We start from the raw sequence: 109,131 nt of genomic DNA, 5'->3' as shown, positions 1-109,131 counted from the left end.
ACCATCGGCACCATGATCGAGCGCGCGCCGCGGTCGAGCGCCCGTTTCAGCGTCGCCTCCGAAGAGTCAGGCACGCGGATCACCGCCTCGCCGCCAGCCCCTTCCACCGCGCGCAGCAGGTTCAGCCCCGCCTCAAGCCCGGCGCTGCCGTGTTCGCAGTCGATCACCAGCACGTCCCAGCCGCTGTAGACCAGCAGTTCGGCCACCTCTGGCGAGCCCAGCTCGAACCATGCGGCGGTCACCGTCTCGCCGGCCTTGAGCCGCGCCTTGAGCCTGTTTCTTCCTGTCATCATGTCCTCCTCGTCTTGGCGCGAGCCTGCGTGCCCGGGCCACCCGGACGAGTTGAATACCCTGCGCGACGCAAGGTCAATATAAATGGTATACCAAATGCAGGTGGGCGCGCGGCGAAGGGCGCGATGAGACTCGAGCGGAGGGCGCGGCGTGTCGCTGCGTATTTGGGGAACAATGAAAGCCGGGAGAGGGGACGTCTGGCGGGCTTTGTGCAGCCATCGGGCAAAGGGATGGGGAATTCATGCGCGCGTCATATTGGATATTGTCATTGGGGCTGCGATGCCCCTATGCTACCTGTTAGGCAATTGCGTTTCGCACATGGTTATCCACAGCCGATAGCCGCGCTGCAGTTTCGTGAAAAGCCAAAGAGTTTCGCTGCTCCGGAGCCGTCCGTACAGGGACCCCGGGCAGACCGATCAGGCCGCAAGGCCGAGTACACCGTCCGGACATCCAACGCTCCGGGCCGCAACAAGGCACCAAGGCGCGATCCGCGGCGAGGGTGTCGGAGAAGAAACGCGATGACGCGCGCGACGCAAGTGAGGCACCCGGGCGAAGACAGATTGTCTTCCCGTGCCTGCGCGCCGCTCAGCGCCCAGACAAGCCACGCCACATCACCACGCAGCCCGGCTCCGCCCGGGCCCTTGGCGCATGTGCCGTGCATACGGAAAACATGGCAAAGAAAATGCTCATCGATGCCACCCACGCGGAAGAGACCCGCGTTGTGGTGGTCGACGGAAACAAGGTCGAGGAATTCGACTTTGAATCGGAAAACAAGCGCCAACTAGCAGGCAATATCTATCTCGCGAAAGTCACGCGGGTCGAGCCGTCGCTTCAGGCCGCTTTCGTGGACTACGGCGGCAACCGCCACGGGTTCCTCGCGTTTTCCGAGATCCACCCCGATTATTACCAGATCCCCGTCGCCGACCGTCAGGCGCTGATGGAGGAAGAGGCTGCACTCGCCGCCGAGGATGATGACGACGACAAGGAAAAGTCGCGCTCGAAATCCTCGCGCTCGCGCACCCGTCGTTCGCGCTCGCGCAGCAAGGCCGAGAAGGCCAGCACCGACGACAAGACGGTGACCGGCGAAGTGTCCGAAGTGTCGACCGGCATTTCGGGCATGGAGACCATTGACCTCGGCGACGACACCGTCGAGCCGGGCGAGGGCGAAGGCCTGTCGCCGATGGAGACCGTGGCCGAGACCCCGGTCGAAGAGCCGAACGACAGCAATGAAGCGGACAGCGCCGCGGCAGAGGCCGAGGTGGTGGGCACCCCGGAGACGGACGCAGGCGCGCCCGAGACCGAAGCCAAGGCGCCGGTCGAAGACGACGACGAGGATCATGACGACGATCACGTTGGCTCTTCGAAAGCCGACGACAGCATCGAGTTGGTCGCCGACGACGACACCGAGGAAGACATCCGCCCGGCGCGCAAGCCGCGTCCGCGCAAGTACAAGATCCAGGAAGTCATCAAGGTCCGCCAGATCCTTCTGGTGCAGGTCGTCAAGGAAGAGCGCGGCAACAAGGGCGCGGCGCTCACCACCTATCTGTCGCTTGCAGGCCGCTATTGCGTGCTGATGCCCAACACCGCCCGTGGCGGCGGCATCTCGCGCAAGATCACCAATGCCGCCGACCGCTCGAAGCTCAAGGAGATCGCGCAGACCATCGACGTGCCCAAGGGCGCCGGTCTGATCATCCGCACCGCGGGCGCCAAGCGCACCAAGACCGAGATCAAGCGCGACTATGAATACCTGCAGCGCCTCTGGGAGCAGATCCGCGAGCTGACGCTGAAGTCGGTCGCGCCGGCGAAGATTTACGAAGAGGGCGACCTCATCAAGCGCTCGATCCGCGACCTCTACAACCGCGAGATCGACGAAGTTCACGTGGAAGGCGAGCGCGGCTACCGCATCGCCAAGGACTTCATGAAGATGATCATGCCGTCCCACGCGAAGAACGTGAAACACTACCTCGACCCGATGCCGCTGTTCGCGCGCTATCAGGTCGAAAGCTACCTCGCGGGCATGTTCAACCCGACGGTCCAGCTGAAATCCGGCGGCTACATCGTGATCGGTGTGACCGAGGCGCTGGTGGCGATCGACGTGAACTCGGGCCGGGCCACCAAGGAAGGCTCGATCGAGGAGACGGCGCTCAAGACCAACCTCGAGGCCGCCGAGGAAGTGGCGCGTCAGCTGCGTCTGCGCGACCTCGCGGGCCTCATCGTCATCGACTTCATCGACATGGAAGAGCGCAAGAACAACGCCGCCGTCGAGAAGAAGCTGAAAGACAAGCTCAAGACCGACCGTGCCCGCATTCAGGTTGGCCGCATCTCGGGCTTCGGCCTGCTGGAGATGTCGCGTCAGCGTCTGCGCCCGGGCATGATCGAGGCCACCACGCAGCCCTGCGCGGCCTGCCACGGCACCGGCCTCATCCGCTCGGATGACAATATGGCGCTGAACATCCTGCGTCAGGTCGAGGAAGAGGGCGTGCGCCGCCGCTCGCGTGAGGTGCTGGTGAAATGCCCGGTGGGCATCGCCAACTACCTGATGAACCAGAAGCGCGAGCATGTGGCTCAGATCGAGGCGCGCTACGGCATGGCCGTGCGCATCGAGGGTGATCTGCACCTCGTCAGCCCCGACTTCACCATGGAGAAGTTCAAGACCGCCACGCGCAACGTGCCCGAAGTGGTCGCGCCGGTGGTCTCGGCCACCGCCTCGCTGATGGATCAGGTCGACGAAGACGTGGCCGCCGAGGAAGACGAGGACGAGGATCAGCTCGAAACGCAGAGCGAAGATCAGGCCGAAGACAACTCCTCCAGCGACGGCAACGGCGAGAACGGCAACGGATCCGAAGACGGTGACGGCAAGCCGAAGAAGCGCCGCCGCCGCCGCCGCCGCTCGCGTTCGAAGAACAAGGACGCGCAGAACGGTGAGACCGGTGAGAATGGTGAGGACAACGGCGAGGGCAATGACGCCACTCCGGCCGAAGTCTCCGAAGCTGCCGCTGCTGAAACGGTGACCGAAACGGCGGAAGCTGCGACGGGAGCTGCGACGGAGGAGGCGCCGGCAGAGGCAGGCTCCACCGAGGCCCCCACTGAGGCGCCTGCTGCCGAAGAGGCGCCCGCCGAGAAGCCCAAGCGCACCCGCCGCTCGCGCAGCCGCAAGAAGGCCGAGCCCGAAGCGACAGAAGCACCTGCAGAGGCCGCTGTTGAAGCTCCGGCCGAAGCTGCTGCTGCGCCTGCGCCCGAGGCTACGGCGGAAGAGGTGGCACCTGCGGTGAGCGAAGAGCCGGTGGCGACCGAGGTCGAAGCCGCGCCCGAGCCGGTAAGCGAGGCGCCCGCCGCCGAAGCTCCGGTCGAGCCGCAGGCCGAGGCTGCGCCCGAAGCACCCGCCGAAGAGGCGCCGGTTGCGGAAACGCCCGCTGAGCCTGAGCCCCAACCGGAGCCCGCGCCGGAACCGCAACCGGAACCCGAGCCCGTCTCGGCAGAGCCGGTTCAGGAAGAGGCGCCGAAGCCCAAGCGTCGCGGCTGGTGGAGCCGCTGAGGCGACGCCGGAGCGCAGGATAGTTCCGCAAGACAGATAAGAACGCCCCGGTGCTCGCGCCGGGGCGTTTTTCGTTCATCCGTACCGCGCGTGAAGCCGTGGCTCTGTAACATCAGAGCGCCTGCGGCAACGCAGACGTGACAAGCTGTCTGATGACGCGGCAGGCGCGATCGCCTATTCGGGTGGCATGTTCGGAATTGAGATCATTGACGCAAGCCTGCTCCCCGCCATGCTCGTGGCGCTTTTCGGGGGCGTGATTTCTTTTCTCAGCCCCTGCGTGCTGCCTATCGTGCCGCCCTATCTGGCCTTCATGTCGGGCGTGAGCCTGCAGGAGATGCAGGCCGGTGGCAGCGCCCGCTGGCGCGCCTTCATCGCGGCGCTGTTTTTCGTGCTCGGGCTGTCGACGGTGTTCATCCTGCTGGGGTTCACCGCGTCTTGGCTGGGCACGTTCTTTTTGCAGAACCAGCTGCTTCTGGCGCGTATCTCGGGCGTCGTGGTGATCGTCTTCGGGCTGCATTTCCTGCATGTCTTCCGCATTCCCTTCCTCGACCGCGAGGCGCGGCTCGACACCGGCGAGGCCGGGGGCTCGGCCTTCGGCGCCTATCTGCTGGGGCTCGCCTTCGCCTTTGGCTGGACGCCCTGCATCGGCCCGCAGCTTGGCGCGATCCTGTCGCTGGCGGCGACCGAAAGCTCGGTGGCGCGCGGCACGCTGCTCTTGGGGGTCTATGCGCTTGGCCTTGGGCTGCCGTTCCTGCTGGCGGCGATGTTCCTGAGCCGCGCGATGGGGCTGATGAACCGCATGAAGCGCCATATGAAAACCATCGAGCGGATCATGGGCGTCCTGCTCATCGCCGTCGGTCTGGCGCTGCTGACCGGGGCCTTCTCGGCGTTCTCGTTCTGGCTGCTGGAAACCTTCCCGGCGCTTGGGCAGCTCGGCTGACAGTTTCATCTTTCGGAAAATACTCCCGCCGGAGGCGCTTTCGGCGCGCGCCGTATGAGTATTTGGGGAAAGATGAAAGCCTGCCTTGCCGCTGCCTCACTCTTGCCCTCGCGGGCTGCTAAAGGCATCGTCCAATAAGCAGTGAGGGCAGGGGTATGAGTGACGGGCAGCCAGAGGTGCGGCGCAGGCGGGTGTTCTACATCCCCGGCTATGATCCGATCCATCCGCGCCGCTACCGTGAGCTTTACCGCAAGGAGGGCGCGGCGCAGGCGGCGATCTCCGGCTATGCGCTGACGCTGAAGCCCAAGCCCAAGAGCGCTGGTCAGAGCGCGGCGCCCGGCAGCCCCTACGGCTGGCAGGTCGCGGCCGAGATGGACGGCGCAGAGGTGTCGGCAGAGATCGAGGTATTGGTCTGGTCCGACATTGTGCGCAGCAGCATGTCCAACTCCATTCCCGCCACCTACCTGCAACTGCTGCGGACGGCTTGGGTGTATATCTCCACCCGCGCGCTCTTTCGCCTGATGCGGCTGCGCAAAGGGCCGGTCATTGCGGCGCTTTACCCGGTGGCGATGCTGCTGCTGCAACTGCTGCTCGCGGCGCTGCTGGCGTGGGGTGTCTATGCCGTCGCGGCGCTGGCGGAACCGCTGCTGGGGCTCGTCGCGCGGCTCATCGGCGCTGCGGCGGGGCTGGCGCTCGGCTGGGCGCTGCTGCGCTGGTTTCAGGCCAAGGACGGCAAGTTCTTCGCCTATTACCTCATCCATGATTACGCCTATTCGGCCCGTCACCGCGGCGCCAACCCGCCCGAGCTGGAAGCGCGGCTGTCGCAATTCGGCGAGATCATCGCCGCGGCGCTGCGCGACGAGGTGGATGAGGTACTGGTGGTCGGCCACAGTTCCGGCGCGCATCTGGCGGTGTCGATCCTCGCCGATCTCATCCGGTCGGGCAACGTGCCGGAGCAGGGGCCGCGGCTGGGGTTTCTGAGCCTTGGTCAGGTGGTGCCCATGGTGTCTTTCCTGCCCGAGGCATGGCGGCTGCGCGGCGATCTTGCCTATCTGTCGCAGCGGGGCGAGCTGACTTGGGTCGATGTGACCGCGCCCGGCGATGGCTGCGCGTTTGCGCTTTGCGATCCGGTGGCGGTCTCGGGCGTCGCGCCCGAGGGCAAGCGCTGGCCCTTGGTGTTCTCGGCGCAATTCACCCGCTCGCTCAGCCCCGCGCGCTGGAAAGAGCTGCGCTGGCGCTTCTTCCGGCTGCATTTCCAGTATCTCTGCGCCTTCGACAGGCCGCTCGATTATGACTATTTCCGCATCACCGCCGGGCCGTTGACGCTGGCCACGCGCTATGCGCAGCGCCCGCCCTCGGCAAGCCGGCTGGAGGCGCCGGTGAACCGCTTCACCTCGACCGCGCCCACACGTTCATCAGCCCGCGCCGCATGATCCCGCCGAAGCCGAAATCGCGGCCCGACAGGGTTTCGCTGCTGCGCTACCTGCGGCTCTTTCGGGCCGACCTGCTGTCGGCCCAGCCCGCGCGGCTCTACCGCGCGTGGATGGCCGAGTTTCGCACGCCGTTCTTCCGCTCTTATCTCGTGAACCAGCCGGATCTGGTGAAAACGGTTCTGAAGGACCGGCCGATGGAGTTTCCCAAGTCGGGACGGATCGCCGAGGGGCTGCGACCGCTGCTGGGAAATTCTGTCTTTCTGACCAATGGCGAGACATGGCAGCGTCAGCGGCGGATCATCGACCCGGCGTTCGAGGGCGGGCGGCTGCGGGAGACCTATCCCGCCATGTGGGACGCGGCGCAGGCGGCGCTTGCACGGCTCAGGGCAGAGGCTGATGCAGGCGCGGAGGTCGAAATCGAGGCGCACACAAGCCACGCGGCCGCCGATGTGATCTTTCGCACGCTGTTTTCGCTGCCGATTGAGCATGAGGTGGCGCAGGCGGTGTTTAACGAGTTCCGCGCCTACCAGCGCACCCAGCCCATTCTCAACCTCGCCGCCTTTCTGCCGCTGCCGCGCTGGATGCCGCGGTTTCACCGCGCCTCGACGAAGGCGGCGGCACGGCGCATCCGCGGGCTGATCACCGAGCTGACCGCCGCGCGGCAGGCGGATATCGCGGCGGGCAGGGCGCCCGATGATCTGGCCACCAAGATCATGACCACGCGCGATCCGCAGACCGGTGAGACCTTCTCGACCTCGGAAATGGTGGATCAGGTGGCGATCTTCTTTCTGGCCGGGCATGAAACCTCGGCCTCGGCGCTGGCCTGGGCGCTGTGGCTGGTGGCGGCGCATCCCCAGTGGCAAGAGCGGCTGGCGGCAGAGGCGCAGGTTCTCGGCGATACGCCGGAGTTTTCCGACATTGCCAAGCTGCGGCTGTCGCGCGACGTGTTCCGCGAGGCCTTGCGGCTTTATCCGCCGGTGCCGATGATGGTGCGCGAGACGCGTTGTCCCGAGCGGTTCCGCGACCGCGAGCTGCCCAAGGGCGCGCAGGTGGTGCTGAGCCCGTGGCACCAGCACCGGCATGAGCGGCTGTGGGACAACCCCGACGGTTTCGACCCGGCGCGCTGGGGCACCGAGAACGGCAAGACCTGCGCGCGCGAGGCCTATATGCCGTTTTCCGCCGGGCCGCGGGTCTGCACGGGCGCGGGGTTTGCCATGGTCGAAGGGGTGCTTTTGCTGTCGCTGATCCTGCGCGATTTGAAGCTCGAGATCGTCCCCGAGAAGACGCCCGAGCCGGTGGCCTTTCTGACCGTGCGGGCGCGCAGCGGCATCTGGCTGCGCATCTCCGCCCGCTAGCGCTAAAGGTAGCGTTAAACGGCGGCTTCGATCTATCCAATACCCGGCGATTGGGCTAAGCCTTTGGCAAAGCAATTTTAACGATCTTAAAGAGGATCTTCCATGGCACAGGACAAGGCCGTTTTTGCAAAGCAAAAAGACCAGATGGCAACGGGCAAGGGCTTCATCGCCGCGCTCGACCAGTCCGGCGGCTCGACCCCGAAAGCGCTGCTGCAATACGGCGTCGAGGAAAGCGAATATAACGGCGAAGCGGAGATGTTCGGCGAGATCCACAAGATGCGCACCCGCATCATCACCGCGCCGGAGTTCACCTCTGACAAAGTGCTGGGCGCGATCCTGTTCGAGCGCACCATGCGTGGCGAGATCGACGGTCTGCCGACTGCGCAATACCTGTGGGAAAAGCGCGGCGTGGTGCCCTTCCTGAAGATCGACAAGGGTCTGGCGGATCAGGAGAACGGCGTGCAGGTGATGAAGCCGATGCCCGGCCTCGAGGACCTGCTGAACGACGCGGCGCAGAACTTCGGCATCTTCGGCACCAAGGAACGCTCGGTGATCCACGAGGCGAATGCCGAAGGGATCGAGGCCGTGGTGGCGCAGCAGTTCGAAGTGGGCCGCATGGTGATCGCAGCGGGCATGGTGCCGATCCTCGAGCCGGAAGTGAACATCCACTCCGAGAGCAAGGAAGAGGCCGAGGCGCTGCTCGAGGCCTCGCTGGCCAAGCACCTCGACACTCTGGCCGAGGGCGAGGACGTGATGATCAAGCTGACCATCCCCAGCAAGCCCGGCCTTTACGACGGTCTGGCCGATCACCCGCGCGTGGTGCGCGTGGTGGCCCTGTCGGGCGGCTACACCACCGATGACGCCTGCGAGCGCCTGTCGAAGAACTCCAAGATGATCGCCTCTTTCAGCCGTGCGCTGGCCGAGGGCCTGTCGAAGAAGCAGTCGGACGACGAGTTCAACGCGCTTTTGGGCAGCAACATCGACAAGATCTACCAGGCGTCGCTCTGATCCACGCCTGATTGCACGCGGCCCGGATGGGCCTGAAGCGCCCGGCCTCTTCACGAGGGGCCGGGCGTTTTGCTGTGTCCCGCGCTTCTGTGACCGGACGTGAGATCGGCGCGCGATGGCCGGTGGAACGCGGGCCCACATCCTTGCGTTGTGGGAGCAGAAGAAAAGGAGGACCCTATGTCTGAACGCAAGAGATCGCAGGACGGGCGCAGCGAGACCGCTGAAATCCTCGACGGTCAGCCGGTCACGCCGGGCGCCAACGCACAGGAAGGCCGCAAGGGCGGCGAAATGGCTCGCAAGGTCGGGACGCGCGACGAGGAGAAGCGTGTCGATGAAACCTCAGCGGGCGCGACGCGGCCGCTGGCTCAGGATCAGGACAGCAGCGGCGACAAGGAAAAGGTGTAAGGAGGCACGACCATGGCGATTCTCACCAATGGCACTTGGGTTTTGATCGCGGACGGCGAAAAAGCGCTGTTCCTGCGCAACGATGTGGACGAGCAGGATCCCGATCTGAACGTCGTGCGCATCGAAGAGCAGGAGAACCCCTCGGACCGCGAGCAATCTGCGAACCGTCCGGGGCGGATGCACGATGGCGGGCCGGGCCAGAAATCCGCGGTGGACGACACCGATTGGCACGAACTGGCGAAGGAACGCTTCGCCGATGATCTGGCCGATATCCTCTACAAGCAGGCGCATAAGGGCAAGTTCGACCGCATCGTTCTGGTCGCGCCGCCCGCCACGCTGGGCGAGCTGCGCAGCAAGCTGCACAAGGAGGTTTCGGACAAGGTCGTGGCCGAACTGGACAAGACCCTGACCAACCATCCGCTCGACAAGATCGAGAAGCTGCTGCGCGACGAATTCGCTCCGGCCTGATCGGTTCGGCGAATTCCGCAAGAAAAAACGCCGCCATTAATGGCGGCGTTTCCTATTTAAAACATTACTTTAAGCGTCAAAGTTCGCGTGATGTGTTACGTGAACTCTTGGCGCAGGATCTCCATCACCCCCTCGGGGCTGTCGGCGCTCTGCACGAAGTCCAGCAGCGAGGCCTCGGCAAATCCTTTGTCGACCACATGCTGCATCAGTGCCTTCAGCGGCTCCCAGAACCCTTCGGTGTCGAGCAGCACGATCGGCTTGGCGTGCAGCCCAAGCTGGCGCCATGTCAGCGCCTCGAAGAACTCGTCGAGGCTGCCCGCGCCGCCGGGCATAAGAACCACCGCATCGGCATTCATCAGCATGACTTTTTTGCGCTCGTGCATGGTCTCGGTGATCACGAAGCGGGTGAGGTCGGTCTTGCCGACTTCATGCGCCAGAAGGTGGGTGGGGATCACCCCGAAGGTCTCGCCGCCAGCGGTTTGCGCGGCCCGCGCGACCTCTCCCATCAGGCCAACGTCACCTGCACCGTAGACAAGTCGCCAACCTTGCTGTGCAATGGAAGTGCCAAGCATTGAGGCAGCTGCCGTGTAACTGGGCGCGGTACCGTGGCGCGAGCCGCAATAAATGCAGACAGATTTGACGGGCATGTGGATAATCCAAAAAAATGCTGTTTTGACCGGTGATAACGGGATTGTTATAGGTTCTCAACCGCGCTCGTGAGGGACAGGAAAACGGGCGCCGTGATTGGGATTATGTAAAGATGAACGAGAAACATTGGGTCTGGATCGGACTGGGTGCTGCCGCGGTTATCGGCGCGCTCTACGTCAGTGATGTGATCGGCCCGCAACAGCCGCCGCAGGGCCTGACCGAAGCGACACCCGTGGCCGAAAGCGCCGCGCCGGAGCCCGAGGTCAGCGCGGCAGATACAGACAACACAGCCGCGCAACCAGCGGAAATCACGGCAGCATCGGGGGACGCTGCCGCTGAGACTGCCGCTGAGGCCACGGCTGAGACGCAAGACGAAACGGCAAGTTCCGACGCAGCCGCTGCAAAGACGACCGCTGAGGGCGCACCCGCAGACCCCGAAGAAACCGAAGTGGCTCTGCTCGCGCCCGATGAGGCTGCAAAGGGGACCGCGCAGGGCGACGACCCCGCGTCCGATACCGCAGATACCGCAGAGGCGGCGCCGGTCACCGCAGCGCCCAGCTTTGATCTCGTGCGCGCCGAGCCGGGCGGGCTGATCACCGTGGCGGGCCGTGCCGAGCCCGGCACCGAGGTGACCCTGCTGCTCGACGGCGAAGAGGAACTCACCAGCCGCGCCGGGAGCGACGGGCGCTTCGCCGCGTTCTTCGATCTGCCTGCCTCGGGTGAGGCGCAGGTGCTGCGTCTGCGCATGATGCTGAACGGCGAAGCGGTGGAATCCGAGCAGGAAGTCATCCTGACGCCGCCAACCGCCGGAGCAAATCAGGTGGCCGAGGGCGAGACCACAGAGGGCGCGGCAGAGACCGAACTGGCCAGCGCCGAGCCCGCAGTGACGGCGGCGCCCACAGTGCTGCTGTCAGATGCGGATGGCGTCGAGGTGATGCAAAGCGCGGCACCCATGGAGCCGGGCAATGTCGCCATCGATGCGATCACCTATGACGAGACCGGCGGCGTGGCGCTGTCGGGCCGGGGCCGGGGCGATGCCATGTTGCAGGTCTATCTCGACAACAGCCCGATCACCACGCTCAAGGTCGCGGACGACGGCCGCTGGCAAGTGGCGCTGCCAGGCGTCGAGGCGGGCACCTATACGCTGCGCGTCGATCAGGTGGATGACAGCGGCGAGGTCACCGCGCGCGCCGAAAGCCCGTTCCGCCGCGAGCCGGTCGAAAAGCTCGCCGCCGCCAGCGAAGAGCTGACCGAGGCCGAGGAAGTGACCGCGATCACCGTGCAGCCGGGCAATACGCTCTGGGCCATCGCGCGCGAGCGCTACGGTGATGGTCTGGCCTATGTGCGTCTCTTCGAGGCCAACAAGACGCAGATCCGCGATCCCAACCTGATCTACCCCGGGCAGATTTTCGACTTCCCTGACTGATCCGGCCTGACTGATCCGGCCCAATTGATCCACCCCGACTGATCCGAAGTGCTGATGGGCCAGGAACCGGGCGGCAGCGCACAGGCCACTGTGCACGCCCCCGCACTGGCCTTTGTGCGCCCGACGCGATAATGGCAGGACCCGCCAAGCCAAGAGAGCCCAGCCATGCCTCCCGAGACCGATCAAACTGCCATCGCCGACGCCGAGCGCCGCTCGGGGCTGCGCACCATCCGCCGCGTCGCCCCCTATCTCTGGCCTGAGGGTCAGACATGGGTGAAACGCCGCGTGGTGCTGGCGATGCTGATGCTGATCGCGGCCAAGCTGATCGCCGTGGGCACGCCGATGCTCTACAAGCAGGCGGTGGACAAGCTGGGCGGCGAGGCCTCGACGCTGCTCTTGGGCGCGGTCGGGCTGACGCTGGCCTATGGTATGGCGCGCATCTTCAATGCCGCGTTCCAGCAGGCGCGCGATGCGGTCTTTGCCAAGGTCGGCCAGCGCGCGCTGCGCAAGCTGGCGCTCGAGACCTTCACCCACATCCACAAGCTCTCGCTGCGCTATCACATCACCCGCAAGACCGGCGGGCTGAGCCGGATCATCGAGCGCGGGGTGAAGGGCGTCGAGTTTCTGCTGCGCTTCATGCTGTTCTCGGTCGGGCCGCTGATCCTCGAGCTTCTGCTCGTCGGCATCGTGCTCTTCTGGCTGTTCGACGTGTGGTATCTGGCGGTGGTGGCGGTGACCATCGCGCTCTACGTCTGGTTCACCTTTGCGGTGACCGAATGGCGCGTGCGCCTGCGTCGCAAGATGAACGCGCAGGACACCGATGCCAACCAGAAGGCCATCGACAGCCTGCTCAACTTCGAGACGGTGAAATACTTCGGCGCCGAGGCGCGCGAGGCTGCGCGCTACGATCAGGCGATGCAAGGCTATGAGGAAGCTGCGGTCAAGACTGCGACCTCGCTGGCCATGCTCAACTTCGGTCAGGCGCTGATCATCAACTCCGGGCTGGTGGCGGTGATGGTGATGGCGGCGCTCGGCGTGCAGAACGGCGATCTGACTGTCGGCGATTTCGTCATGGTCAACGCCTATATGATCCAGATCACCATGCCGCTGAACTTCCTCGGCACGGTCTACCGCGAGATCCGCCAGAGCCTCGTCGACATGGGGCAGATGTTCGACCTGCTGGATCAACCCTCGGAGGTCTCCGACAAGCCCGGCGCGCCGGATCTGCAGGTCTCGGGCGGGCAGGTGAGCTTCGATCACCTGCGCTTCGGCTATGACCCAGAGCGCGAGATCCTCAAGGGCATTTCGCTGACCGTGGGCGCGGGCGAAAGCGTCGCGCTGGTGGGGCCGTCGGGATCGGGCAAATCCACCATCGGGCGGCTGCTGTTCCGCTTCTACGACGTCTCGGGCGGGGCGATCCGCATCGACGGGCAGGACCTGCGCGACGTGACCCAAGACAGCCTGCATGGCGCCATCGGCGTGGTGCCGCAGGACACGGTGCTGTTCAACGACACCATCCGCTACAACATCGCCTACGGTCGCGGCGGTGCCAGCGAGGCGGAGGTGATCGCGGCGGCGAAATCGGCGCAGATCCACGAGTTCATCACCTCGCTCCCCGAAGGCTATGACACGATGGTCGGCGAGCGCGGACTGAAGCTGTCGGGCGGCGAGAAGCAGCGCGTCGGCATCGCCCGGACCCTGCTGAAGAACCCGCCGATCCTGCTGCTCGACGAGGCGACATCGGCGCTCGACACCGAAACCGAGGCCTCGATCCAGACCGCGCTGCGCCGCGCCGGTGAGGGGCGCACGGTGCTGACCATCGCCCACCGGCTGTCGACCATCGCCGATGCCGATCGCATCGTCGTGCTGGAAAAGGGCGAGGTGGTCGAGGAAGGCACCCATGAGGCGCTGCTGGCGCGCGCCGGGCGCTACGCACAGCTTTGGGCGCTGCAGCAGGCCGAGGAGCGTGCTGCCTGATCTGGCGGGACTGAGTATTTGTGAAAAGATGAAATGAGGGCGTGCGCTCCGGCGGGCGCCCTTCATTGTTCTGAAAATACGCAATCTTCCGCTGGCGGCGGTGTCGCGAAGGGGCTGGGGCGGCGGGCAGGTGGCAGGGCTGCGTATTTGTGGAACAATGAAAGCCATCTAGCGGTGGGCGCGGGGCGGGGCTTCGGCGCGGGAGTATTGGCAAAGCCTATGGGGGAAGGCCCATTTTGGTTAGCTTATATGACCACGCGTGTTGCCTATCGGAAACTTGTTTCCTAAACGTGTCGCAACCACGATTCCGAAGGAGGCTCCCCATGAGCGCGCGTATTCAACGCCACGGTCTGCAGATCGACCCCGTTCTGTGCAATTTCGTCGAAGAGCAGGCCCTGCCGGGCAGCGGCGTCGAGGCCGATGCGTTCTGGGCGGCGCTCTCGAAGCTGGCGCATGAATTCGGCCCGCGCAATGCGGCGCTGCTGGCCAAGCGCGACGCGCTGCAGGAAAAGATCGACGCATGGCACAAGGCCAACCCCGGCCAGCCCGAGATGGTGCCCTATACCGCCTTCCTCGAAGAGATCGGCTATCTGCTGCCCGAGGGCCCGGATTTCGAGATCGAGACCGAGAACACCGACCCCGAGTTCGCCTCGGTGCCCGGCCCGCAGCTGGTGGTGCCGATCACCAACGCGCGTTACGCGTTGAACGCGGCCAACGCGCGCTGGGGCTCGCTCTATGATGCCTTCTACGGCACCGACGCCATGGGCTCGAGCCCGGCGAAGGGCGGCTTTGACGCGGCGCGCGGCAAAGAGGTGGTCGCCAAGGCCAAGGCCTTCCTCGACGAGAACTTCCCGGTGGCGGGCGGCAGCCATGCCGAGGCGGCGGGCTACACCGTCGAAGGCGGCGCGCTGCTGGTGGGCGGCAAGCCTCTGGCCAAGCCGGAGCAATTCGCGGGCTTCCGCGGCGGTGCATCCGCGCCGGAGGCGGTGCTGCTGGTCAACAACGCGCTGCACGTCGAGCTGGTCATCGACCGTAGCCATTTCATCGGCAAGGACGATGCCTCGGGGCTGGCCGATGTGCTGATGGAATCGGCGATCTCGGCGATCATGGACTGCGAGGACTCGGTGGCCTGCGTCGACGGCGAAGAGAAGACGCTGGCCTACACCAACTGGCTCGGCCTGATGAAGGGCGATCTGTCGGACACCTTCGAGAAGGGCGGCAAGCAGGTCACCCGCACGCTGAGCGGCGATCGCAGCTATACCGCGCCGGACGGCTCTGAGTTGGTGCTGAAGGGCCGCGCGCTGATGCTGGTGCGCAATGTCGGCCACTTGATGACCAACCCGGCGATCCTGCTGAAAGACGGCTCGGAGATCTTCGAGGGTCTGATGGACGCGATGATCACCACGCTCATCGCCAAGCACGATCTGGCGAAGGACAGCGGCCCGCGCAACTCCACCCAAGGCTCGGTCTATGTGGTGAAGCCGAAGATGCACGGGCCGGAAGAAGTGGCTTTCGCCAATGAGATCTTCAGCTTTGTCGAAGAAGCGCTCGGCCTGCCGCAATACACCGTGAAGCTTGGCATCATGGATGAGGAGCGCCGCACCTCGGTGAACCTCAAGGAGTGCATCCGCGCCGCCAAGAACCGCGTTGCCTTCATCAACACCGGCTTCCTCGACCGCACCGGCGACGAGATGCACACCGCGATGGAAGCGGGCCCGATGCTGCGCAAGGGCGAGATCAAGGGCACCGCGTGGATCGCCTCTTACGAGGACCGCAACGTCGACATCGGTCTGGCCTGCGGGCTGCGCGGCAAGGCGCAGATCGGCAAGGGAATGTGGGCCATGCCCGACCTGATGGAAGCCATGCTGGAGGCGAAGATCGGTCATCCCAAGGCGGGGGCAAACTGCGCCTGGGTGCCGTCGCCCACCGCCGCCACGTTGCACGCGCTGCACTACCACATGGTGGATGTGCTGGCGCGGCAGGCCGAGATCGCCGAGGGCGGGCCGCGCGGCACGCTCGAAGATCTGCTGACCATCCCGGTCGCCGCCGGCGCCAATTGGTCGGAAGAGGAAATCCGCGAGGAGATCGAGAACAACGCGCAGGGCATTCTGGGCTATGTGGTGCGCTGGGTCGATCAGGGTGTTGGCTGCTCGAAGGTGCCGGACATCCACGACGTCGGCCTGATGGAAGACCGCGCCACCTGCCGCATCTCCTCGCAGCATCTCGCGAACTGGCTGCACCATGGTGTGGTCTCGGCTGAAGAGGTGCGCGCCGTGATGGAGAAGATGGCCGCCGTGGTGGACCGTCAGAACGCCGGGGATGCCGCCTATATTCCCATGGCTCCGGGCTTTGACACCGTGGCCTATAAGGCCGCCTGCGATCTGGTCTTCGAAGGCCGGGTGCAGCCCTCGGGCTACACCGAGCCGGTGCTGCACAAGCGCCGTCTGGAACTGAAGGCGGGCTGATCCGTGCGGCGCGCCTCTATGGCGCGCCAGACCGTGGGCTGGAACGAGGGGGCTGTCTGCCCCCTCGGCTCCCCCGAGGATATTTTCGCCAAGAGGAAGAGGCGGGCGCTTTCGGGCGCACGTCGTACCAACAAGAAGGACTTACAACATGGCAGGGATTTCGCTGAGCCGCGCGCGGACCATCATCCGCAAGGCGCTGGAAGCAGGCAAGGACGCGGGCATGGCGCCGCTTTCGGTGGTGGTGCTGGACGAGGGCGGCCATGTGCAGGCCTTTGAGCGCCAGGATGGCGCGGCGCCGGGACGGTTCGAGATCGCCTTTGGCAAGGCCTATGGCGCGGTGATGCTGGGCATGCCCGGCTCTGCACAAATGGCGCGCGCCGAGTCGCAGGCCTATTTCATCGCCGCCGCCAACGGCGCGTTTGGCGGCAAGCTGATCCCCGTGCCGGGCGGCGTTTTGGTCAAGGATTCCAAGGGCCGGACGCTGGGCGCGGTGGGGGTCACCGGCGACAGTTCGGACAATGATGCGGCTGCCGCAAAAGCGGGCATCGAGGCGGTCGGCCTCACCGCGGTGATCTGAGCGGCCTTTTACAGCGCCTCTCCGTGCCTTATGTTTTGAACGAACAGGCAAGGAGAGGCATGCAAATGACCCGTCCCACCGTCGGCATCATCGGCAACCAGCATATGCTCAACGAGACCTACCCGGCGCATGCCGGGGGGGTGATGAACACCGAGGCGGTTGCCTGCGTCTCGGGCTGCCTGCCTCTGCTCATCGCCGCCGATCCGCGCTTTGTCTCGGTCGAGGAGTTGATGGAGACCTGCGACGGCTTCCTGCTCACCGGCGGGCGGCCCAACGTGCACCCCGAAGAATACGGCGAAGAGGCGACCGAGGCGCATGGCGCCTTTGACCGCGCCCGCGACGCCATCGTGCTGCCGCTGGTGCGCGCCTGCGTCGAGCGCGGCCAGCCGTTCCTTGGCATCTGCCGTGGCTTTCAGGAAGTGAACGTCGCCATGGGCGGCACGCTCTATCCCGAGATCCGCGATCTGCCGGGGCGGATGAACCACCGGATGCCTCCCGACGGCACGCTGGAGGAGCGTTTCGCGCTGCGCCACAAGGTGACGCTGACGCCTGGCGGGCGCTTTCACAAGCTGTTCGGAGCGCCCGAGGTGATGACCAACACGCTGCACGGGCAGGGGGTGAAGACCGCTGGCGCGCGCATCGAGATCGAGGGCCACGCGCCCGATGGCACGCCCGAGGCGCTGTACGTCAAAGGCGCGCCGGGCTTCACCATGGCGGTGCAATGGCACCCCGAGTGGGATGCGGCGAACGATCCGGTGTCGCGGCCGCTGTTCGAGGCGTTTGGCGATGCGGTGCGGGCCTGGGCTGGCGGGGCCGAGGGGCAGCACGCCCCCCGGGTCGTCTCGGCCTGATCAGGTGACGCGCTTGCGGCGCTGGTATTTGGGCTGATCCCAGATCGCGCCGCGCAGAATGCGCGCAAGAATTTCCACCGCCTCACGGATCTCATCCTCGCCGATGTAAAGCGGCGTGATGCCAAAGCGCATGATGTCGGGCGCGCGGAAATCACCGATCACCCCCTGATCGATCAGCGCCTGCATCGCCGCATAGCCATGCTCGAAGCGGAAGCTGACCTGACTGCCGCGCTTGTCGTTCTCGCGCGGGGTGGCAAGCTTCAGGCCCGGGCAATGGGTCTCGACCTCTTCGATCATCAGGCCGGTCAGTTCCAGCGAGCGCCGGCGCAGCGCCTTCATGTCGATCCGGTCCCAGACGTCCAGTGCCGCGTCGAGCGCCGCCATTTGCAGCACCGGCGGCGTGCCGACGCGCATCCGCTCGATCCCCGAGGCGGGGCGATAGCTGCGCTCGAAGGCGAAGGGCGTGTCATGGCCGAGCCAGCCCGACAGCGCGGGTTCGGCATGATCCGCATGGCGCGGCGCGACATAGATGAAGGCCGGCGCGCCGGGACCGGCGTTGAGGTATTTATAGGTGCAGCCGACGGCGAAATCGGCCCCGCCGCCCGCCACATCCACCGGCAGCGCGCCCGCCGAATGCGCCAGATCCCAGATCGCCAGCGCGCCCATCTCATGCGCCCGCTCGGTGAGCGCGGCCACATCGTGGCGCCGCCCGGTGCGATAATCGACCTCGGTCACCAAGAGCACGGCAACCTCTTCAGTGATCTCTTCGGCCAGCCGGTGCGGCTCGGCGAGGCGAAGCTCATATTCGTCGCCCAGAAGCTCGATCAGCCCCTCGGCCATATAGAGATCAGAGGGGAAATTGCCGGTGTCCGACAGGATCACCTTGCGGCCCGGGTTCATCGAGACCGCCGCCGCCAGCGCCTGAAACACCTTGATCGACAGCGTGTCGCCGATCACCGTATGGCCGCGCTCGGCACCGATGAGGCGGCCGACGCGGTCACCAAGCTCGCTGGGCATGCCCATCCAGCCGCAGGCGTTCCAGCCGGTGATCAGATGCTCGCCCCATTCGTCGGTCATCATCCTCTGCACCCGCTCGGGCGTGGCCTTGGGCAGCGGACCCAGCGAATTGCCGTCGAGATAGATGAGCCCGAGCGGCAGGTGGAACTGCTCTTTCGTCCAGGAAAAGAGCGCGTCGGGGGATGTGGTCAAAACTGGCCTCCTGATATTTCGATGGCCTGACCGTTCACGCTGCCCGAGCCGGGACCGCAGAGCCAGAGCACGGCGCTTGCGATCTCGTCCGGGGCGATCAGGCGATTATGGGGATTTGCGGAGTGAACGAGCGCGGTGGCCTCGCCCTGCGTCAGCCCTTCGCGGGCCATGACGCGTTCGATATTGCGCGGGGCGATCTCGGTCTCGACATAACCGGGGCAGAGCGCGTTGAAGGTGACCGGCAGGCCGGCGTGATCGGCGGCCAGCGCGCGGATCAGCCCGACCAGCCCGTGTTTCGAGGCCACATAGGGCACGGCGCGGCGCATGCCGCGCAGGCCCGCGACCGAAGAGATCGCGATGACGCGCCCCCAGCCCGCGTCCAGCATGGCAGGAAGCACCTCGCGGATGGTCAGAAAGGCACCGTCGAGATTGGTGGCCATGGTGCGCCGCCAGGTCTCGAGGCTGGTGCTGGCAAGCTCCGACGGCTCGGCGAGCCCCGCGTTGGCGATACAGATGCCGAAGGGCCCGCGCGCGGCGGTGGCCTCGGCGAGGCCCTGCTGCACCGAAGCCTCCTCCGAGACATCCATGACCAGCGGATGCAGGCCAAATCCGGCGGCGGCCTGCAGAACCTCGGCGCGGCGCCCGGCGATGGTCACCTCGGCGCCGGCAGCGGCCAGAGCCCGCGCGATGGCAAGCCCGATGCCCGTGCCGCCGCCTGTCACCAGGGCGTGGGTTCCGCTGAGCATGGCATCCTCCGGTTGTTCGCAGAGAAACTGGCCGGGAAATCCGCCAGAGGCAAGACGGGGCTGCGGCATATCGCGCAGGGTCAAGGCGGAAACCCTTGCGCTAGGAGTGGTTGAAAGGGGCGCTGCCCCTCGGCGCTGCGCGCCTCACCCCGGAGTATTTTGGGAAAGATGAAGGAGTTTTGCCATGCCGCGCACCCTCGATCTGCCGCCGGTCTGGCTGCTGGCGTTTCTGGCTTTGGCATGGACGCAGGCGCGGCATTTCCCCATGGGGCTGAGCTTTGGGCCGGTCTGGGCCGATCTCTTGGGCGGGCTGCTGGTGGGCGGTGGAGTGCTGATCGCCGTGCTGGCGCTGACCGAGATGCGGCGCCAGCGCACCACCTTCATGCCGCATGCCGAGGCGGACCGGCTGGTGACCTCGGGGATTTTTCGCTTTTCCCGCAACCCGATCTATCTGGGGGATGTGATGATTCTGACCGGGCTCATTCTTTATTGGGATGCGGTGCCATGTCTGGTGTTGCTGCCGGTCTTCGTCTGGGTGCTGGAAAAACGCTTCATCGTGCCGGAAGAGGCGCGGCTGCGTCGCAAGTTTGTTGCCGAGTTTCGGAAATATGAGCAACAAACCCGCCGGTGGCTTTGAATTCGCCGCACTATGTGGTTAACACGTTCGACCCGGTTGTGAGCATGGCGCCGCAAAGGTAGACCATACGTCAACCGGAGGACGACAAATCTAGAACCAAGGGCCTTCGGAACGGCCTAAAAGGGGGACCAACTACGTGAAGATCGGAACGCCGACAGAGATTTTCGAGGGTGAGGCGCGTGTCGCCATGACCCCGGACTCGGCGCTGCAACTGCAGAAGCTGGGTTACGATTGCCTGATACAGTCAGGCGCCGGCGCGAAGGCAGGCTTTGCCGACGCGGCCTATGAGGCCGCTGGCGTGACCGTGGTGGCAGATGCCGACGCGCTGTGGAGCGGCGCCGACATCATCGCCAAGGTGCGCCCGCCGAGTGAAGAGGAAGCGGCCCGGCTGACGCCGGAGAAGCTGCTGATCTCCTTCTTCTACCCGGCCTCGAACGAGGCACTGATGAAGCAGGCCGCCGATCTCGGTGCCAGCGTGATCGCGATGGACATGGTGCCGCGCATCAGCCGCGCGCAGAAGATGGACGCGCTGTCGTCCATGGCCAATATCGCCGGCTACCGCGCGGTGATCGAGGCGGGCAACAACTTCGGCCGCTTCTTCACCGGTCAGGTGACCGCCGCCGGCAAGGTGCCGCCCGCCAAAGTGCTGATCGTCGGCGCCGGTGTGGCCGGTCTTGCGGCCATCGGCACCTCGACCTCGCTGGGCGCCATCACCTATGCCTTCGACGTGCGCCCGGAAGTGGCCGAGCAGGTCGAGAGCATGGGCGCAGAGTTCGTCTACCTCGACTTCGAGGAAGAGCAGGCCGACGGCGCCTCCTCGGGCGGCTACGCCTCGGTCTCCAGCCCCGAGTTCCGCGAAGCCCAGCTTGCCAAGTTCCGTGAACTTGCGCCCGAGATGGACATCGTCATCACCACCGCCCTCATCCCCAACCGGGAAGCCCCCGAGCTGTGGACCGAGGACATGGTGCAGGCGATGAAGCCCGGCTCGGTGATCGTCGATCTGGCGGCAGAGCGCGGCGGCAACTGCAAGCTGACGGTGATGGACGAAAAGATCGTCACCGACAACGGCGTGACCATCATCGGCTACACCGACTTCCCGAGCCGCATGGCGACGCAGAGCTCGACGCTCTACGCCACCAACATCCGGCACATGATGGCCGACCTGACGCCCGAGAAGGACGGCACGGTCAACCACAACATGGACGACGACGTGATCCGCGGCGCGACCATCGCGCACGCCAAAGAGGTCACCTTCCCGCCGCCGCCGCCGAAAACCAAGGCGATCGCGGCCCAAAAGCCGAAGGAAAAGGCGCCGGAACTGACGCCGGAAGAGAAGCGCGCGCAGGAAGTGGCCGCCTTCAAGGCGCAGACGAAACAGCAGGTGACCCTGCTCACCGTCGGTGCCGTGCTGCTGCTCGGCGTGGGCCTCGTGGCGCCCGCCAGCTTCATGCAGCACTTTATCGTCTTCGTGCTGTCGGTCTTTGTCGGCTTCCAGGTGATCTGGAACGTCTCGCATTCCCTGCACACCCCGCTGATGGCCGTCACCAACGCCATCTCCTCGATCATCATCCTTGGCGCGCTGATGCAAATCGGCTCGGGCAACTGGCTGGTGATCATCCTTGCCGCGCTCTCGGTCTTTATGGCCGGGATCAACATCTTCGGCGGCTTCCTCGTGACACGGCGCATGCTCGCCATGTTCCAGAAATCGTAAGGAGAGGTGGGGACTATGGAATTCGGATTCACGACGGCGGCCTATGTGGTCGCGGCCGTTCTGTTCATCCTGTCGCTGGGTGGCCTCTCGGGGCAGGAAAGCGCCAAGCGCGCCGTGTGGTACGGCATCGTCGGCATGGGCCTTGCGGTCTTTGCCACGCTGATCGGCCCGGGCTCGGGCCTGTGGCTGCTGTCGGTCATCCTGATCGCGGCGGGCGGCATCATCGGCATGTATGTGGCCAAGAAGGTCGAGATGACCGAGATGCCGCAACTGGTCGCCGCGATGCACTCGCTGGTGGGCCTCGCGGCGGTCTTCGTCGGCTTCAACGCGCATCTTACCATGCGCACGGTCGAGAAGGCCCATGCCGCCGGTGAGGCGGTGCATGGCACATTCGCCGAACTTGTGGCCCATAAGACGCCGGTCGAGCTGAGCATCCTTCAGGTCGAGCTTTTCCTGGGCATCTTCATCGGTGCGGTGACCTTCACCGGCTCGGTGATCGCTTACGGCAAGCTGGCGGGCAAGGTGACCTCCAAGGCCGAGAAACTGCCGGGCGGGCATATCCTGAACGCCTCTGCGGCGGCGCTCTCGGTGATCTGCCTGATCTGGTACATGAACACCGGCGGGCTCTTCCCGGTGCTGATCATGACGCTCTGCGCGCTCTTCATCGGCTACCACCTGATCATGGGCATCGGCGGCGCCGACATGCCGGTGGTGGTCTCGATGCTGAACAGCTACTCGGGCTGGGCCGCGGCGGCCATCGGCTTCTCGCTCAGCAACGATCTGCTGATCGTCGTCGGCGCGCTGGTGGGTTCCTCGGGTGCGATCCTGAGCTACATCATGTGTAAGGCGATGAACCGCTCGTTCATCTCGGTGATCCTCGGCGGCTTCGGCGGCACCTCCGGTCCGGCGATGGAAGTCGAAGGCGAGCAGGTGGCGATCGACGTCGATGGCGTGGCCTCGGCGCTCGAAGAAGCCGACAGCGTCATCATCGTGCCGGGCTACGGCATGGCTGTGGCGCAGGCGCAGCAGAACGTCGCGGAGCTTACCCGCAAGCTGCGCGCCAAGGGCAAGGAGGTGCGTTTCGCCATCCACCCTGTGGCGGGTCGTCTGCCGGGCCACATGAACGTGCTGCTGGCCGAGGCGAAAGTGCCCTACGATATCGTTCTGGAAATGGACGAGATCAACGAGGACTTCCCCGAGACCGACGTGGTCATCGTCATCGGCTCGAATGACATCGTGAACCCCGCCGCGCAGGAAGACCCCAACTCGCCCATCGCCGGCATGCCGGTGCTGGAAGTGTGGAAGGCCAAGCAGGTCTTTGTCTCCAAGCGCGGTCAGGGCACCGGCTACTCGGGCATCGAGAACCCGCTGTTCTACAAGGACAACACGCGGATGTACTACGGTGACGCGAAACAGTCGATTGGCGAGCTGCTGAACAAGATCAGCTGAGCCTGAACGACGAAATGACAGGGGGCCCCGCCAGCGATGGCGGGGCCCTTTTTCGTGGCCGGTGCGCCCCAGGCTCAGCGCCCCTGTCCCCGCGTGCCTCGGGCGGCGAGGTCGGAATGCGTATTTAAGAAGAGAAGAAGCGACCGGGGCGGCAAAGCGGGTCTTCTTCGCTTTTTCAAATACGCATGGCGAAACGGCGCCGCAGCGCGGCACCGGGGCAGGGCAGCGCGCCGCGCGTGCCTCGCAGCCGCGGCAAATCGGCGGATTGTGCCCGCAAAGCCGCCGGAGCCCGCCATAGAGGCGCGTTTCCGCCTTGCAAGGGCCTTCGGGGACGCATAGAAGACCGCAAATTCGAATTTCGCGGTGGGCCGGATTCCGTGCCCTCGCATCACGACCACAAGGGAATTGGCATGCAGGTCAACGAGACGCTGAACGAAGGTCTGAAGCGCGCGTACGAGCTCATCCTCACCGCCGAAGAGCTGGACGCGAAGGTGAACGAGAAGCTCGCCGAGGCGCAGCCTGAGATTGAGATGAAGGGCTTCCGCAAGGGCAAGGTTCCGATGCCGCTGCTCAAGAAGCAGTTCGGCCAGCGTCTGCTGGGCGAGAGCATGCAGGAAGCCATCGACGGTGCGATGAACGAGCACTTCGAAAAGTCGGGCGACCGTCCGGCGCTTCAGCCGCAGGTCAAGATGACCAATGAGGACTGGAAAGAAGGCGACGACGTCGCGGTCGAGATGAGCTACGAGAAGCTGCCGGAAGTTCCGGACGTGGACGCATCGAAAATCACCCTCGAGAAGCTCGTGGTGAAGGCCGATGACGCCGCCGTCGACGAGGCGCTGGCACAGCTGGCCGAGAACGCGCAGGACTTCAAGGACCGCCGCAAGGGCTCCAAGGCGAAAGACGGCGATCAGGTCGTCATCGACTTCGTCGGCAAGGTCGACGGTGAAGCCTTCGAAGGCGGCTCGGCGGAAGACTACCCGCTGGTGCTCGGCTCCAACTCCTTCATCCCCGGCTTCGAAGATCAGCTGGTTGGCGTGAAGGTCGAGGAAGAGAAGGCCGTCGAGGTCACCTTCCCCGAGGAGTACGGCGCAGAGAACCTCGCAGGCAAAGCCGCTGTATTCGACGTGACCGTCAAGGCCGTGAAAGAGCCCGTTGCTGCCGAGATCGACGACGAGCTGGCGAAGAAATTCGGTGCCGAGGACCTCGAGGCGCTGAAAGGCCAAATCCGTGAGCGTCTGGAAGCGGAATACACTGGCGCATCGCGTCAGGTGATGAAGCGCGCCATGCTCGACGCGCTGGACGAGCAGGTCTCCTTCGAGCTGCCGCCGAGCCTCGTTGAAGCCGAAGCCAAGCAGATCGCGCACCAGCTCTACCACGAAGAGCACCCGGACGATCACGGCCACGACCACGGCGAGATCGAGCCCACCGACGAGCACAACAAGCTTGCAGAGCGCCGCGTGCGTCTTGGCCTGCTGCTCGCCGAGATCGGCCAGAAAGCCGAGATCGAGGTGACCGATCAGGAGATGACCCAGGCGATCATGATGCAGGCGCGTCAGTACCCGGGTCAGGAGCGCGCGTTCTTCGACTTCGTGCGTCAGAACGCTCAGATGCAGCAGCAGCTGCGCGCGCCGATCTTCGAAGATAAGGTCATCGATCACATCGCCGAAGGCGCGAATGTGAGCGAAAAGGAAGTCTCGAAAGAAGACCTCCAGAAGGCCGTTGAAGAGCTCGACGAAGAGTAATTCCCGGCGCCATTGGCGCAGGACTAAGGGCCGCCCGCAGGGGCGGCCCTTTTGCGTTTGCGGCACTGCGGCGGCGAATTTCCTTGCCGCAGCCGGGGTCTGCATGTGATCTTGGGTGCCCGGAGGCGACCCCGGAGGAGATCATGGACGGACCCGAGCCCCGTGCCGCGCAGAAGCCGCGCAAGATGCTCGACAGCTCGGAGATCACCGCGCTGTCGCATCTCTATCGCGGCGAGGTCTACCGCTCGACCATCTGGCGCACCCGGCTCGACACCACCACCAATTGGGCGGTGGTGACGCTGGGGATCGCGCTGTCGATCTCTTACAGCTCGCCCGCCGCCTCGCCGCTGCCGCTGATCCTTGTCGGCATCCTGATCCTGTTCTTCCTGATGCAGGAGGCGCGGCGCTATCGCTACTTCAACGTCTGGCGCGCGCGCTGCCGCTGGATGGAGACGCATTTCTTTGCCCCCATGTTGCACGACGGCGATCTGCATATGGAGGAGGGCTGGCAGGAGACGCTGGCCGAGGATTACTGGAAGCCGCGCTATCACGTCTCGCTCTGGGTGGCGATCGGGCGGCGCATCCGGCGCAATTACGTGTGGATCCTGCTGATCCAGAGCGTCGCCTATATCGGCAAGCTGCTGGTCCACCCCGAACCGCTGACCGCGCCGGCGCAACTGATCGAGCGGGCGGGGGTGGGCCCCATTCACGGCGGCTTGGTTCTGGCGGCCGGGGCCGGGTATTGCGCCGCGTGGAGCGTTGCCGCGCTGATCAGCTGGCGCGACGACCAGCGGCGCGCGCAGATGCGCCGAGACCGGACCAGCATGGGCTGAGCAATCAGGTCAGCGCACAAAGAAAAACCGCGCCGGAAAGCTCCGGCGCGGTCTCGACATGTCGCGATGATCCGAAAGGATCAGGCGTTGTCTTCGGTCTCTTCGGCTTCGGCAGCTGCCGGAGCGTCGTCGTCGTCCGATGCGGCGCTGCCGATGTCGTCGAACAGTTCCGAGATTTCGAACTCGGCCTGTGCTTCTTCTTCAGCGGCGAGTTCCTGGATCGACTTGCCCGACGCCTGCAGTTCGGCCTCTTCGGGCGAACGTGCGACGTTGAGGTTGATGGTGACCATCACCTCGGGGTGCAGGTGAACTTCCACCTCGTGCAGGCCGAGCTCTTTGATCGGCTGACGGATGATGACCTGCTTGCGGTCGATCGAGAAACCTTCCTCGGTGGCGACGTCTGCGGCGTCACGGGTGGTGACCGAGCCGTAGAGGTTGCCGCCATCGGACGCCTGACGAATCACGACGAACTGCTGGCCGCCGAGCTTCTCGCCGAGCGCTTCGGCTTCTTTTTTGCTCTCGAGGTTACGCGCTTCGAGCTGAGCTTTCTGCTCTTCGAACTGCGCGATGTTCTCTTTCGACGCGGTCAGTGCCTTGCCCTGCAGCAGCAGGTAGTTGCGCGCGAAGCCGGGCTTCACGTCAACGACATCGCCCATTTGGCCGAGCTTGGCCACGCGTTCCAGAAGAATGACTTGCATGGGTCTCTCTCCTTATTTCACGGCGTAGGGCAGCAGGGCGAGGAAGCGGGCGCGCTTGATGGCACGGGCCAGTTCACGCTGCTTCTTTGCCGACACTGCGGTGATGCGGGACGGGACGATCTTGCCGCGCTCAGAGATGTAGCGCTGCAGGAGACGGGTGTCCTTGTAGTCGATTTTGGGTGCGTTGTCGCCCGAGAAGGGGCAGACTTTGCGACGGCGGAAAAACGGTTTTGCAGCCATTGTTTAGCTCCTCTCGTTCAGATCAGTTACGACCACGGCGTTCGCCGCGACCTTCGCGCTCGTCGCGCTTCTGCATCTGCACCGAGGGGCCCTCGGCGTGCTCTTCGACCTTGATCGTCAGAACGCGCATGACGTCGTCATGCAGGCGCATCAGACGCTCCATTTCCTGAACCGCGGTCGCCGGAGCGTCGGTCTTCAGGAAGGCGTAGTGGCCCTTACGGTTCTTGTTGATCTTGTAGGCCATGGTCTTCACGCCCCAGTATTCGGATTCGACGACTTTGCCGCCGTTGTCCGAAAGGACGGTGCCGAAGTGTTCGACAAGGCCTTCAGCCTGCGCGTTGGAAAGATCCTGACGCGTGATGAAAACATGCTCATAAAGCGGCATGTGTGCTCCATTTCTGTCCGGGCGCATTTCATAGGGCAGGCAGTCCACTCCGCACCTGCCCACGAGAGACTGCGCGGTTCACGTGATCTCGCGGAGGGATGGCGCTCTATACACCCTTGGGCGGGGAATTCAACCCTTGATGGCCGGCGTTCATCCATCCGAAAGATCTGTGTCAGATGACCTCGGGGCAGGGCGCGAAATCGCCGGGGGTCTTCCCCGGTCGTGCCCCATTCCTGACGCGTTTCGGCGTCAAAACCTTTCCTCGTTAAGAACGTGACGAGTTGGAGGATGCACGATGTCGATGGGGGACCCCCGCTTTTCCGAGACCAATGATCCGGTGATGCTGGGGCTGCGCGTGCTGACGCAGATGGTGGGATTTCTTCTGGCGCTCTCGGCCTTCGCGCTGTGGCTCATGCCCGAGGCAAGCGAGGGTTTGTCGCTGTGGCGGCTGGGAGCGTCGCTGCTGCTTTTGATCGTGGGGCTGTGCTCGGTCTTCGGACTTGGGCGCAGGGATTAAGGCGCAGGAAGACTGGGACCGACGAAGGTTCTGGGGGACGGCCCACCTAGGGACAGTTTAAACGACGAACGCCCTCGCAGATGACTGCGAGGGCGTTTCCGTTTTGCGAAGATGCGCCGCGCTCAGGCCTTGGCGAGCTTGGCCTCGCGGGCCTCGCGCAGCCGCGCGAAATCGTCGCCCGCGTGATAGCTCGAGCGGGTCAGCGGCGTGGCCGAGACCATCAGGAAGCCTTTGCCGAACGCGGTCTTCTCATACGAGGCGAATTCGTCGGGCGTGACGAAACGGTCGACGCGGTGGTGCTTTGGCGTCGGCTGCAGGTACTGGCCGATGGTCAGGAAGTCGATGTCGGCGGCGCGCATGTCGTCCATCACCTGCACGACCTGCTGACGCTCTTCGCCGAGGCCGACCATGATGCCCGATTTGGTGAAGATATGCGGGTCCATTTCTTTCACGCGCTGCAGCAGGCGCAGCGAGTGGAAGTAGCGGGCACCGGGGCGCACCTCGGGGTAGAGGCCGGGCACGGTCTCGAGGTTGTGGTTGAACACGTCGGGGCGCGCCGCGACCACGGTCTCCAGCGCGCCGGGCTTCGACTTGAGGAAGTCGGGCGTCAGGATCTCGATGGTGGTGGCAGGCGCACGGTGACGGATCGCCCGGATGGTCTGGGCAAAATGCTCGGCCCCGCCATCGTCGAGGTCGTCGCGGTCCACCGAGGTGATCACCACGTGGTTGAGGCCAAGTTTCTGAACCGAGTTGGCGACGCGGCCCGGCTCGAACACGTCGAGCGTGTCGGGACGGCCGGTGGCGATGTTGCAGAAGGTGCAGCCACGGGTACAGATGTCGCCCATGATCATCATGGTGGCGTGGCCCTGGCTCCAGCACTCGCCCACGTTCGGGCAGCCAGCCTCTTCGCAGACGGTGACGAGACCATGCTCGCGCATGATGCGGCGGGTCTCGTTATAGCCCGCGCCGCCGGGCGCCTTGACGCGAATCCAGTCCGGTTTCTTGGGCTGGGCATTGTCGGGCCGATGCGCCTTTTCCGGATGGCGCTGCGCCGGGATCTTCAGGTCTCGCAAAGCGTTTCCCCCGCGATGTGGGTCAGGTTTCCCGCAAGATAGACCGTTGTCCGCGCAGGTTCCACCCCTGCGCCCGGGCCCGGTCCGGCTGCGGGACGGCAGATACGTTATGGTCCCCTACGCCGATCCGGCACAAAGCGCAATTGCTGAGCAGGCAGGCCCGCTTGTGCATCGCTGCGGCACCCGGGGCAAGATCGGCGGTTGCGTCTTCGGAGCGGCGAAATTATCCCAGCGTCAGGGAGGAAATCGAAGTGCCAGTTACACGAAAGGACCTGTGCCATGAAAGCCGGTGTCGCCCTCCCCAATGTCACCTTCCGCACCCGCGTGCGTGACGAGTCCATCGAAGGTCCGAACCCCTTCCGCTGGCAGGACATGACCACTGCCGATTATTTCAAAGGCAAGCGCGTCATCCTGTTCTCGCTGCCGGGCGCCTTCACCCCGACCTGCTCGACCTACCAGCTGCCGGGCTTCGAGAAGAACGCCGAGACCTTCCGCGCGCAGGGCATCGACGCGATCTATTGCATGTCGGTGAACGACAGCTTCGTGATGAACCAGTGGGCGAAGTCGCAGAACCTCGAGAACGTCTCGGTCATCCCCGACGGCTCGGGTGAGTTCACCCGCCGCATCGGCATGCTGGTGAACAAGGACAACCTCGGCTTCGGCATGCGCTCGTGGCGCTATGCGGCGATCATCAACGACGGCGTGGTCGAGGCATGGTTCGAAGAGCCGGGCCTGTGCGACAACCACGGCGAAGACCCCTATGGCGTCTCCAGCCCGGAAAACCTGCTGGAGTATCTCGCCAGCGCCAAGGCTGAAGCCGCGGCCTGATCGCGCTGCGGTCTTTGAGGCAAAAGAAAACGGGCCCTCGGGCCCGTTTTTTCATGTCTGCCTTATGTCTGTAGATCCGCGGCAGGGCGTCAGTGGCCCTGCGTCCCGGCGTTTTCCTCGGCCTCGGCGGCAGCTTCCTCTTCGGCGGCGGCCTCGGCGTACCACTCATAGGCCGCACCGACCGCGACGGTCGACGAGTTGGGCAGAACGTTGAGATATGCCGACCCATCGCCATCCGCCGCCTGACGGCGTGTCATCCGCCACGCGGTATAGATCGCGATCATCGCGAATAGCACGGTCAGCACCGCCCAGAAGCTCTGCGGCCCGGCGATGTCCATGGCCTGACCGGTGACCAGCGGCCCCGCGATGGCGCCGACGCCATAGATGAACACCATGCCGCTCGCCGCGGCGGGCATGTCCTCAAGCTCGAGGTAGTCGTTGGTGTAGGCGATGAAGAGCGAATAGAGCGGGCTGGCCATGCCGCCCATGATCAGACCCGCCACCAGCAGCGCGGTCAGCGAGTGGCTGTAGAAAAACGCGATGCCGCAGGTGAGGGCGCCCACCGCCGCCAGCGTCAGGATCATCACCCGGCGATCCATCAGGTCCGACAGCCAGCCCACCGGGAACTGGAACAGGAACGAGCCCATGAAGAGCGCCGCCACGAAGCCCGAGATCTCTTGCACCGACAGCCCGACCTTGGCGCCATAGACCGACGCCATGCCCATCTGCGCCGAGAACACTCCGCCCAGCAGCAGCGTGCCGACCGTGCCCAGCGGCGAGCGGTCGTAAAGCTGGCGCAGGCTCATCGGTTTGATCAATTCCACCGCCGGGATCGGCACCGCCGACAGCAGCACCGGGGTGAAGGCCACCGACACGAGGATCGAGGCGACGACAAACAGCGAGAACCCCGCCGCGTCGCCGAAGTTCAGCAGGCCCTGCGCCGCCACCATGCCCAGCGTCTGCGCCACCATATAGGCCGACAGCAGCGTGCCGCGGGTCTGGTTGGTGGCGCGGTCGTTGAGCCAGCTTTCCGAGGTCACATAGAGCCCCGACAGGCAGAACCCCAGCAGCACCCGCAGCGCGATCCAGCTCCATGGGTCCGACAGCAGCGGAAAGGCGATCAGCAGCGCCGACATCATCGAGCCGAGCGCCGCGAAGACGCGCACGTGGCTGACCTTGCGGATCATCTTCGGCGTCAGTCGCGAGCCCACGAGGAAGCCAAGGAAATAGCCCGAGGTGATCAGCGACAGCTCGAAGGTAGTGAACCCCTCGATATCGCCGCGCACGCCCATCAGCGTGGCCTGCATGCCGTTGCCGATCATGATCAGGAAGACGCCAAGAAGAAGCGACCAGACACTGGTGACAAGCTGGAACATGAGGGCCTCCGGGGGCGAAATGGGGCGAAGTGAGGGGCGATCTAAGGAGGGGCGGGCTGCGGGCGAATCTTAGCGGCTCGATGCCTGTTGAGGCCTCTTGCGTCAATCGCGGATCCGCCGCGCAGAGCGGCTTTTCCGGCACATTTTCGGGACAGATTTTCGGGACAGATTTTCGGGACGGATTTTACTCGGCGGCGCGCAGCGGCGGCGGGCAGGCGCGCAGCAGGCGGCCCGGTCCTCGCGCCTGCTGACCGGCGAGCCGCGCCAGATGCCACGCCAGAACGCTGTTGCTGGCCAGCACCGGCAGCCCCGTCGCGGCCTCGAGAGCGTCGATGGCGGGCAGGGCGCGCAGGTTGGTGCACGACAAAAAGAGCGCGTCCACCGGCTCGGGGGCCTGCGCGATCAGCGCTGTGCCCGCCTCGACGATCGAGCTTGCCGAGATGCGCACCACGCGGGCCTCTTCCTCGATCTCGAAGCTGCCGAAGACAGGCGTGTCGATCTCCGCCGCCGCCAGCACCTCGCGCAGCCGCTCCGAGACCTCGGGCAGATAGGGCGACAGCATCGCCAGCCGCCGCACGCCAAGGCCACGGCAGGCGGCGATGAGCGCCGAGACGGGCTCGGTCACCTGCGGCACGTCGATGGCCTTGCGGATGCGCGTGGCGACCTGCGCGGCACCGATCTGCGCGGTGCCCGAGGTGCAGCCATAGCCCACCGCCGCCAGTTCCGCGCCCTGCGGGAAAAGCGCGGCAGAGGCGGTCATATAGCCATCCATCGCCGCCAGCGTGTCAGGCGTGACCTCGGCGCCAGAGGGGATGCGGCTGACCAGAAGTTCCAGTTCGGGCGGCATCAACTGGCGAAAATCCGTCTCGATGGTTTCATCCGATTGCAGCACGATCAGGCCAACCTGCGCTGCGCGGACCGGGTCCAACTCATGCGGGAAATGCAGTCCTTTCAGGGCGTCGCTCATACCGGCACCTCCGGCAGGCTGGTGGCGGGGGTGGTGAGCCATTCGGCACCGGTTTCGGTGATCACGATGTCCTCCTCATGCACCAGCATATGGCTGGGAGAGAGCGCGATCCCCGGCTCCAGCGTCAGCACCATGCCCGGCTCCAGCCGCGTGTCATCGGCGGCGATGAGCGAAGGCGGCTCGGTCAGCTGCATGCCCAACCCATGTCCCAGCCGCCCGACGTCCGACCCGCCGGTGATCGCGGCCATCGCCCGGAACAGATCGTTGGCGCGGGCACCGGGGCGGGCGGCGGCGAACCCCGCCTGCACCGCATCCAGCAACTGCGCGTGGGCATCAAGAACACCGGGCGCGGCGGTGCCGAGCGAGATATTGCGGTCGAAGTCGCAAAAATAGCCATCGCGCATCAGCCCGGTGTCGAGCATCAACACGTCGCCCTCGCAGAGCGGCGTCTGGCTGGCCGGAGAGATCACGTCGCCATAGCCGTCCGGTCCGGCGGCCCCGGCCAGATAGGGCACCCAATCGGCGCCTTCCTCCAGCGCGAGGATCTGGAAGCGTCGGAACACATCTGACAATGGCACGCCGGGCCGTAGGATCTCGGGCAGGCGGGCGAAGGCGCGGGTGCCGACGTCGCAGGCGGCGCGGATGCAGGCGATCTCGGCCTCGGATTTCACCATGCGCAGCTTGCGCATGATCCCCGCATCGGGCCCGAACAGCCGGTCGGGCAGCCGGTGCTTCAGCGCCTCCCAGTCGGTCAGCGGCATGCGCAGGTGGGTTTCGCCGCCGCTCGGCACGCCGACCCATTCGCCCGGCGGCACCGCCTCGGCCAGCGCCTCGGCCAGCAGCGAGATGCCATCGTCCTCGTAATCGGGGGAACTCCAGCAGCGGATGTCGGTGATCCAGCTTTGCGCCATCAGATGCGCGCCGATCGAGGGGATCACCGCCACCGGATCGCCCTCGGCCGGCACCACAAGGAACCATGGCCGCGTCGGGCTTTCCCAGAACCGTGTCAGGAAACCGGTGAAATAGCGCACCTCGGGCTCGGTCGTCAGCAGCAGCGCAGAGATGCCCGACATGGCCATACGCGCCTGCGCCCGCTCCAGCCGGCTGTGGTATTCGGAGGGGAAAAAGCCCCGTGTGGCAACGCTCTGATCCATATCTCAGCGTCGCCGCGCCAAGGCCCCTCGGTCAAGCGCGAAGCGCGGTCAACGGGCCTGCGCGCGGTAATCGGCGAGGCTCTTGCCCGGTTCATCGACGAAGAGGCCGGGCAGGGGCGTCACGGCGCTCACTTGATCGATGCGGAGGGTCTCGAACCCGCGCGCCGTCTCGTTCCACGCGATGCAGGTCCAGATCCGGCCCCAATAGTCCATGTGCAGCGGGCGCAACTCCTGCGGCTCGGAGCGGTCCTTCAGCGTCACGCGCAGCTTTTGCCGGGCGCGGATCGCGGCGCGGAAGTCGGGCATGAAGCGAAACCCCTCGGCGGCATCGCGGAACGGATAGGTGGCAAAGCCAAAGGCTCCCTGCGTCTCGCCATCCTCGGGCAGCAGCGCATCGATGCGGGCGGAAAGGCTCTCGGCGGCCTGCGCCAGATCGGGCATCCCGCCCTGACCGACGGCGGCGAGGCCGAGGTGCAGCGCCTCGAGCTCGAGCTCGCTCAGGTTCAGCGGCGGCAGGGTGAAGGCGGCGCGCGCGGTATAGCCGCGCCCGCGCTCGCCCTCGATCGGCACGCCCGAGGCGGCCAGCGTGTCCATGTCGCGATAGATGGTCCGCACCGAGACGCCCAGCTCTTCGGCCAGCGCCTCAGCGGTGTGCAACGCGCCATCCTTCAGCCGCTGCATCAGCGCATAGAGGCGGTCGGTCTTCTTCATCACGCGGGCTCCTAAGGGCGGCGATTCGGGCATTTCGCGACTCACTGCGCGTGGCCCAACTGACAGATTATTGGCACCTGACAGGATAATGTCACAAAGCCGAAAGAAAACCCCCGGCGGCGCGGGCGCTGACAGGCTTTGACGCTTTCGTGTCGCGTGGAAGACGCCTAGAAACCGGGGAACAAAGTGCGACGTGCCGCCCGGGGGCCGATGGCCCGGGACAGTGGGCGGCGAATTGGAGACTAAGGACATGCTCAACAATATCGGCCTTCCCGGCCTTCTTCTGATCGCGGTCGTGGTGCTGGTTCTGTTCGGCCGCGGCAAGATTTCCAGCCTGATGGGCGAAGTCGGCAAGGGCATCACCGCGTTCAAGAAGGGCGTGAGCGAAGGCGGCAAGGAACTCGAAGACGAGAAAGCCGAAGAGGCCAAAGACGTCACGCCCGCCGAGAGCGAGAAAGACAAGGTCTGATCCATGTTCGATCTTGGCTGGTCGGAACTGATGGTGATCGGCATCGTTGCGCTGATCGTCGTTGGTCCGAAGGATCTGCCCGTGCTGTTCCGCAACGTGGGCCGCTTCATGGGCAAGGCGCGCGGGATGGCGCGCGAATTCAGCCGCGCGATGAACGACGCCGCGGATGAATCGGGCGTGCGTGACGTGGCCAAGACGCTGAAGACGGCGACCAACCCGGTGAACTCGGCCATGGATGGGGTGCGCGACGCGGCCAAGTCGATGACCGACCCGACGCCGCCGAAGAAGTCCGAAGGGTTGAAAGAAGATCCCGGCGCGCTCGACGCAGAGCGGGCCGAGAACAAGCAGAAGATCGAGGCCAGTGCCGCCCGCGCCGCCGCCGACCGCCAGAAGCGCGAGGCAGAGGCCGCAGCGAAACGCGCCGAGGACGCCGCCAAGAAGGCCGAAGAGCTGGAAGCGGCGATGAAGAAAGACGGTGAGGCATGAGCCAGATCGACAATGACGAGATCGAGGACAGCTCGGCCCCGCTGATCGAGCATCTGGCCGAGCTGCGCACGCGGCTCATTCGCGCTGTTGCGGCCTTCATCGTCGGCATCGTGCTTGCCTTCACCGTGGCCGAGCCGATCCTGCAGTTCCTGCTCGGCCCGATCGAAGAGACGCTGCGCGCGCTTGGCGATCCGTCGCCGACCATGCAGTACACCTCGCCGCAGGAATATCTCTTCACCCTGTTCCGCATCTCGATGGTGTTCGGCTTCGGGCTCGCCTTCCCGGTGATCTCGTTCCAGCTTTGGCGCTTCGTGGCGCCGGGGCTCTACAAATCCGAAAAGAACGCCTTCCTGCCGTACATGATCGCCTCGCCGATCATGTTCCTGCTCGGCGCCAGCTTTGCGCACTTCGTGGTGACGCCGCTGGCGATGCAGTTCTTCCTCGGCTTCGCCGACGTCAGCTCGATCTTCGCCAACCTTCTGGCGCAGGCCACCGACGGCATTCCGTCGAACCTGCCCGCCGACACCGCGGTGGTCCCCGAGACGACCGAGGGCATGAAGATCACCTTCTTCGGCAAGGTGAACGAAAGCCTCGACATCACGCTCAAGTTCATCGTCGCCTTTGGCCTGTGCTTCCAGCTGCCGGTGCTGCTGACCCTGATGGGCAAGGCCGGGCTGGTCTCTGCCGCGGGTCTTGGCTCGGTGCGCAAATACGCCGTGGTGGCGATCCTCGTGCTGGCCGCGCTGGTCACCCCGCCGGATGTGACCACGCAGGCGATCCTCTTCGTGGTGGTCTACGGGCTCTACGAGGTGTCGATCTTCCTCGTGCGTATCGTCGAGAAGAAGCGTGAGAAAGAGCTGAAGGCGCAGGGCCTGTGGTTCGAGGACGAGGATGAAGACGAAGGTCAGGAGGACCGAACCCCGTGACGAGTAACGCGTTGAAACGCATCGCGGCGGCGCTGGAGCGTATGGCTCCGGCGCCGCTTGCCGCTCCGGATCTGGACGCGGCGGACGCTTTCGTGTGGCACACCGAGCCCGACCGGCTGGAGCCGGTGGCGCAGGTGAACCGCGTGGCGCTGGATCTTCTGCTGGGCATCGACCGCTCGCGCGACACGCTGCTGTCCAACACGCTGCAATTCGCCCGCGGGCTGCCCGCCAACAACGCGCTGCTCTGGGGCGCGCGCGGCATGGGCAAGTCGAGCATCGTCAAGGCGGTGCACGCCGAGGCGCTGCAGCGCGGCGAGCGGCTGAAACTGGTCGAGTTGCAGCGCGAGGATCTGCCCTCGGTCAGCCGCCTGCTCAACGTGCTGCGCGGCGCGCCGCATCGGTTCGTGCTGTTCTGCGACGATCTGTCGTTCAGCCATGACGACCAGCACTACAAAAGCCTCAAGGCGGTGCTCGACGGCGGCATCGAAGGGCGGCCCGACAATGTGCTGTTCTACGCCACCTCGAACCGCCGCCACCTGATGCCGCGCGATATGATCGAGAACGAGCGGTCGAGCTCGATCAACCCCTCCGAGGCGGTCGAAGAGAAGGTTTCGCTGTCGGACCGCTTCGGTCTGTGGCTGGGCTTCCATCCGTGCTCGCAGGATGAATATCTCGACATGATCCGTGGCTATTGCGCGGCCCACGGCGTGAGCATCGACGAAGAGCGCCTGCGCGCCGAGGCGATCGAATGGCAGGCCACGCGCGGCGCGCGCTCGGGCCGGGTCGCCTGGCAGTTCTTCCTCGATCTGGCAGGGCGCGAGGGTGTGGCGCTCGGCTGAGGCCGTTGCTTGAGTATTTCTGGAAAGATGAAAGGGCCGGGGTTCTTCCTCGGCCCTTGGTCTTTTGGGGCGGGCTTTCATCTTTCCACAAATACTCGATTACACGGTTGCCGCCGGGCGCGGCTTCTGTCGTTATGTTGACATAACGAGGGGGCGGGCGTGACACAGCCGATAGAGCTGGTGCTTTTCGATTTTGACGGCGTGGTGGTGGACAGCGAGATCATCTCGCTGCGGATGCTGGTTGCCGAACTGGCGCAACATGGGGTGAGCGTCGATATCCCCTATGTTTCGCGGCATTTTCTGGGCCGCAGCTACCCGGTGGTTCTGGCGCAAATCCGCAAGGAATTCGGCATTCTGCTGCCCGAGGGCTTCGAGGCCGACTACCGCGCCCGGCTCTTGACCGCCTTCGAGGCAGAGGGGCTGCGGGTGATGCCGCATCTGCGCGAGGTGCTGGGCGGGTTGCGCGTGCCTTACGGGCTGGCGACAAGCTCGAGCCCGGCGCGGGTCGCCTCCAGCCTTGCAATGACCGGCCTCACCGAGGCGTTTGCGGGCCGCATCACGACGGCATCGGAAGTGGCGCGCGGCAAGCCCGCGCCGGATCTTCCGCTGCACGCGGCGGGCAAGTTTGGCATCGCGCCAGAGCGCTGCCTGCTGATCGAGGACTCGCTGGCGGGCATCGCCGCGGGGCTCGCGGCGGGGATGCAGGTCTGGCAGTTCACCGGCGGCAGCCATATGGCCGAGGGCGCGGTTGCCGCGGACCCGGACGCGCTGCCGCACCGACAATTTGCAAGTTTCGCGGAACTTCCGCATCTTGCACCACAGGCTTTTATCAGGGGGGAGTGATCATGGCCTTGCGCAGCATCGATGAGGGGGAAGCCTCGCCGCAGGACATGTCGGCCCGGGCCGCATGGCTCTATTACGTGGGCGGGCTGCGGCAGGATCAGATCGCCGACGAGCTTGGGATTTCGCGCCAGCGCGCACAGCGTCTGGTGGCGCGCGCCATGGCCGAGGGGCTGGTGAAGGTGCGCATTGACCACCCGATCGCCGAATGTCTCGAGCTTGAACAGCAATTGCGCCAGCGCTTCGGGCTGGTGCGGGCGCGGGTGGCGCCGCGCGCCGATGGCGGGCAGGACGCGCTGCGGGCCATCGCGCCCTTTGCCGCCGCCGAAATGGAGCGCATCTTCGCCAATCCCACGCCGCAGCTGATCGCGCTTGGCACCGGGCGGACGCTGCGTGCGATGATCGAGCAGATGCAGACGATCAACGCCGGGCATCACCGCATGGTCTCGCTGATCGGCAACGTCGCGCCGGACGGGTCGGCGTCCTTCTACGAGGTCATCATGCGCATCGCCGACAAGACCGGGGCGCCGCATTACCCGATGTCGGTGCCGGTGATGGCGCGCGACGCCGAAGAGTTCGCCACCTACCGCAGCCTGCCGCATGTGGTCAGCTCGCGCGCCTTGGCCAAGGAGGCGGATGTCACCGTGGTCGGAATCGGGCAGATGGCGGATGATGCGCCGCTGTTTGTGGACGGGTTCATCACCGCCGATGAGTTGAGTAGCCTGCGTTCCGCTGGCGCTGCAGGCGAGTTGGGCGGCCATGTCTTCGATTCCGAGGGCCGCTACCTCGAGCATCCGGTAAATGAGTTCATGGTTGGCGTGCGGGTGCCGCAGAACCAGAATCCGGTGATCTGCGTGGCCGGAGGTGTGAGCAAAATCAAAGCCTTGCGCGCTGCTCTTAAAGGTCGGCTGGTGCAGGGTTTGGTTACCGACGAACTGACCGCAGCCGAAATCCTCAGCACTTCCTAAAGCTTTTGACGCCAAATTGGGCTTGACTCAACTCGTGTCGTTGGGTGAGCTTTTGCCCAGCACGCGGGCAGTTGCTCAACCTCGATTGTCCAGTGTCGGAATTCAGGGAGGATTTCTCATGTCAGTTACCATTCGCGCGCTGATGGGCGCGTGCGCGCTCGGTGCGCTTTCCACCGCGGCCATGGCCGAAACCACCATCACCGTTGCCACGGTGAACAACGGCGACATGATCCGCATGCAGGGTCTGATGGACGCCTTCAACGAGCAGCACCCCGACATCAAGGTCGAGTGGGTGACGCTGGAAGAGAACGTGCTGCGCCAGCGCGTGACGCAGGACGTGGCCACCAAGGGCGGCCAGTTCGACGTGATGACCATCGGCACCTATGAGGTTCCGATCTGGGGCGAGCGCGGCTGGCTGGTCAGCCTCGACGACATGCCCGAGAGCTATGATGCCGACGATCTGCTGCCGGCGATCCGCGGCGGTCTGACCGTCGACGGCTCGCTCTACGCGGCACCGTTCTACGGCGAAAGCTCGATGGTCATGTACCGCAAGGACCTGATGGACGCCGCCGGTCTGGAAATGCCCGAGGCGCCGACCTGGGACTTCATCAAGGAAGCCGCGGCGGCGATGACCGATAAGGAGGGTGAAGTCTACGGCATCTGCCTGCGCGGCAAGGCGGGCTGGGGCGAGAACATGGCCTTCCTGACCGCCATGGCCAACTCTTACGGCGCGCGCTGGTTCGACATGGACTGGAAACCGCAGTTCGACAGCGACGCATGGAACGCGGCGCTGACCGACTACCTCGAGCTGATGAACAACTACGGCCCGCCGGGCGCGTCGTCGAACGGCTTCAACGAGAACCTCGCGCTGTTCCAGTCGGGCAAATGTGGCATGTGGATCGACGCCACCGTGGCGGCGTCCTTCGTGACCAACGCCGAGGAATCCTCGGTCGCCGATCAGGTCGGCTTTGCGCTGGCGCCGGACAACGGGCTTGGCAAGCGCGGCAACTGGCTCTGGGCATGGAACCTCGGCATCCCCGCAGGCACCCAGAAGGAAGACGCGGCCAAGACCTTCGTCGAATGGGCGACCTCGAAAGAGTACCTCGAGCTCGTGGCCTCGAAAGAGGGCTGGGCGAACGTACCGCCGGGCACCCGCACCTCGCTTTATGAGAACCCCGAGTATCTCGAGGCGGCACCCTTCGCACAGATGACGCTGGACTCGATCAACGCCGCCGATCCGCAGAACCCGACCGTCGACGAAGTGCCCTATGTGGGCGTGCAATTCGTCGCCATCCCCGAGTTCCAAGGCCTCGGCACCGCTGTCGGCCAGCAGTTCTCGGCCGCGCTGGCCGGGCAGGTGACTGCCGAGCAGGCGCTGCAGTCGGCACAGATGCTCACCGAGCGTGAGATGATGAAAGCCGGCTACATCAAGTAAGCCCCGAAGCGGGCGGGCCTGCTCCGGATGGAGGTCCCTTCGGGGACCGGGGCCCGCCACCTCCACAGTTTCGGAGGCTTCACCGGTTCGGACCGCGGCGGGAGCGTGCCGCCAGAGCGCGCCCCGCAGCGGGGGTCTCACCTCACCGGGACCCGCGTCACGCATCGAACCAACCTTCTTCCGGAGAGATGACGGCTCCCCCCCTCTGCCGCATCGCTCCGGAAGGTTTCATTCCACAGGGAGACAGGCCATGGCCACCAAAGCTTCGCGTGCCGCCGCCCGGCTCATGATCTCGCCCGCAGTTCTGCTGCTGCTGGGCTGGATGATCATCCCGCTGTCGATGACGCTCTATTTCTCGTTCCTGCGCTACAACCTGTTGATGCCGGGTATGGAAGAGTTCACCGGCTGGACCAACTACCGCTTCTTCCTGACCGATCCGGCCTTCTCGGCGGCGCTGTGGAACACGCTGCTGCTGGTGGGGGGCGTTCTGCTGATCACCACCGTGGGCGGCACGCTGCTGGCGCTGCTGATGGACCAGCCGTTCTGGGGGCAGGGCATCGTCCGCATTCTGGTAATCGCGCCGTTCTTCGTCATGCCCACCGTCTCGGCGCTGGTGTGGAAGAACATGTTCATGAACCCGGTGAATGGCCTCTTTGCGCATCTGGCGAAGTTCTTTGGCCTGCAACCCTATGATTTTCTCGCGCAGGCGCCTTTGGGGTCGATCATCTTCATTGTCAGCTGGCAATGGCTGCCCTTTGCGACGCTGATCCTGCTGACCGCGCTGCAGTCGCTGGACCAGGAACAGCTGGAGGCCGCCGAGATGGACGGCGCCGGGCCGCTGTCGCGCTTCTTCTACATCATGGTGCCGCATCTGGCGCGGGCGATCACCGTGGTGATCCTCATCCAGACGATTTTCCTGCTGTCGGTCTTTGCCGAGATCCTGGTGACCACCAACGGCGGTCCGGGCGTGGCGTCGACCAACCTGACCTACCTCATCTACATGCAATCGCTGCTGCAATTCGACGTGGGTGGTGGTTCTGCCGGGGGCGTGGTGGCGATCATCCTCGCCAATATCGTGGCGATCTTCCTGATGCGGATGATCGGCAAGAACCTGGAGGCCTGAGCGATGACGATGCGCAGCACAGCGCGGCCTGCGGCCGCGGACGCCTCCGGCGGGAGTATTTTAGGAAAAATGAAAGGGAGGGGCTGAGATGGCGCGCGCAGTGACAAACCGGCGCAAGGCGGTGGTGACCGTTCTGGCCTGGCTCGTGGGGATCGCGATTTTCTTCCCGATCCTGTGGATCGTGATCCTGTCGTTCAAATCCGAGGGCGACGCGATCAAGACGCCCTTCGAGGTGCTCTTCTCGAACTGGACCTTCGAAAGCTACGCCACGGTGCAGGAGCGCTCGAACTACTTCCGGCACTTCTGGAACTCGGTGGTGATTTCGCTGGGCTCGACCGTCATCGGCCTGTTGATCGCCATCCCGGCGGCCTGGGCCATGGCCTTTGTGCCCGGCAAGCGCACCAAGGACGTGCTGATGTGGATGCTCAGCACCAAGATGCTGCCGCCCGTCGGTGTGCTGGTGCCGATCTACCTGCTGTTCCGCGACGCCGGGCTGCTTGATACGCGGCTGGGTCTGGTGATCGTGCTGACGCTGATCAACCTGCCGATCATCGTGTGGATGCTCTACACCTACTTCAAGGAAATCCCCGGCGAGATCCTCGAGGCCGCGCGGATGGATGGCGCCTCGCTGAAGAACGAGCTCATTCACGTGCTGACGCCGATGGCGGTGCCGGGGATCGCCTCGACCCTGTTGCTCAACATCATCCTCGCATGGAACGAGGCGTTCTGGACGCTGAACCTGACGGCGGCCAAGGCGGCGCCGCTGACGGCTTTCATCGCCTCCTACTCCAGCCCCGAGGGCCTGTTCTACGCCAAGCTCTCGGCGGCCTCGACCATGGCCATCGCGCCGATCCTCATCATGGGCTGGTTCAGCCAGAAGCAACTTGTCCGCGGCCTGACTTTCGGCGCGGTGAAATAAGAAGGACCAGAGACATGGGACGCATCACCCTCGACAAGGTGACCAAGAGCTTCGGCGAAGTGAACGTCATCCCGCCGCTGGATCTGACCATCAACGACGGCGAGTTCGTGGTCTTCGTCGGCCCCTCGGGCTGCGGCAAGTCCACGCTGCTGCGGCTGATCGCGGGGCTTGAGGACGTGACCTCGGGCCAGATCCGCATCGACGGCGAGGACGCCACCGACATGCCCCCCGCCAAGCGCGGGCTGGCGATGGTGTTCCAGAGCTACGCGCTTTATCCGCATATGTCGGTGCGCAAGAACATCGCCTTTCCGATGAAGATGGCGGGGATGCCGCAGGACGAGCAGAACCGCCGCATCGAGGCGGCGGCGAAATCGCTCAACCTCACAGATTATCTCGACCGGCGGCCGGGGCAGCTTTCGGGCGGGCAACGCCAGCGGGTCGCCATCGGGCGGGCCATCGTGCGCGAGCCGTCGGCGTTCCTCTTCGACGAGCCGCTGTCGAACCTCGACGCGGCGCTGCGGGTGAACATGCGGCTGGAGATCTCCGAGCTGCACAACGCGCTGAAGACGACGATGATCTATGTGACGCACGATCAGGTCGAAGCGATGACCATGGCCGATAAGATCGTGGTGCTGCGCGCGGGCAATATCGAGCAGGTGGGCTCGCCGCTGGATCTGTATCACACGCCGCAGAACGAGTTCGTCGCGGGCTTCATCGGCTCGCCGAAGATGAACCTGATCCGCGGCGCCGAGGCCGACAAACACGGCGTGGCGACCATCGGCATCCGGCCCGAGCATCTGGCGGCCTCGACCGAGAGCGGGCTGTGGCAGGGCCGGGTGGGCGTGGCTGAGCACCTCGGGTCCGACACCTTCCTGCATGTGCATGATCACGGGCTGGGCGACGAGCCGCTGACCGTGCGGGTGGATGGCGAGATGCCGGTGCGCCATGGCGATACGATCTTTCTGACCCCGGATGAGAGCAAGCTGCACCGTTTCGACGCGCAGGGGCTGCGGGTATGAGCATGCGGCTGCAGGGCAAATGCGCCCTGATCACCGGGGCGGCGCGGGGCATCGGGGCGGCATTTGCCGAAGCCTATCTGCGCGAGGGCGCGAAAGTGGCGATTGCCGACATTGACCTCGCCCGCGCCGAAGCCACCGCCGCGGCGCTGGGGGATGGCGCCGTGGCGGTGCATATGGATGTGACCGATCAGGCCAGCATCGACAGCGCCGTGGCCGAGACCGTGGCGCGGCTCGGGCGGATCGACATTCTGATCAACAACGCCGCGCTCTTCACCGCCGCGCCGCTGACCGAGATCACCCGCGAGGATTACGCGCGGGTCTTCGACATCAACGTCGCGGGGGTGCTCTTTACGATGCAGGCGGCGGCGAAACATATGATCGAACGCGGCGGCGGCGGGAAGATCATCAATATGGCCAGTCAGGCCGGGCGCCGGGGCGAGCCCTTGGTGGCGGTCTACTGCGCCTCCAAGGCGGCGGTGATCAGCCTGACGCAATCGGCGGCGCTGAACCTCATCGAACACGGCATCAACGTCAACGCCATCGCCCCCGGCGTGGTGGATGGCGAGCATTGGGACGGGGTCGATGCCTTCTTCGCCAAATATGAAAACAAGCCGCTCGGCCAGAAGAAACGCGAGGTCGGCGAGGCGGTGCCTTACGGCCGTATGGGACGGGCCGAGGATCTGACCGGCATGGCCGTCTTCCTCGCCTCGGACGAGGCCAATTACATCGTCGCCCAGACCTACAACGTGGACGGCGGACAATGGATGAGCTGACGGAGGCTTTGATGAAACTCCAGACCAACACGCTCGGCGCGCTCGATACGCGCATCACCGTGCCCGGCTATGACCGCAGCGCCCTGTCGGCAGGGATCGTCCATGTCGGGCTCGGGAATTTCCAACGCGCGCATCAGGCGGTCTATCTCGACGATCTGTTTGCCAAGGGGCTGGATCACGACTGGGCCATTTGCGGCGCGGGGGTGCGTGCGCCCGATGGCAAGATGCGCGAGGCGCTGGCGGCGCAGGATTTCCTCTCCACGGTGATCGAGCTTGATCCCTCGGGGCCGCGTCCGCGGATCATCGGCGCCATGGTGGATTTCGTGGAGGTCGCGCCCGACAATGGCCCGCTGATCGCGCGCATGTCGGATCCGGCCACGCGGATCGTCTCGCTGACCGTGACCGAGGGCGGCTATTACGTCGATGCCACCACCGGCACCTTCGATCCCACCCATCCCGACATTGTCGCCGATGGCGCCGCGCCGGACACGCCCAAGACGGTCTTTGGCGCCATTGTCGCCGCCCTCAAGGCGCGCAAGGCCGGGGGGCTGCCGCCCTTCACGGTGATGAGCTGCGACAATATCCCCGGCAATGGCGAGGTCACCCGCGACGCGGTGGCCGGAACCGCGCGGCTTTCCGACACGGAGTTCGCGCAATGGATCGAGGCCAACGTCGCCTTTCCCAATGCCATGGTCGACCGCATCACCCCGGCGACGGGCGAGGGCGAGCGGGCGCTGGCGCGAGAGTTCGGCCTCGACGATCCGGTGCCGGTGACCTGCGAGCCCTTCCGGCAATGGGTGCTCGAGGACAACTTCCCGCAAGGCCGCCCACGGCTCGAGGAAGTGGGCGTCACCTTCACCGATCACGTGCATTCCTATGAGCGGATGAAGATCCGCATCCTCAACGGCGGCCATGCGATCATTGCCTACGCCGGGGCGCTCATGGGTTGCGAGTTCGCCGATGACGCCATGCGCCATCCGCTGGTCAGCGCCTTCCTGCGCAAGGTCGAGCAGGAGGAGATCCTGCCGCATGTGCAGCCGGTGCCCGAGTTCACCCCGCCGGCCTATCTCGACCTCATCGAAGAGCGCTTTGGCAATACCGCGGTGAAGGACACCATCCGCCGCCTCTGCCTCGACGGGTCGAACCGGCAGCCGAAGTTCATCGTGCCCTCGATCGCCGACGGTCTGCGCAAGGGCGCTTCGGTCGAGGGGCTGGCGCTCGAAAGCGCGCTGTGGTGCCGCTACTGCTTTGGCACCTTCGAGGACGGCACGGTGATCGAGCCCAATGACCCGAACTGGAGCGCGCTGACCGCGCTCGCCGCAGAGGCGCGCGATAGGCCCGAGGCATGGCTGAGCCAGCGCGCGGTCTATGGCGAGATCGCCGGCAATGATGTTTTCGGCGCGGCGTTTGCGCGCTGGCTGGGGCTGATCTGGTCGGATGGCGCGCAGGTGGCGCTGGAAACCTATCTCGCAACCCAGCCCAAGGACTGAGCGCATGGCCTATCTCGGGATCGACCTCGGGACCTCGGGGCTGCGCGCGCTGCTGGTGGATGAGGCGGGCGCGCCGCTGGCAAGCGCCGAGCGCCACTATGAGGCGCAGCATCCCCACCCCGGCTGGTCCGAGCAAGACCCGGCCAGCTGGATCGCGGCGCTGGAAGGCGCGGTTTCCGATCTGCGCGCCGAGCCCGCCTGGCCGTCGCTGCGCGGCATTGGCGTTGCGGGGCATATGCATGGGGCGGTGCTGCTGGATGCCGAGGATCAGGTGCTGCGGCCCTGCATCTTATGGAACGACACCCGCGCCCATGCCGAGGCTGCAGAGCTTGACGCGCGGTCCGAATTTCGCGCGATCTCGGGCAATATCGTCTTTCCGGGCTTCACCGCGCCCAAGCTGTGCTGGGTGCAGCGCCATGAGCCCGAGGTCTTCTCCCGGATCGCCAAGGTGCTGCTGCCAGCGGCGTTTCTCAGCCTCTATCTGACCGGCGAGCATGTGGCGGATATGTCCGACAGCGCTGGCACCTCGTGGCTGGATATCGCCGGGCGCGACTGGTCCGAGGCACTGCTGGCGGCCGGTCACATGCGCCGCGACCAGATGCCGAGGCTGGTCGAGGGCTCGGACCAAGCGGGCGATCTGCGCACAGACCTCGCCGCAAGCTGGGGCCTGTCCGGGCCGGTCACCGTGGCGGGCGGCGCGGGCGACAATGCCGCCGCCGCCTGCGGCACCGGCGCGCTTGGCGAAGGGCAGGGCTTTGTCTCGCTGGGCACCTCCGGCGTGCTGCTGGCGGCGCGGGACGGCTGCCATCCGCGTCCTGAAAGTGCGCTGCACAGCTTTTGCCACGCGGTGCCGGGGCGCTGGTACCAGATGGGGGTGATGCTTTCCTGCACCGACAGTCTCAACTGGCTGTCGCGCATCGCCGGGCTGCGGCCCGCCGAGCTGACCGCGCCTCTCGGCGTTACACTGCAGCCGCCGGGCCGGGTGCGCTTTTTGCCGTATCTGTCGGGCGAGCGCACGCCGCACAATGATGCGGTGATCCGCGGCGCCTTCACCGGGCTTGGGGCCGAGACCGGGCGCGACGAGATGACCCGCGCGGTGCTCGAAGGCGTGGCCTTCGGCCTGCGCGACAGCGCCGAGGCGCTGCGCAGCGCTGGCGCGGATCTGTCGCATCTTCTGGCGATCGGCGGCGGCAGCCGCTCGCGCTACTGGCTGCGGCTGATTGCGACGGTGCTGGACACGCCGCTGCATCTGCCCGCGTCGGGCGAGTTCGGCGCGGCGCTCGGTGCCGCGCGGCTGGGGCTCATCGCCGCCACTGGCGCCGCCCCCGAGGAGGTGATCCGCCCGCCCGCCACCGCTGAGGTGATCGAGCCGGTGGCCGCGCTGGTGCCCGCGTTCGACGAGGCTTACAGCACCTTCGGCCCGGCCTATCGCGGCATCCGCGCTATCCAGTAGGCGCCCCGGGGCTTCCTCTTGGCAAAAATATCCCCGCCGGAGGCGCAAAGAGCCCTCCGGCGGGTCCGCACGCGAGGGGAACAAGACGTGCAAGAAACGGGACTTAGATGCGCCCTCAGATCACCCGCACCTGCGTGCCGACCGGGCAGATCTGGAAAAGCTCGGCGATCTTCTCGTTGTAAAGGCCGATGCAGCCATCCGACGACGGGCGCCCGATCTTCCGCGTGTCATGGGTGCCGTGAATGATATAGGCGGGCCAGCTGAGATACATCGCGTGGGTGCCCAGCGGGTTATCGGGGCCAGGGCCGATGGGCTTCCAGTCGGGGTAGCGCTCCATCTGCGAGGCGGTGGGCGTCCACGACGGGCCGACCTTCTTGCGCACGATGGAGGTGTAGCCGCGTTTGGTCAGCTCTTCCGAGATCGGTACCGAGGTGGGATAGACGCGGTAGTCGCTGCCGTCGCCGTTCCAGAAGTGGAGCGCGCGCGACGCGGTGTCGGCGACGATGGTGGCTTTGCCCAGATCGTCGAAATGGTCGCGCCAGTCCTGACGCACGAAGCTCGAGATATTGTTGCGCGTCCCGGCCTGCAGCAGCGCCGGCGTGGCAAGCACCGAGGCGCTGGCCAGCGCGCCGCCAAGGGCGGCACGGCGGGTGAGGTTATGGCTCATGTGGTCTCCTTTCCGGCGGGGATACCCCCGTCCTTGCGGGCCAGAGACGTGACCGGCCTTAACCGGAGCTTAAGCGTTTGGCGCGGCGGCGCCGGCTTCACGCGAATGCGATCCACCGTGCGCCGCGCGCCGAAGGCTCAGGTGGCGCTGGCCGGGGCGGCGGGCGCCTCAAGCGCTGCCGTGGCGGGCAGGGCGGTGCCCGGCGGCACGGTGCCCTGACCGGATTGGCCCTTGGTCAGCACGATCACTTTGGTGCCCTTGGGGGTGCGCTCGTAAAGATGCATCGAATCTTGGTTGAACATGCGGATGCAGCCCGACGAGGTGGCGTGGCCGACGGTCCAGGGCGAGGGGGTGCCGTGGATGCGGTAAAGCGTGTCGCGCCCGCCCTTGTAGAGATAGAGCGCCCGCGCGCCGAGCGGGTTTTCGAGCCCACCGGGCAGGCCGCTTGCCACCGGTTTATAGGTTTCCGGCTCGCGGCGGATCATGTTCTGGGTCGGGGTCCAATAGGGCCATTCGCGCTTCAGCGCGATATTGGCGGTGCCCGAAAAGCTCAGGCCCTCGGCGCCCACGGCGACCGAATAGCGCATGGCCTTATTGCCTTCGAGCACCTGATAGAGCCAGCGCGCGCCGGGATCGACGATGATCGTGCCGGGTTTCTCGTCCGACCAATAGTCGACCACCTGCCGCTTCTTCGCCTCGGTGAGATATTTATCCTCGATCGCCGGAACGGTGATGTCGCCATCGTCGACCGCCATATACATCATCCGCGTCTCTTCCGAGATGGCGCCGGGGGTGGTCGGGGGCACCGAAGTCGTGCTGGCGCAGGCCGAAAGCAGGCCCAGTGTGGCGAGCGAGAGCGCGGCAATAACACTGCGGCGCGGTCGGAGGATGTCTGTCATCTGGCGGTTCCGTTCGTTTGGGGATGGCGGTGCAGCAGGGCTGCTCCGACGAAAGGGCGGGGGGAGGCGCACCGGACGGGCGGGACCCCTCGTCGCGAAACAGGTAGAGCGGCGGTATGATTTGTCCGCACTCCGGTTCCAATTTGTTGTGTTGCAGCAACAGGCAGGCCTGCACCGGGCACCGGCTGCGGTGCGCAGGCAAGGGGGGTAAAAGCGGCGCCGCGCATCGGCGCCTTGCGGGGCATCGGGCAAAGGGTCATGTGATGCGACTATGAATTGCTGCTTAAGTAAGCCTTAAGGTTTACCAGCGAACGCGCCGAGGCAAGGAGGTTTCATGCGCATCCTGATCGTCGAGGACGACCCTGTGCTTTCCGAGGGACTCTCGGTCGGGCTGGGGCTGTCGGGCTTCACCGCTGATCCGGTCGGCACGCTGGCCGACGCCCGCGCCGCGCTGGAGGCGTCGGAGTTCGCGGGCATGGTGCTCGACGTGATGCTGCCCGATGGCTCGGGGATCGATCTGCTGTCGGAGATCCGGCGCGGCGGCTCGGACCTGCCGGTGCTGCTGCTGACCGCGCGCGATCAAGTGCGGGACCGGATCGCGGGGCTGGACGCCGGTGCGGATGACTATCTTGGCAAACCCTTCGATCTTGAGGAACTGGCGGCGCGGCTGCGGGCGATCCTGCGCCGCGCCGACGGGCGCGCGGCGGCGGTGCTGCGCTGGAACGGGCTCGAGCTTGATCCGGCGCAGATGCGCGGCGTGCTGCAGGGCGTGCCGCTGAGTTTCTCGCGCCGCGAGTTCGCGGTGCTGCATGCGCTGATGGAACGTCCGGGGCAGATCCTGTCGAAACCCGCCCTCGAAGAGCGTCTCTACGGCTGGCAGGAAGAGGTCGAAAGCAACGCGGTCGAAGTGCATGTGCATCACCTGCGCGCCAAGCTGGGGCGCAGTTTTATCGAAACCGTGCGGGGCCTGGGCTACCGCGTGGCGCGCGGGGGCTGAGCCTGTGTCGCTGCGGCTGCGCCTCTTTCTGATCCTCGCGCTGGCGACCGGCGGCATCTGGTTTTCGGCGGTGCTCTGGATCGAGCATTCCACCCGCGCGCAGGTGCAGCAGGTGCTTGACGCACGGCTGGCCGAAGCCGCCCGCATGGTGTCTTCGCTGCTCTCTGACCGGCGCATCGCCATGGCGGGCGAGGGCGCGCCGGTGGCGATCCCGCTCGATGCGCATGGCGATTACGCGCATCAGCTGTCGTGCCAGATCTGGTCGCTGCAGGGCAGCCTCGTGGGTCAGTCCGAGGGCGCACCGCAGGCACAGCTGAGCGCCGCCCATGGCACCGGCTATTCGGAATCCACCGTCGATGGCGAGACATGGCGCGTCTACACGGTGGAGAACACCACGCTGGGCGTGCGGGTGATGGTGGGCGACAGCCTCGCGGTGCGCGACAAGCTGGTGTCGGGCGTGATCGAGGGGCTCTTGCTGCCGCTGGCGGTGATCCTGCCGCTGCTGGCGGCGGCGATCTGGGTCAGCGTCGGACGCGGGCTCGCGCCCATGCACCGTCTGGCCGAAGCGCTGCGGCTGCGCAGCCCCGGCGATCTTGGTCCGCTTCCCGCAGGGCCGGTGCCCGCCGAGATGCGCCCCATGCGCGCGGCGCTCGACGGTCTCTTTGGGCGGCTGGCCAAGGCGCGCGAGGCGGAGCGCGATTTCACCGCCTTCGCCGCGCACGAGCTGAAGACCCCGCTGGCCGGGCTGCGCACGCAGGCGCAGATCGCCCGCATCGCACCGGATGAGGCGACCCGGGCGCGCGCCCTGCAGAACATCGAACGCTCTGTCGACCGCACCGATCGGATGGTGCGGCAACTGCTGGAGCTTTCGGCGGTGGAAAGCGCGGGCGAGGCGTCGGGTCATGCCGACCTTGGCCGTCTGAGTGAAGAGATATGCGCCGATCTCACGCCGCTGGCCGAGGCGCGCGGGGTGCTCTTGCGCTCGGATGTGCCGCAGGGCGCGTCCGCGCCGCTGCGCGCCAGCGGGTTCCTTCTGCATGCGGCGCTGCGCAATCTGGTCGAGAACGCGGTGCAGGCCTCGCCCCAGGGCGCCACGGTGCGCATCTCGCTGCTAGGCGGTGTGCTGCGGGTCGAGGACGCGGGGCCGGGCATCCCGCCCGAGCTGCGCGCGCGGGTCTGCGAGCGGTTCGTGCGCGGCACGGCGGGCGGCGATGGCAGCGGGCTCGGGCTGGCGATTGCGGCGGCGGCGATGGAGCGGCTCGGCGGCGCATTGGAGCTGCCCCAAAGCACCGGGCAGGGCCAACGCGCCGAGCTGCATCTGCCGCCCGCCTGACCGCGCCCGCCTGATCACCCAACTCTCTTAGCCGGACGCACAACCCATGTGCGCGGGCAGGGCTGTCGTGGCGGGCGCGCGCACCCTAAGTACCGGGCCAAGGCAAGGAGATTGCAATGGAACTCGGACTCTACACTTTCGGCGATGTGGGCACGAACCCGGTCACCGGCGAAAAGATCGACGCGCAGACGCGGCTGCAGAACCTGATGGAAGAGATCGAACTGTCCGATCAGGTCGGGCTCGACGTCTTTGGCCTCGGCGAGCACCACCGCCCGAATTACGCGATCTCCTCGCCCGCGACGGTGCTGGCGGGGGCGGCGCGCACCACCAAGCGCATTAAGCTCAGCTCGGCGGTGACGGTGCTCAGCTCGGACGATCCGATCCGCGTCTACCAGCAGTTCGCGACGCTCGACAATCTGACTGGCGGGCGCGCCGAGATGATGGTGGGGCGCGGCAGTTTCATCGAGAGCTTCCCGCTCTTTGGCTACGCGCTCGACGATTACAACGAGCTGTTCGAGGAAAAGCTGTCGATGCTGATGGCGATCAACGAGCATGAGGCGCTGAAATGGCCCGGCACCACCCATACGCCCGCGGTCGAGGGCGCCGGGGTCTACCCGCGCGCCACTGGCGATGGCCGCCTGCCGCTGTGGATCGCCGCGGGCGGCACGCCGCAGAGCATGGTGCGGGCCGGGGCGCTTGGTCTGCCGCTGGCGCTGGCGATCATCGGCGGGCAGCCGCGGCGGTTCGCGCCGCTGGCCGATCTCTACCGCAAGGCCGCGGCGCAGACCGGCCATGCCGAACAGGCCCGCGTCTCGCTCAACGTGCACGGCTTTGTAGGCGAGGACAGCCAGCGCGCCGCCGATCTCTTCTTCCCGGCGCAGAAGCAGGTGATGGACCAGCTGGGCCGCGAGCGCGGCTGGCCGCCGCAGAGCCGCGCGCAATATGACGAGAGCATGAGCCGCGAGGGCTCGATGTTTGTCGGCAGCCCGGCGCAGCTGGTGGACAAGATCCTCGGGTTGCGCGAGGACCTCGGGTTTGACCGGGTGACGATCCAGATGGCGATCGGGGTGATCGAGCATTCCGAGATGCTCAAGGCAATTGAGGTTCTGGGCACCAAAGTGGCCCCCGAATTGCGCAAAGCCGGCTGAGCCATTTGAGCGCGGCCATCTCTCTGGTGCGGCCTTGAAACGCCGCGCCGGAGGGCGTAGATGCGCTGATCGAGTGAGGACGACCTCCCCCGCAAACGGGACACGAGACGGGACGGCCCGAGGCAAAGGAGACCCCTCATGCGCAGCCGTTTCGACCGAATCCGCCACGCCCTCAGCTTCGAGCTTATCGGGCTGGCCCTCATCATCCCGCTCGGCGCCAGCGCCTTTGGCGCCTCGGCCCATGAGATCGGCCTGATCGCGCTGGTCTGCAGCCTCGTGGCGACGGGCTGGAACTACCTCTACAATCTGCTCTTCGATCGCTGGATGCAGCGCCGCTATGGCCACGTGCAGAAGACGCCGGGCCTGCGCATCGCGCATGCGCTGCTCTTCGAGGTGGGGCTGCTGCTGGCGCTTGCGCCCTATATCGCGTGGCAGCTGGGGGTGAGCCTTTGGCACGCGCTGGTCATGGATATGTCCTTCGCGCTGTTCTACGTGGGCTACGCCTTCGTCTTCAACTGGCTCTACGACCTGCTGTTCCCGGCACCGCGTGCGGCTGAGCCCGCTTCTTCTCTTTAAAAATACGCCGGGGGTGAGGCGCACAGCGCCGAGGGGGCAGCGCCCCCTCCCTTGATGCCTGAAAGAGCGCCTGACACCCGCGCAGCACGCCCCGTCGCCAAAGGCGCGTCAGAGCTCGCAGGTGCCCTTCGTATCACTTGCGAGGGGCGCCATCGGATGCTCGAGCGCGGGCCTGCTGCAGACCGGGGTGGCGGGGGATTGCTGCGCCTTCGCACCGTGATAGGCGCCAAGGACGGCGAGGGCGACAAGCGCCGCCAGCTGGATCATGGTTGTGCGTTTCATCTTCTGCCTCAAAGATGTGGTGGCTGCCCCCGCTTATGGCTGCGGGTGGACCCCCTTATGGTTTTTTCACTGCTGTCGTTTTTTGTAGTCGTCGTTCTTATAGTCGCTGCCCTCAGGTAGGGGCTTCTGATAAGAATACAGCAGGTTGCGGCGGATCAGGTGTCGCGATTGCGACATGCGCGCGGTCTTTTGCCTGAATTGCATTCTTCTGCGCGGAAAAGCGGCATGGTTGAGGATTTCGGGTCACAGCCAGCCCTTGGATCGGCGCGAAACGGCCGCCGCGGGCAGCATCCGGGCAACGCAAAACCGCCCGAAGGATGGGCTCCGGGCGGTTCAAAGCAGTCAGGCAAACGCGACGAGTCGCGCCGCGCGCCGATCAGGAGGCGGCGAGGTTGCGCAGCACGTAGTGCAGCACGCCGCCGTGCTCGACATATTCCTTCTCGATCGCCGTATCGATGCGGCACTTGAGCTGGATGGTCTTGGTCGAGCCGTCCTTGAAGGTGATGGTGCAGGGCACCTCGGCCAGCGGGGTGACGCTGTCGAGCCCTTCGATGCTGACGGTTTCCTCACCGGTGAGGCCCAGCGTGGTGCGGGTGTCGCCGTCGGTGAACTCGAAGGGGATGACCCCCATGCCAACGAGGTTGGAGCGGTGGATGCGCTCGAAGCTTTCGGCGATCACCGCCTTGACGCCCAGCAGCGCCGTGCCCTTGGCCGCCCAGTCCCGCGAGGAGCCAGCGCCGTAAAGCTCACCGCCGAAGATCACCAGCGGCGTGCCCTGATCCTGATAGGCCATGGCGGCCTCGTAGATCGAGGTTTGTGCGCCGTCGGGGCCCTTGGTGTAGCCGCCCTCGACGCCATCCAGCATCTCGTTCTTGATGCGGATGTTGGCGAATGTGCCGCGCATCATCACCTCGTGGTTGCCGCGCCGCGAGCCATACGAGTTGAACTCGCGCACGGGCACCTGATGCTCGACAAGATACTGACCGGCGGGGGTGCTTTCCTTGAACGAACCGGCGGGCGAGATGTGGTCGGTGGTGATCATATCGCCGAGCACTGCAAGGATGCGCGCGCCCTCGATATTGGTGATCACGCCCGGATCCTTGGACATGCCTTGGAAGTAGGGCGGGTTCTGCACATAGGTCGAGGTCGGCGGCCAGCTGTAGGTCTCGCCGCCTTTGACTTCCACGCCCTGCCACTTCTCGTCGCCCTTGAAGACGTCGGCGTATTTCTCTTGGAAGGCCGCGCGGGTCACGGTCTTTTCGACCAGTTCGGCGATCTCGGCATTCGAGGGCCAGATGTCCTTGAGGTAGACGTCGTTGCCGTTTTTGTCCTGACCGATGACATCGGTCGCGATGTTGACGTTCATGTCGCCCACCAGCGCGTAGGCCACCACCAGCGGCGGCGAGGCGAGGTAGTTGGCGCGCACGTCGGGCGAGATGCGGCCCTCGAAGTTGCGGTTGCCCGAGAGCACCGAGGTGGCGATCAGATCGTAATCGTTGATCGCCTTGGAGATCGGCGCATCCAGCGGGCCGGAGTTGCCGATACAGGTGGTGCAGCCATAGCCCACGAGGTTGAAGCCCACGGCGTCGAGGTCTTCCTGCAGCCCGGCCGCCTCGAGGTATTCCGACACCACCTGCGAGCCCGGTGCCAGCGAGGTCTTCACCCACGGCTTGCGGTTGAGGCCAAGCTCGCGCGCCTTGCGCGCCACCAGACCGGCCCCGATCATCACATAGGGGTTCGAGGTGTTGGTGCAGGAGGTGATCGAGGCGATCACGATCGAGCCGTCGTGGAGCTGGTAGGCGCCGTCGTCGGTCTTGTACCAGCCCTTCTTGTGGTGGCCGACGTCGCCGGGGATGTCGGTGGGCTCGGGGGCGCCGCCCTCGGCTTCCCAACGGGCCTCGGCCCGCTCGGTGGTGTTGCCGTTGCGCTGGCCTTCGACGAACTCGGCAAAGGCGGGGGCAGCGGCGTCGAGCGCGATATAGTCCTGCGGGCGTTTCGGGCCCGAGATGGCGGGCACGATGGTGCCCATGTCGAGCTCGAGCGTATCGGTGTAGACCGGATCATAACCGCCGTCGCGCCAGAAGCCGTTTTCCTTGGCGTAGGCTTCGACCAGCGCGATGCGGTCCTTGTCGCGGCCGGTCTGCTCGAGATAGCGCAGGGTCTCGGCGTCGATCGGGAAGAAGCCGCAGGTGGCGCCGTATTCGGGGGCCATGTTGGCGATGGTGGCGCGCTGCGCCAGCGGCAGATTGTCGAGCCCGTCGCCGTAGAATTCCACGAATTTGCCGACCACGCCCTTGGCGCGCAGCATTTCGACGACCTTCAGCACGAGGTCGGTGCCGGTGGTGCCTTCCATCATCTCGCCGGTCAGCTTGAAGCCGACGACCTCGGGGATCAGCATGGAGATGGGCTGGCCGAGCATCGCGGCCTCGGCCTCGATACCGCCGACGCCCCAGCCCAGAACCGCGGCGCCGTTGACCATCGTGGTGTGGCTGTCGGTGCCGACCAGCGTGTCGGGGTAGGCGACCTCGGTGCCATCCTGGTCTTCATCAGTCCAGACGGTCTGCGCCAGATACTCGAGGTTCACCTGGTGGCAGATGCCGGTGCCCGGCGGCACGACGCGGAAGTTGTTGAACGCCGATTGGCCCCATTTGAGGAACTCATAGCGTTCGATGTTGCGCTCGTACTCGCGATCCACGTTCATCTGGAAGGCGCGCGGGTTGCCGAACTCGTCGATCATCACCGAGTGGTCGATGACCAGATCCACGGGGTTGAGCGGGTTGATCTTCTGCGCATCGCCACCCAGCGCCTTGATGCCGTCGCGCATGGCGGCAAGGTCGACCACGGCGGGAACGCCGGTGAAATCCTGCATCAGCACGCGGGCCGGACGATACGCGATCTCGCGAGGGTTCTTGCCGCCCTGCTTGCCCCATTCCGAAAATGCCTTGATGTCCTCCACCGAGACGGTCTTGCCGTCTTCGAAGCGGAGCATGTTTTCCAGCACGACCTTCAGAGCGGCGGGAAGCTTCGAGAACTCGCCGAGACCGGCCTCTTCTGCTGCGGGGATCGAGTAATAAGCGATTGTCTTGCCGTTGACCTCAAGCGTCTTGCGGGTCTTGGCCGTGTCCTGACCGACTGTAATAGGCATGTCTGGCTCCCTCTCATTGCGTGGAGAAAAATGGGTCGCTAGTAGGTAGATGGCTCAGAGGGGGGGCTGGATCAAGTGGCGCGTGAGTTTTTTTGTATCCAACGGTATACAATGCACGGAAAACACGCTTCACCTGCTCTCGCAAAACCTTGATTGGTTATTTCAAAGAGGGTTTTGTACCCCAGATGGGGGCGCAGACATGGGGAATACTGCTCAGATGAACCGACTCACGACTTGGATGGCACCTCTCGCCATGCTGCTTGCGGGCAGCGCAGCCGAGGCGCAGCAGGACAACCCGGTTCTCGTCGAGCTGTTCACCTCGCAAGGCTGTGCCGCCTGTCCGCCCGCCGATGCGGTGCTTGCCGAGCTCAGCAACCGCGAGGATGTCATCCCGCTGGCGCTGCACGTGGACTATTGGGATTACATCGGCTGGAAGGATGATTTCGCCGATCCGGGCTTCACCAAACGCCAGAAGGGCTATGCCCGCGCCGCCGGTCGCCGCTCGCTCTACACGCCGCAGATGATCGTGAACGGGCGCTACGACGTGGTCGGCTCGCGCCCGATGAAAGTGGTGGATGCGATCCGCGCCGCGTCGGAAACCGCGTCGCCCGCGAAACTTCTGGTGGCGCGCGATGGCGACCAATTGGTGATCCGTGCCGAGCCGCTGGCCAAGCTGCCGCCGGAAACGGTGATCCACCTCGTGCGCTATGCGCCGGAAAAGACCGTCTCGATCGAGGATGGCGAGAATGCCGGGCTCGAGGTGACCTACACCAATATCGCCCACGGCTGGCAGGTGATCGGCAGCTGGGACGGGCAGGAGCCCTATGAGACCTCCGTGCCCCTCGAAGGCGATGATCCGGCTGTGGTGCTTCTGCAGGAAGCCCAGTTCGGCCCGGTTCTCGCCTCGGCGCGCTGGAAAGACTGATCCGGCACGCGGCGAGGCCAGTTGCGAGTCAGGCCGCGCCCTCATCTCCCATGAACATCAGGTCTGGGTTGCTGCCGTCAGGCGCGACCAGACAGCGCCATGGCGCCCCGTTGGCGCCGACCCGCATATAGACCGCCGTTGCCGCCTCTGAGGTTTCGCCGCCGACCACGGTGACGCCGCCCTCGGTCTGCGCTGTAAGCGCCGACTGGCAGGCCGAGATCGCCGCGCTGCTGACGTCGGGCGACATCGAGGTGATGAAGGGCGGGCCAGCCGGAGAGGCGGGCATGGGCGCATCCATTGCGGGGCTATCTGTCTCGGCGCAGGCGGCGAGCATCAGCGCCGCGGTAAGGTAGAACTTGGCTGAAGGCATTTGGGTCTCCCGGAAAATTCCTGTCTCGAATATCCGGGCAGGAGAGCCGACGGCGCCGCCTCAGGCAAGCCTTTTGCGCAGGCAGTGCCGCGCTCGGCGAACTAGCTCTGGTCTTGCTGGCGTGCGCGCTTCTCGGCCCGCTTGCGCTGGCGCTTGGGTTTCCAGCGGCGGTGGATCCAGAACCACTGGCCCGGGTCTGCCTCGATCCGCGCCTCCAGCCTGCGGGTGACCTCGCGCATCATCTCCACCGGCTCACCATGGGCGATGGGCGCTTCGAACACCGCCTCGAAGTTAACCCCGTCGGGCTTGCGGATGCCGAAGAAGGGCACGAAGAGCGCGCCGGTCTTCACCGCGATCTCGGCGGCAGAGGTCAGCGTGGGCGCGGGCTGGCCGAGAAAGTCGATGGAGGTTCCGGCGCTGTCGTAGACGTCGAACAGCAGCACGCCCATGCCGCCGCCGCGAATGTGCTTGAGCAGCCCCATGGTGCCGCGGCGGCCCTGTTCAAAGACCGGATCGCTCAGCGCGTGCATATTGGCGGCATAGTGCTCGTTGAAGAACGGGTTGGCCATGGGCCGGTAGAGCCCGCCGATGCGCCAGCCCCGCGCCACCAGCGCGGCACGCGGCGCTTCGAAATTGCCGTAATGGCCGGTGACAAAGAGGATCGGGCGGCCCTCGGCGCGGGCGGCTTCGATCGCGGCGACGCCTTCTCCGGTCACCGGCGTGTCCTTCATCCGCTCCAAAAGCCCGGCGACGTCGTAATTCTCGATCATCGTGCGCCCGGCGTTGTCGGCCACCTGATCGGCGATGCGGCGCTTTTCGGGCTCGGGCATATCCGGCCAGACGTGTTCGAGATTGGCCATTGCGCGCGCCCGGTAGCCTGCGAGCGGTGCCACGAGCCGCCGCACCAGCGTTCCCATCATCCGTCCGCGCAGCGCAGGCGGCAGCGTCAGCGCGAGCCGGATGGTGCCGCGCAGCGCCTTGTCTGAGACGTAATCCGCAGTGCCGCCGCGCACGGGAGCGGGTTTGCCGCGCTTCTTGCTGGCCGTCTTGCTGGCCGCCTTGTTGCCGGTCTTGGCACCCGCCGGCGCGGGACCGCCGTCCTTGGTGGACGCCTGCGGCGCAGTGGTGTTATTCGTCTCGCCCTTGGTCAAAGCCCGCTCCGTTCCTACGAGGGGCAGATTTAGGCCGAGGCGCGGCGCGGCACAAGTTCCAGAGCCGCGTTAGTCTTCGTCATCCTCGCCGGTTCGAAGCTCGATCTCGCCCACGGCGACCAACTCGCGGATGGCGGTGACCACCGTGCTCATTGCCGTTTCGCCCTTCTTGCCCTTCACGGTCATCCCGGCGGCATCCTCGCGCAGCGCGCCCGCCATGCGTTTCGACATATTCTCGAGCAGAAACTCCGCGGCGGGCAGATCGGCCTCGGAGGTGGCGGCGGCGATGGCAGTGGTCAGCACTTCGGGCGGCACGTCGCGGGTGATCTTCGGCACGTCGACTTTTTTCAACCGCGTGGGAATGTCGGCAAAGGTAAAAATGGCGCGGCGCACGGCCTCGGCGAAATCCTTGTCGGTCTCCTCCAGCCCTTCGAGCACCTCGTCGCGCTTGGCCGAGGCGGCGTAGTTCAGGATGGCACCAACCCGCTCGTCCGCGCGGTTGGCAAAAGCCTTGGGCGGCTCCGCGTCCAGTTGCGCCGCGAGGCTGAGCCCGATGCGGTCCACCGCCTCGGGCGAGACACCGGCGGTCATCGACACGGCATAGGTGATGCGCCGGGCCTGCTCGCCGGGCATCAGCGCGAGCACCGCGGCGGCCTTGGCGGTGTTGATCTTCGACAGCATGACGGCGGCCACCTCGATCGCTTCGGCGCTGGCGAGTTCGGCGATGCGCGCCTCGGGCAGGGCGCCGATCCGTTCCCATGGATCGCCGCTCTGGCGCACCCCGGCCTCTTTGCGCAGGCGGGCGGCGGTGCGGGCGCTGATCTTGCCGTCGAGCGCCGACAGCGCCCCCGCCATGTCACCGGGAAACGACAGGCCGATCCCGTCGAGTTCGGCGGAAAACTCCTCCACCACGGCGTTGAGCGTGGCGCGGTCGATATAGCGCATGCGGCCCAGCTGCAGCGTCAGCTCGGCCTGCAGATCATCGGGCAGCGCCGAGAGCGGCACATCGGCCTCCTCGTTGAGCAGGAATTGCACGATGATCGCCGCCTTGGCGCGGCGCGACAGCGGCGGCCGGCCGCCGGGGCGGCCTTGGGACTCGGACAAGGAGGGCAGAGTAGACATCGGTGCTGAGTATCGCGTCGTGTTATCGTGGCGTGTTGTTTTGTCGGGGCATCGTGTCGGGGTATCGTATCTCGGGATCAGAAAGCCTGCGCGGGCCGGATGGGCTGGCAGCTCCAGACCTAGCGCAGCGAGGTTAATGAACCCTCATGGCTTGCACCATTTCCGCCCCGTCACGGCTTGCCGCAAAAAGGGGCGCCCAGATCGGGCGCCCCTTCGGGTAACTGCAAGCGAGGCCAGCGGAAAGCTCAGCCAGAGATGACCTTGCAGGTGCCGCTCTCGGCGTCATAGGCCGAGCCTTCCGCGCAGGTCATCTTGGCCTGCTCGTGATAGCTGCACTCGGCCCAGGCAATCATCGGGGCTGCCACGAGGGCGGCGGCGGTCAACAGCGTCTTGATCGTCATGCTTCGTCCTCCGTGTGGAATGACCCTAGGGTACCACAGCTCTGCCACCCGCCAAAAAGAAAGCGGCCGGCGCGGCACCTCACGTTCCCGCGAGCGCCGCACCGGCCCTTCGTCTAGATCGAAATATCCCGGGGGAGTCCGCGTCAGCGGACGGGGGCAGCGCCCCCAGCCGGGCGGGCCTCAGCCCTCGCCGAACACCCGGCGGAAGATCGTGTCCACGTGTTTGGTGTGATAGCCCATGTCGAACTTTTCGTTGATGCCATCGACGCCGAGCGCTTTCACCACCTCTTCGTCCGCCAGCAGCAGCTCGCGGAAATCAAGCCGCTCTTCCCAGACTTTCAGCGCGTTGCGCTGGACCATGGAATAGGCGTCTTCGCGGCTGACACCGGCTTGGGTCAGCGCCAGCAGCACGCGCTGCGACATCACCAGACCCGGGAACTTGTTCATATTGTCGAGCATGTTCTGCGGGTAGATGATCATCTTGTCGACGACGCCGGCCAGACGGTTCAGCGCGAAATCGAGGGTGATGGTCGCATCCGGGCCGATGCCGCGCTCGACCGAGCTGTGCGAGATGTCGCGCTCGTGCCAGAGCGCCACGTTCTCCATCGCCGGGATCACCGTCATCCGCACGAGGCGGGCGAGGCCGGTGAGGTTCTCGGTCAGCACCGGGTTCTTTTTATGCGGCATCGCCGACGAGCCCTTCTGGCCCATCGAGAAGAACTCTGCGCCTTCCAGCACCTCGGTGCGCTGCATGTGGCGGATCTCGATGGCGATGTTCTCGATCGAGGAGGCGATGACGCCGAGCGTGGCAAAGAACATGGCGTGGCGGTCGCGCGGGATCACCTGCGTCGAGATCGGCTCGGGGCGCAGGCCCAGCTTTTCGCAGACGTGCTCTTCAACCGCCGGGTCGATATTGGCGAAGGTGCCGACGGCGCCCGAGATCGCGCCGGTGGCGATCTCCCATTTGGCCTTCTCGAGACGGTTCTTGTTGCGGTCCATCTCGGCGTAGAAGCGCGCGAAGGTCAGCCCCATGGTGGTGGGCTCGGCGTGGATGCCGTGGCTGCGGCCGACGCGGACGGTGTCCTTGTGCTCGTAAGCGCGCTTTTTCAGTGCGGCCAGCACCTTGTCGACGCCGTCCAGCAGGATGTCGGCGGCGCGCACCAGCTGCACGTTGAGGCAGGTGTCGAGCACATCCGAAGAGGTCATGCCCTGATGCACGAAGCGCGCCTCTTCGCTGCCCACATGCTCGGCGAGGTGGGTGAGGAAGGCGATGACGTCATGCTTGGTGACGGCTTCGATCTCGTCGATGCGGGCGACGTCGAACTCGACGTCATTGGCCTTCCAGACGGCCTCGGCGTTTTCCTTGGGGATGACCCCCAGCGCGGCCTGTGCGTCGCAGGCATGGGCCTCGATCTCGTACCAGATGCGAAACTTGGTGGCGGGCTCCCAGATCGCGGTCATCTCGGGGCGGGCATAGCGGGGGATCATCGGCTATCCTTCGGTCTCTTGCATGGCAGACGCGGGCGTCATAGGGCGGAAGTGGCGCCACGGCAAGGGCGGTGAGTGGCTGGCAGCTCTGCCTCACGCCCGCCGCGCGGCTTCGCCCGCCCAAGATGTGCGTATTTGGAAAGAGAAGAAGATAGGACCGGCGGCGATGCGCAAGCTCCAAGATTTCCTCGGTGACTGGCGGCTGGCGCGCGAGATCACCCATGGCGATGGCAGCGCGGCGCGTTTCGAGGGGCGGGCCGAGTGGCGGGCCGAGGACGGTGGCGCGCTCTATGTGGAGACCGGGGAGCTGATCATCGGCGCCGGGCGTTTCGCCGCCGAGCGGCGCTATCGCTGGGGCGCGGATCTGTCGGTCTGGTTCGACGACGGGCGCTTCTTCCACCATGTGCCGCCCGGCGGCGGCGCGGCGGCGCATTGGTGCGATCCCGATCACTATGATGCCGAGTATGATTTCAGCCGCTGGCCCGAGTGGACCGCCCGTTGGAGCGTGCGCGGGCCGCGCAAGGATTACGAAATGCTCAGCCACTACCGCCGCTGAGCCTTTCATCTTTCCGAAAAATACTCCCGCCGGAGGCGTCTCAGCCCGCCGCCCGCAGCCGTGCCTTGAGGTGTTCGAGCACATGCACCCTTATGGCCGAGGCGAGCCCCGCCTCGACGCCGCGTTGTGCGTCGATCTCTGTGGCGAGGGCGTTGAGCGTCTTGCCTTCGGCCTCGGCGATGCTGCGGAATTCGTCCCAAAAGGGCGTCTCCAGCGACACCGAGGTGCGGTGGCCGCGGATGGTCAGCGAGTGTTTCGCCGGGCGCCCGATTTCCTTGGGGGTCATGAGCGGGAGGTCTCGTCGCCCTCGGGCGTGCCGTCGGGCGTGTCCAGCCGGTGGCCTTCGAGGCTGCGCGCGGCCTTGTCGCTGCGGCTTTCTTCGAGCTTCTTCTCGGCCTTGCTGAGACCATGGCGCACGGCGTTCTCATCGGCCTGCGCGCGTTTCTCGGCGCGGGCCCTGGATTTGCGGAAGCGGTTGAGGTTAACGACGTTGCTCATGGCCAAAAAGGATAGCGCGGTGCGGCGCGGGGACAATCGAAAACCGCGAGCGGGCTGGGTCGCGCAGGCCCGGACAGGCAGGTATGAACAGGCGCGGGCAAAGATATGCGGCAGTTTGCGGCAGCTGCGCGCTCCGGCGGCGGCGCTGACAAAAACGGGGCCCGCGCGGGGCCCCGTTTCAAGTCTCGCAAAGGGACGCGGATCAGTCCTTCGGGCCGATCATCTTCTCGGGGCGTACCACCTCGTCGAAGGTCTTCTCGTCGACGAAGCCGAGGGCGATCGCCTCTTCCTTCAGCGTGGTGCCGTTCTTATGCGCGGTCTTGGCGACCTTGGTGGCGTTGTCATAGCCGATGGTCGGCGCCAGCGCCGTCACCAGCATCAGCGATTCCTTCATCAGCTTGTCGATGCGCGCGGTGTTCGCCTGCGTGCCCACCACCATATTGTCGGTGAAGGCCGAGGCCGAGTCGCCCAGCAGCTGCATCGACTGCAGCACGTTGTAGCTCATCATCGGGTTATAGACGTTGAGCTCGAAGTGGCCCTGGCTGCCGGCCATGCCGACGGCGGCGTCATTGCCCATCACATGCGCGCAGACCATGGTCAGCGCCTCGGCCTGAGTCGGGTTCACCTTGCCCGGCATGATCGACGAGCCGGGCTCGTTTTCCGGCAGGATCAGCTCGCCAAGGCCCGAGCGCGGGCCGGAGCCCAGCAGGCGCATGTCGTTGGCGATCTTGAACAGCGAGGCCGCGACGGTCTTCAGCGCGCCCGAGAACATCACCATCGCATCATGCGCGGCGAGCGCCTCGAACTTGTTCGGCGCGGTGACGAAGGGCAGGTCGGTGATCTGCGCCATATTGGCGGCGACCATCTCGGCCCAGCCTTTCTTGGTGTTGAGCCCGGTGCCCACGGCGGTGCCGCCCTGCGCCAGCTCGTAGATGTCACCAAGGCAGGCCTCGACCCGCTCGATGCCCTTTTTCACCTGATGCGCGTAGCCACCGAATTCCTGGCCCAGCGTCAGCGGCGTGGCATCTTGGGTGTGGGTGCGGCCGATCTTGATGATGTCCTTGAACTCGTCGCTCTTCGCCTCGAGCGCCGCGTGCAGCTTGCGCAGGCCCGGCAGCAGCACGTCACGCGCCTGCATGGCGATGCCCACGTGCATGGCGGTGGGGAAGGTGTCGTTGGACGACTGGCCCATGTTGCAGTGGTCGTTGGGGTGCACGGGCGCTTTGGAGCCCATCTCGCCGCCCAGCATCTCGATCGCGCGGTTGCTGATCACCTCGTTGGCGTTCATGTTCGACTGCGTGCCCGAGCCGGTCTGCCAGACCACCAGCGGGAAGTTGTCGTCGAACTTGCCCTCGATCACCTCACCGGCGGCGGCGATGATCGCGTCGGCAACCTCGGCCTCCATGTTGCCCAGTTCCTTGTTGGCCATGGCGCAGGCCTTTTTCACCACGCCAAGCGCGCGGATGATCGGAACCGGCTGCTTCTCCCAGCCGATAGGGAAGTTCATGATCGACCGCTGGGTCTGAGCGCCCCAGTACTTGTCGGCGGGAACCTCGAGCGGGCCGAAGCTGTCGGTTTCGGTGCGGGTGTTGGCCATCTTTGCCTCCTGCAAGCATACCATTGTGTGCCGTTTAGCCCCAGCGAGGCGAAGGGGCAACGGGGCAGCGTGTTTTGCGGGGGGTGTTAGCGTCGCGACAGGGCAGGAAAATTTGCAGATCCTGCGACGCGGGCCGTGATGGCGGGGTCAGCGCGGCAGAAACGCGAACGCCGCCGGGCGGACCGGCGGCGGCATGGCGCATCCTGTGCGGCGGTTTATTTGCGGAAAGAATCCAGCCGCACCACCTCGGCATCCTGCTTGGGCGCGTCGCCCGAGCCTTCGGGATCGTCGCCATCGGGCGGGGTGGGTTCGTCGTCGTCCTCGTCTTCCTCATGCGTCTCGAAGCGCAGGCCGAACTCGACCGAGGGATCGACGAAGGTTTTGATTGCGTCATAGGGGATGTAGAGCCGCTCGGGCGCATCCCCGAAGTTCAGCGTCACGGTAAAGCCGTCCTCGGTCACTTCGAGGTCGTCGTACCAATGCTGCATAACCACCGTCATCTCGCCCGGGTAGCGATCCGACAGCCAGTCCGCCAGTTCCACATCGGGATGCTGGGTGTCGAAGGTGATGAAAAAATGGTGCTCGCCCGGCAGGCCGGAGTCCTGAACGCCCAGAAGGACGTCATGGATGAGCCCGCGCATGGCGCGGTGCATGAGATTCCCGTAGTCGATGCCGGAGGGCATGGCTCTGATCCTCGTCGCTTTCTTTTCACCATATTAGATTTGGCGGCGAGGAAAAGGGGACTTGGCTGGAAAATTCCCCGTTGGGCGGGATTTCACGGAAAGGCGCGCGTTAATAAATAGTTAACAAGAGCCCTGCGGCTGCCGTCACGGCAAGCGTCAGTGGCACCGAGCGGCCAAGCGGGCCAAGCAGCAGGGCGGCCAGAAGCGTCAGCGCCAGCGCGCCCGGACGCCAGCTTTGCAGCACGGGCAGTTCCGGGGCGATGGGGCCAAGCCGCAGCTGCCACGTCTCGGCAAAGAGCACATGCAGGGCGAACCACAGCGTGAGGTTGGCGATCACCCCCAGCACGGCGGCAGTGATTGCATCGAGCGCGCCTTGCAGGCGGGGCCGGGCCAGCAGCCTTTCGAGATGCGGGGCAAAGGCGAAGATCCACAGAAAACAGGGCACGAAGGTCACCCAGAGCACCATCGCTCCGGCGGCCAGCGCCATGGGCCAGCCGCCCTCGGCGTAGCCGGTGAGCATCCCCACGAATTGCGTCACGAGGATCAGCGGGCCCGGCGTCGTCTCGGCCAGCCCCAAGGCGTCGGCCATCTGCGCGGGGTCGAGCCAGCCGCGCGCCGAGACCGCCTCCTGCGCCAGCCACGCCAGCACCGCATAGGCTCCGCCGAAGGAGAAAACTGCCAGCTTCGAAAAGAGCATGCCGATGTCGTAGAGCAGCGTCTGTCCGGCCAGCGCGGCCAGCACCATTGGCGCGAACCAGAGCGTCACCCAGAGCGGCCAGACCCACAGCCGGTCGGTCACCGGCGCGGGCAGGGGGCGCACGTCCTCGGCGGGGGCGGCGGGGCGGCTGAGCCAGCCGATGGCCCCGGCGCAGGCGATGACCAGCGGGAACGGCAGATGCAGCACGTAGAGCGCGGCAAAAGCGGCCAGCGCAATCCATGGCGCGCCGCGATGAGACAGCACCTTGCGCCCAAGCTTCATGAGCGCGAAGGCGACCAGCGCGATCACCGTGGCCTTCACGCCCAGCATCAGCGCGGTCACTTCGGGGCGGGTGCCATAGGCGGAATAGGCCAGCGCCAGCGCGGCGATGACCAGCGCGCCGGGCAGCACGAAAAGCCCCCCTGCGATCAGCCCGCCCGCCACGCCGCGCAACCGCCAGCCCGCCCAAGTGGCCAATTGCATCGCCTCGGGCCCCGGCAGCAGCATGCAAAAGGACAGCGCCTGCAGGTATTGCCGCTCGCTCAGCCAGCCGCGCTCTTCGACGATCTCGCGATGCAGCAGCGCGATCTGCGCCGCCGGACCGCCGAAGCTCAGCAGGCCGATGCGCAGGAAACTCAGGAAAAGCTGTGAAAGCGGGGTCTTGGCGGGCGTGGTCATCACCGGCTTTTGCGCAGGGCTTGATGAAACTTTCATGACGGCTCAGCCCAGCACGCGGGCGATCTCGCGCAGGATCTTGCGCCGCATGGTCTCGGCATAGGCAAGGTGGCTGCGCGCGGTCAGCACAAAGCCGTCGCGGGTGATCAGCACCTGCCGGTAATAATTGGTCACCGGCAGCCCATGGCCCGGCCCTTCGATCGCCAGCCCGTTGATCGTCACCCCCATGCGTTCGGCCCGCACCCGCGCGGCAGAGGCGGAGGGGCCGGAGTTCGGCGTGCCATCGCCCGAGATGTCGATGACCCTGCGTCCGCAGGCGGGGGCCGCCGCCATGTGATCGAGCGCGGCCTGCAGCGCGGCACCCGGCGCGGTGTCAGAAAGCACAAAGGCCCGCTCCATGCGCTCTGCGGCGCTGGCGAAGGCGGAAACATCGGCAGGCTCGGTGATCTGCCGCCAGCTAAGGGTGATCGCCTGATGCGCCGCGCCGGACCATTGCAGCACCGCAAGCGCGATCCGGTCCTCGACAAGAATCGCGGCAATCTCGGGGTCGCGCAATGCGAAGGCGAGGCCTTCGACCTGGATCGCATATTCCGCCGGGTCGATTGAGTTCGACACATCTATGGCCAAAAGCAGCGCGGTCTCGCAGGCACGGGCCGGCGAGACGAGCAGGGCAAGGCTGGCGGCAACCACGCGAAACATAAGCCGAATGCTGGCAGCGCGGCGGTATCCGGTCAATCTATCCGTCGGTCGCGGCGCAAAAGCAGCGAATTGCGGCGCTTTGCAAGCGGCATCCCGCGCGCGGGTTGCGATAGGCTTCAAGATGTCTCTAGGGGGGAAGGAAGTGCAGGTTTCTGTTGCCAGGTACCTGCGAACCCCGCCTTACGCTGCTAGGCGCAAGGACTTAGATTTCGATGTTTCGGACTGCTTACGCAGCCAGAGCCATCGGAGCACGATTGTTGTTGGCAACTATGCTTTATGAACCGATAACGGTGGTATCTCACCGGGACAAAGCTACATCTTTACGCGTTCGTCGATCCTATTTCGGCCCCATGAACCCCCAACAAGGGTTTATTGGTGGAGCCGCCGGGTACCGCCCCCGGGTCCGATCCGTTTATTACATGCGCGTTTATGCCCATAGTCCCTTGCGGAACATCCTTCATATAGGACGGCGGCGCGCGGCTTTCAATGGGGTGTTGCGCGCGATCTGATCACTGGGTCGCGGCAAAGAGGTCCGAGACGCGGGTCTCGGGCTGTCCCAGAAAGGCAAGCGCGGGCGCCTCTTCGCGGAAGACATGGATGTCGAAACTGAGCTGCGGCGAGAGGATCTGCTGCGCCATGCGCGCCACGCCAAATGCCAGATCGGTCGGGGCGAAATAGACCAGAGGCATCACACCATCGTCGAAGAGCCCCGAGGCGGCCATCTCCGCCGAGACCTGCTGAAGCCCGGTGTAGCCGCTGCGGAAATGGGTCAGTTCCGAATAGTCGATCAGGCAGCCGACGTTGGGCGACCAGCCCGGCGTTCCTTTGATTACCTTCTGAGCCTCGACGCATTCTTCGCAATAGGTCTCCCCGGAAAATTTCATGTAGACCAACGGGCGGTCGGCAAAGAACTTTAAGGTGCCAGCCATGTGGGGTCTCCCAGAAACAGGAAAATTGCGGCGTTGGGTCTCGCTAGCATGTGTTCTGGAGGCGCGGGGCTGTCAAACTTTATGTCGCGTAAGCGACACATCAGGGCGAGCGCTGTGTGGCTTGAGGCTCAGCCCGCCTCTTGCAGCAATTGTTCAAAACTGCGCTCGGCCAGACCGAGCAGCGCAAGCGTGCCAAGCTCGCTTTGCTGGACGAGTGTGATCACCCCATCAAGACCGTCCCATGACTGCAGGGCGATCTTCGCCAGATCGAGGCTGGTTCGTGTGGGCGCATAATAGACCATCATGGTCTGAGCCCCGACGCCACGAAACGCCTCGGCCTTTTGCGCCTGAATTTTCATGAGTTCAAGGAAGTCCCCATCCCAGCCGGTGATCGCCGACAGGTCGACCAGCTGTTTCTGGCCGGGGCGAAATTCCGGATGAACGGTATAGGCGGCAAAGGCCGTGGTCGTGTCGGTGAGGCGCGCCTGACCCTCATAGCGCACGTAGACAAGACCATGTTTCGGAAGAATGCGGAACGTGACAGGCATGGCGGCTGTTGTGGCTGTTTCTGGCTTTGGTGCGGCAGCCTTGCCGGTGTGTCGCGCCTCGTCAACGATGTACCGCAGATGTATGTTTGGCGTCGGCGCTGTCACGCTTCTGCGCCGGATAGGCAAACGCCGCCCCGGGGATCGGGGCGGCGCTTTTGACAAGGAGCCGGTGCGAAGCGGCGCGGCGATGGATCAGTCCATGGCCTTGAAGTTGAACTCGCCACCTTCCTTGATGCCCGAGAACCAGCGCGCGGTGACGGTCTTGGTCTTGGTGTAGAAGCGGAAGGCGTCGGGGCCGTATTGGTTGAGATCGCCGAAGGCCGATTTCTTCCAGCCGCCGAAGGTGTGGTACGACAGCGGCACCGGGATCGGGAAGTTGATGCCGACCATGCCCACGTTCACCCGGTGCGCAAAGTCGCGCGCGGTGTCGCCATCGGCGGTGTAGATCGCCGTGCCGTTGCCGTAGTCATTGTCGATCACCAGATCGAGCGCCTCTTCGTAGGTGCCAGCGCGCACGGTGCTGAGAACCGGGCCGAAGATCTCTTCTTTGTAGATGTCCATGTCGGGCGTCACATTGTCAAACAGCGACGGGCCGACGAAGAATCCGTTCTCATAGCCCTGCAGCGAGAAGTCGCGGCCATCGATGACCAGTTTCGCGCCCTGTTCGACACCTTTGGTGACGAGGCCGTTGATCCGGTCCTTGGCGGTGCCGGTGATCACCGGGCCATAGTCCACGTCTTCGCCTGCGGTGTAGGGGCCGACCTTCAGCTTCTCAACGCGGGGCACCAGCTTTTCGATCAGCGCGTCGGCGGTTTCCTCGCCCACCGGCACGGCCACCGAGATCGCCATGCAGCGTTCGCCCGCAGCGCCGTAGCCCGCACCCACCAGCGCGTCGGCGGCCTTGTCGAGGTCGGCGTCGGGCATGATGATCATGTGGTTCTTGGCACCGCCGAAGCACTGCGCGCGCTTGCCGTTGGTGGCGGCGCGGCCATAGATGTACTGCGCGATCGGGGTCGAGCCGACGAAGCCCACGGCTTGCACGGTCTCGTTGTCGAGGATCGCGTCCACCACTTCCTTGTCACCGTTGACCACCTGCAGCACGCCCTCGGGCAGGCCAGCCTCGATGATCAGCTCGGCAAGGCGCAGCGAGGTCGAGGGGCAGCGCTCGGAGGGCTTGAGGATCATGGCGTTGCCGCAGACCAGCGCCGGGGCCATCTTCCACAGCGGGATCATCGCCGGGAAGTTGAACGGGGTGATGCCCGCGACCACGCCAAGCGGCTGGCGCATGGAGTAAAGATCGATGCCCGGACCGCCGTTGTCGGTGAACTCACCCTTGAGCATATGCGGCGCGCCCATGCAGACCTCGACCACTTCCAGACCGCGCTGCACGTCGCCGCGGGCGTCGGGCAGGGTCTTGCCGTGTTCCTTCGAGACCAGCTCGGCCAGCTCGTCCATATGCTCGTTGATCAGCGCACCGAACTTCATCATCACGCGGGCGCGACGCTGCGGGTTGGTGGCGGCCCAGCCCTTTTGCGCTTCGGCGGCTTTGGCGACGGCGTCGTTCAGCTCTGCGACGGTGGCCAGCGGCACTTTGGCCTGAACTTCCCCGGTGGCCGGGTTGAAGATCTCGGTGAAGCGGCCCGAGGTGCCCTTGACGTGTTCGCCGTTGATGAAATGCGTGAGTTCTTGCATCTGAACCTCCTTGATGTTGGGCCGCACACTAGCCTTGCGGAAATGCAGGGAACAGGGGTAATCCAGCAAAAAGGTTTTGCAAAAATTCAGGTGCGCCATGCGTGAGAACTGGGATGACTTGCGGATTTTCCTTGCCGTCGCGCGGGGCGAAAGCCTGTCGGCGGCGGGGCGGGTGCTGCGCATGGACCCGGCGACGGTGGGCCGCCGGGTGGGGCGTCTCGAGGAGCAACTGGGCCATCCGCTCTTTGCCAAGTCGCCGCAGGGCTACGCGCTGACCGAGGCAGGCGCGCGGCTGCTGGTCCATGCCGAGACCGCAGAACAGGCGCTGGGGCAGGGCGCGCAGGCGCTGATGGGGGCCTCTGAGGGGTTCGCTGGGCAGATCCGCATCGGTGCGCCCGACGGCTGCGCGAACTTCCTGCTGCCGCAGGTCTGCGCCAAGATCGCCGAGGACAACCCGGGGCTCGATCTGCAGATCGTCTCGTTGCCGCGCGTGGTGAACCTGTCGCGGCGCGAGGCCGATATGGCCATCGCGGTCTCTGCGCCCACGGCGGGGCGGCTGGTGGTCAAGAAGATATCGGACTACCGCCTGCATCTTGCCGCCTCCGAAGACTATCTGGCCCGTCACGCCCCGATCCGCAGCCGCGCCGATCTGCAGGGGCACCGCATGGTGGGCTACATCCCCGACATGATCTTTGACCGCGAACTCGACTATCTCAGCGATCTGGGCGTCGAGCGGGTGCGTCTCGCCTCCAATTCCGTCGCGGTGCAGTTCCATTGGCTTCGCTTGGGCGCGGGGCTGGGCATCGTGCATGATTTCGCGCTGCCCGCCGCGCCGGGGCTGCGCAAGGTGCTCGCCGATGAGGTGTCGCTCACCCGCAGTTTTTACCTCGTGCGCCACGCCGATGACCGGCGCCACGCGCGCCTTAACGGATTCGCAGAGCTTTTGGCCGAAGGTGTTCGGCGCGAGCTGGCCTGCCTCGAAGGTCGGAGTTGACAGAAGGTCGCAGGGGGCGGACGCTGTAACGGTCAGCAGCGCTTAGGAGGAAAGCCGCATGCAGGTACAACAAATTCTCAAGGATAAGTCCGACGACGGGGTGGTCACCGTCACTCCCGGCAGCAGCATCGGCGACGCGGCGCAGGTGCTGTCTGAGCGCCGGATCGGTGGTGTGGTGATTTCCGACGACGGGCAGACGCCGCTGGGGATCCTGTCAGAGCGTGACATCGTGCGCGCGATCTCGGCGCAGGGTGCCAGCATCCTGAACATGACGTGTGACGAGTTGATGACCCGCAAATTGCAGGTCTGCACCCGCGACGAGGACACCAATGTGGTGCTCGCCCGGATGACCGAGGGGCGCTTCCGTCACATGCCGGTGGTCGAGGATGGGGTGCTGGTGGGCATCATCTCGATCGGCGACGTGGTGAAGGCGCAGATCGCCGAACTTGCCATGGAAAAAGACGCGCTGCAGGGCATGATCATGGGCTTCTAGGCCAAGCCGCCTCAACAGGAGGCCGGTTTCGGGGTTGCATTCCGGAACGCAATATTGTTGCGTGCGCCGGACATGCCCCCGCGGGCACTCCTGGGAGGATTTCATGCGCATTGGCCTTTACCCCGGCACGTTCGATCCAATCACGCTGGGCCATATCGACATCATCCGCCGCGCCGCGGCGCTGGTCGATCGTCTGGTGATCGGTGTGGCGATCAACCGCGACAAGGGTCCGCTGTTTCCGCTGGAAGACCGCGTGGCGATGATCGAGACGGAATGCGCCAAACTGTCTGAAGAGACCGGGACAGAGATCGTTGCGCATCCTTTCGAGAATCTGCTGATCGACTGCGCCCGCGATGTGGGCGCGCAGATCATCATTCGCGGCCTGCGCGCCGTGGCAGATTTCGAATATGAATTCCAGATGGTTGGCATGAACCGCGCGCTCGACACCAGCATCGAGACCGTCTTTCTGATGGCCGAGGCGCGGCATCAAGCGATCGCCTCGAAGCTGGTGAAAGAGATCGCCCGGCTCGATGGCGACGTCAGCAAATTCGTCACGCCCACGGTGAACGAGGCGCTGAAGGCGCGCTTCGACAAGGGGTGAGCGCAGCGGCGCAACGCCAAAGTGAACGCCAAGTCTGAACGCAAAAACGGGGCCGCTGGGGCCCCGTTTTTCTTTGTCGTAGCTTGGTCTTACTGACCGTAGACAGCGATCCGCGCGGTTTCCGCTTCGCGGCCCGCGATGTCGCAGTCGATGCGGGTGCGCAGCGGCAGCGACATCAGGGCCTGATGCGTGCGGCGATAGGCGAAGCGGCGGGAGAAGCTGTCACGAACGGCGTTGATGGCTTTGGTCATGTCTCTGATCCATCTATGAAGGGCGCCCCGGGGGGAGGAGTGGGCGCGTTTGCGGTTGGTTTGTTGAAACTCGGTGCCGTGGGAAATGCCCTTGCGGGTGTTCCCCGGCGTTGGCGCTAACTTAGGTCTTGCTGCGACGCAGCACAATTGACGCTTTTCCAGACCCGCCTTGCAAAACATGCATGGCATGGCGCGCGGCGTGTTTCTGCGGGCGCAAGGCTTTGTAAACCTTCGGCGATTAACCTTAACGCCACAGCAACGCCGCGGCGCGGCTGCTGGGCGCGCAGCCAAAACAGCGCCGATGGGCTCTTAGAAAGGGAGACAGGTCATGGAAATTCATCAGGGGATCGGCGGTCATGGCCGGTCGCAGCGGCCCAAAACCGCGCCGCAGCAGCCCGCCCGCACTGCACCACAACAGGGGGCGGCTCGCTTGCCTCACGCCCCGCTCGCGGCGCCTGTTCCGGTGATCAGCCAGCCGCTGGCGCTGCCACTGACCGGCAGGGTGACCCCGCGCGCACGGCCCGCAGGGCTCGAGGCGGCAGAGGGCTATGGCGCGGCGCGCAAGGCGTTCGACAAATGAAAAGGCGGGGCACGCGGCCCCGCCTTTGAGTCTCTAGAAATGGCGCCCGGAAGCGTACCGCAGGATCAGATCAGCTTGCCCATCGCCACGGCGGTGTCGGACATACGGTTCGAGAAGCCCCACTCGTTGTCGTACCACGACAGGATGCGCACCATGGTGCCTTCCATGACCTTGGTCTGGTCGGTGTGGAAGATCGAGCTGTGCGGATCGTGGTTGAAGTCGATCGAGACGTTCTTTTTGTCGGTATAGCCCAGAATGCCGTTCAGCTTGCCGTTGGCGGCGACGCGGATCGCGTCGTTGATCTCTTCCACCGTGGTTTCGCGCTCGGCTTCGAACACCAGATCGACGACCGACACATTCGGCGTCGGCACGCGGATCGCCACACCGTCGAGCCGGCCGTTCAGTTCCGGCAGCACGAGGCCCACGGCCTTGGCGGCACCGGTCGAGGTGGGGATCATCGACTGCGCCGCGGCGCGCGCGCGATAGAGATCCTTATGCATCGTGTCCAGCGTCGGCTGGTCGCCGGTGTAGCTGTGGATGGTGGTCATGAAGCCCTTTTTGATGCCGACGGTGTCGTTCAGCACCTTGGCGACGGGCGACAGGCAGTTGGTGGTGCAGGACGCGTTGGAGACGATCAGGTCATCCTTGGTCAGCGTGTCGTCGTTGACGCCGTAGACGATGGTCTTGTCGGCACCGGCAGAGGGGGCCGAGACCAGAACCCGGCTGGACCCATTGGCGAGGTGGGCGGCGGCCTTCTCGCGGTCGGTGAAGATGCCGGTGCATTCGAGCACCACATCGACGTCGCCCCAAGGCAGATCGGCGGGGTTGCGCTCGGCGCTCACCTTGATCGGGCCGCGGCCTGCGTCGATCGTGTCGCCCGCCACTTTCACGTCCTGCGGGAAGCGGCCATGCACGCTGTCGAACTGCAGAAGATGGGCGTTGGTCTCGACCGGGCCGAGGTCGTTGATGGCGATGACTTCGATGTCAGTGCGGCCGGATTCGATTATGGCGCGCAGCACGTTGCGCCCGATGCGGCCGAAGCCGTTGATCGCTACCTTGACGGTCATGATGTCTCCTCGCTGTCCGAGAGTTTGCGGTTGCCCGAAGGTCATCAGGATACGTCGGGCAAGTCAATACTGGGACTGTTAGCGCTCACCGCCAAAATGCCATCCAATCGAGCAGATTGAAAACTTTCCGCCCCAGATAGATGAAGTGATCGCTCCCGAAGAGCAGGTAATCCAGCACGGCGGCGAGGATCAGGATGGCGGCAAGCCAGAGGGCGAAGCGATTGGTCATTTTCTCGTGATGCCAGAGGTTTGGCGCTCTGTCACCTGTCTTGTCGCGATGCCGTCAGGTGTGGCGCTGCTCGGGACATCCACGCCTCGAAGACCGATCTGACGTGGGGCACGCGGGGCCGCGCTGCGTGGCAGGGGGCGGATTTCGCCCCCTGCAAGTTTGGTTCAGGGCCGGTTCGGGCCCGTAAAAACGCCGGTCAGGCTTGGGCCGAGCGCCGCCATGCGGCGATCCAGATCAGCGCAAGGCCAAGCGAGATCACCGCGTTCCAGCTCGCCATCGACAGGCCGAGGAACTGCCATGCGACCTCGTCGCAGCGCACCAGCGGCGCGTCCATGATCTGGTTGAGCAACTCATCGGCGGACATGCCGCCGATCGGGCCGGAGGTGCAGGTGGTCGGCCCTTCCCACCAGCCGCGCTCGACGCCGGTGTGATAGACGCCGATGCCGCTGGTGGTCAGCGCTGCCAGCGCGCCCAAAAGCGGCAGAAGCCGGGCGCGGAAGGCCAGCGCCAGTGCACCGATGACGACGGCGATGGCGTGGGGCCAGCGCTGCAGGATGCACAGGTGGCAGGGGGCGAGCCCGCCGATGAATTGGGAGCCGATCGCGCCCAGCAGCACGGCGGCCGATCCGCCAGCGGCGATCAGGATGAGGAACTTACGCAGGTCAGTCATGGTCTCAGAGGTATTTCACCAGAAAGAAGCCGCCGGCAAGCAGCAGCACAAAGACAGTAAACACCAGCCCGAGCCGGTTTTCGATGAAATCCCGGATCGGCGCGCCGAAGGCCCGCAGCAGCCCCGCAACGATGAAGAAGCGGAAGGCGCGGGCGATGATGGCGGTGGTGACGAAGGTGCCGAGCGGCATCGCGGTCCAGCCCGACATGATGGTGATCACCTTGAACGGGAAGGGGGTGATCCCGGCGATCAGCACGGCCCAGAACCCAACACCGTTGAAGCGGGTGTTGAAGGCTTCCATCGAGTTGGCCTTGCCGAGCGTTTCGAGGATTGGCCGCCCGATGCTGTCGAAGAAGAAATGCCCGATGGCATAGCCGAAGAGGCCGCCGACGACCGAGGCCAATGTGGCCACCAGCGCGATCAGCCATGCCCGGCGCGGCGCGGCGAGGATCATCGGGATCATCAGCACGTCGGGCGGGATCGGAAACACCGAGGCTTCGATGAAAGAGACCGCTGCCAGCGCCCAAAGCGCCTTGGGGTGATCGGCAAGCGACATGGTCCAGTCGTAAAGGCGGCGCAGCATCGTCGGGCAGGTCTCCGGCGTGGGTCTTCTTTGCAGGAAGCACGGGGGACCCTGAGGCGCAAGCCATTGACGCTGCATTTGTGATGACAGTTTCGCAAGGAACATGTGCGCGCTTGAAGATTGCCGCTTTACGCGGCGCGGCGCGGCGGCTAAATCCATGCGCGGGCCTTAGTGGCGCAACAGCAGACGCAGGGGATGGAAAACCTCTGTATCGCGACGCGAGTGTGGCGGAATGGTAGACGCGACGGATTCAAAATCCGTTTCCCGAGAGGGAGTGTGGGTTCGAGTCCCACCACTCGTACCAAGACCAAATCAATCCCCTGAAAGATCGAAAAGCCGCGCGGACCGCTCTGGCATGGGTCCGGAGAGCTCGCGCTTGTCTCACGTCCGTTGACGCAAGCGATGCGGGGATGGCCATATCTGGCGCGTGTTACCAGCGGCTGACGGCGGTGCGACTTGAACGGGCCGCTCGCTGGCGATGGAAATTGGCGCCACGTCGCAGCATCTGCAAGGCAGGCCGTCTTCGAGTGCTCAGAGCACGATGTCCAGAGCGCGCGCAACGGCCGATGGGGCTTGGGGACGGAAGCACGCCCGACATCTTTATATTTCCCACCGAGCCGACCTCCTGGACCTTGAAGGCCATCACAGGCATCGCCACTTGCATCCGCGATGCGCCGGCTGGTCGGCGTCGGAGTTCAACATGGTCGAGACTTGGCTACCGCTCATCGCGGGGTTTGTGTTGCTGGTTGCTGGCGGCGAGTTGCTGGTGCGGGGCGCGGTGCAGGCCGCGGAGCGGCTGGGTGTCTCACCTCTGGTCATCGGCCTCACGCTCGTCGGCTTCGGAACCTCGATGCCGGAGCTTGTGACCTCCGTGCAGGCCGGGCTCAGCGGCTCGCCCGGCATTGCCTATGGCAATATTGTCGGCTCCAACATTGCCAACATCCTGCTGATTGGCGGTATCTCGGCGTTGATCTGCCCGGTGATCGTCGCCGAGGCCGCGCTCCGCCGGGATGCGGCGCTGATGCTCGCGGTGGCGGCGCTCTTCGCGGCGCTGGCGCTCGCGCTGCCCATGGGGCGCCTTCTCGGCGCGGGTTTTGTCGCGGGTCTGGTCGCCTATATCGTCATGGTCATCCGGCAGGAGCGCACAACCGGCGAACACGGCGCGATCCACGATAAGAGCGCGGCGCTTCTCCAGGCCGATCCGGGCCTTGGCGCCCCCTCACGTCGCCGGGGGCTGATCCTGCCGCTGCTGCTGGCGTTTGCCGGGCTCGGTCTCGTGGTGATCGGTGGCGCGCTGCTGGTCGATGGGGCGGTCGCGCTGGCCCGTGCCTTTGGCATCGGCGAGACGGTGATCGGCCTGACCATCGTTGCGGTCGGCACGTCGATGCCAGAGCTTGTGACCTCGGTGATCGCCGCGCTGAAGCGGCAGGGAGACGTGGCCTTCGGCAATATCGTCGGCTCCAACATCTACAACATTCTCGGCATCGGAGGCACCACGGCGCTGATCGCGCCGGGCGCGGTGCCGTCCGAGATCGCCGCCTTCGATGCGCCGCTGATGGTGGGCGTGAGTGCGCTTCTGGTGGTCTTCGCCGCGACCGCGCGCCGGATCGACCGCTGGGAAGGGCTGGCGCTGCTCGCGGGCTACGGCGCCTATCTCTACCTGCTCTGGCCCTGAGCCCCTACGGCTGCAGCGGCCAGAACACCGGGGCCAGCAGCACCGTCACCACGCCGGCCATGATGTTCATCGGCAGGCCCAGACGCAGGAAGTCGGTGAAGCGGTAGCCGCCGGCGTTGTAGACCATCGTGTTGGTCTGATAGCCGATCGGGGTCGCAAAGCTGGCGCTGGCCCCGAACATGACGACCACGACGAAGGCGCGCGGGTCCAGCCCCAGAGTCTGTGCCACGCCGACGGCAATCGGGGTCATGATCACCGCGACCGCATTGTTCGTCACCACCTCGGTCAGCACCGAGGTCACCGCGTAGATCAGTGCCAGCGCGAGGATTGGGCTGAGCTGCGCCAGCGGCCCCGAAATCCCGCTCACGATCAGCGCCATGGCGCCGCTGCGCTCCATCGCGGTGCCCAGCACCAGCATACTGACGATCAGCAGCAGCAGGCGGCCGTCGATGGCGCCGATGCCCTCGTCGGGCTCGACGCAGCGGGTCAGCAGGACAATCGCGGCGCCGATGATCGCCAGCGGCAGGATCGGCGCAAGCTCCAGCGCCGCGCCCAGCACGACCATGGCCAGCACCGCCAGCGCGATCGGCGCCTTGCTGCGCCGGAACGCGCGGGCCTGCAACGGTGCCAGCAGGATCAGGTCCTCGTCCCGCGCGAGCCGAGCGATGTCCTCGGCGGGCCCATCCAGAAGCACCGTATCGCCCGGGTTCAGCTGCAACCGGTCCTCCAGCAGATCACGCGCGCTGCCCTTGCGGTGCAGGGCGATGGGGTAGACACCGTGGCTGCGCCGCCAGCCAAGCTCCGCGACCGCGCCCTTGCGGTCCTTCACCAATGCTTCGACCACTTGATGACGCCGCGCGTTTGCCGGCTCGAGACCGGGAATGGCAAGGCTGCGCGAGCTCTCGCCCCGGTAGCCCGCAACCTCCGCGTCGGAAGTATGCAGCACCACCCGGTCACCGGGGTGCAGCACCTCGGCCTGAAGGCTGTGCCGCAGCGAGACATCCTCGCGTATGAGGTCCACCAGCCGGGTGGCGCTGCGCCGGAAATCGGGAATGTCACTCACCTTCCGGCCGATCAGCGGCGAGGTTGCGGGTACGAAAAGCTCGACCCGCCATGACCGTCCGCTGCGCGGCGCCTGCATCTCGGCCAGCGCCATCCGCTCGGGCAACAGGCGCGGCGCCGCCACGGCAAGAAAGAGGCTGCCCAGCAAAGCCAGCGCGATGCCGAGCGGGGCGATCTCGAACAGCGAGAAAGGCGCGAGATCGAGATCGCGGGCGACCCCGTCCACAAGGATGTTCGTCGAGGTGCCGATGAGCGTGCAGGTGCCGCCCATGATCACCACGAAGCTGAGCGGCATGAGGAACCGCGAGGCGCTGGTGCCAAGCTGGCGGGCCAGTCCAAAGACCACCGGGATCAGGATCATCACCACCGGCGTGTTGTTCATGAAAGCCGAGGCAATCGCCGCCAGCGCAAAGAAGAGCAGGATCGTCCGCCGCGGATGCCGCAGCATGCCGCGCCCCAGCCATTCGGCCACCGCTTCGAGCACCCCGGTGCGCACCAGCGCGGCGCTCAGCACGAACATCGCGCCGATGGTGGCCGGGGCGGAGTTGCTCAGCGCTTTCAGCACATCATCGGTGCTCACAAGGCCGAGCAGCAGCGCCACGGCCACACCGCCAAGGGCGGTGACCTCGGCGGCGAAGCGCTCGGTCAGGAACAGGGCAAAGACGGCAGCCACCAGAAGAAGGGCGCCCTGAGGCGCGTAGGAACCGAGATCGAAAAGCATGGGAGGCACCCGGATAAACGCCGCGCTGGAAAGGCGCCGTCGGCAAGGCGCAGGTGGCGCGGGCCGTGGGCCCGCCGCACCCTCTTTGTGACGATCAACCATGCCACCGATTGCGGTACGCGAGAATCGGGATTCTCAGCGCGCGCGCTGCCGGATCGCAATCCTAGCTTTGCCGCCGCGCCGCCCTTGGTAGAGGAAATGAGGATGGTTTCTCAGATGGCGCGCCCTCAGGCGACCAACAGCGCCAGCAGGTATTGCGCGATGGCAAAGACCACATGCGCCACGAGCACGTAGGTGATCATCGCCCCGGCGTTGGGCAGCTTGCGCGCGAAGATGCCGCCTCCCATGCCGGGCATGAGGATGACCAGACCGGCCAGCGTGCTGATGATCACCCCGATCAGGACGAAGGGGAACACGGTCGGAGCGGAGATGAAATCAACGCCCCAAAAGAGCGGGAACATGACCGCATAGGCGATGCCGATCGCATAGTGAAAGACCCAGCCGGTCAAAGCCTCGCTCACGCTGTGCGCGCGGTCATCACCGCCGTCGAGCACCAGCCGGCCCGCAGGAATGCCCAGCAGCCAGCGCCCCACCGAGGGCCAATGCGTGCCCGGCATCCAGCCGATCTTCGCGGTGATGAGCCCCCAGAGATCAAGCGCGATGGTCGAGCCAATGCCGACCACGAGGACGAAGATGATGAGGTCAAACGTCATGGGAACTCTCCACAGGGAAACAGGAACGGTGCCGCAGCGGCACAGGGGTATCTGTCGGGGCGGCAAAAGATAAATTCTTTCCGGCGCTTTGATTGATTGCGATTTCAGATCAATCGCCGACCACCCGGCGGGCCCGGATCAGCCCGCCAGCAGCGCGTCCAGCTTTCCGGCCCGCTCGAGCGCCAGAAGCTCGCTGCAGCCGCCGACGTGGATCTCGCCGATGAATATCTGCGGCACGGTGTGGGCACCGCCCGAGCGTGACAGCATTTCGCGGCGTCCCTCCGGAACCACCATGATGTTGATGTCCGTGTAGTCTGCACCCTTCTTGTCGAGCACCATTTTGGCGCGCGAGCAGTAGCCGCAGAAGGGCGAGGTGTAGATGTCGATCTTGGGCATGAAAGCCTCCTGGGTATTGTTCGGCTGAACCGGGAAAGGAGCGCCTCGTGTGCATGCCGGTCCCGGCGCGAGGCCGGGACCGGTCAGAGCGGCGCGGCCTCAGGCGGCGACGCGCACGTCGGCTTCGACCGCGATGGTCACGCCGGCCTTGCGGGCGATGTTGCCGACGGCACAGATCGCGTCGGCCCGTTCGATGGCCGCCTCGGCGGCCGCGGTGTCCGCCTCACTCGAGCCTGCGGTCAGGGTGACGCGCGCCACGTGACGGATCGCGAAATCGTCGTCACCGGCCTGAGCGTCCGTGTCGACCGAGATCGTCTCGACCGGAACCTTCTTGCCCTCGGTGATCGCGCGCAGGGTGGCGGTGAAGCAGGCCAGCGTGGAGGCGGTGAAGAGCGACTTGGGGTCGGCCCCCGCGCCGCTGCCGCCGAGCTCGGTTGGGATGCCGATGCCCACGTCCCAGCCCTCGCCGGTGATCTTGCCTTCGCCCTTGAAACCACCGGTCCAGGTGGAGGTCATCTTGATATCAGCCATTTGCTCTACTCCTCTTACGCCGCGCTCTTCACGGCGGCGGTGTATTTGTCCTTGGGGTTCAGGCCGACGACCATGTCGACCGGCTTGCCGTCCTTGAACACCAGCACGGTCGGCACCGAGCGGATGCCGAAGGCTCCGGCGATCTCGGGAGCGAGGTCGATGTCGACCTCACCAAAGTTGGCGCTGTCCTTCATCTCGCCCGCGACCTCGTTGTAGGTCGGCTCGAGCGCGATGCAGGGGCGGCACCAGGTGGCCCAGAAGCGCACTACCTTCACGGTGCCGGGCGCCTGCATGAAGCCTTCGAAATTGCTTGTATCGAGCGGCGTTACATCTGCCATGTCTCTCTCCATTGGCTTGAACTTGGGGTTGGGATTGAGTTCAGGCCGAGGCGGGCTCGGCCGGGAGGTCGAGAGGCAGCCCCGCGAGGTAGCGGTCAGCCTCGAGCGCCGCCATGCAGCCCTGTCCGGCGGCGGTCACCGCCTGACGGAACTGGTCGTCGGTCACGTCACCGGCGGCAAAGACCCCGGGCAGCGCCGTCGCGGTACTGCCGGGTTTGGTCCGCAGGTAGCCACCAGGCTTGAGCGGCAGCTGGTTGCTGAAAAGCTCGGTCGCCGGGCTGTGGCCGATGGCCACGAAGACGCCCTCGGCGTCGAGTTTTTCCACCGTGCCCGCGATCCGGTCTTTCAGGATCACGCCGGTGACCACGCGCGGGGTCTCGGTGCCGATGATCTCGGCAACCTCGGCGTTCCAGATGACCTCGATCTTCGGGTGGGCGAAGAGCCGATCCTGCAGCACCTTCTCGGCGCGCAGGCTGTCCCGGCGATGCACGAGGATCACCCGCCCGGCGATGCCCGCGAGGAACAGCGCCTCTTCCACGGCGGTGTTGCCGCCGCCGACGACGACCACGGTGCGGCCGCGGTAGAAGAACCCGTCGCAGGTGGCGCAGGCCGAGACCCCGCCGCCCTGAAAATGTGCCTCCGACGGCAGGCCGAGCCATTTCGCCCGTGCGCCGGTGGCGATGATCAGCGCGTCGTAGCTATACGTCGTGCCGCTGTCGCCCTTGAGTGTGCGCTTGCCGGTCAGCCGTGCCTCGGTCACCATGTCGGTGACGATCTCGGTGCCCATGCGCAGCGCCTGCTCGCGCATCTGCTCGACCAGCCAGGGGCCTTGAATGGGATCGGCGAAGCCGGGGTAATTCTCCACGTCGGTGGTGATGGTGAGCTGTCCGCCGGGCTCGAGCCCGGTCAGCAGCAGCGGCGACAGCCCGGCGCGGGCTGCGTAGATCGCCGCCGTATAGCCTGCCGGGCCGGAGCCGAGGATGATGAGTCTTCTGTGCATGACCTTGCCGTTTGTTGCTACGGCGGTCATATATGCCCCAAAGGCGAATGATTAAGTTCTAATAAGCTATCGCCATATATTCCCATATCGCATCAATGAGGGCGCCATGGAAATCAAGGAATTGCGCTGCTTCGTGCGGGTCGCCGAGACGCTGAACTTCAACCGGGCCGCCGAGCAGCTGAACATGAGCCAGCCGGTGGTGACCAAGACCATCGCCCAGCTCGAGCACAAGCTGGGGGTGAAGCTCTTTGACCGCACCACCCGACGCGTCGCGCTGACCGCCGCTGGGGTGGTGCTGCGCCGCGAGGCCGAGGGGCTGCTGGCGCACCTCGATCAGGTGCAGCGCGCCGTCCGCCACGCCATCGCCGAAGAGAGCAAGCGCTTTGCCATCGGGGTGACGCCGCTGGCCATGCAAACGGTATTTCCGGCGGTGATCCGCGGCTTCCGCGAGGCGCATCCGGGGATCGACGTGTCGATCCACGAGCTGCCGACCGATGCGCAGGTGAAGGCGCTGCTGGCCGCCGAGATCGACGCTGCCTTCCTGCTCGCTCCGGCGGCGGATGACGCGCTGGAGGTGCGGGAAATTCACTCCGAGCAGATGCGCCTCGCGGTGCCCACGAGCCATCCGCATCTGAAATCGCTTGGCCTCGGGCCGATGCCGCTCTCGGCCTTCGCGGGTGAGACCTTCATCATCCCGCCACGGTCGGAAAACCCCGGCGTGCATGACGAGATCATCCGCGCCTGTGCGGTCTCCGGCTTCCGGCCCAAAGTGAAAGATTGCACCGAGGGGCAGACTTGCCTGTGCCTCGTCGAGGCAGGGATGGGCGTGAGCTTCGTCACCAACCGCATCGACTGTGCCACCAGCGACGACATGCGCATCGTCGATCTTGAAGAGCCTGCACCGACGCTCAGCGTGGCGCTGGCTTGGCGGCGCGAGGATCCGTCGCCGCTGCTGGAAACGCTGCGGCAGTTGGCGCTGAACACGGAAACGGCGGCCGCATAGGGCCGCCGCTTCGTTGCTTGCGGGGTGTTGCCGATCAGGCCGCAACCTCGTCCGGACAGGTACCACCGTTCCCGGCGCGCAGCGAGGCACAATGGCGGCGGTCGACGCGCGCGCTGATCAGCGCCAGCGCGAGACCGGCCAGCACCACAATCCCGGCCACCGGCCCGGTCATTCCAAGCCCGAGGTGATCGACAACCCAGCCGCCGCCGCCCGCACCAAGCGCGATGCCGAGGTTGAAGGCCGAGATGTTCATGCTCGAGGTGGCGTTCACCAGACGCGGGGCGATCAGGCTGGCCTGGTTCACCGCGTAGAGTTGCAGGATCGAAACCGAGCCGAAGGCGACGATGCCCCAGATGATCACCAGCGGCACGACCGTCATCAGGTTTCCGGCGAAGGGGATCAGCAGCAGCAGCGCCAGCGCCATCACGCCATAGATGCCAAGCAGCACCGGCATGGCGCCGACCCGGTCGGCGATACGAGCACAGATCAGGTTCCCGATCGCCACGGCCACGCCGTAGAAAAACAGCAACGTGCCGATGCCGTTCGGGGTCATGCCGGTGAACTGTTCGAGGATCGGCGAAAGATAGGTGAAGGCCACGAAAGAGCCGCCATAGCCAACGAGGGTAATCGCGAAGAGCAGCGCCAGCCGCGGTTTCAGCACCACCGACATCTGCTCGAGGAAGGACGAGGGCGCGGGCCGTTCGATGTTGCGCGGCAGCAGCCAGGCCAGCGCGAGGAAGGACAGCACGCCGATGCCAGTCACCGCGACGAAGGTCGCACGCCAGCCGAAATAATTCGCGATGAAGGTGCCGACCGGCACACCGGAGATCAGCGACAGGGTGATGCCGGTGAACATGGTGGCGATGGCCTGCCCGGCCTTCTCCTTGGGCACCAGCTGCGCGGCGACCACCGTGGCGACCGAGTAGAAGACGCCCTGCACCACGCCCGACAGGATGCGCCCGATCAGCAGTGTGCCGAAGGTCGGCGCGAGGGCCGAGAGCGTGTTGGCGATGACAAACAGCATCATCAGCCCGAGCACGAGCTTCTTGCGGTCGAACCGCCCGGTGACAGCGGTGAGAAGAGGGGCGGCGACAGCCACCGCCAGCGCGTAGATGCTGACGGTGAGACCGGCGGTGGCGAGGCTCACCTCGGTGTCGCGCGCGATTTGGGGCAGGATGCCGACGATCACGAACTCCGCCATTCCGATGGCGAGCGCCGCGGCCGTCAGGGCCCAGACTCCGATAGGCATGGAATACTCCGATATCTTGAGGGGCTCGCCGGGAGGGCAAGCGGGATGCCGGAGCGATACCGGAGCTGTTGCGTCAAGTTAAATTCCAAGTTGGCATCAGTTTTGATGCACTTTTTGGTGGGTGGTTCTTTTGCGACCTCCGAGAACCCAAGCGTAAGCGTCGAGGAGCCGCTTTGTGCCGGGGAAGGCTTGCGGCAGCGCCGCGGCGCATCGAAAGCCGCTACACTCTCGCGCCCTTATGGCGGATCGCGCAGCCCAGCAGTCCGGCGAGGATGCCGACGATGGTCGAGACGCTGTATTCCAGCGCCGTGATCGGCACCTCGGCGGAATGGTGGCCGCCGAGGATCAGTGGTGAGAGCACCCCAATGGCACCGCCAAGGATCGGCGCGACGATCCAGTTGCGGGTCGTCATGCCGAGCGCGACGCCGAGGATGCCCGGCAGGCCGAGGATGCTGCCTCCGATGGTGCCGAGTAGATCAAGCAGGCTCAGCATGGTCTGGTCTCCGTGAGTTGCTGGTGCGGCAGGCGGTCAGTCCGCCGAGAGTCCGAGGAGGGTGCGGATCGAGGCGAGATCGACGCGCCCCGGTGCCTCGGGCATCCGGCTTTGCGCCAGGGTCTCGACAACGTGCTGGTATTCTTCGAGATACCCCGGCGCGAGATCATGCGCGATGCCCTGATGGCAGTCGATGCAGGTCATGTTCTCATCGACCGCGCGCTGATGGTTCTGCGCCGCCCGCGTCTCCTGGATGGTGAAATCCATATACTCGAAGGCGTGGCAGTTGCGGCACTCGCGGCTGTCCGTCGCCTTCATCTTCTTCCACACCGCCGCGGCCATCTCGAGCCGTCGGTCCTCGTATTTCTCTGCGGTGTTTATGGTGCCCCTCAACTCGTGGTAGACGTCCTTCACCGCCATCACCTTGGCTTTCATCTTGTACTGCCACTCGTGCGGCACGTGGCAATCCGAGCAAATCGCCCGCACGCCGGAGTGGTTGTTGTAGTGGATGGTCTGGCGGTACTCGCCGAGGTTTGTCTCCATCGAGTGGCAGGAGGTGCAGAACTCTTCGGTGTTTGTCAGTTCCAGCGACCAGTGAAAGCCGCCCCAGAAGAGGATGCCGCCCAGAAACCCCGCGATCAGCAGGAAGCCGGTGCTGAACAGACCGGTGGGGCTCCAGAATTTGTCCCATATACGGAGCAGGATGTTGCGGCGGCGGTGCCCGTGATTGTCCGGCATGTCGTCTCTCCCCGTTCGGTCCTGCGTCAGCGCGAGACGCTGGAGGCTTCGAAGTCGTTGCCGACCAGCGCCGGCGCATCCGCCTGCGGGACGTGGCACTGATTGCAGAACCAGCGGGTGCCGGCGACGGTGTCGAGCTGGTTGCCGCTGCGGTCGAGGTAGTGGGTCATCGACAGCGTCGGCGCGCCGCGGTCGCCAGCGTTGGTCCAGTCGTGGCAGCTCAGGCACTGGTTGGTGCGCAGGTCGATCTGGTACTGGGTCATGGAGTGCGGAATGGTCGGCGGCTGCTGGCGGTAGTTGCGCACCTCGCGGCCCTCCTGCTGCTGGTAGACCTCGGGCGGCTGGATCTCCTGATCCACCGCCGCGCCGCGCAGCGACTGGAGGCCTCCGGTTGTCTGCGCCACGACCAGCCCCGCGATGAGCAGGGGCGAGGCAAAGGCGGCGATCTTGGCGATGACCGGCAGTTTCATGGGCGCTCTCCGTAGTTGATTGCTGTGACGCAGGGTGGGTCCCTCAGGCGGCGGAGTGTCGGGATCGTTCGGGCGGGGAGGAGGAAGTCTCGACATGGGTGTCGAAGCGATGGGTGAAGGCGAAAACGTCGACCGAGCAGACGTCGACGCAGCGTCCGCAGTTGGTGCAGTCGGGTGAGAGGATCAGCGGCGTCTCGCCGTCCTTGCCGCGCAGGGCCGGGGCGATGACGTGGTTCTCGGGGCAGACGGCAAAGCAATCCATGCAGTCGTCGCAGGCGGCGCGACCCGTGGCGCTGACCCGCAGCAGGCTGTGCGTGCCCAGGAGCCCGTAGAAGGCGCCGACCGGGCAGAGGTGCCCGCACCAGCCGCGGCGCGCGACCAGCAGGTCGAAGAGGAAGACCAGCGCCACCAGAGCCCAGACAAAGCCCATGCCGAAGGCCGTGCCGAAGACCAGCCCGCGGTGCAGCATGGTGATCGGGTTGATCGCCTCCCAGGCGATGGTGCCGGTCAGCGCCGAGGCGACCAGCACCGTGCCGAGCAGCCAGCGCCGCGTGTGGCGCTTGGGCTGCCAGCCCTTCGGCAGGCCAAGTCTTACGTGCAGCCAATGCGCGGCATCGGTCACCGGGTTGATCGGGCAGACCCAAGAGCAATAGACCCGCCCGCCGATCAGCAGGTAGGCGACGAGCACGATCAGCGCGCCGATCAGCGCGGTCAGCTCGGGCCAGTGCCCGGCGGCGAGGCTCTGCGCCAGCACCAGCGGATCGGTCAGCGGCAGGATGCCAAAACTGCGCGAACCGGCCAGCGTGCCGGTCACCCACCAGAGGCCGAACCAAGGGCCGAGCAGGAAGAGCAGCAGAAAGAACGCCTGTGACAGCCGCCGCAGCAGCAGGAAACGGTGCGCCCGCCACCAGCCCTTGAGATGGATCGCCTCGGCGCCGACGGGGAGTTTGGTCTTCTCCTTCATTCGCCTGCTCCTGGTACCGGGGAGGCCGGAAGGGTGAAGCTGGGCTCGAACCCGCCGGGCGCGGCAAGGTTGTCGGTGCCGGGGCCGGGCAGGCGGTCGGGCAGGTCGATCACCCCCTCGACCAGCGGGCCGCCGTGGTGCTCCATCTCCTCCCAGCCCTTGCGGTAATGCTCGGCAGGTGCGCCCCGCGCGAGGCGCAGCGGCAGCACCTTGATTGCGGCTTCGGGCAGTACGCAGCTCTTCTCGCATTTGCCGCAGCCGGTGCAGTGCTCGGCGTGGACGGTCGGGGCAAAGATCGCGTGATGGCCAGAGCGGGTATTGTGCGACGGCTCGAGGGTGATCGCCGCGTCGATCACCGGGCAGACCCGGTAGCACACGTCGCAGCGCAGCCCGAGGAAGTTGAGGCAGTTCTCCTGATCCACCAGCACCGCGGTGCCCATCCGCGCCTCGTCAATGTCGCTCAGGCCCGGATCCAGCGCCCCGGTCGGGCAGGCCACGACGCAGGGGATGTCGTCGCACATCTCGCAGGGCACGTCGCGGGCGGTGAAGAAGGGCGTGCCGGTGGCCGGCCCGGCGGCCCCCAGCTCGGCCAATGTCAGCGTGTCATAGGGGCAGTCGCGCACGCAGAGCCCGCAGCGGATGCAGGCGCCGAGAAACTCGGCCTCGGGCAGCGCGCCGGGAGGGCGCAGTGCCTCTGCCGGAAGCGCCCGCGCATCCCGCGCCAGCCATGCCAGCGCACCGCCCGCAAGCGCGCAGCCACCGGCCATCCGCGCGGTGTCCATCAGGAACCTGCGGCGTTGCGGCGACAGCGGCATGGCGGGGGGCATGGCGGCGGGCATGACGGGCCTCCTCTGGTATCTCCCTCATATCTCCCTCAGGGCCGAGCGTAGTGGCTCACACGCGCGCGACCTTGCAGGCGCATTTCTTGAAATCCGTCTGCTTCGACAGCGGACAGGTGGCATCGAGCGTCAGCTTGTTGATCAGCTGGCCCTCATCGAACCACGGCACGAAGACCACGCCCTTCGGCGGCTTGTTGCGGCCCCGGGTCTCGAGCCGGCTGAGCATTTCGCCGCGGCGGGTCGAAATATTGATCTCTTGTCCGCGGCGCAGGCCGCGCGCCTCGGCGTCCTCGGGGTGCATGAACACCACCGCGGCGGGAAAGGCCCGGTGAAGCTCGGGTACCCGGCGGGTCATCGAACCGGAGTGCCAATGCTCAAGAACCCGCCCGGTCGAGAGCCAAAGATCGAACTCATCGTCGGGCACCTCTGGCGGGGCCTCGTATGGCGCAAAGATGATCTTCGCCTTGCCGTCGGGGTTGCCGTAGAAGGTGACCTCGCTGCCTTCGGGCACATAGGGGTCATAGCCCTCGCGAAAGCGGTAGAGCGTCTCTTGCCCGTCCACCACCGGCCAGCGCAGGCCGCGCGCCTGATGGTATTGTTCGAACGGCGCCAGATCGTGGCCGTGGCCGCGCCCGAACATGGCGTATTCCTCGAACAGCCCCTTCTGGACGTAGAAGCCAAAATGCTGTGCCTCGACATTGTCGAACCCCTCGGCGGTCTCTTCCAGCGGGTATTGGTTCACCTGGCCGTTCTCGTAGAGCGCCTCGTAGAGCGTCTTGCCCGCCAGCTCGGGCATTTTCGCGACCAGCCCGTCGCCCCAGGCCTCCTCGACGGTGAAGCGCTTGGCGAATTCCATCAGCTGCCAGAGGTCGGACCGGGCTTCGCCCGGTGCCATCACCTGTTGGTGCCAGAACTGCGTGCGGCGCTCGGCGTTGCCATAGGCGCCTTCCTTCTCGACCCACATCGCGGCCGGGAGAATGAGGTCGGCCGACATGGCGGTGACGGTCGGATAGGCGTCCGACACGGTCACGAAGTTCTCGGAGTTGCGGTAGCCGGGCCAGCCTTCCTCATTGATGTTGGCGGCGGCCTGCATGTTGTTGTTGCACTGCACCCAGTAGGCGTTGAGCGTGCCATCCTTCAGCGCGCGGTTCTGCGCCACGGCGTGCAGGCCGGGCTTGTCGGGGATGGTGCCCTCGGGCAGCTTCCAGATCTCCTCGGCATGGGCGCGGTGCTCTGGATTGGTCACCACCATATCGGCGGGCAACCGGTGCGAGAAGGTGCCGACCTCACGCGCGGTGCCGCAGGCCGAGGGCTGGCCGGTGAGCGAGAAGGGCGAGTTGCCCGGCTCGGAGATTTTCCCGGTCAACAGGTGGACGTTATAGACAAGCCCATTCACCCATCCGCCGCGGGTGTGCTGGTTAAAGCCCATGGTCCAGAGCGACATGACCTTGCGGCTGGGATCGGCGTATTGCTCGGCCAGTTGCTCGAGCTGGTGGGGCGGTACGCCGGACATCTCGGAGACGCGCTCGAGCGTGTATTCCGAAACGGCGGCGGCATATTCGTCGAAATCGATCGGGGTGAGCTCGCCCGAATTGGGGTTGGCCGCGGCCTCCTGCAGCGGGTTGTCGTCGCGCAGGCCGTAGCCGATGTCGGTGGCCGTGCGGGTGATGTTGACGTGCTTTTCCAGAAAGTCCCAATTCACCGCGTCGTTTTGGATGATGTGATTGGCGATGTAGTTGAGGATCGCCAGATCGGTCTGCGGCGTGAACACCATGCCGTTGTCGGCCAGCTCGAAGCTGCGGTGCTCGAAGGTCGACAGCACATGCACCTGCGCGCCTTCCTTGGTCAGCCGGGTGTCGGTCAGCCGCGACCACAGGATCGGGTGCATCTCGGCCATGTTCGAGCCCCAGAGCACGAAGGTGTCGGCGTGCTCGAAGTCGTCGTAGCAGCCCATCGGCTCGTCGATGCCGAAGGCGCGCATGAAGCCGACCACCGCCGAGGCCATGCAGTGCCGGGCGTTGGGGTCGATGTTGTTCGACCGAAAGCCCGCCTTCATCAGTTTGGAGGCGGCGTAGCCCTCCCAGACCGTCCATTGCCCCGAGCCGAACATGCCCACCGAGGTTGGGCCCTTGGTGGCCAGCGCCGTCTTCCACTTCTCGGCCATGACGTCGAAGGCCTCGTCCCAGCTCACCGGCTCGAATTCGCCATTCTTGTCGTAGACGCCGCCCGACTTGCGCAGCATCGGCGTGGTGAGCCGGTCGGCGCCATACATGATCTTCGACAGGAAATAGCCCTTGATGCAGTTCAGCCCGCGGTTCACCGGCGCCTCGGGGTCTCCCTGCGTGGCGACCACACGGCCCGCCTTGGTGCCCACCAGCACCGAGCAGCCGGTGCCGCAGAAGCGGCAGGGGGCCTTGTCCCAGCGGATGTCGGAATTGCCCGGGGTCTGCGCCAGCGCGCCGGGGGCGAGCGAGATGCCCGCGGCGGCGGCGGTGCTGGCGGCGGCGGTGGCCTTGAGGAACGTCCTGCGCGAGTCCGAGATGGTCATGGGTCAGGTCTCCGGATGGGGTGCGGCGGGGGATGGGCGCTGCGGGAGGTCTTCGAAATGGTGGTAGTTGATCGTCAGCGAGATCACGCCGCGGATCTGGTGCAGCGACATGATGATGTCCGAGGCGAAGGCGGTGTCGGTGTCCTCGACCACCACAACCAGCCGCCCGTCGTCGCTCTGGGCATGGACCTCGACGCCGTCGAGCGCCTCCATCTGCGCGCGGGCGTCAGACAGCGCATCCTGCGCGACATGGACGAGGCAGCCGCAGATGTTCATCGCACGACCTCCGATGCCGGTGCGCGCTGCGCGAAGGACACCGCGCCGGCCGGGCAGGTGAAGGCGCATTCGCCGCAGCCGGTGCATTGCGCCGGGTCGAGCGTGGGGGCGGCGCGGCCGCCGGTCATCAGGCGAAAGCGGATGGCGCGGGGCTCGCAGGCATCTTCGCAGGCCCGGCAGGCGATGCCACTGAGGGACAGGCAGGCGTCGGTGATGGTGGCGGTCCACGGCCAGTCGGGCACGGCGTCGGCACGCAGGGCGCCGGTTTCGCAGGCCTCGGCGCAGGCGCCGCAGAACGTGCAGGCGCCTTGCGAGAAGTCGACCAGTGGCGGGGCGGGGTCTGGCGCGTCGGGCTGCCGGATGAGGATCGCCTCGGGGCAGGCGCGCAGGCAGTCGCCGCAGCCGCTACAGAGCTGCGAGAAGCGGGCCTGCGCCCCCGGGGGCCTCATCAGAGGTGCCTCGGGGCGTGACAATTGCCCGCGAAGGAAGTTGCGTCTGCTGTGCTGGGTCGTCATCGACGTCCTGGCCTTCCGCTGTGCCCGCGAACAATCCTGCGGACAAGAAGTATGGGCGAAGTCTGCCATAAGTTGTTTGGCCGAGAAAGCGTTGGCTCAGCAGATGTCGGCGATCGGCAAAAATCCGGGAGCCTGCGAATCCAGCGAGGGCACGCGGTTGTGCCGAAGTTTGAGCCCCATGCGCCCGGCGGTCCGTGTCGGTGCGGCGCGCGTGGGTCCGCTGCGGCGCTGCGGGTTGATTGCCCGATCCGCGCAGGATACGGCCCCATCAGCCATCTTTGAAAGTGACAGCCGCGATGCCCCAAACCGATCGCCAGAACACCGATCACCTCAAGACCGATTGCTCGAAATGCGCGGCGCTCTGCTGCCTCGCGCTGGCCTTCGACAAGGGCAAGGACTTCGCCTTCGACAAAAACCCCGGCGAGCCGTGCCGGAATCTTTCGGGGCACAGCTGCACGATCCACGACAGGCTGACGGAGGAGGGATTTCCGGGCTGCGTCGCCTATGATTGCCTTGGGGCGGGCAATCGGGTGGTGCAGGAGGTCTTTGGCGGGGCGTCATGGCAGAAAGACCCTCGCCTGACGCGCCCGATGATGGAGGCCTTTTCGGGCATGCGCGAGGTGCACAAGCGCATCGACCTGCTGCGGGCCGCCGGCACCTTGCCGCTGGAGGCGCGCGACGAGCAGACCCGCCGGGATTTCCTTGCACGCCTTGAGCAGCACCGTTGGAGCGGGGCGGAACTCAATGACTTCGAGGTTGGACTGGCGCTGGAGATCGACATCTTTTTCCACAGCATTCGGGCCTATCTGCCGGGCGATTTCTCTGCCGAATGGTGAGACCCTGACGGGCGCCGGAGTGGCGCCTTGCCGCCAAGTGGTCGCGCTGAGGTCGTAATTCCTCCTCAATCCTTAATCAAAAGGCGCGTGTACCATCAGAAGGTGTATGTAAATGTTAGGTTCCATTTCCGGCTCGAACTCGAGCCTCTTCGGGGCGATCGCCTCGGCCTTTGCCGCAGCGCAAACCTCCTCCCAGAACCAGATTGCAGTTGAACCGGACGTCACGGAAGAAGACGAAGATCAGATCCAAGAGATCTCGGCCAGCGTTGACGCAGTGGCGGAGGCGCCCACCCAAGAGGCGGCGAGCGAGAGCTCTTCGTCCAGCGCCGCAAGTGCCGCCAATGCCGCGAATGCCAATGCGTCGAGCGAGACCGATGACGTGGCCGCCAATGCCGCGCAGTCGAGCGGCGCGCAGGTCGAGGCGAGCGAAACTCCGGAAGAGGCTGACGCTCTCGCGCAGGCGCGCGCCAAGGCGATCTCCACGCAGGAAAGCTTCATGAAATCCTTGGTGCTTGCCCAGATCGGCAGCGGTGCCGATGAGGACGGTCTTGCCACCCGGATGCGCCAAGGGGCCGAGAGCTATGCCGCAGCGCGCGCCGAGGCGCAGCAGGCGGATGCACCGGCACGCGGCAGCATCGAGGCCTGAGCGCCGCGGCGCAAAAGCGGCCCATTACAATGACGCGGTGTGCAGGACGATCCCTGCACGCCGCGTTTTTTGTACGGGGCAGGGTGGTTGAGGATCCCTAGGGTCCTGAAACCCACCCGCGGCACAAGCCAAACAGGGCCGCAGCAGAACGCGCGAACGGCAGGTAAAACGCGCGATTGATCGGGCGCTGACACCGGGCGTGGATCAATTTTGGATAGCTGGGTCAGTGATGCCGACAGCTCAGGTATTTCTGAAGGCTGTCGGCGTAACTGGCTACTTTCCCGAAGGAAAGTGGCGGAGAGACAGGGATTCGAACCCTGGGACCCCGTGAAGGGTCAACGGTTTTCGAGACCGCCCCGTTCGACCACTCCGGCACCTCTCCGCGGGGGTCGTGGGGGGCGTTTAACGATATGCTCAGGGGGGTGCAACAGGGAATTTTGAAGTTTTTTCATTCGGAGGAATTTTTCCTTGGCAAAGCTTCGCCAGCCAGTGCGCGGGCACCTTGCGTCACCTTGGAAATGCCGCGGGCGCGCCCTAGGGTCAGGCCGAAAGTAGCCGGAGTAGCTCTGCCATGTTGTCGCGTCTTGCCGCCTGTACGTTTACCGCCTCGCTGATCCTGCCCACGCTTAGCCTGCCGGGGTGGGCCGGCGGCGCCGAGGAGTTGCTCGACGCTCTGAAGGTGGATGAGATTGTCGAGATCATGCGCGCCGAGGGCCGGGACTATGGATCGGACATGGCGCAGGACCTTCTTCCGGCGGGGGCGACCGCAGGCTGGGAAGAGGCGGTGGACAGGCTCTATGATGCGGACGCTATGGAAGAGGTGGTGCGCGCGGGCTTTCTCGAAAGCTTCGGCGACACCGACGCGGGGCCCTTGCTGGAGTTTTTCACCTCTGAGGCCGGGCAGCGCGTGGTGGAGCTTGAACTCACCGCCCGGCGCGAGCTGATCGACAATGATGTCGAGGTTGCCGCGCGCAAGGCGTGGAACGCCATCGCCGGCACCGGTGATCCGCGCGCGGCGCAGCTTGACCGTTTCGTGGCGGCCAATGATCTGCTCGAAACAAATGTGGTCGGCGCGCTCAACGCCAGCTTCCAGTTCTACCTTGGCCTTGTGGATGGCGGCGGCATGGAGATGACCGAGCCGGAGATCGTCGAAGAGGTCTGGATGCAGGAAGAGACCACGCGCTACGACACCGAAGAGTGGCTCTATGCCTATATGCTCACCGCCTATGGTCCGCTACCTGACGAAGAACTCGACGCCTATATAGATGTCTCGGCAACGCCCGAGGGCAAAGCGATGAACCGCGCGCTGTTCGACGGGTTCAATCACATGTATGAAGAGATCTCTTACGGGCTGGGGCTGGCAGCCGCGCGCGAGATGCGCAGCGAAGAGCTCTGAGATGATTTTGGGGCTCGGCTGGGGCGAGGCGGCTTTGATGGTCTCGCGCAGGCAATCCGCGCGGTCATCCCTGCGCTAAGCGCAAATCCGGGGCTTTGCCGCCCTGATGGGTTGACAGCATAAGGTTTTGCCCCGATAAGCCGGGCTTCGAAGACGGGGCCATTGCGCGCCCCGCTTTCGATTCTTACATCATGACAGCCCGAAAGGGCGCGCTGTTCGACGGCGGAGCGGGCTTTCCGCACCACGAAGATCCCAAAAAGGTCCGCACGGGCCGGGACGCCACAGAACGCGGTAGACAAAGGAAGACGCAGATGTTCGCGGTGATGAAAACCGGCGGCAAGCAATATAAAGTCCAGGCGGGCGACGTGCTCCGCGTGGAAAAGCTGGCTGCTGATGCGGGTGAAACCGTTCAGTTCAACGAAGTCCTTATGCTCGGCGGCGACAATGTCACCGTTGGTGCTCCGCTGGTGTCCGGTGCGGCCGTTCAGGCAACCGTGATCGACCAGATCAAGGGCGAGAAAGTCATCAAGTTCGTCAAGCGCCGCCGCAAGCACAGCTCGCAGCGGACCCGCGGCCACCGTCAGCAGCTGACCCTGCTGCGCGTGACCGAGATCCTCGCATCCGGCGCCGAAGGCACCGGCGTGAAGGCCGCCGCTGGCGCTGCCTCCGCTCCGAAAGCCGCGCCCGCCGCAGCAGCCCCCAAGGCCGCCGCAGCAGAGGGTGACGACCTGACCCAGATCACCGGTGTCGGCCCCGCCGCCGCCAAGAAGCTGAACGAAGCCGGCATCGCCACCTTCGCACAGCTCGCCGCCGTTGACCCCGAGAGCTTCGAAGCCGTGAAGGTGAAGCCCGAGTGGGTTGAACAGGCCAAGACCCTGGCCTGATAGAGATTTAAGGAGACCAACCCATGGCACATAAAAAAGCAGGCGGTAGCTCCCGTAACGGCCGCGACTCCGCTGGCCGCCGTCTCGGCGTGAAACTCTACGGTGGCCAAGCCGCCAACCCCGGCAACATCATCATCCGTCAGCGCGGCACCAAGTTTTGGCCGGGCGAGGGCGTGGATATGGGCAAAGACCACACCATCTTTGCTGTGACCGAAGGCTCGGTCACCTTCCACAAAGGCCTCAAGGGCCGCACCTTCGTTTCCGTCCTGCCCGTGGCGGAGGCTGCCGAATAAGCCGATCCAAGATCGACATCTTGCAGGGGGATCGGCACGGGCCGGTCCCCCTCTTCCGTTTCGGGGGGAGACGAAACGGCCCGTGAGGCGATCCCTCGCGCACAAGAGGAGAAAGACGATGAGCCTGGCCCAAGAGGACCAGCTGACCGCACAGCCGGTCATCGAGACACCCCGTTTCCTGCTGCGGCCGCTGCGAAAGTCGGACGCCGGGATGATTGCGCATTACACCGGCGATCTGCGCCTCGCGCGTATGACCACCTCGATTCCGCACCCGCTGCCGCCGGGCGCGACCGAGGCCTTCATCGCGCGTGCGACCGATCCCAAGCGCGAAGAGGATGTCTGGGCGATGGACGGCGAAGCGCATGGCGGTGCCGAGGTCATGGGGCTCATCTCGCTTGAACGTCTCGACGGCAATCAGGCCGAGATCGGCTATTGGGTCGCGCCGCCGTTCTGGAACACCGGCCACGCCTCGGAAGCGGTGCGCGCGCTGGTGCAGGCCAACCCGTTTGGCAGCGCCACGATGTTCGCCTCGGTGTTTCAGGACAACGCCGCCTCGGCGCGCGTGCTGGTGAACTGCGGCTTCGAATATATTGGCGACGCAGAGGCTTTCTCGGTGGCCCGCAATTCCGCGGTGCCGACCTGGACCTACCTGCGCCGCATGGACTGAGGCGCGCGCCGCGCCCATCCCGCCGCGTCAATTGCGACAATGTGATCCCGCCCGGCCCGCGATTTCCGTTGGCCGGGCGTTGTCTTGCGCCCTATAAGCGGGATCATGATCACCGAATTCGGACATTTCGCGCTCATCCTCGCTTTTTTCGTCGCCTGCGTGCAGGCGGTGGTCCCGATGATCGGAGCGCACAAGCGATGGCCCGGCTGGATGGCCGTCGCCGAGCCCGCCGCCACGGCGCAATTCCTGCTGGTGGCACTGTCCTTCGGTGCCCTCATGCATGCCTTCATCACCTCCGACTTCTCGCTTCGGCTGGTGGTGCTGAACTCGCATTCCGCCAAGCCGCTGATCTATAAAATCTCCGGCGTCTGGGGGAACCATGAGGGCTCGATGCTCCTGTGGGTGCTGATCCTGTCGCTGTTTGGCGCGATGGCCGCATGGTTCGGGGGCAATCTGCCGCCGACGCTGCGCGCGCGGGTGCTGTCGGTGCAAGCCGCTGTGGGCGTGGCCTTTTTCGCCTTCATCCTCTTCACCTCGAATCCGTTCCTGCGCCTCGCGGTGCCGCCCTTTGATGGGCAGGACCTGAACCCGCTGCTGCAGGATCCGGGGCTCGCCTTCCATCCGCCGTTCCTCTATCTGGGCTACGTGGGCCTTTCGATCTGCTTCAGCTTCGCGGTCGCCGCGCTGATCGAGGGCAGGGTTGACGCCGCTTGGGGCCGCTGGGTGCGCCCCTGGACGCTGCTGAGCTGGCTTTTCCTGACCATCGGCATCGCGCTCGGCTCCTGGTGGGCCTATTACGAGCTGGGCTGGGGCGGCTTCTGGTTCTGGGACCCGGTCGAGAACGCCTCTTTCATGCCGTGGCTGCTGGCCGCAGCGCTGCTGCACTCGGCCATCGTGGTCGAGAAGCGCGAGGCGCTGAAGAGCTGGACCATCCTTTTGGCCATCCTCGCCTTCGGCTTCTCGCTGATCGGCACCTTCATCGTGCGCTCGGGCGTGCTGACCTCGGTCCACGCCTTCGCGACCGACCCGCAGCGCGGCGTCTTCATTCTTGCCATTCTGGTGTTCTTCACCGGCGGCGCGCTGACGCTCTACGCGGCGCGGGCGGGCATCATGCAGGCCAAGGGGGTTTTCGGCATCGTCAGCCGCGAGTCGGCGCTGGTGGTCAACAACATCCTGCTGGCCGTCGCCTGCTTTGTGGTCTTCACCGGCACGCTCTGGCCGCTAGTCGCCGAGATGCTGTTCGGGCGCAAGCTGTCGGTCGGGGCACCCTTCTTCAACATGGCCTTCACGCCCTTCATGATCCTGCTCGGCCTCGTGCTGCCGATTGGTGGTCTGCTGAGCTGGAAACGCGGCAAGATCGGCCGCGCGCTGCGCCAACTGGTGCCCGCGCTGATCCTCGCTGTCGCGCTGGCAGGGCTTGCCTGGGCGATGCAGACCGGGCGCAGCCTGATGGGGCCGATCGGCGTCTTCCTTGGCACATGGCTGGTGGCGGGGGCGATCACCGATCTGATCTCGCGCATCGGTCGCAGCCGGGACTGGAGCCGTCTGATGCGTCTGCCGCGGGCCGACTGGGGCAAGGCGGTGGCACATGGCGGGCTTGGCATCACCATGCTCGGCATCGCGGGTCTGATGGCGTGGCAGCAGGAAGACATCCGCGTCGCGCAGGTGAACCAGCCGTTCACCGTTGGCGCCTATGAGCTTGAACTGCTCGACGTGCAGCGGGTGCAGGGGCCGAATTATTTCTCGGATATGGGAGAGGTCTCGCTGCGCAAGAACGGCGAAGAGATTGCCCATCTCTATCCGGAAAAGCGCAACTATCCGGTCGCCAAGATGCCCACCACCGAGGCGGCGATCGACGGCGGTGTCCTGCGCGATGTCTATGTCGTGCTGGGCGATGCGCAGGCGGGCGGCGGCTGGACCATGCGGGTCTATATCAAGCCGCTGGCCAACTGGATCTGGGGCGGCGCCATCCTTATGGCGCTTGGCGGCGCGCTGAGCCTGTCGGACCGGCGTTTCCGCGTCGCCGCAGGCGCGCGCAAGAGCCGCCCGGCGCAGGGAGTGCCCGCAGAATGAAGCCGCTTCACCTGCTTCGCACGGCCCTGATGCTGCTGCTTCTGGCGCTGCCGCTGGTGCCTGCCGCCCCGGCGCTGGCGGTGCAGCCCGATGAGATGCTCGACGATCCGGCGCTGGAGGCGCGGGCGCGCGAGCTTTCCAAGCACCTGCGCTGCCTCGTCTGCCAGAACGAGAACATCGACGATTCCAACGCCGCGCTTGCCCGCGATCTGCGGCTTCTGGTGCGCGAGCGGCTGGTGGCAGGCGACAGCGACGAAGAGGCCGTGGCCTATCTCGTCGACCGCTACGGCGAGTTCGTGTTGCTGCAGCCCACCACGCGCGGCTGGAACTGGCTGCTCTGGGCCGCCGGGCCGATCCTTTTCGTGCTGGCGCTGCTGCTCGCGGCGGTCTACCTGCGCGGTCGCTCTCGGGCCGAGGCCAGCACCGAAGCGGGGCTCAGCCCCGAGGAAGAGGCGCGGCTGAAGCGGATTCTGGACGAGGGCGGGTCCTCCTGATAGCGTCGCGGGCAGGGTTGGCAGTTCACCCAGTCTCCGCCGCCTGCAGCACGCAGGTACGCTGAACCTGCTTATTCGCTTTCAGTGATCTTCGGACATCCCGGCGATGCCTGACGGACAAGGGCGGAACTCCAGCCCCGCAAGGGGTCGGGCAGCAGCGCCGGAGGAACTGGAGGATCTGATGAGCACGTCCTCGCGCCGTGAGACCATCCCGCTTGCCATTGACGATCTGTCGGGCTTTGCCCGCGCGCTGCGCTCGAGCCTCGACGCGCCGCCCTCGCATCAGCAGATGCTGGGGCTGATCGCTAGGGCCGCGGGCTATCGCAATTACCAGCATCTGCGCGCGCAGGCTGAGCCGAAGCCGCAGGCCGACCCCAAGCAGGTGGCGCGCGCCCTGCGCCATTTCGACGAGCACGCGCGTCTGCTGCGCTTTCCCGGGCGGACGGCGATGCAGGCGCTGTGCCTTGCGCCGATTTGGGCCCGGATCCCGCCCCGGCAGGTATTCAACGAACGCGAGATCAGCGCCCGCATTGACCTACACTGCGGCTTTCGCGATGCCGCGCAGATCAGGCGCAGCATGGTGGAGAACCGCATGCTGACACGCACCCGCGATGGCGCGCGCTACAGCCGCATCGAGCAGCGCCCCAGCCCCGAAGCGCTGGCGCTGATCGCGGCGCTGCAAAAGCTCTGAGCCGGGCTTGGCATCGGCGGCGCGCGCGGGCACTCTTCGCGCGCGCAGGCCCCGAACGCGGGCCGATGTCTGGAGGAGCAGCATGAATTACGACACCATCCGCTATGAGGTCATTGACGACGTGGCGCAGATCACCCTTGCGCGGCCCGAGGTGATGAACGCGCTTTCGGCGCCGATGCGGGCCGAGCTGACCCATGCCATCCAAGCGGGCGGCAAAGAGGCGCGTGTGGTGGTGCTGACCGGCGAGGGGCGGGCGTTCTGCTCGGGTCAGGATCTGGGCGACCGCGAGACCGCGGCCAATATCGACCTCGAGCGCGTGCTGCGCGACGAATATATGCCGATGCTGACCGCCATCACCGAATGCCCGCGCCCGACCATCGCAGCGGTGAACGGTGCTGCCGCGGGGGCCGGGGCGAATCTCGCGCTGGCCGCCGATGTGGTGATCGCCGCTGAGAGCGCCTTTTTCATGCAGGCCTTCACCCGCATCGGCCTGATGCCCGACGCGGGCGGCACATGGCTGCTGCCGCGGCAGATGGGGCTGGCCAAAGCCATGGGGGCCGCGCTCTTTGCCGACCGCATCAGCGCGGCGCAGGCCGAGCGCTGGGGGATGATCTGGGAGGCGGTGCCGGACGCAGAGTTCGAGGCGATCTGGAAGGCCCGCGCGGCGCATCTGGCGCAGGGCCCGTCCGAGGCCTATGCGCGCATCAAACGCGCCATTCGGGGGGCCTTCGAGCAGGACCTCGGCAGCCAATTGGTGCTCGAGGCGCAATTGCAGGGCGAATGCGGCATGACGCGGGACTTCAAGGAGGGCGTGGTGGCGTTCCACGAGAAGCGCGCGGCGAAATTCGAGGGGCGGTGAGGCGTGGTAGGCGCCGGATTTGCGTATTTTTAAAGAGAAGAAGCAGGGGCGCGGCGCTGAGGGCGCGCTTTGGCGCTTAAAGTCTTGGCCCAGAAAGCAAAAGGCCCCGCATCTGCGGGGCCTTTCCTGTCACAAAAGCTGCGTTCAGCGGCTTTCGATGTCGGTGTAGTCGCGCGTCACCGAGCCACGGTAGAGCTGGCGCGGGCGGCCGATCTTGTGCTGCGGATCGGCGAGCTGTTCTTTCCACTGCGACACCCAGCCGACGGTGCGCGACAGCGCGAAGATCGGGGTGAACATGGAGGTCGGGAAGCCCATCGCCTCGAGAATGATGCCCGAGTAGAAGTCGACGTTCGGGAACAGCTTCTTCTCGATGAAGTAATCATCCTCGAGCGCCTGCTTTTCCAGTTCCTTGGCGACCTGCAGGATCGGGTTGTTCTCGACACCCATGAGATCCAGCACCTCGTCGGCGGACTGCTTCATCACCGTCGCGCGCGGGTCGCGGTTCTTGTAGACGCGGTGACCGAAGCCCATCAGGCGGAACGGATCGTTCTTGTCCTTGGCGCGGGCGATGAACTCGGGGATCTTGTCGACCGAGCCGATCTCTTTGAGCATCTCGAGGCAGGCCTGGTTGGCGCCGCCGTGGGCCGGGCCCCAGAGGCAGGCGATGCCAGCCGCGATACAGGCGAAGGGGTTGGCGCCCGAAGAGGAGGCCAGACGCACGGTCGAGGTCGAGGCGTTCTGCTCGTGATCGGCGTGCAGCGTGAAGATGCGGTCCATGGCGCGCGCGAGGATCGGGTCGACCTCGTATTTCTCGGCGGGCACCGAGAAGCACATGTGCAGGAAGTTCTCTGCGTAGGTCAGATCGTTGCGCGGGTACACGAAGGGCTGGCCGATCGAGTACTTATAGGCCATCGCGGCGATGGTCGGCATCTTGGCGATCAGGCGGTGCGAGGCGATCTCGCGCTGACGCGGGTCCGAGATATCCGTCGAGTCGTGGTAGAAGGCCGACATGGCGCCGACCACACCCACCATGGTTGCCATGGGATGCGCGTCGCGGCGGAAGCCGCGGAAGAAGTTGTGCATCTGCTCATGGATCATCGTGTGACGGGTGATCGTGTTCTCGAACAGCTCGAGCTCTGCCGCGGTCGGCAGCTCGCCGTAGAGAAGCAGGTAGCACACTTCGAGGTAATGCGACTTACCGGCCAGTTGGTCGATCGGATAGCCACGGTGCAGCAGAACGCCTTCGTCGCCGTCGATGAAGGTGATGGTGCTGTCGCAGCTCGCGGTGGAGGTGAAGCCCGGGTCGTAAGTGAACACCCCGGCCTGCGCGTAGAGCTTGCGGATGTCGACCACATCGGGGCCGGCGGTCGGGGAGTAGATCGGAAGATCGTAGCTCTGCTCGCCAATGGTCAGTTTCGCGCTTTTCGCTGTGTCAGCCATGCTTGCTTTATCCCTTCATCTGGAAAAGGCCAGGCGCGGCGGGCGCGCCCGGTCGGTATCTGTCACATGGCCCGGAGTGGGTCGGTACTTGCCGTTACGCCACCTCGGAGGCCGCTGCCTGTTCGAGCCGGAGGAGCGACTCCTCGCGGCCGAGCACCAGCATCATATCGAACACGCTAGGGGTGACGGCCCGGCCAGCAAGGGCCGCACGCAGCGGGCCCGCAAGCTTGCCGAACTTGGTGTCATGTTCTTCGGCGAAACGCGCCGTTACCCCCTCGAGCTCTTCTCGCGACCAGCTAGCACTTTGCAGGTGCGGCGTCAACGCAGCCAGTATACCACGGGATACAGGATCGAGGTTTTTCTGTGCCTTCTCATCCGGGACAATCGGCGTCTCGGTCAGTATGAACTGAGCCTTTTCAAGGAGTTCCGGGAAGGTTTTGGCCCGGTCCTTCAGGCAATACATACCCCGCGTCATCCCGTCCTTTTGCGCCGCTGTCAGCGCCGGAAGCTCAGCTGCGGCAAGATACGCCTCGATTTCTTGCAGCAGTGCGGCATCGTCCCCGGCCGCGATGTGCTGGCCGCAGATGTTCTCGAGTTTCTTGAAGTCCAGACGGGCCGGCGATTTGCCGATTCCAGACAGGTCGAACCACTCTTTTGCCTGCGCATCGGTAAAGAACTCGTCATCGCCGTGGCTCCAGCCGAGGCGCGCGAGATAGTTGCGCATGCCCGCCGAGGGGTAGCCCATCTTCTGGTACTCATCGACGCCAAGCGCGCCGTGACGCTTCGACAGCTTTTTGCCGTCCGGCCCGTGGATCAGCGGGATATGCGCATAGACCGGCACCGGCCAGCCCATGGCGGTGTAGATGCCCATTTGGCGCGCCGCATTGTTGAGGTGATCGTCGCCGCGGACCACATGGGTCACGCCCATGTCGAAATCATCGACCACCACCGCCAGCATGTAAACCGGCGTGCCGTCGGAGCGCAGTAGGATCATGTCGTCAAGCTGGGCGTTGCCGATGCGCACCTCGCCCTGCACCTCGTCCTTGATCACCGTCTCGCCCTCTTCGGGGGTGCGCAGGCGGATCACATAAGGGGCGTCGGGGTGGGTTGCCGGATCGGCGTCGCGCCAGGGCGAGCGGAACAGCGTGGAGCGGCCTTCCTCTTTCGCCTTTTCCCGAAATGCGGTGATTTCTTCCTGAGAAGAGAAGCATTTATACGCCGCGCCCTTGGCAAGAAGCTCGCGGGCGACCTCGGCGTGGCGCTCGGCGCGCTCGAATTGGCTGATCACCTCGCCGTCATGGTCGAGGCCGAGCCAGTCGAGCCCTTTGAGGATCGCCGCCGTCGCCTCGGGGGTCGAGCGGGCGCGGTCGGTGTCTTCGATGCGCAGCAGGAATTTGCCGCCACGGCCACGGGCATAGAGCCAGTTGAACAGCGCGGTGCGCGCGCCGCCGATGTGCAGAAAGCCGGTGGGGGAAGGGGCGAAACGGGTGACGACCGCCTGGGTGTTCGTCATGGTCATTAACCTCGCGGTAATCGTGGTGAGCCTAGGATTTGCAGGTTCCTTAAACAGCACAGGGGGCGGGGGCAAGCATGGGGGCGCGGATCAGCCGTCTGCTTGGCGTGCCCGCAGGCTGGGGCGTCAGCGCGCTGCGCCGGCAACGCGGTCATCTCTTCCCTTGGGCGCCGGTCTGCTTTGGCCTCGGCATCGCGCTCTATTTCGCGCTGCCGTTCGAGCCGGTGCCGGGGGCGCTTCTTGTCAGTGCCCTCATGGGCGGTGCGTTGCTCCTCTTTTGCCTGCGTATGGCCTCTGATCTATCGGTGCTGCCGCTTGTGTGCGGGCTCGTGCTGCTTGGGTTGGCAGTCGCCGGGGGGCGGGCGCATCTGGTCGCCGCGCCGCAACTTGCGGGGCGCTACTACGGGCCAATCGAAGGGCGCGTGGTGCAGATCGACCGCGCACGATCGGATGCGCTGCGGCTGACGCTCGATGATTTGCGACTGCAGGGTCTGTCCGCAGGGGACCAGCCGCACCGGGTGCGCATCGCGCTGCATGGCGATCCCGATGTTCAGGCGCGTGTGCTGCAGCCCGCGCCGGGGCAACGGGTCATGCTGACTGGCCATCTGCTGCCACCCGGTGGCCCGGTGGAGCCGGGCGGTTTCGACTTTCGGCGCCACGCTTGGTTTCAGCAACTCGGCGGCGTCGGTTACACGCGCACGCCGGTGCTTTTGCTCGCGCCGCCGGAGGGCGGGCAATATCTGTTTCGCACCCGCATGGCTTTGTCGCGCCATGTGCAGGCGCAATTGCCCGGCGAGATCGGCGCTTTCGCGGCGGCGCTGATGACCGGTGACCGCAGCGCGATGGGGCAGGATACGCTGGAGGCGCTACGGCACAGCAATCTCGCGCATCTTCTGGCGATCTCCGGCCTGCACATGGGCCTTCTCGCGGGCTTCGTCTTTGCGGCGCTGCGGGTCGCGCTGCTGCTGCCGCGGCGCTCGCGTCACCATTGGCCGGGCAAAAAGATCGCGGCGGTGGGCGCATTGTTGGCCGCCGCCGCCTATCTGGCGCTCTCGGGCGGCAATGTCGCCACGCAACGCGCCTTCATCATGGTGGCGGTCATGCTCGGCGCGGTGCTGGCGGACTTGCGGGCGCTGTCGCTGCGCGCCGTGGCCCTCGCGGCGCTGATCGTGCTGGCCTTGCGGCCCGAAGCGCTGCTTGGCCCGGGCTTTCAGATGTCCTTTGCCGCCACCACCGCCCTCGTCCGGGTGTTCGAAAGCGCGGGCTCGGGGCGGTTGATGGGCATCTCGCCCGTCGCCCGCCCGCTCGTCACGCTGCTGCTTTCCTCGGCGACCGCCTCGCTGGCGACGGCGCCCTTTTCCATGGCGCATTTCAACATCCTCTCGCGCTACGGTCTGCTGGCGAACCTGCTCGCCGTCCCGGCGATGGGGCTGGTGGCGGTGCCCATGGCGGTGCTGTCTGCGCTGCTCCTGCCGTTTGGGCTCGATGCGCTGGCGCTGCAGGGCATGGCGCTTGCACTACGCTGGATCCTAACCGTCGCCGAGCGCGTCTCCGCGCTGCAAGGGGCCGTGGTCCCGGTGGTGGCACCGGCGCCGGCGGTGCTTCCGCTGTTGGTTGGCGGCGGGCTGCTGGTCTTGCTCTGGCAGGGACGCGGCCGCTGGATGGGCGCGGTGCCGCTGCTTGCGGGGGCCTTCCTGTGGATGGAAACCGTGCGGCCCTTGCTGCTGATCTCCGAGACGGGCCGCCTCGTTGGCCTGATGACCGAGGGTGGGCGCGCGCTGTCGCGCAGTGTCGGCAGCGGCTTTGTGGCCGAAAGCTGGCTCGAGAACGACGGACAGGCTGGAGGGCAGCCCGCCGCTGCGGCGCTCTGGCCGGTCAGCGAGAGCAAACTGCGCCGCGCCGCAATGGCGGATCAGCAGATCGTGCATGTGATCGGCGCGCGCGAAGCGCAGAAGGTGAGGGGCTGCGCCGGCGCAACGATCCTCGTCTCGAGCGCGCCCATGCCGCGCCGAGAGGGGTGCATGGTCTTCGATCCGCTGGGCCTGCAAGTGACGGGCGCGGTGGCGCTATACGAGGCTCCGGACGGCATCAGGATTGAGGCGGCGAAAGGCCCTAATGCCCGCCTGTGGCAGATCCCAACGGTGCGCCGCGATCAATAGGAGCGGATGAGCCCGACAAGACGCCCCTGCACGGAGACCGATCCCGCGGGCAGAACGCGCGGCTCGAACGCCGGGTTGGCGGCTTCGAGGACGATGCTGCTGCCCTTGCGGCGGAACCGCTTGAGCGTGGATTTATAACCTTCGACCTGCGCCACGACGATCTGGCCGTTTTCGGCGGAAGAGGTTTCGCGGATGATCACCACGTCGCCATCGTTGATCCCGGCTTCGATCATCGAGTCGCCTTTGACTTCCAGCGCGTAGTGGCGGCCGCTGCTGGCGAGCATGGCACTGGGCACGGCCACATTCGGCGGCACATCCGAGATCAATTCGATGGGAACACCAGCGGCGATCCGGCCCATCAGGGGCAGTTCCATGGCACCGACGTTTTCCAGCGCCTCGGCCACCGCGTTATTCGCCGCGGGCGCGCCACGATCGCCTTCGATCACATGGGGGACAAAGCCGCTGGGCCGCCCGGCGAGGCTGTCGGGCAGTTTGACGATCTCGATCGCGCGGGCCCGGTGAGCAAGGCGGCGAATGAAGCCGCGCTCTTCCAATGCGGTGATCAGCCGGTGGATACCGGACTTCGACCGCAGATCGAGCGCCTCTTTCATTTCGTCGAAACTTGGGGGGACGCCGTCGCGGGCGACGCGCGTGTTGATGAAATCCAGCAGATCGAGCTGTTTCTTGGTCAGCATGCGCCGTGCCCCGTGGGTTGCCCAGTGAAGATGTTCGACTTTGTTCTAGGCATGTTCCCGTTTTGTGTCAATCCCCGCTTTCGTTAAACGAAAGTTAATAGCACCGCGCAAGCCGCGCTGGCGGGCCAAGAATTGGCATTTGGGGAAACCCTGAAACAGCGTCCGCGATCGGTCAGAGACGGATCACCTCGATCTCATCTCCAGCGGCGCGCGCGGGGTCATGCGGCGGACGGACCGCCAGAGCGTCGGCACTTCCCAGCACGCTCAGCAGGGCGCTGTCTTGCCGGTCGAACACCGTCACGCCTTCGGGGGCGAGGCGCGCGCGCATGTAGTGCTCGCGCGGGCCGTTCTCGCCAATCGGTGCGGTCAGGCGCAGCGTTTCGCGCGGGGCGGCTGCGGCACCGAGGCCGAGCATCGCCCGGATCACCGGCGCGAGAAAGACGTGCCCGCAGACCATCGCCGAGACCGGATTGCCCGGCAGGCCAACCATCATTGCCTTGCCAAAACGCCCCGACATCAAGGGCTTGCCGGGCCGCATCGCGACCTTATGAAAGGCGCTCTGCAGACCCATGTCTGCGGCGACATGGGCCACCAGATCATGGTCGCCGACCGACGCGCCGCCGATGGTGATCACCAGATCGGCGTCATCGACCATGCCAAAGATGGTGCGCAGCGAGGCTTCGGTGTCGCGCGCGATCGGCAGCAGGCGTGGATTCGCGCCAAGCTGTTGCATCAGCACATAAAGACCAAAGGTGTTGGAGGCGATGATCTGATCGGGGCCGGGGTCTTCGCCGGGCATCACCAATTCGTCGCCGGTCGAGATGATCGCAACTTTCGGGCGGCGGGTGACCGGCACATTGGCGATGTTCATCGCGGCGAGCAGCGCGATATCCTGCGGGCCCAGAACGCGCGGCGCCTCAATGCGCAGCCCTTTGCGGAAATCATTGCCATAGGGGCGGATATTATCGCCGGGGCCAAGTCGGTCGGTGATCGTGATCACATCGCCAATGCGATCCACATCCTCTTGGATCACAACGGTTTTCACGCCGTCTGGGATGGGGGCGCCGGTGAAGATGCGCACCGCTTCGCCGCTGCCGACGCTGCCGGTGAAGGCGCGGCCCGCGGCGGCCTCGCCGATCACCGAAAAGCTCAGTCCGGGCGCGGCCTCGGCGACGCCATAACCATCCATGGCCGAGGCCGCGAAAGGCGGCTGGTCACGCTGCGCCTCGACCGGGCGGGCGAGCACGCGGCCACCGGCGCTCCGCAGCGGCACCTCCTCGACATCCAGAGGGCTGGCGAGCGAAAACAGGCGGTCGAGAGCTTCGGCGACGGAGATCATTTCGCCTCGTAACGTCCGGATTTTCCGCCATCTTTGAGAAGGACGCGCAGGCCGCCGATCTCCATGCCGCGATCCACGGCCTTGACCATATCATAGACGGTGAGCGCGGCGGTGGAGGCAGCGGTGAGCGCCTCCATCTCGACGCCGGTCTGGCCTGTGGTCTTCACCGTGGCCTCGATCTGCAGGCCCGGAAGATCCGGGTCTTGGGTGATTTCGACGGTCACTTTGGTCACCGGCAGCGGATGGCACAGCGGGATCAGCTCGGGGGTCTTCTTGGCACCCATGATGCCCGCCAGACGGGCCACGCCGATGACGTCGCCTTTCTTGGCCTGACCCTCGGCGATCAGGTCAAAAGTGGCGCGCTCCATGCGGATCCACGCGGCGGCGGTGGCGATGCGAGACGTTACGGGTTTATCCGAAACATCGACCATATGGGCATCGCCCTTGGCGTCGAAATGGGTGAGGCCGCTCATGCGGGCACCGGATCGGCGAGCAGCGTGCGGGTCGCCTGCTCGACGTTCTCTTGCCGCATCAGGCTCTCGCCGATGAGGAAGGCGCGCGCGCCATATTGCGCCATGTCCGCCAGATCGGCGGAGGTGTTGAGGCCGGATTCCGAGATCAGGAAGCGCCCCTCGGGCACGTTCTTCGACAACTCGCGGGTGGTGTCCAAGGAGGTTTCGAACGTCTTGAGGTTGCGGTTGTTGACCCCGATCAGCGGCGATTTCAGCTTGAGCGCGCGGTCCAGTTCCTCGGCGTCATGCACTTCGATCAGCGCGTCCATGCCCCAGTGGAAGGCGGCGTCTTCAAGCTCGGCGGCCAGCGCGTCCGAGACCGAGGCCATGATGATCAGGATGCAATCGGCGCCAAGCGCGCGGGCCTCGGCGATCTGATAGGGGTCATACATGAAATCCTTGCGCAGCGCGGGCATGTTGGTGGCCGAACGCGCCTCGGTCAGGAAGGATTTGGCACCTTGGAAGGAGGGCGTGTCGGTCAGCACCGATAGGCAGGTCGCGCCGCCGCGCTCATAGGCTTGCGCCAGCGTCGCGGGGTGGAAGTCTTCGCGGATCAAGCCCTTGGAGGGAGACGCTTTCTTGACCTCAGAGATCAGCCCGTAGCCGGTTTTGGCGGCGTCGAACAGCGCCTGCGCGAAAGGGCGGACCGGGCCTGCGGCGCGGGCCTCGGCCTCGACCTCTGCCATGGATTTCGCGGCCTTGTCGGCGGCGACCTCTTCGAGCTTATAGGCCTTGATCTTGTCGAGGATCGTCTGGGTCATGGCGGGCTCCGGTAATCGTCTGTCTGGGCCGGTCAGGCTGCCGCTCAGGGCGTTGTCCAGTTGATCGGCGTGTCCCCTCTGGCTTTAAGCCAGTCGTTGACGCGGGAAAAGGGGCGCGAGCCGAAAAAGCCGCGCCGCGCCGAGAGCGGCGAGGGATGGGCCGAGGCGAGGATGAGATGATCGTCGCCATGGATGTGCTTGGCGAACTTCTGCGCGTGACCGCCCCAGAGGATGAAAGCCCGCGGCTTGTCCGACAGCGTGTCCAGCACCTGCGCGGTCAGCCTGGACCAGCCAAGCTTGGCATGGGCGCCAGCATTGCCCGCGGGGACCGAGAGCGCGGTGTTGAGCAGCAGCACGCCTTGCCGGGCCCAGAACCGCAGATCGCCATTGGGCGGCACGGCGCCGAATTCTTCCTGCAGTTCCTTGTAGATATTGGTCAGCGAGCGTGGCAGGGGCCGTATTTCGGGTTCAACCGAAAAAGACAGTCCATGGGCGTGACCGGGCGTGGGGTAGGGATCCTGCCCAAGGATCACCACCCGCACATCATCGGGCGCGCAGGCCTCGAGCGCGGCGAAGCGCTGCGCCTCGGGGGGCAGCACCTGCCGGGATTCCGCCGCAAGCGCCTCGGCGATGCGGGGAAACTCCTCGGTGAAGAAGGGCAGATGCGCCCAGGCGGCAGGCAGGCTCATGCGGCGGCTTGCGTCGCCTCGGCGAGCGCCTGGACCTTGGCCTTGGCCGCGCCGCTGTCGATGCTCTGACGGGCCATGGCGGCGCCATCCTTGAGATCGCTCGCCTTGCCCGCAACCACCAGCGCGGCAGCCGAGTTCAGCAGCACCGCGTCGCGATAGGCGGTCTGCGCGCCATCCAGCAGCGCGTGCAGCGCCTTGGCGTTTTCCGCAGGTTCGCCGCCGACGATGTCTTCGAAGGGATGCACCGGCAGGCCGGCGTCCTCGGGGTGAATTTCCGCCTCGCGGATTTGCCCGTCTTCTTCCAGCGCAGCGATCCAGCTCACGCCCGAGATCGCCAGCTCATCAGTGCCATCCGAGCCGTGCACCAGCCATGCGCGCTCCGAGCCGAGCTGGCCCAGCGTCTCGGCCATCGGGCGGATGAGATCGCGCGAGAACGCCCCGGTCAGCTGGCGCTTCACGCCCGCCGGATTGGTCATCGGCCCGAGGATGTTGAAGATCGTGCGCGTGCCCAGTTCCATGCGGGGCGGGCCCACGTGCTTCATCGCCGGGTGGTGCATGGTCGCCATCATGAAGCAGATGCCGACGTCGTTCAGGATGGGCGCGATGGCCGAGGCGGGCAGCATCACGTTGATGCCCATCTGCCCCAGCGCGTCCGCCGAGCCCGACTTCGACGAGAGGTTGCGGTTGCCGTGCTTGGCCACGGTGACGCCCG

General features: G+C 65.6%; 113 protein-coding genes, 2 tRNA genes and 1 other RNA gene (2 of these 116 cut by a window edge). 56 read left to right on the top strand and 60 right to left on the bottom strand.

Annotated features, from left to right (window positions below; all coding sequences use genetic code 11):
* On the bottom strand, positions 1–290 hold the start of the coding sequence (locus ACXAD2_RS19280) for an HpcH/HpaI aldolase family protein (RefSeq protein ID WP_475173167.1). Its footprint begins 529 nt before the window's first position; 290 of the gene's 819 nt are visible here — the first part of the coding sequence; it begins with the start codon at positions 288–290; its stop codon lies off the left edge, out of view.
* A gap of 671 nt (positions 291–961) precedes the next feature.
* Between ACXAD2_RS19280 and ACXAD2_RS19275 the strand changes: the two genes are divergently transcribed.
* From ACXAD2_RS19275 to ACXAD2_RS19245, 7 genes are all read left to right on the top strand, one after another.
* Positions 962–3,826: an Rne/Rng family ribonuclease gene (locus tag ACXAD2_RS19275; protein ID WP_475173165.1), complete on the top strand. Its 2,865-nt coding sequence runs from the start codon at positions 962–964 to the stop codon at positions 3,824–3,826.
* Positions 3,827–4,013: 187 nt separating this feature from the next.
* On the top strand, positions 4,014–4,766 hold the full coding sequence (locus tag ACXAD2_RS19270) for a cytochrome c biogenesis CcdA family protein (RefSeq protein WP_066100359.1): 753 nt from the start codon (positions 4,014–4,016) through the stop codon (positions 4,764–4,766).
* Between the two features lie 155 nt (positions 4,767–4,921).
* Positions 4,922–6,199 (top strand): hypothetical protein, encoded by a 1,278-nt coding sequence (locus ACXAD2_RS19265; RefSeq protein ID WP_475173159.1) that lies wholly within the window; start codon positions 4,922–4,924, stop codon positions 6,197–6,199.
* Positions 6,196–7,554: a cytochrome P450 gene (locus ACXAD2_RS19260; RefSeq protein WP_475173154.1), complete on the top strand. Its 1,359-nt coding sequence runs from the start codon at positions 6,196–6,198 to the stop codon at positions 7,552–7,554. Before ACXAD2_RS19265 ends, ACXAD2_RS19260 begins: the two co-directional genes overlap by 4 nt.
* 102 nt (positions 7,555–7,656) lie before the next feature.
* A complete protein-coding gene (locus ACXAD2_RS19255; protein ID WP_475173148.1) occupies positions 7,657–8,562 on the top strand; it encodes a fructose bisphosphate aldolase in 906 nt (301 codons plus the stop codon).
* A 177-nt stretch (positions 8,563–8,739) separates the two neighbouring features.
* Positions 8,740–8,967, top strand: a complete 228-nt coding sequence (locus ACXAD2_RS19250; RefSeq protein WP_475173144.1) for a hypothetical protein — start codon at positions 8,740–8,742, stop codon at positions 8,965–8,967.
* Positions 8,968–8,979: 12 nt separating this feature from the next.
* Entirely contained in the window at positions 8,980–9,435 is a 456-nt protein-coding gene (locus ACXAD2_RS19245; protein ID WP_475173140.1) for a baeRF12 domain-containing protein, read from the top strand.
* A 95-nt stretch (positions 9,436–9,530) separates the two neighbouring features.
* Here ACXAD2_RS19245 and ACXAD2_RS19240 read toward each other — a convergent pair whose 3' ends face one another.
* A complete protein-coding gene (locus ACXAD2_RS19240) occupies positions 9,531–10,082 on the bottom strand; it encodes an LOG family protein (protein ID WP_066100342.1) in 552 nt (183 codons plus the stop codon).
* A gap of 113 nt (positions 10,083–10,195) precedes the next feature.
* On the opposite strand from ACXAD2_RS19240, the gene ACXAD2_RS19235 reads away from it, so the two are divergent.
* The 5 genes from ACXAD2_RS19235 (at position 10,196) to ACXAD2_RS19215 (ending at position 17,379) form a co-directional block, all read left to right on the top strand.
* Positions 10,196–11,509, top strand: coding sequence for a LysM peptidoglycan-binding domain-containing protein (locus tag ACXAD2_RS19235; protein ID WP_475173134.1), 1,314 nt, complete (start codon positions 10,196–10,198; stop codon positions 11,507–11,509).
* A gap of 165 nt (positions 11,510–11,674) precedes the next feature.
* Complete coding sequence (locus ACXAD2_RS19230) at positions 11,675–13,486, top strand: ABCB family ABC transporter ATP-binding protein/permease (RefSeq protein WP_475173130.1); 1,812 nt, start codon at positions 11,675–11,677, stop codon at positions 13,484–13,486.
* A 323-nt stretch (positions 13,487–13,809) separates the two neighbouring features.
* The gene (locus ACXAD2_RS19225) at positions 13,810–15,951 is read left to right on the top strand and encodes a malate synthase G (RefSeq protein WP_475173127.1); all 2,142 of its coding nucleotides are present in this window, start codon (positions 13,810–13,812) and stop codon (positions 15,949–15,951) included.
* Between the two features lie 148 nt (positions 15,952–16,099).
* Positions 16,100–16,528, top strand: coding sequence for a GlcG/HbpS family heme-binding protein (locus tag ACXAD2_RS19220; RefSeq protein WP_066100327.1), 429 nt, complete (start codon positions 16,100–16,102; stop codon positions 16,526–16,528).
* Between the two features lie 65 nt (positions 16,529–16,593).
* Complete coding sequence (locus ACXAD2_RS19215) at positions 16,594–17,379, top strand: gamma-glutamyl-gamma-aminobutyrate hydrolase family protein (RefSeq protein ID WP_475173124.1); 786 nt, start codon at positions 16,594–16,596, stop codon at positions 17,377–17,379.
* On the opposite strand, the gene kynU is transcribed toward ACXAD2_RS19215, so the two are convergent.
* Positions 17,380–18,588 (bottom strand): kynureninase, encoded by a 1,209-nt coding sequence (gene kynU / locus ACXAD2_RS19210; RefSeq protein WP_475173122.1) that lies wholly within the window; start codon positions 18,586–18,588, stop codon positions 17,380–17,382.
* Positions 18,585–19,334 (bottom strand): SDR family NAD(P)-dependent oxidoreductase, encoded by a 750-nt coding sequence (locus tag ACXAD2_RS19205; RefSeq protein ID WP_475173117.1) that lies wholly within the window; start codon positions 19,332–19,334, stop codon positions 18,585–18,587. Before ACXAD2_RS19205 ends, kynU begins: the two co-directional genes overlap by 4 nt.
* A 184-nt stretch (positions 19,335–19,518) precedes the next feature.
* Here ACXAD2_RS19205 and ACXAD2_RS19200 point away from each other — a divergent pair, with 184 nt between their 5' ends.
* From ACXAD2_RS19200 to ACXAD2_RS19180, 5 genes are all read left to right on the top strand, one after another.
* Complete coding sequence (locus tag ACXAD2_RS19200; protein ID WP_475173112.1) at positions 19,519–19,971, top strand: methyltransferase family protein; 453 nt, start codon at positions 19,519–19,521, stop codon at positions 19,969–19,971.
* A 136-nt stretch (positions 19,972–20,107) separates the two neighbouring features.
* Complete coding sequence (locus ACXAD2_RS19195) at positions 20,108–21,682, top strand: Re/Si-specific NAD(P)(+) transhydrogenase subunit alpha (protein WP_066100313.1); 1,575 nt, start codon at positions 20,108–20,110, stop codon at positions 21,680–21,682.
* Positions 21,683–21,697: 15 nt separating this feature from the next.
* Positions 21,698–23,131, top strand: coding sequence for an NAD(P)(+) transhydrogenase (Re/Si-specific) subunit beta (locus ACXAD2_RS19190; RefSeq protein ID WP_475173106.1), 1,434 nt, complete (start codon positions 21,698–21,700; stop codon positions 23,129–23,131).
* 410 nt (positions 23,132–23,541) lie between these two features.
* Complete coding sequence (gene tig, locus ACXAD2_RS19185; RefSeq protein ID WP_475173101.1) at positions 23,542–24,873, top strand: trigger factor; 1,332 nt, start codon at positions 23,542–23,544, stop codon at positions 24,871–24,873.
* A 143-nt stretch (positions 24,874–25,016) separates the two neighbouring features.
* Positions 25,017–25,706 carry a DUF2270 domain-containing protein gene (locus ACXAD2_RS19180; RefSeq protein WP_475173099.1) on the top strand — a complete coding sequence of 230 codons (690 nt, stop codon included), beginning with the start codon at positions 25,017–25,019 and terminating at the stop codon, positions 25,704–25,706.
* Between the two features lie 80 nt (positions 25,707–25,786).
* Here ACXAD2_RS19180 and rplI read toward each other — a convergent pair whose 3' ends face one another.
* Genes rplI through rpsF form a run of 3 tightly spaced genes read right to left on the bottom strand, consistent with a single transcriptional unit; the run spans position 25,787 to position 27,029 of the window.
* A complete protein-coding gene (gene rplI, locus ACXAD2_RS19175; protein WP_066100302.1) occupies positions 25,787–26,404 on the bottom strand; it encodes a 50S ribosomal protein L9 in 618 nt (205 codons plus the stop codon).
* 12 nt (positions 26,405–26,416) lie between these two features.
* Positions 26,417–26,644 (bottom strand): 30S ribosomal protein S18, encoded by a 228-nt coding sequence (rpsR, locus tag ACXAD2_RS19170; protein ID WP_005982441.1) that lies wholly within the window; start codon positions 26,642–26,644, stop codon positions 26,417–26,419.
* 22 nt (positions 26,645–26,666) lie between these two features.
* A complete protein-coding gene (gene rpsF / locus ACXAD2_RS19165) occupies positions 26,667–27,029 on the bottom strand; it encodes a 30S ribosomal protein S6 (RefSeq protein WP_066100300.1) in 363 nt (120 codons plus the stop codon).
* Positions 27,030–27,324: 295 nt separating this feature from the next.
* On the opposite strand from rpsF, the gene ACXAD2_RS19160 reads away from it, so the two are divergent.
* Positions 27,325–27,546, top strand: a complete 222-nt coding sequence (locus tag ACXAD2_RS19160) for a hypothetical protein (protein ID WP_475173095.1) — start codon at positions 27,325–27,327, stop codon at positions 27,544–27,546.
* 122 nt (positions 27,547–27,668) lie between these two features.
* On the opposite strand, the gene lipA is transcribed toward ACXAD2_RS19160, so the two are convergent.
* Positions 27,669–28,619 carry a lipoyl synthase gene (gene lipA, locus ACXAD2_RS19155; protein ID WP_475173093.1) on the bottom strand — a complete coding sequence of 317 codons (951 nt, stop codon included), beginning with the start codon at positions 28,617–28,619 and terminating at the stop codon, positions 27,669–27,671.
* Positions 28,620–28,898: 279 nt separating this feature from the next.
* Here lipA and ACXAD2_RS19150 point away from each other — a divergent pair, with 279 nt between their 5' ends.
* Positions 28,899–29,447: a peroxiredoxin gene (locus ACXAD2_RS19150; RefSeq protein WP_066100290.1), complete on the top strand. Its 549-nt coding sequence runs from the start codon at positions 28,899–28,901 to the stop codon at positions 29,445–29,447.
* A gap of 89 nt (positions 29,448–29,536) precedes the next feature.
* On the opposite strand, the gene ACXAD2_RS19145 is transcribed toward ACXAD2_RS19150, so the two are convergent.
* The 4 genes from ACXAD2_RS19145 to ACXAD2_RS19130 form a co-directional block, all read right to left on the bottom strand.
* The gene (locus ACXAD2_RS19145; protein WP_475173089.1) at positions 29,537–30,823 is read right to left on the bottom strand and encodes an MFS transporter; all 1,287 of its coding nucleotides are present in this window, start codon (positions 30,821–30,823) and stop codon (positions 29,537–29,539) included.
* A 184-nt stretch (positions 30,824–31,007) separates the two neighbouring features.
* Positions 31,008–31,790, bottom strand: a complete 783-nt coding sequence (locus tag ACXAD2_RS19140; protein ID WP_475173086.1) for a maleate cis-trans isomerase family protein — start codon at positions 31,788–31,790, stop codon at positions 31,008–31,010.
* The gene (locus tag ACXAD2_RS19135; RefSeq protein WP_475173083.1) at positions 31,787–32,944 is read right to left on the bottom strand and encodes a M24 family metallopeptidase; all 1,158 of its coding nucleotides are present in this window, start codon (positions 32,942–32,944) and stop codon (positions 31,787–31,789) included. The genes ACXAD2_RS19140 and ACXAD2_RS19135 overlap by 4 nt, the downstream gene beginning before the upstream one ends.
* 48 nt (positions 32,945–32,992) lie before the next feature.
* On the bottom strand, positions 32,993–33,655 hold the full coding sequence (locus ACXAD2_RS19130) for a helix-turn-helix transcriptional regulator (RefSeq protein ID WP_475173081.1): 663 nt from the start codon (positions 33,653–33,655) through the stop codon (positions 32,993–32,995).
* Between the two features lie 250 nt (positions 33,656–33,905).
* Here ACXAD2_RS19130 and ACXAD2_RS19125 point away from each other — a divergent pair, with 250 nt between their 5' ends.
* From ACXAD2_RS19125 to xylB, 13 genes are all read left to right on the top strand, one after another.
* Positions 33,906–34,124 (top strand): twin-arginine translocase TatA/TatE family subunit, encoded by a 219-nt coding sequence (locus ACXAD2_RS19125; RefSeq protein ID WP_224904315.1) that lies wholly within the window; start codon positions 33,906–33,908, stop codon positions 34,122–34,124.
* A 3-nt stretch (positions 34,125–34,127) separates the two neighbouring features.
* Positions 34,128–34,610 carry a Sec-independent protein translocase protein TatB gene (tatB, locus tag ACXAD2_RS19120; RefSeq protein ID WP_475173073.1) on the top strand — a complete coding sequence of 161 codons (483 nt, stop codon included), beginning with the start codon at positions 34,128–34,130 and terminating at the stop codon, positions 34,608–34,610.
* The gene (tatC, locus tag ACXAD2_RS19115) at positions 34,607–35,536 is read left to right on the top strand and encodes a twin-arginine translocase subunit TatC (protein ID WP_475173069.1); all 930 of its coding nucleotides are present in this window, start codon (positions 34,607–34,609) and stop codon (positions 35,534–35,536) included. Before tatB ends, tatC begins: the two co-directional genes overlap by 4 nt.
* 41 nt (positions 35,537–35,577) lie before the next feature.
* Positions 35,578–36,375, top strand: coding sequence for an ATP-binding protein (locus tag ACXAD2_RS19110; protein WP_475174967.1), 798 nt, complete (start codon positions 35,578–35,580; stop codon positions 36,373–36,375).
* A 159-nt stretch (positions 36,376–36,534) separates the two neighbouring features.
* Positions 36,535–37,218: an HAD family hydrolase gene (locus ACXAD2_RS19105; RefSeq protein WP_475173062.1), complete on the top strand. Its 684-nt coding sequence runs from the start codon at positions 36,535–36,537 to the stop codon at positions 37,216–37,218.
* Between the two features lie 2 nt (positions 37,219–37,220).
* A complete protein-coding gene (locus ACXAD2_RS19100) occupies positions 37,221–38,183 on the top strand; it encodes a sugar-binding transcriptional regulator (RefSeq protein ID WP_475173059.1) in 963 nt (320 codons plus the stop codon).
* A 118-nt stretch (positions 38,184–38,301) separates the two neighbouring features.
* Complete coding sequence (locus ACXAD2_RS19095; RefSeq protein ID WP_475173056.1) at positions 38,302–39,618, top strand: ABC transporter substrate-binding protein; 1,317 nt, start codon at positions 38,302–38,304, stop codon at positions 39,616–39,618.
* Positions 39,619–39,868: 250 nt separating this feature from the next.
* Entirely contained in the window at positions 39,869–40,741 is an 873-nt protein-coding gene (locus ACXAD2_RS19090) for a carbohydrate ABC transporter permease (RefSeq protein ID WP_066100260.1), read from the top strand.
* An 88-nt stretch (positions 40,742–40,829) separates the two neighbouring features.
* Positions 40,830–41,660 (top strand): carbohydrate ABC transporter permease, encoded by an 831-nt coding sequence (locus ACXAD2_RS19085; protein ID WP_066100257.1) that lies wholly within the window; start codon positions 40,830–40,832, stop codon positions 41,658–41,660.
* A gap of 14 nt (positions 41,661–41,674) precedes the next feature.
* Positions 41,675–42,679, top strand: a complete 1,005-nt coding sequence (locus ACXAD2_RS19080; protein WP_164181686.1) for an ABC transporter ATP-binding protein — start codon at positions 41,675–41,677, stop codon at positions 42,677–42,679.
* 2 nt (positions 42,680–42,681) lie between these two features.
* Positions 42,682–43,452, top strand: a complete 771-nt coding sequence (locus ACXAD2_RS19075) for an L-iditol 2-dehydrogenase (protein ID WP_475174965.1) — start codon at positions 42,682–42,684, stop codon at positions 43,450–43,452.
* A gap of 11 nt (positions 43,453–43,463) precedes the next feature.
* Positions 43,464–44,942, top strand: coding sequence for a mannitol dehydrogenase family protein (locus ACXAD2_RS19070; protein ID WP_475173043.1), 1,479 nt, complete (start codon positions 43,464–43,466; stop codon positions 44,940–44,942).
* 4 nt (positions 44,943–44,946) lie between these two features.
* Positions 44,947–46,395, top strand: a complete 1,449-nt coding sequence (gene xylB / locus ACXAD2_RS19065; protein ID WP_475173038.1) for a xylulokinase — start codon at positions 44,947–44,949, stop codon at positions 46,393–46,395.
* 115 nt (positions 46,396–46,510) lie between these two features.
* Here the strand turns inward: xylB and ACXAD2_RS19060 are convergent, their stop codons facing one another.
* On the bottom strand, positions 46,511–47,062 hold the full coding sequence (locus tag ACXAD2_RS19060; RefSeq protein WP_475173032.1) for a L,D-transpeptidase: 552 nt from the start codon (positions 47,060–47,062) through the stop codon (positions 46,511–46,513).
* A 137-nt stretch (positions 47,063–47,199) separates the two neighbouring features.
* Positions 47,200–47,961, bottom strand: coding sequence for a L,D-transpeptidase family protein (locus ACXAD2_RS19055; RefSeq protein WP_475173028.1), 762 nt, complete (start codon positions 47,959–47,961; stop codon positions 47,200–47,202).
* Between the two features lie 334 nt (positions 47,962–48,295).
* Here ACXAD2_RS19055 and ACXAD2_RS19050 point away from each other — a divergent pair, with 334 nt between their 5' ends.
* From ACXAD2_RS19050 to ACXAD2_RS19035, 4 genes are all read left to right on the top strand, one after another.
* Entirely contained in the window at positions 48,296–48,958 is a 663-nt protein-coding gene (locus ACXAD2_RS19050; protein ID WP_475173024.1) for a response regulator, read from the top strand.
* 4 nt (positions 48,959–48,962) lie between these two features.
* Entirely contained in the window at positions 48,963–50,291 is a 1,329-nt protein-coding gene (locus ACXAD2_RS19045; RefSeq protein WP_475173021.1) for an ATP-binding protein, read from the top strand.
* 116 nt (positions 50,292–50,407) lie between these two features.
* Complete coding sequence (locus ACXAD2_RS19040) at positions 50,408–51,439, top strand: LLM class flavin-dependent oxidoreductase (RefSeq protein ID WP_475173017.1); 1,032 nt, start codon at positions 50,408–50,410, stop codon at positions 51,437–51,439.
* A 138-nt stretch (positions 51,440–51,577) separates the two neighbouring features.
* On the top strand, positions 51,578–52,015 hold the full coding sequence (locus tag ACXAD2_RS19035) for a PACE efflux transporter (RefSeq protein ID WP_475173014.1): 438 nt from the start codon (positions 51,578–51,580) through the stop codon (positions 52,013–52,015).
* 108 nt (positions 52,016–52,123) lie between these two features.
* Here ACXAD2_RS19035 and ACXAD2_RS19030 read toward each other — a convergent pair whose 3' ends face one another.
* Together ACXAD2_RS19030 and acnA are read right to left on the bottom strand one after the other, a co-directional pair.
* Positions 52,124–52,297 (bottom strand): hypothetical protein, encoded by a 174-nt coding sequence (locus ACXAD2_RS19030; protein ID WP_475173012.1) that lies wholly within the window; start codon positions 52,295–52,297, stop codon positions 52,124–52,126.
* 376 nt (positions 52,298–52,673) lie between these two features.
* Positions 52,674–55,442, bottom strand: coding sequence for an aconitate hydratase AcnA (gene acnA, locus ACXAD2_RS19025; protein WP_475173008.1), 2,769 nt, complete (start codon positions 55,440–55,442; stop codon positions 52,674–52,676).
* A gap of 217 nt (positions 55,443–55,659) precedes the next feature.
* Between acnA and ACXAD2_RS19020 the strand changes: the two genes are divergently transcribed.
* Positions 55,660–56,367 carry a DUF1223 domain-containing protein gene (locus tag ACXAD2_RS19020; RefSeq protein ID WP_066106509.1) on the top strand — a complete coding sequence of 236 codons (708 nt, stop codon included), beginning with the start codon at positions 55,660–55,662 and terminating at the stop codon, positions 56,365–56,367.
* Positions 56,368–56,395: 28 nt separating this feature from the next.
* Here ACXAD2_RS19020 and ACXAD2_RS19015 read toward each other — a convergent pair whose 3' ends face one another.
* From ACXAD2_RS19015 to purB, 5 genes are all read right to left on the bottom strand, one after another.
* Positions 56,396–56,737 (bottom strand): hypothetical protein, encoded by a 342-nt coding sequence (locus ACXAD2_RS19015; protein WP_475173000.1) that lies wholly within the window; start codon positions 56,735–56,737, stop codon positions 56,396–56,398.
* Between the two features lie 101 nt (positions 56,738–56,838).
* Positions 56,839–57,750 (bottom strand): lysophospholipid acyltransferase family protein, encoded by a 912-nt coding sequence (locus ACXAD2_RS19010; RefSeq protein ID WP_475174963.1) that lies wholly within the window; start codon positions 57,748–57,750, stop codon positions 56,839–56,841.
* Between the two features lie 207 nt (positions 57,751–57,957).
* Complete coding sequence (locus tag ACXAD2_RS19005; protein WP_475172995.1) at positions 57,958–59,010, bottom strand: flagellar motor switch protein FliG; 1,053 nt, start codon at positions 59,008–59,010, stop codon at positions 57,958–57,960.
* A gap of 245 nt (positions 59,011–59,255) precedes the next feature.
* Positions 59,256–59,411: an adenylosuccinate lyase gene (locus ACXAD2_RS19000; RefSeq protein ID WP_475172992.1), complete on the bottom strand. Its 156-nt coding sequence runs from the start codon at positions 59,409–59,411 to the stop codon at positions 59,256–59,258.
* A 180-nt stretch (positions 59,412–59,591) separates the two neighbouring features.
* Positions 59,592–60,899 (bottom strand): adenylosuccinate lyase, encoded by a 1,308-nt coding sequence (gene purB / locus ACXAD2_RS18995; RefSeq protein ID WP_066100210.1) that lies wholly within the window; start codon positions 60,897–60,899, stop codon positions 59,592–59,594.
* A 166-nt stretch (positions 60,900–61,065) separates the two neighbouring features.
* Between purB and ACXAD2_RS18990 the strand changes: the two genes are divergently transcribed.
* Positions 61,066–61,455, top strand: coding sequence for a DUF6314 family protein (locus ACXAD2_RS18990; RefSeq protein WP_475172988.1), 390 nt, complete (start codon positions 61,066–61,068; stop codon positions 61,453–61,455).
* A 40-nt stretch (positions 61,456–61,495) separates the two neighbouring features.
* Here ACXAD2_RS18990 and ACXAD2_RS18985 read toward each other — a convergent pair whose 3' ends face one another.
* From ACXAD2_RS18985 to ACXAD2_RS18940, 10 genes are all read right to left on the bottom strand, one after another.
* On the bottom strand, positions 61,496–61,741 hold the full coding sequence (locus tag ACXAD2_RS18985; RefSeq protein ID WP_475172984.1) for a ribbon-helix-helix domain-containing protein: 246 nt from the start codon (positions 61,739–61,741) through the stop codon (positions 61,496–61,498).
* Positions 61,738–61,953 carry a DUF4169 family protein gene (locus ACXAD2_RS18980; RefSeq protein ID WP_475172981.1) on the bottom strand — a complete coding sequence of 72 codons (216 nt, stop codon included), beginning with the start codon at positions 61,951–61,953 and terminating at the stop codon, positions 61,738–61,740. The genes ACXAD2_RS18985 and ACXAD2_RS18980 overlap by 4 nt, the downstream gene beginning before the upstream one ends.
* Positions 61,954–62,155: 202 nt before the next feature.
* A complete protein-coding gene (gene fumC, locus ACXAD2_RS18975) occupies positions 62,156–63,550 on the bottom strand; it encodes a class II fumarate hydratase (RefSeq protein ID WP_475172979.1) in 1,395 nt (464 codons plus the stop codon).
* A gap of 215 nt (positions 63,551–63,765) precedes the next feature.
* The gene (locus ACXAD2_RS18970) at positions 63,766–64,233 is read right to left on the bottom strand and encodes an SspB family protein (RefSeq protein WP_164181712.1); all 468 of its coding nucleotides are present in this window, start codon (positions 64,231–64,233) and stop codon (positions 63,766–63,768) included.
* A gap of 109 nt (positions 64,234–64,342) precedes the next feature.
* Positions 64,343–65,644, bottom strand: coding sequence for a chromate efflux transporter (chrA, locus tag ACXAD2_RS18965; RefSeq protein ID WP_475172974.1), 1,302 nt, complete (start codon positions 65,642–65,644; stop codon positions 64,343–64,345).
* Between the two features lie 6 nt (positions 65,645–65,650).
* Positions 65,651–66,304, bottom strand: coding sequence for a DUF1194 domain-containing protein (locus ACXAD2_RS18960; protein WP_475172970.1), 654 nt, complete (start codon positions 66,302–66,304; stop codon positions 65,651–65,653).
* A 141-nt stretch (positions 66,305–66,445) separates the two neighbouring features.
* Positions 66,446–66,795: a transfer-messenger RNA gene (ssrA, locus tag ACXAD2_RS18955) on the bottom strand.
* Between the two features lie 18 nt (positions 66,796–66,813).
* A complete protein-coding gene (locus tag ACXAD2_RS18950) occupies positions 66,814–67,233 on the bottom strand; it encodes a hypothetical protein (RefSeq protein WP_475172967.1) in 420 nt (139 codons plus the stop codon).
* Between the two features lie 128 nt (positions 67,234–67,361).
* On the bottom strand, positions 67,362–67,781 hold the full coding sequence (locus ACXAD2_RS18945; RefSeq protein ID WP_224904264.1) for a hypothetical protein: 420 nt from the start codon (positions 67,779–67,781) through the stop codon (positions 67,362–67,364).
* Between the two features lie 192 nt (positions 67,782–67,973).
* Positions 67,974–69,473: a CoA-acylating methylmalonate-semialdehyde dehydrogenase gene (locus ACXAD2_RS18940; RefSeq protein ID WP_066106503.1), complete on the bottom strand. Its 1,500-nt coding sequence runs from the start codon at positions 69,471–69,473 to the stop codon at positions 67,974–67,976.
* 97 nt (positions 69,474–69,570) lie between these two features.
* Here ACXAD2_RS18940 and ACXAD2_RS18935 point away from each other — a divergent pair, with 97 nt between their 5' ends.
* From ACXAD2_RS18935 to coaD, 3 genes are all read left to right on the top strand, one after another.
* Positions 69,571–70,467: a LysR family transcriptional regulator gene (locus ACXAD2_RS18935; RefSeq protein ID WP_475172963.1), complete on the top strand. Its 897-nt coding sequence runs from the start codon at positions 69,571–69,573 to the stop codon at positions 70,465–70,467.
* A 58-nt stretch (positions 70,468–70,525) separates the two neighbouring features.
* Positions 70,526–70,960, top strand: coding sequence for a CBS domain-containing protein (locus ACXAD2_RS18930; protein WP_475172960.1), 435 nt, complete (start codon positions 70,526–70,528; stop codon positions 70,958–70,960).
* A gap of 103 nt (positions 70,961–71,063) precedes the next feature.
* Entirely contained in the window at positions 71,064–71,561 is a 498-nt protein-coding gene (gene coaD / locus ACXAD2_RS18925; protein WP_066100173.1) for a pantetheine-phosphate adenylyltransferase, read from the top strand.
* An 89-nt stretch (positions 71,562–71,650) separates the two neighbouring features.
* Here coaD and ACXAD2_RS18920 read toward each other — a convergent pair whose 3' ends face one another.
* Positions 71,651–71,812 (bottom strand): glyceraldehyde-3-phosphate dehydrogenase, encoded by a 162-nt coding sequence (locus ACXAD2_RS18920; protein ID WP_066100169.1) that lies wholly within the window; start codon positions 71,810–71,812, stop codon positions 71,651–71,653.
* Positions 71,813–72,140: 328 nt separating this feature from the next.
* Between ACXAD2_RS18920 and ACXAD2_RS18915 the strand changes: the two genes are divergently transcribed.
* Positions 72,141–72,392 carry a hypothetical protein gene (locus tag ACXAD2_RS18915; protein ID WP_475172957.1) on the top strand — a complete coding sequence of 84 codons (252 nt, stop codon included), beginning with the start codon at positions 72,141–72,143 and terminating at the stop codon, positions 72,390–72,392.
* Positions 72,393–72,457: 65 nt separating this feature from the next.
* Here ACXAD2_RS18915 and gap read toward each other — a convergent pair whose 3' ends face one another.
* The 4 genes from gap to ACXAD2_RS18895 form a co-directional block, all read right to left on the bottom strand.
* Entirely contained in the window at positions 72,458–73,459 is a 1,002-nt protein-coding gene (gene gap, locus ACXAD2_RS18910; RefSeq protein ID WP_066100162.1) for a type I glyceraldehyde-3-phosphate dehydrogenase, read from the bottom strand.
* 85 nt (positions 73,460–73,544) lie between these two features.
* On the bottom strand, positions 73,545–73,688 hold the full coding sequence (locus tag ACXAD2_RS18905; RefSeq protein WP_193789501.1) for a hypothetical protein: 144 nt from the start codon (positions 73,686–73,688) through the stop codon (positions 73,545–73,547).
* 196 nt (positions 73,689–73,884) lie between these two features.
* Positions 73,885–74,358, bottom strand: coding sequence for a disulfide bond formation protein B (locus tag ACXAD2_RS18900; protein WP_066100159.1), 474 nt, complete (start codon positions 74,356–74,358; stop codon positions 73,885–73,887).
* A 4-nt stretch (positions 74,359–74,362) separates the two neighbouring features.
* A complete protein-coding gene (locus tag ACXAD2_RS18895; protein WP_475172952.1) occupies positions 74,363–74,941 on the bottom strand; it encodes a YqaA family protein in 579 nt (192 codons plus the stop codon).
* Positions 74,942–75,159: 218 nt separating this feature from the next.
* On the opposite strand from ACXAD2_RS18895, the gene ACXAD2_RS18890 reads away from it, so the two are divergent.
* Both ACXAD2_RS18890 and ACXAD2_RS18885 read left to right on the top strand, forming a co-directional pair.
* A tRNA-Leu gene (locus ACXAD2_RS18890) sits at positions 75,160–75,245 on the top strand.
* A 396-nt stretch (positions 75,246–75,641) separates the two neighbouring features.
* Positions 75,642–76,616: a calcium/sodium antiporter gene (locus tag ACXAD2_RS18885; protein ID WP_475172949.1), complete on the top strand. Its 975-nt coding sequence runs from the start codon at positions 75,642–75,644 to the stop codon at positions 76,614–76,616.
* A 4-nt stretch (positions 76,617–76,620) separates the two neighbouring features.
* Here ACXAD2_RS18885 and ACXAD2_RS18880 read toward each other — a convergent pair whose 3' ends face one another.
* From ACXAD2_RS18880 to trxB, 6 genes are all read right to left on the bottom strand, one after another.
* Positions 76,621–78,399: an SLC13 family permease gene (locus tag ACXAD2_RS18880; RefSeq protein WP_475172946.1), complete on the bottom strand. Its 1,779-nt coding sequence runs from the start codon at positions 78,397–78,399 to the stop codon at positions 76,621–76,623.
* A gap of 227 nt (positions 78,400–78,626) precedes the next feature.
* Entirely contained in the window at positions 78,627–79,112 is a 486-nt protein-coding gene (locus ACXAD2_RS18875; protein ID WP_475172944.1) for a DUF2938 family protein, read from the bottom strand.
* A gap of 138 nt (positions 79,113–79,250) precedes the next feature.
* Positions 79,251–79,508: a glutaredoxin 3 gene (gene grxC / locus ACXAD2_RS18870; protein WP_475172941.1), complete on the bottom strand. Its 258-nt coding sequence runs from the start codon at positions 79,506–79,508 to the stop codon at positions 79,251–79,253.
* A 99-nt stretch (positions 79,509–79,607) separates the two neighbouring features.
* Positions 79,608–80,039, bottom strand: a complete 432-nt coding sequence (locus ACXAD2_RS18865) for an OsmC family protein (protein WP_475172938.1) — start codon at positions 80,037–80,039, stop codon at positions 79,608–79,610.
* A gap of 14 nt (positions 80,040–80,053) precedes the next feature.
* A complete protein-coding gene (locus tag ACXAD2_RS18860; protein WP_475172935.1) occupies positions 80,054–80,377 on the bottom strand; it encodes a thioredoxin family protein in 324 nt (107 codons plus the stop codon).
* 40 nt (positions 80,378–80,417) lie between these two features.
* Entirely contained in the window at positions 80,418–81,377 is a 960-nt protein-coding gene (gene trxB / locus ACXAD2_RS18855; RefSeq protein ID WP_475172932.1) for a thioredoxin-disulfide reductase, read from the bottom strand.
* 106 nt (positions 81,378–81,483) lie between these two features.
* Between trxB and ACXAD2_RS18850 the strand changes: the two genes are divergently transcribed.
* Positions 81,484–82,380, top strand: coding sequence for a LysR family transcriptional regulator (locus ACXAD2_RS18850; protein WP_226628169.1), 897 nt, complete (start codon positions 81,484–81,486; stop codon positions 82,378–82,380).
* 34 nt (positions 82,381–82,414) lie between these two features.
* Here ACXAD2_RS18850 and ACXAD2_RS18845 read toward each other — a convergent pair whose 3' ends face one another.
* The 9 genes from ACXAD2_RS18845 to napF form a co-directional block, all read right to left on the bottom strand.
* Entirely contained in the window at positions 82,415–83,629 is a 1,215-nt protein-coding gene (locus ACXAD2_RS18845; RefSeq protein ID WP_475172928.1) for an MFS transporter, read from the bottom strand.
* A 220-nt stretch (positions 83,630–83,849) separates the two neighbouring features.
* Positions 83,850–84,122, bottom strand: a complete 273-nt coding sequence (locus tag ACXAD2_RS18840; RefSeq protein WP_475172925.1) for a hypothetical protein — start codon at positions 84,120–84,122, stop codon at positions 83,850–83,852.
* Positions 84,123–84,158: 36 nt separating this feature from the next.
* A complete protein-coding gene (locus ACXAD2_RS18835) occupies positions 84,159–84,860 on the bottom strand; it encodes a NapC/NirT family cytochrome c (protein WP_475172922.1) in 702 nt (233 codons plus the stop codon).
* A gap of 26 nt (positions 84,861–84,886) precedes the next feature.
* The gene (locus ACXAD2_RS18830) at positions 84,887–85,330 is read right to left on the bottom strand and encodes a nitrate reductase cytochrome c-type subunit (RefSeq protein WP_164181230.1); all 444 of its coding nucleotides are present in this window, start codon (positions 85,328–85,330) and stop codon (positions 84,887–84,889) included.
* A gap of 43 nt (positions 85,331–85,373) precedes the next feature.
* Positions 85,374–86,294, bottom strand: a complete 921-nt coding sequence (gene napH, locus ACXAD2_RS18825; protein ID WP_475172919.1) for a quinol dehydrogenase ferredoxin subunit NapH — start codon at positions 86,292–86,294, stop codon at positions 85,374–85,376.
* Positions 86,291–87,133 carry a ferredoxin-type protein NapG gene (napG, locus tag ACXAD2_RS18820; protein ID WP_475172917.1) on the bottom strand — a complete coding sequence of 281 codons (843 nt, stop codon included), beginning with the start codon at positions 87,131–87,133 and terminating at the stop codon, positions 86,291–86,293. Before napG ends, napH begins: the two co-directional genes overlap by 4 nt.
* A gap of 55 nt (positions 87,134–87,188) precedes the next feature.
* Positions 87,189–89,681: a nitrate reductase catalytic subunit NapA gene (napA, locus tag ACXAD2_RS18815; protein ID WP_475172915.1), complete on the bottom strand. Its 2,493-nt coding sequence runs from the start codon at positions 89,679–89,681 to the stop codon at positions 87,189–87,191.
* Positions 89,682–89,684: 3 nt separating this feature from the next.
* On the bottom strand, positions 89,685–89,957 hold the full coding sequence (locus tag ACXAD2_RS18810; protein ID WP_475172912.1) for a chaperone NapD: 273 nt from the start codon (positions 89,955–89,957) through the stop codon (positions 89,685–89,687).
* Positions 89,954–90,472, bottom strand: a complete 519-nt coding sequence (gene napF / locus ACXAD2_RS18805) for a ferredoxin-type protein NapF (protein WP_475172910.1) — start codon at positions 90,470–90,472, stop codon at positions 89,954–89,956. Before napF ends, ACXAD2_RS18810 begins: the two co-directional genes overlap by 4 nt.
* A gap of 296 nt (positions 90,473–90,768) precedes the next feature.
* Here napF and ACXAD2_RS18800 point away from each other — a divergent pair, with 296 nt between their 5' ends.
* Positions 90,769–91,308, top strand: coding sequence for a hypothetical protein (locus ACXAD2_RS18800; protein ID WP_475172907.1), 540 nt, complete (start codon positions 90,769–90,771; stop codon positions 91,306–91,308).
* Between the two features lie 112 nt (positions 91,309–91,420).
* Entirely contained in the window at positions 91,421–91,954 is a 534-nt protein-coding gene (locus tag ACXAD2_RS18795; RefSeq protein ID WP_475172905.1) for a hypothetical protein, read from the top strand.
* A 292-nt stretch (positions 91,955–92,246) separates the two neighbouring features.
* Here ACXAD2_RS18795 and ACXAD2_RS18790 read toward each other — a convergent pair.
* A tRNA-Ser gene (locus tag ACXAD2_RS18790) sits at positions 92,247–92,336 on the bottom strand.
* A gap of 189 nt (positions 92,337–92,525) precedes the next feature.
* On the opposite strand from ACXAD2_RS18790, the gene ACXAD2_RS18785 reads away from it, so the two are divergent.
* The 8 genes from ACXAD2_RS18785 (at position 92,526) to ACXAD2_RS18750 (ending at position 99,311) form a co-directional block, all read left to right on the top strand.
* On the top strand, positions 92,526–93,350 hold the full coding sequence (locus ACXAD2_RS18785) for a DUF2059 domain-containing protein (protein ID WP_475172903.1): 825 nt from the start codon (positions 92,526–92,528) through the stop codon (positions 93,348–93,350).
* 311 nt (positions 93,351–93,661) lie between these two features.
* On the top strand, positions 93,662–94,234 hold the full coding sequence (locus tag ACXAD2_RS18780; RefSeq protein ID WP_066100143.1) for a 50S ribosomal protein L21: 573 nt from the start codon (positions 93,662–93,664) through the stop codon (positions 94,232–94,234).
* Between the two features lie 23 nt (positions 94,235–94,257).
* Positions 94,258–94,527, top strand: a complete 270-nt coding sequence (rpmA, locus tag ACXAD2_RS18775) for a 50S ribosomal protein L27 (RefSeq protein ID WP_066100140.1) — start codon at positions 94,258–94,260, stop codon at positions 94,525–94,527.
* Between the two features lie 118 nt (positions 94,528–94,645).
* Positions 94,646–95,194 carry a GNAT family N-acetyltransferase gene (locus tag ACXAD2_RS18770; RefSeq protein WP_164181744.1) on the top strand — a complete coding sequence of 183 codons (549 nt, stop codon included), beginning with the start codon at positions 94,646–94,648 and terminating at the stop codon, positions 95,192–95,194.
* Between the two features lie 105 nt (positions 95,195–95,299).
* Positions 95,300–97,267, top strand: coding sequence for a heme lyase CcmF/NrfE family subunit (locus ACXAD2_RS18765; protein ID WP_475172899.1), 1,968 nt, complete (start codon positions 95,300–95,302; stop codon positions 97,265–97,267).
* Positions 97,264–97,761 carry a cytochrome c-type biogenesis protein gene (locus ACXAD2_RS18760; protein ID WP_475172897.1) on the top strand — a complete coding sequence of 166 codons (498 nt, stop codon included), beginning with the start codon at positions 97,264–97,266 and terminating at the stop codon, positions 97,759–97,761. The genes ACXAD2_RS18765 and ACXAD2_RS18760 overlap by 4 nt, the downstream gene beginning before the upstream one ends.
* Before the next feature lie 181 nt (positions 97,762–97,942).
* The gene (locus ACXAD2_RS18755; protein WP_475172894.1) at positions 97,943–98,452 is read left to right on the top strand and encodes a DUF2087 domain-containing protein; all 510 of its coding nucleotides are present in this window, start codon (positions 97,943–97,945) and stop codon (positions 98,450–98,452) included.
* A gap of 82 nt (positions 98,453–98,534) precedes the next feature.
* A complete protein-coding gene (locus tag ACXAD2_RS18750; protein WP_164181748.1) occupies positions 98,535–99,311 on the top strand; it encodes an enoyl-CoA hydratase-related protein in 777 nt (258 codons plus the stop codon).
* Between the two features lie 144 nt (positions 99,312–99,455).
* Here ACXAD2_RS18750 and gltA read toward each other — a convergent pair whose 3' ends face one another.
* A complete protein-coding gene (gene gltA / locus ACXAD2_RS18745) occupies positions 99,456–100,751 on the bottom strand; it encodes a citrate synthase (RefSeq protein ID WP_066100124.1) in 1,296 nt (431 codons plus the stop codon).
* A gap of 94 nt (positions 100,752–100,845) precedes the next feature.
* Positions 100,846–102,264, bottom strand: coding sequence for a glutamate--tRNA ligase (gene gltX / locus ACXAD2_RS18740; protein WP_475172891.1), 1,419 nt, complete (start codon positions 102,262–102,264; stop codon positions 100,846–100,848).
* A 77-nt stretch (positions 102,265–102,341) separates the two neighbouring features.
* On the opposite strand from gltX, the gene ACXAD2_RS18735 reads away from it, so the two are divergent.
* Positions 102,342–104,423: a ComEC/Rec2 family competence protein gene (locus ACXAD2_RS18735; RefSeq protein ID WP_475172886.1), complete on the top strand. Its 2,082-nt coding sequence runs from the start codon at positions 102,342–102,344 to the stop codon at positions 104,421–104,423.
* Here ACXAD2_RS18735 and lexA read toward each other — a convergent pair.
* From lexA to trpD, 6 genes are all read right to left on the bottom strand, one after another.
* Positions 104,417–105,118 (bottom strand): transcriptional repressor LexA, encoded by a 702-nt coding sequence (gene lexA, locus ACXAD2_RS18730; RefSeq protein WP_475172883.1) that lies wholly within the window; start codon positions 105,116–105,118, stop codon positions 104,417–104,419. The two genes, ACXAD2_RS18735 and lexA, sit on opposite strands and share 7 nt — an antisense overlap.
* A gap of 172 nt (positions 105,119–105,290) precedes the next feature.
* Positions 105,291–106,457 (bottom strand): molybdopterin molybdotransferase MoeA, encoded by a 1,167-nt coding sequence (locus tag ACXAD2_RS18725; protein WP_475172877.1) that lies wholly within the window; start codon positions 106,455–106,457, stop codon positions 105,291–105,293.
* Positions 106,454–106,930: a cyclic pyranopterin monophosphate synthase MoaC gene (moaC, locus tag ACXAD2_RS18720; protein WP_475172874.1), complete on the bottom strand. Its 477-nt coding sequence runs from the start codon at positions 106,928–106,930 to the stop codon at positions 106,454–106,456. Before moaC ends, ACXAD2_RS18725 begins: the two co-directional genes overlap by 4 nt.
* Positions 106,927–107,730 (bottom strand): indole-3-glycerol phosphate synthase TrpC, encoded by an 804-nt coding sequence (trpC, locus tag ACXAD2_RS18715; protein ID WP_475172871.1) that lies wholly within the window; start codon positions 107,728–107,730, stop codon positions 106,927–106,929. The genes moaC and trpC overlap by 4 nt, the downstream gene beginning before the upstream one ends.
* A 44-nt stretch (positions 107,731–107,774) precedes the next feature.
* A complete protein-coding gene (locus ACXAD2_RS18710) occupies positions 107,775–108,419 on the bottom strand; it encodes a uracil-DNA glycosylase (protein ID WP_475172869.1) in 645 nt (214 codons plus the stop codon).
* Positions 108,416–109,131, bottom strand: partial view of an anthranilate phosphoribosyltransferase gene (trpD, locus tag ACXAD2_RS18705; protein ID WP_475172866.1) — the 3' portion only. Its footprint extends 307 nt past the window's final position; 716 of the gene's 1,023 nt are visible here — the last part of the coding sequence; its start codon lies off the right edge, out of view; the stop codon is at positions 108,416–108,418. Before trpD ends, ACXAD2_RS18710 begins: the two co-directional genes overlap by 4 nt.

It is taken from the genome of Salipiger sp. ABN3_019 (genome assembly GCF_056158605.1).
The sequence above is the reverse complement of the archived record's forward strand: the minus strand, read 5'-3'. Positions and strand labels throughout refer to the sequence as shown.

Excerpts from the sequence above, each read along its gene's own strand:
- ACXAD2_RS18750 (WP_164181748.1), top strand. The coding sequence starts at position 98,535 with ATGAATTACGACACCATCCGCTATGAGGTCATTGACGACGTGGCGCAG.
- napG (WP_475172917.1), bottom strand. The coding sequence starts at position 87,133 with ATGCCCGCCGCCATGCCCCCCGCCATGCCGCTGTCGCCGCAACGCCGC.
- ACXAD2_RS18755 (WP_475172894.1), top strand. The coding sequence starts at position 97,943 with ATGAGCACGTCCTCGCGCCGTGAGACCATCCCGCTTGCCATTGACGAT.
- ACXAD2_RS19030 (WP_475173012.1), bottom strand. The coding sequence starts at position 52,297 with ATGAAACGCACAACCATGATCCAGCTGGCGGCGCTTGTCGCCCTCGCC.
- ACXAD2_RS18845 (WP_475172928.1), bottom strand. The coding sequence starts at position 83,629 with ATGCCTATCGGAGTCTGGGCCCTGACGGCCGCGGCGCTCGCCATCGGA.
- ACXAD2_RS19150 (WP_066100290.1), top strand. The coding sequence starts at position 28,899 with ATGAAAGCCGGTGTCGCCCTCCCCAATGTCACCTTCCGCACCCGCGTG.
- ACXAD2_RS18860 (WP_475172935.1), bottom strand. The coding sequence starts at position 80,377 with ATGGCAGATGTAACGCCGCTCGATACAAGCAATTTCGAAGGCTTCATG.
- ACXAD2_RS18915 (WP_475172957.1), top strand. The coding sequence starts at position 72,141 with ATGGAAATTCATCAGGGGATCGGCGGTCATGGCCGGTCGCAGCGGCCC.
- ACXAD2_RS19245 (WP_475173140.1), top strand. The coding sequence starts at position 8,980 with ATGGCGATTCTCACCAATGGCACTTGGGTTTTGATCGCGGACGGCGAA.
- grxC (WP_475172941.1), bottom strand. The coding sequence starts at position 79,508 with ATGCCCAAGATCGACATCTACACCTCGCCCTTCTGCGGCTACTGCTCG.
- ACXAD2_RS18895 (WP_475172952.1), bottom strand. The coding sequence starts at position 74,941 with ATGCTGCGCCGCCTTTACGACTGGACCATGTCGCTTGCCGATCACCCC.
- ACXAD2_RS19260 (WP_475173154.1), top strand. The coding sequence starts at position 6,196 with ATGATCCCGCCGAAGCCGAAATCGCGGCCCGACAGGGTTTCGCTGCTG.
- ACXAD2_RS19125 (WP_224904315.1), top strand. The coding sequence starts at position 33,906 with ATGCTCAACAATATCGGCCTTCCCGGCCTTCTTCTGATCGCGGTCGTG.
- napF (WP_475172910.1), bottom strand. The coding sequence starts at position 90,472 with ATGACGACCCAGCACAGCAGACGCAACTTCCTTCGCGGGCAATTGTCA.
- ACXAD2_RS19020 (WP_066106509.1), top strand. The coding sequence starts at position 55,660 with ATGAACCGACTCACGACTTGGATGGCACCTCTCGCCATGCTGCTTGCG.
- lexA (WP_475172883.1), bottom strand. The coding sequence starts at position 105,118 with ATGCTGACCAAGAAACAGCTCGATCTGCTGGATTTCATCAACACGCGC.
- fumC (WP_475172979.1), bottom strand. The coding sequence starts at position 63,550 with ATGGCCAACACCCGCACCGAAACCGACAGCTTCGGCCCGCTCGAGGTT.
- ACXAD2_RS19240 (WP_066100342.1), bottom strand. The coding sequence starts at position 10,082 with ATGCCCGTCAAATCTGTCTGCATTTATTGCGGCTCGCGCCACGGTACC.
- ACXAD2_RS19050 (WP_475173024.1), top strand. The coding sequence starts at position 48,296 with ATGCGCATCCTGATCGTCGAGGACGACCCTGTGCTTTCCGAGGGACTC.
- ACXAD2_RS18930 (WP_475172960.1), top strand. The coding sequence starts at position 70,526 with ATGCAGGTACAACAAATTCTCAAGGATAAGTCCGACGACGGGGTGGTC.
- ACXAD2_RS18920 (WP_066100169.1), bottom strand. The coding sequence starts at position 71,812 with ATGACCAAAGCCATCAACGCCGTTCGTGACAGCTTCTCCCGCCGCTTC.
- ACXAD2_RS18960 (WP_475172970.1), bottom strand. The coding sequence starts at position 66,304 with ATGTTTCGCGTGGTTGCCGCCAGCCTTGCCCTGCTCGTCTCGCCGGCC.
- ACXAD2_RS19250 (WP_475173144.1), top strand. The coding sequence starts at position 8,740 with ATGTCTGAACGCAAGAGATCGCAGGACGGGCGCAGCGAGACCGCTGAA.
- ACXAD2_RS19145 (WP_475173089.1), bottom strand. The coding sequence starts at position 30,823 with ATGTTCCAGCTTGTCACCAGTGTCTGGTCGCTTCTTCTTGGCGTCTTC.
- trpC (WP_475172871.1), bottom strand. The coding sequence starts at position 107,730 with ATGACCCAGACGATCCTCGACAAGATCAAGGCCTATAAGCTCGAAGAG.
- rpsR (WP_005982441.1), bottom strand. The coding sequence starts at position 26,644 with ATGGCTGCAAAACCGTTTTTCCGCCGTCGCAAAGTCTGCCCCTTCTCG.
- ACXAD2_RS18950 (WP_475172967.1), bottom strand. The coding sequence starts at position 67,233 with ATGGCTGGCACCTTAAAGTTCTTTGCCGACCGCCCGTTGGTCTACATG.
- ACXAD2_RS18865 (WP_475172938.1), bottom strand. The coding sequence starts at position 80,039 with ATGGCTGATATCAAGATGACCTCCACCTGGACCGGTGGTTTCAAGGGC.
- ACXAD2_RS19205 (WP_475173117.1), bottom strand. The coding sequence starts at position 19,334 with ATGCTCAGCGGAACCCACGCCCTGGTGACAGGCGGCGGCACGGGCATC.
- tig (WP_475173101.1), top strand. The coding sequence starts at position 23,542 with ATGCAGGTCAACGAGACGCTGAACGAAGGTCTGAAGCGCGCGTACGAG.
- ACXAD2_RS19090 (WP_066100260.1), top strand. The coding sequence starts at position 39,869 with ATGGCCACCAAAGCTTCGCGTGCCGCCGCCCGGCTCATGATCTCGCCC.
- coaD (WP_066100173.1), top strand. The coding sequence starts at position 71,064 with ATGCGCATTGGCCTTTACCCCGGCACGTTCGATCCAATCACGCTGGGC.
- ACXAD2_RS19180 (WP_475173099.1), top strand. The coding sequence starts at position 25,017 with ATGGACGGACCCGAGCCCCGTGCCGCGCAGAAGCCGCGCAAGATGCTC.
- ACXAD2_RS19220 (WP_066100327.1), top strand. The coding sequence starts at position 16,100 with ATGGCAGGGATTTCGCTGAGCCGCGCGCGGACCATCATCCGCAAGGCG.
- ACXAD2_RS19075 (WP_475174965.1), top strand. The coding sequence starts at position 42,682 with ATGCGGCTGCAGGGCAAATGCGCCCTGATCACCGGGGCGGCGCGGGGC.
- tatC (WP_475173069.1), top strand. The coding sequence starts at position 34,607 with ATGAGCCAGATCGACAATGACGAGATCGAGGACAGCTCGGCCCCGCTG.
- ACXAD2_RS19100 (WP_475173059.1), top strand. The coding sequence starts at position 37,221 with ATGGCCTTGCGCAGCATCGATGAGGGGGAAGCCTCGCCGCAGGACATG.
- ACXAD2_RS19215 (WP_475173124.1), top strand. The coding sequence starts at position 16,594 with ATGACCCGTCCCACCGTCGGCATCATCGGCAACCAGCATATGCTCAAC.
- ACXAD2_RS19080 (WP_164181686.1), top strand. The coding sequence starts at position 41,675 with ATGGGACGCATCACCCTCGACAAGGTGACCAAGAGCTTCGGCGAAGTG.
- tatB (WP_475173073.1), top strand. The coding sequence starts at position 34,128 with ATGTTCGATCTTGGCTGGTCGGAACTGATGGTGATCGGCATCGTTGCG.
- ACXAD2_RS18760 (WP_475172897.1), top strand. The coding sequence starts at position 97,264 with ATGAAGCCGCTTCACCTGCTTCGCACGGCCCTGATGCTGCTGCTTCTG.
- ACXAD2_RS19135 (WP_475173083.1), bottom strand. The coding sequence starts at position 32,944 with ATGGATCAGAGCGTTGCCACACGGGGCTTTTTCCCCTCCGAATACCAC.
- ACXAD2_RS18875 (WP_475172944.1), bottom strand. The coding sequence starts at position 79,112 with ATGACGTTTGACCTCATCATCTTCGTCCTCGTGGTCGGCATTGGCTCG.
- ACXAD2_RS19265 (WP_475173159.1), top strand. The coding sequence starts at position 4,922 with ATGAGTGACGGGCAGCCAGAGGTGCGGCGCAGGCGGGTGTTCTACATC.
- ACXAD2_RS19085 (WP_066100257.1), top strand. The coding sequence starts at position 40,830 with ATGGCGCGCGCAGTGACAAACCGGCGCAAGGCGGTGGTGACCGTTCTG.
- gap (WP_066100162.1), bottom strand. The coding sequence starts at position 73,459 with ATGACCGTCAAGGTAGCGATCAACGGCTTCGGCCGCATCGGGCGCAAC.
- ACXAD2_RS18835 (WP_475172922.1), bottom strand. The coding sequence starts at position 84,860 with ATGCCGGACAATCACGGGCACCGCCGCCGCAACATCCTGCTCCGTATA.
- ACXAD2_RS18725 (WP_475172877.1), bottom strand. The coding sequence starts at position 106,457 with ATGATCTCCGTCGCCGAAGCTCTCGACCGCCTGTTTTCGCTCGCCAGC.
- rpmA (WP_066100140.1), top strand. The coding sequence starts at position 94,258 with ATGGCACATAAAAAAGCAGGCGGTAGCTCCCGTAACGGCCGCGACTCC.
- xylB (WP_475173038.1), top strand. The coding sequence starts at position 44,947 with ATGGCCTATCTCGGGATCGACCTCGGGACCTCGGGGCTGCGCGCGCTG.
- ACXAD2_RS19110 (WP_475174967.1), top strand. The coding sequence starts at position 35,578 with ATGGCTCCGGCGCCGCTTGCCGCTCCGGATCTGGACGCGGCGGACGCT.
- ACXAD2_RS18880 (WP_475172946.1), bottom strand. The coding sequence starts at position 78,399 with ATGCTTTTCGATCTCGGTTCCTACGCGCCTCAGGGCGCCCTTCTTCTG.
- ACXAD2_RS19225 (WP_475173127.1), top strand. The coding sequence starts at position 13,810 with ATGAGCGCGCGTATTCAACGCCACGGTCTGCAGATCGACCCCGTTCTG.
- ACXAD2_RS19055 (WP_475173028.1), bottom strand. The coding sequence starts at position 47,961 with ATGACAGACATCCTCCGACCGCGCCGCAGTGTTATTGCCGCGCTCTCG.
- ACXAD2_RS19190 (WP_475173106.1), top strand. The coding sequence starts at position 21,698 with ATGGAATTCGGATTCACGACGGCGGCCTATGTGGTCGCGGCCGTTCTG.
- ACXAD2_RS18735 (WP_475172886.1), top strand. The coding sequence starts at position 102,342 with ATGGGGGCGCGGATCAGCCGTCTGCTTGGCGTGCCCGCAGGCTGGGGC.
- ACXAD2_RS19140 (WP_475173086.1), bottom strand. The coding sequence starts at position 31,790 with ATGAGCGACGCCCTGAAAGGACTGCATTTCCCGCATGAGTTGGACCCG.
- rplI (WP_066100302.1), bottom strand. The coding sequence starts at position 26,404 with ATGCAAGTCATTCTTCTGGAACGCGTGGCCAAGCTCGGCCAAATGGGC.
- ACXAD2_RS18900 (WP_066100159.1), bottom strand. The coding sequence starts at position 74,358 with ATGACTGACCTGCGTAAGTTCCTCATCCTGATCGCCGCTGGCGGATCG.
- ACXAD2_RS18990 (WP_475172988.1), top strand. The coding sequence starts at position 61,066 with ATGCGCAAGCTCCAAGATTTCCTCGGTGACTGGCGGCTGGCGCGCGAG.
- ACXAD2_RS19130 (WP_475173081.1), bottom strand. The coding sequence starts at position 33,655 with ATGAAGAAGACCGACCGCCTCTATGCGCTGATGCAGCGGCTGAAGGAT.
- ACXAD2_RS19230 (WP_475173130.1), top strand. The coding sequence starts at position 11,675 with ATGCCTCCCGAGACCGATCAAACTGCCATCGCCGACGCCGAGCGCCGC.
- ACXAD2_RS18850 (WP_226628169.1), top strand. The coding sequence starts at position 81,484 with ATGGAAATCAAGGAATTGCGCTGCTTCGTGCGGGTCGCCGAGACGCTG.
- ACXAD2_RS19070 (WP_475173043.1), top strand. The coding sequence starts at position 43,464 with ATGAAACTCCAGACCAACACGCTCGGCGCGCTCGATACGCGCATCACC.
- ACXAD2_RS18840 (WP_475172925.1), bottom strand. The coding sequence starts at position 84,122 with ATGCTGAGCCTGCTTGATCTACTCGGCACCATCGGAGGCAGCATCCTC.
- ACXAD2_RS19005 (WP_475172995.1), bottom strand. The coding sequence starts at position 59,010 with ATGTCTACTCTGCCCTCCTTGTCCGAGTCCCAAGGCCGCCCCGGCGGC.
- moaC (WP_475172874.1), bottom strand. The coding sequence starts at position 106,930 with ATGAGCGGCCTCACCCATTTCGACGCCAAGGGCGATGCCCATATGGTC.
- chrA (WP_475172974.1), bottom strand. The coding sequence starts at position 65,644 with ATGAAAGTTTCATCAAGCCCTGCGCAAAAGCCGGTGATGACCACGCCC.
- napH (WP_475172919.1), bottom strand. The coding sequence starts at position 86,294 with ATGAAGGAGAAGACCAAACTCCCCGTCGGCGCCGAGGCGATCCATCTC.
- ACXAD2_RS18885 (WP_475172949.1), top strand. The coding sequence starts at position 75,642 with ATGGTCGAGACTTGGCTACCGCTCATCGCGGGGTTTGTGTTGCTGGTT.
- ACXAD2_RS18795 (WP_475172905.1), top strand. The coding sequence starts at position 91,421 with ATGTTAGGTTCCATTTCCGGCTCGAACTCGAGCCTCTTCGGGGCGATC.
- napA (WP_475172915.1), bottom strand. The coding sequence starts at position 89,681 with ATGACCATCTCGGACTCGCGCAGGACGTTCCTCAAGGCCACCGCCGCC.
- ACXAD2_RS19235 (WP_475173134.1), top strand. The coding sequence starts at position 10,196 with ATGAACGAGAAACATTGGGTCTGGATCGGACTGGGTGCTGCCGCGGTT.
- ACXAD2_RS18765 (WP_475172899.1), top strand. The coding sequence starts at position 95,300 with ATGATCACCGAATTCGGACATTTCGCGCTCATCCTCGCTTTTTTCGTC.
- ACXAD2_RS19095 (WP_475173056.1), top strand. The coding sequence starts at position 38,302 with ATGTCAGTTACCATTCGCGCGCTGATGGGCGCGTGCGCGCTCGGTGCG.
- acnA (WP_475173008.1), bottom strand. The coding sequence starts at position 55,442 with ATGCCTATTACAGTCGGTCAGGACACGGCCAAGACCCGCAAGACGCTT.
- ACXAD2_RS19200 (WP_475173112.1), top strand. The coding sequence starts at position 19,519 with ATGCCGCGCACCCTCGATCTGCCGCCGGTCTGGCTGCTGGCGTTTCTG.
- gltA (WP_066100124.1), bottom strand. The coding sequence starts at position 100,751 with ATGGCTGACACAGCGAAAAGCGCGAAACTGACCATTGGCGAGCAGAGC.
- ACXAD2_RS19035 (WP_475173014.1), top strand. The coding sequence starts at position 51,578 with ATGCGCAGCCGTTTCGACCGAATCCGCCACGCCCTCAGCTTCGAGCTT.
- ACXAD2_RS19040 (WP_475173017.1), top strand. The coding sequence starts at position 50,408 with ATGGAACTCGGACTCTACACTTTCGGCGATGTGGGCACGAACCCGGTC.
- ACXAD2_RS19270 (WP_066100359.1), top strand. The coding sequence starts at position 4,014 with ATGTTCGGAATTGAGATCATTGACGCAAGCCTGCTCCCCGCCATGCTC.
- trxB (WP_475172932.1), bottom strand. The coding sequence starts at position 81,377 with ATGCACAGAAGACTCATCATCCTCGGCTCCGGCCCGGCAGGCTATACG.
- ACXAD2_RS18940 (WP_066106503.1), bottom strand. The coding sequence starts at position 69,473 with ATGCAAGAACTCACGCATTTCATCAACGGCGAACACGTCAAGGGCACC.
- ACXAD2_RS18780 (WP_066100143.1), top strand. The coding sequence starts at position 93,662 with ATGTTCGCGGTGATGAAAACCGGCGGCAAGCAATATAAAGTCCAGGCG.
- purB (WP_066100210.1), bottom strand. The coding sequence starts at position 60,899 with ATGATCCCCCGCTATGCCCGCCCCGAGATGACCGCGATCTGGGAGCCC.
- ACXAD2_RS18985 (WP_475172984.1), bottom strand. The coding sequence starts at position 61,741 with ATGACCCCCAAGGAAATCGGGCGCCCGGCGAAACACTCGCTGACCATC.
- ACXAD2_RS19060 (WP_475173032.1), bottom strand. The coding sequence starts at position 47,062 with ATGAGCCATAACCTCACCCGCCGTGCCGCCCTTGGCGGCGCGCTGGCC.
- ACXAD2_RS19160 (WP_475173095.1), top strand. The coding sequence starts at position 27,325 with ATGTCGATGGGGGACCCCCGCTTTTCCGAGACCAATGATCCGGTGATG.
- ACXAD2_RS18785 (WP_475172903.1), top strand. The coding sequence starts at position 92,526 with ATGTTGTCGCGTCTTGCCGCCTGTACGTTTACCGCCTCGCTGATCCTG.
- ACXAD2_RS19000 (WP_475172992.1), bottom strand. The coding sequence starts at position 59,411 with ATGACGATCAAGACGCTGTTGACCGCCGCCGCCCTCGTGGCAGCCCCG.
- gltX (WP_475172891.1), bottom strand. The coding sequence starts at position 102,264 with ATGACGAACACCCAGGCGGTCGTCACCCGTTTCGCCCCTTCCCCCACC.
- rpsF (WP_066100300.1), bottom strand. The coding sequence starts at position 27,029 with ATGCCGCTTTATGAGCATGTTTTCATCACGCGTCAGGATCTTTCCAAC.
- ACXAD2_RS18810 (WP_475172912.1), bottom strand. The coding sequence starts at position 89,957 with ATGAACATCTGCGGCTGCCTCGTCCATGTCGCGCAGGATGCGCTGTCT.
- ACXAD2_RS18935 (WP_475172963.1), top strand. The coding sequence starts at position 69,571 with ATGCGTGAGAACTGGGATGACTTGCGGATTTTCCTTGCCGTCGCGCGG.
- ACXAD2_RS19275 (WP_475173165.1), top strand. The coding sequence starts at position 962 with ATGGCAAAGAAAATGCTCATCGATGCCACCCACGCGGAAGAGACCCGC.
- ACXAD2_RS18905 (WP_193789501.1), bottom strand. The coding sequence starts at position 73,688 with ATGACCAATCGCTTCGCCCTCTGGCTTGCCGCCATCCTGATCCTCGCC.
- ACXAD2_RS19255 (WP_475173148.1), top strand. The coding sequence starts at position 7,657 with ATGGCACAGGACAAGGCCGTTTTTGCAAAGCAAAAAGACCAGATGGCA.
- ACXAD2_RS19015 (WP_475173000.1), bottom strand. The coding sequence starts at position 56,737 with ATGCCTTCAGCCAAGTTCTACCTTACCGCGGCGCTGATGCTCGCCGCC.
- ACXAD2_RS18830 (WP_164181230.1), bottom strand. The coding sequence starts at position 85,330 with ATGAAACTGCCGGTCATCGCCAAGATCGCCGCCTTTGCCTCGCCCCTG.
- ACXAD2_RS18710 (WP_475172869.1), bottom strand. The coding sequence starts at position 108,419 with ATGAGCCTGCCTGCCGCCTGGGCGCATCTGCCCTTCTTCACCGAGGAG.
- ACXAD2_RS18945 (WP_224904264.1), bottom strand. The coding sequence starts at position 67,781 with ATGCCTGTCACGTTCCGCATTCTTCCGAAACATGGTCTTGTCTACGTG.
- ACXAD2_RS18980 (WP_475172981.1), bottom strand. The coding sequence starts at position 61,953 with ATGAGCAACGTCGTTAACCTCAACCGCTTCCGCAAATCCAGGGCCCGC.
- ACXAD2_RS18770 (WP_164181744.1), top strand. The coding sequence starts at position 94,646 with ATGAGCCTGGCCCAAGAGGACCAGCTGACCGCACAGCCGGTCATCGAG.
- ACXAD2_RS18800 (WP_475172907.1), top strand. The coding sequence starts at position 90,769 with ATGCCCCAAACCGATCGCCAGAACACCGATCACCTCAAGACCGATTGC.
- ACXAD2_RS18970 (WP_164181712.1), bottom strand. The coding sequence starts at position 64,233 with ATGCCCTCCGGCATCGACTACGGGAATCTCATGCACCGCGCCATGCGC.